The 115,343-nt window shown below is 45.7% G+C and carries 92 protein-coding genes and 1 tRNA gene (2 of these 93 only partly in view); 44 read left to right on the top strand and 49 right to left on the bottom strand.

Annotated features, from left to right (window positions below):
• Positions 1-880: the 5' portion of a DNA-processing protein DprA gene (gene dprA / locus CLV93_RS06105; RefSeq protein WP_106541277.1), read on the bottom strand. It extends 230 nt beyond the left edge of the window; the window shows 880 of its 1,110 coding nt (coding positions 1-880); the start codon lies at positions 878-880; its stop codon lies off the left edge, out of view.
• Positions 881-1,188: 308 nt separating this feature from the next.
• On the opposite strand from dprA, the gene CLV93_RS06100 reads away from it, so the two are divergent.
• Both CLV93_RS06100 and CLV93_RS06095 read left to right on the top strand, forming a co-directional pair.
• A complete protein-coding gene (locus CLV93_RS06100) occupies positions 1,189-1,764 on the top strand; it encodes a helix-turn-helix domain-containing protein (protein ID WP_106541276.1) in 576 nt (191 codons plus the stop codon).
• Positions 1,765-1,776: 12 nt separating this feature from the next.
• On the top strand, positions 1,777-3,429 hold the full coding sequence (locus tag CLV93_RS06095; RefSeq protein ID WP_106541275.1) for an AMP-binding protein: 1,653 nt from the start codon (positions 1,777-1,779) through the stop codon (positions 3,427-3,429).
• Between the two features lie 63 nt (positions 3,430-3,492).
• Here CLV93_RS06095 and glgP read toward each other — a convergent pair whose 3' ends face one another.
• From glgP to sufB, 13 genes are all read right to left on the bottom strand, one after another.
• Positions 3,493-6,084 (bottom strand): alpha-glucan family phosphorylase, encoded by a 2,592-nt coding sequence (glgP, locus tag CLV93_RS06090; protein ID WP_106541274.1) that lies wholly within the window; start codon positions 6,082-6,084, stop codon positions 3,493-3,495.
• A gap of 170 nt (positions 6,085-6,254) precedes the next feature.
• Positions 6,255-7,646 carry a polysaccharide deacetylase family protein gene (locus CLV93_RS06085; protein ID WP_106541273.1) on the bottom strand — a complete coding sequence of 464 codons (1,392 nt, stop codon included), beginning with the start codon at positions 7,644-7,646 and terminating at the stop codon, positions 6,255-6,257.
• A gap of 12 nt (positions 7,647-7,658) precedes the next feature.
• Entirely contained in the window at positions 7,659-8,972 is a 1,314-nt protein-coding gene (locus tag CLV93_RS06080) for a glycosyltransferase (RefSeq protein WP_106541272.1), read from the bottom strand.
• A gap of 35 nt (positions 8,973-9,007) precedes the next feature.
• The gene (locus tag CLV93_RS06075) at positions 9,008-10,951 is read right to left on the bottom strand and encodes an amylo-alpha-1,6-glucosidase (RefSeq protein WP_106541271.1); all 1,944 of its coding nucleotides are present in this window, start codon (positions 10,949-10,951) and stop codon (positions 9,008-9,010) included.
• A 109-nt stretch (positions 10,952-11,060) separates the two neighbouring features.
• Positions 11,061-12,056, bottom strand: a complete 996-nt coding sequence (locus CLV93_RS06070) for a GSCFA domain-containing protein (RefSeq protein WP_170108875.1) — start codon at positions 12,054-12,056, stop codon at positions 11,061-11,063.
• A complete protein-coding gene (locus CLV93_RS06065) occupies positions 12,053-12,883 on the bottom strand; it encodes an alpha/beta hydrolase (protein WP_106541270.1) in 831 nt (276 codons plus the stop codon). Before CLV93_RS06065 ends, CLV93_RS06070 begins: the two co-directional genes overlap by 4 nt.
• 63 nt (positions 12,884-12,946) lie before the next feature.
• Positions 12,947-13,876, bottom strand: coding sequence for a tRNA epoxyqueuosine(34) reductase QueG (queG, locus tag CLV93_RS06060; protein ID WP_106541269.1), 930 nt, complete (start codon positions 13,874-13,876; stop codon positions 12,947-12,949).
• A 62-nt stretch (positions 13,877-13,938) separates the two neighbouring features.
• Positions 13,939-14,244 carry an iron-sulfur cluster assembly protein gene (locus CLV93_RS06055; RefSeq protein WP_106541268.1) on the bottom strand — a complete coding sequence of 102 codons (306 nt, stop codon included), beginning with the start codon at positions 14,242-14,244 and terminating at the stop codon, positions 13,939-13,941.
• A 3-nt stretch (positions 14,245-14,247) separates the two neighbouring features.
• Positions 14,248-14,679: a SufE family protein gene (locus CLV93_RS06050; protein WP_106541267.1), complete on the bottom strand. Its 432-nt coding sequence runs from the start codon at positions 14,677-14,679 to the stop codon at positions 14,248-14,250.
• A 51-nt stretch (positions 14,680-14,730) separates the two neighbouring features.
• Positions 14,731-15,948, bottom strand: a complete 1,218-nt coding sequence (locus tag CLV93_RS06045) for a cysteine desulfurase (RefSeq protein WP_106541266.1) — start codon at positions 15,946-15,948, stop codon at positions 14,731-14,733.
• Between the two features lie 116 nt (positions 15,949-16,064).
• Positions 16,065-17,438: a Fe-S cluster assembly protein SufD gene (gene sufD, locus CLV93_RS06040; RefSeq protein ID WP_106541265.1), complete on the bottom strand. Its 1,374-nt coding sequence runs from the start codon at positions 17,436-17,438 to the stop codon at positions 16,065-16,067.
• A 2-nt stretch (positions 17,439-17,440) separates the two neighbouring features.
• A complete protein-coding gene (sufC, locus tag CLV93_RS06035; protein ID WP_106541264.1) occupies positions 17,441-18,193 on the bottom strand; it encodes a Fe-S cluster assembly ATPase SufC in 753 nt (250 codons plus the stop codon).
• 32 nt (positions 18,194-18,225) lie between these two features.
• On the bottom strand, positions 18,226-19,671 hold the full coding sequence (gene sufB / locus CLV93_RS06030; protein WP_106541263.1) for a Fe-S cluster assembly protein SufB: 1,446 nt from the start codon (positions 19,669-19,671) through the stop codon (positions 18,226-18,228).
• Between the two features lie 162 nt (positions 19,672-19,833).
• Between sufB and thiL the strand changes: the two genes are divergently transcribed.
• A complete protein-coding gene (gene thiL, locus CLV93_RS06025; RefSeq protein WP_106541262.1) occupies positions 19,834-20,886 on the top strand; it encodes a thiamine-phosphate kinase in 1,053 nt (350 codons plus the stop codon).
• 69 nt (positions 20,887-20,955) lie between these two features.
• Here the strand turns inward: thiL and lpxA are convergent, their stop codons facing one another.
• The 4 genes from lpxA to CLV93_RS06005 all read right to left on the bottom strand — a co-directional run bounded on the left by lpxA (position 20,956) and on the right by CLV93_RS06005 (position 25,640).
• Entirely contained in the window at positions 20,956-21,738 is a 783-nt protein-coding gene (lpxA, locus tag CLV93_RS06020) for an acyl-ACP--UDP-N-acetylglucosamine O-acyltransferase (RefSeq protein ID WP_106541261.1), read from the bottom strand.
• 48 nt (positions 21,739-21,786) lie between these two features.
• Positions 21,787-23,178, bottom strand: a complete 1,392-nt coding sequence (locus CLV93_RS06015; protein ID WP_106541260.1) for a bifunctional UDP-3-O-[3-hydroxymyristoyl] N-acetylglucosamine deacetylase/3-hydroxyacyl-ACP dehydratase — start codon at positions 23,176-23,178, stop codon at positions 21,787-21,789.
• Positions 23,179-23,307: 129 nt separating this feature from the next.
• Positions 23,308-24,348 (bottom strand): UDP-3-O-(3-hydroxymyristoyl)glucosamine N-acyltransferase, encoded by a 1,041-nt coding sequence (gene lpxD / locus CLV93_RS06010; protein WP_106541259.1) that lies wholly within the window; start codon positions 24,346-24,348, stop codon positions 23,308-23,310.
• Positions 24,349-24,389: 41 nt separating this feature from the next.
• A complete protein-coding gene (locus CLV93_RS06005; RefSeq protein ID WP_106541425.1) occupies positions 24,390-25,640 on the bottom strand; it encodes an HD domain-containing protein in 1,251 nt (416 codons plus the stop codon).
• 214 nt (positions 25,641-25,854) lie between these two features.
• Here CLV93_RS06005 and rimP point away from each other — a divergent pair, with 214 nt between their 5' ends.
• From rimP to infB, 3 genes are all read left to right on the top strand, one after another.
• The gene (gene rimP, locus CLV93_RS06000) at positions 25,855-26,319 is read left to right on the top strand and encodes a ribosome assembly cofactor RimP (protein ID WP_106541258.1); all 465 of its coding nucleotides are present in this window, start codon (positions 25,855-25,857) and stop codon (positions 26,317-26,319) included.
• A 12-nt stretch (positions 26,320-26,331) separates the two neighbouring features.
• On the top strand, positions 26,332-27,570 hold the full coding sequence (nusA, locus tag CLV93_RS05995; protein ID WP_106541257.1) for a transcription termination factor NusA: 1,239 nt from the start codon (positions 26,332-26,334) through the stop codon (positions 27,568-27,570).
• Between the two features lie 90 nt (positions 27,571-27,660).
• On the top strand, positions 27,661-30,783 hold the full coding sequence (gene infB, locus CLV93_RS05990; protein ID WP_106541256.1) for a translation initiation factor IF-2: 3,123 nt from the start codon (positions 27,661-27,663) through the stop codon (positions 30,781-30,783).
• 78 nt (positions 30,784-30,861) lie between these two features.
• Here the strand turns inward: infB and gcvH are convergent, their stop codons facing one another.
• Complete coding sequence (gene gcvH / locus CLV93_RS05985; protein ID WP_106541255.1) at positions 30,862-31,242, bottom strand: glycine cleavage system protein GcvH; 381 nt, start codon at positions 31,240-31,242, stop codon at positions 30,862-30,864.
• A gap of 191 nt (positions 31,243-31,433) precedes the next feature.
• Between gcvH and tsaE the strand changes: the two genes are divergently transcribed.
• Positions 31,434-31,853: a tRNA (adenosine(37)-N6)-threonylcarbamoyltransferase complex ATPase subunit type 1 TsaE gene (tsaE, locus tag CLV93_RS05980; protein ID WP_106541254.1), complete on the top strand. Its 420-nt coding sequence runs from the start codon at positions 31,434-31,436 to the stop codon at positions 31,851-31,853.
• Between the two features lie 11 nt (positions 31,854-31,864).
• On the top strand, positions 31,865-33,082 hold the full coding sequence (locus CLV93_RS05975) for an alanine dehydrogenase (RefSeq protein WP_211297750.1): 1,218 nt from the start codon (positions 31,865-31,867) through the stop codon (positions 33,080-33,082).
• Here CLV93_RS05975 and pulA read toward each other — a convergent pair.
• From pulA to CLV93_RS05945, 6 genes are all read right to left on the bottom strand, one after another.
• A complete protein-coding gene (pulA, locus tag CLV93_RS05970; RefSeq protein ID WP_106541253.1) occupies positions 33,079-35,025 on the bottom strand; it encodes a type I pullulanase in 1,947 nt (648 codons plus the stop codon). The genes CLV93_RS05975 and pulA overlap by 4 nt on opposite strands.
• Before the next feature lie 3 nt (positions 35,026-35,028).
• The gene (locus CLV93_RS20095) at positions 35,029-35,556 is read right to left on the bottom strand and encodes a hypothetical protein (protein WP_146141962.1); all 528 of its coding nucleotides are present in this window, start codon (positions 35,554-35,556) and stop codon (positions 35,029-35,031) included.
• A gap of 308 nt (positions 35,557-35,864) precedes the next feature.
• A complete protein-coding gene (locus CLV93_RS05960) occupies positions 35,865-36,617 on the bottom strand; it encodes a LytR/AlgR family response regulator transcription factor (RefSeq protein ID WP_106541251.1) in 753 nt (250 codons plus the stop codon).
• Between the two features lie 50 nt (positions 36,618-36,667).
• Positions 36,668-37,738 (bottom strand): sensor histidine kinase, encoded by a 1,071-nt coding sequence (locus CLV93_RS05955; RefSeq protein ID WP_106541250.1) that lies wholly within the window; start codon positions 37,736-37,738, stop codon positions 36,668-36,670.
• A gap of 18 nt (positions 37,739-37,756) precedes the next feature.
• Entirely contained in the window at positions 37,757-38,497 is a 741-nt protein-coding gene (locus tag CLV93_RS05950) for a LiaF transmembrane domain-containing protein (RefSeq protein ID WP_106541249.1), read from the bottom strand.
• Positions 38,498-38,598: 101 nt separating this feature from the next.
• On the bottom strand, positions 38,599-41,319 hold the full coding sequence (locus CLV93_RS05945; RefSeq protein WP_106541248.1) for a 4-alpha-glucanotransferase: 2,721 nt from the start codon (positions 41,317-41,319) through the stop codon (positions 38,599-38,601).
• Positions 41,320-41,498: 179 nt separating this feature from the next.
• On the opposite strand from CLV93_RS05945, the gene CLV93_RS05940 reads away from it, so the two are divergent.
• Together CLV93_RS05940 and CLV93_RS05935 are read left to right on the top strand one after the other, a co-directional pair.
• On the top strand, positions 41,499-42,863 hold the full coding sequence (locus CLV93_RS05940) for an MATE family efflux transporter (protein WP_106541247.1): 1,365 nt from the start codon (positions 41,499-41,501) through the stop codon (positions 42,861-42,863).
• A gap of 24 nt (positions 42,864-42,887) precedes the next feature.
• Entirely contained in the window at positions 42,888-43,343 is a 456-nt protein-coding gene (locus tag CLV93_RS05935) for a DUF4395 domain-containing protein (RefSeq protein WP_106541246.1), read from the top strand.
• Positions 43,344-43,431: 88 nt separating this feature from the next.
• Here the strand turns inward: CLV93_RS05935 and CLV93_RS05930 are convergent, their stop codons facing one another.
• Positions 43,432-45,219 carry a glutamine--tRNA ligase/YqeY domain fusion protein gene (locus CLV93_RS05930; RefSeq protein WP_246187197.1) on the bottom strand — a complete coding sequence of 596 codons (1,788 nt, stop codon included), beginning with the start codon at positions 45,217-45,219 and terminating at the stop codon, positions 43,432-43,434.
• A 101-nt stretch (positions 45,220-45,320) separates the two neighbouring features.
• On the opposite strand from CLV93_RS05930, the gene folB reads away from it, so the two are divergent.
• Both folB and CLV93_RS05920 read left to right on the top strand, forming a co-directional pair.
• Positions 45,321-45,671: a dihydroneopterin aldolase gene (gene folB / locus CLV93_RS05925; protein ID WP_106541245.1), complete on the top strand. Its 351-nt coding sequence runs from the start codon at positions 45,321-45,323 to the stop codon at positions 45,669-45,671.
• A 128-nt stretch (positions 45,672-45,799) separates the two neighbouring features.
• A tRNA-Cys gene (locus tag CLV93_RS05920) sits at positions 45,800-45,873 on the top strand.
• Positions 45,874-45,958: 85 nt separating this feature from the next.
• On the opposite strand, the gene CLV93_RS05915 is transcribed toward CLV93_RS05920, so the two are convergent.
• Positions 45,959-46,168 (bottom strand): dodecin family protein, encoded by a 210-nt coding sequence (locus CLV93_RS05915; RefSeq protein WP_106541244.1) that lies wholly within the window; start codon positions 46,166-46,168, stop codon positions 45,959-45,961.
• Between the two features lie 168 nt (positions 46,169-46,336).
• On the opposite strand from CLV93_RS05915, the gene CLV93_RS05910 reads away from it, so the two are divergent.
• Entirely contained in the window at positions 46,337-48,805 is a 2,469-nt protein-coding gene (locus CLV93_RS05910; RefSeq protein WP_106541243.1) for a helix-turn-helix domain-containing protein, read from the top strand.
• 9 nt (positions 48,806-48,814) lie between these two features.
• Here the strand turns inward: CLV93_RS05910 and CLV93_RS05905 are convergent, their stop codons facing one another.
• A complete protein-coding gene (locus tag CLV93_RS05905) occupies positions 48,815-49,075 on the bottom strand; it encodes a CPF_0552 family protein (RefSeq protein WP_106541242.1) in 261 nt (86 codons plus the stop codon).
• 143 nt (positions 49,076-49,218) lie between these two features.
• Between CLV93_RS05905 and CLV93_RS05900 the strand changes: the two genes are divergently transcribed.
• Positions 49,219-49,788 (top strand): peptidylprolyl isomerase, encoded by a 570-nt coding sequence (locus CLV93_RS05900; protein ID WP_106541241.1) that lies wholly within the window; start codon positions 49,219-49,221, stop codon positions 49,786-49,788.
• A 309-nt stretch (positions 49,789-50,097) separates the two neighbouring features.
• Positions 50,098-50,736: a DUF3267 domain-containing protein gene (locus CLV93_RS05895; RefSeq protein ID WP_106541240.1), complete on the top strand. Its 639-nt coding sequence runs from the start codon at positions 50,098-50,100 to the stop codon at positions 50,734-50,736.
• Here CLV93_RS05895 and CLV93_RS05890 read toward each other — a convergent pair whose 3' ends face one another.
• A complete protein-coding gene (locus CLV93_RS05890; RefSeq protein WP_106541239.1) occupies positions 50,737-51,363 on the bottom strand; it encodes a YgjV family protein in 627 nt (208 codons plus the stop codon).
• A gap of 206 nt (positions 51,364-51,569) precedes the next feature.
• On the opposite strand from CLV93_RS05890, the gene CLV93_RS05885 reads away from it, so the two are divergent.
• The gene (locus CLV93_RS05885) at positions 51,570-52,082 is read left to right on the top strand and encodes a hypothetical protein (protein WP_106541238.1); all 513 of its coding nucleotides are present in this window, start codon (positions 51,570-51,572) and stop codon (positions 52,080-52,082) included.
• Here the strand turns inward: CLV93_RS05885 and CLV93_RS05880 are convergent.
• Both CLV93_RS05880 and ppk1 read right to left on the bottom strand, forming a co-directional pair.
• Positions 52,055-52,609, bottom strand: coding sequence for a hypothetical protein (locus CLV93_RS05880; protein ID WP_146141961.1), 555 nt, complete (start codon positions 52,607-52,609; stop codon positions 52,055-52,057). The two genes, CLV93_RS05885 and CLV93_RS05880, sit on opposite strands and share 28 nt — an antisense overlap.
• A 37-nt stretch (positions 52,610-52,646) precedes the next feature.
• Positions 52,647-54,707 (bottom strand): polyphosphate kinase 1, encoded by a 2,061-nt coding sequence (ppk1, locus tag CLV93_RS05875; RefSeq protein WP_106541236.1) that lies wholly within the window; start codon positions 54,705-54,707, stop codon positions 52,647-52,649.
• 196 nt (positions 54,708-54,903) lie between these two features.
• On the opposite strand from ppk1, the gene pgeF reads away from it, so the two are divergent.
• Positions 54,904-55,731: a peptidoglycan editing factor PgeF gene (pgeF, locus tag CLV93_RS05870; RefSeq protein WP_106541235.1), complete on the top strand. Its 828-nt coding sequence runs from the start codon at positions 54,904-54,906 to the stop codon at positions 55,729-55,731.
• A gap of 291 nt (positions 55,732-56,022) precedes the next feature.
• On the opposite strand, the gene CLV93_RS05865 is transcribed toward pgeF, so the two are convergent.
• The 5 genes from CLV93_RS05865 to CLV93_RS05845 form a co-directional block, all read right to left on the bottom strand.
• Positions 56,023-56,484 (bottom strand): (deoxy)nucleoside triphosphate pyrophosphohydrolase, encoded by a 462-nt coding sequence (locus CLV93_RS05865; protein WP_211297749.1) that lies wholly within the window; start codon positions 56,482-56,484, stop codon positions 56,023-56,025.
• 340 nt (positions 56,485-56,824) lie between these two features.
• Entirely contained in the window at positions 56,825-57,277 is a 453-nt protein-coding gene (locus tag CLV93_RS05860) for a Spy/CpxP family protein refolding chaperone (RefSeq protein ID WP_146141960.1), read from the bottom strand.
• A 117-nt stretch (positions 57,278-57,394) separates the two neighbouring features.
• A complete protein-coding gene (locus CLV93_RS05855; RefSeq protein WP_170108874.1) occupies positions 57,395-57,940 on the bottom strand; it encodes a Spy/CpxP family protein refolding chaperone in 546 nt (181 codons plus the stop codon).
• A 7-nt stretch (positions 57,941-57,947) separates the two neighbouring features.
• Positions 57,948-58,376 carry an anti-sigma factor family protein gene (locus CLV93_RS05850; RefSeq protein WP_106541232.1) on the bottom strand — a complete coding sequence of 143 codons (429 nt, stop codon included), beginning with the start codon at positions 58,374-58,376 and terminating at the stop codon, positions 57,948-57,950.
• Between the two features lie 57 nt (positions 58,377-58,433).
• Entirely contained in the window at positions 58,434-59,006 is a 573-nt protein-coding gene (locus CLV93_RS05845) for an RNA polymerase sigma factor (RefSeq protein ID WP_170108873.1), read from the bottom strand.
• Positions 59,007-59,242: 236 nt separating this feature from the next.
• On the opposite strand from CLV93_RS05845, the gene CLV93_RS05840 reads away from it, so the two are divergent.
• The 4 genes from CLV93_RS05840 (at position 59,243) to CLV93_RS05825 (ending at position 63,207) form a co-directional block, all read left to right on the top strand.
• Entirely contained in the window at positions 59,243-60,859 is a 1,617-nt protein-coding gene (locus tag CLV93_RS05840; RefSeq protein WP_106541230.1) for an ABC-F family ATP-binding cassette domain-containing protein, read from the top strand.
• Between the two features lie 148 nt (positions 60,860-61,007).
• Positions 61,008-62,000 (top strand): isoaspartyl peptidase/L-asparaginase family protein, encoded by a 993-nt coding sequence (locus tag CLV93_RS05835; protein ID WP_106541421.1) that lies wholly within the window; start codon positions 61,008-61,010, stop codon positions 61,998-62,000.
• A 42-nt stretch (positions 62,001-62,042) separates the two neighbouring features.
• Complete coding sequence (locus tag CLV93_RS05830; RefSeq protein ID WP_106541229.1) at positions 62,043-62,705, top strand: NADPH-dependent F420 reductase; 663 nt, start codon at positions 62,043-62,045, stop codon at positions 62,703-62,705.
• 19 nt (positions 62,706-62,724) lie between these two features.
• Entirely contained in the window at positions 62,725-63,207 is a 483-nt protein-coding gene (locus CLV93_RS05825) for a DUF7004 family protein (RefSeq protein ID WP_106541228.1), read from the top strand.
• Here CLV93_RS05825 and CLV93_RS05820 read toward each other — a convergent pair.
• The 3 genes from CLV93_RS05820 to gltX form a co-directional block, all read right to left on the bottom strand.
• Positions 63,204-64,118 carry a DNA adenine methylase gene (locus CLV93_RS05820; protein WP_106541227.1) on the bottom strand — a complete coding sequence of 305 codons (915 nt, stop codon included), beginning with the start codon at positions 64,116-64,118 and terminating at the stop codon, positions 63,204-63,206. The two genes, CLV93_RS05825 and CLV93_RS05820, sit on opposite strands and share 4 nt — an antisense overlap.
• Positions 64,119-64,320: 202 nt before the next feature.
• Positions 64,321-71,349, bottom strand: coding sequence for a cadherin domain-containing protein (locus CLV93_RS05815; RefSeq protein ID WP_106541226.1), 7,029 nt, complete (start codon positions 71,347-71,349; stop codon positions 64,321-64,323).
• A gap of 457 nt (positions 71,350-71,806) precedes the next feature.
• The gene (gltX, locus tag CLV93_RS05810) at positions 71,807-73,336 is read right to left on the bottom strand and encodes a glutamate--tRNA ligase (RefSeq protein WP_174821581.1); all 1,530 of its coding nucleotides are present in this window, start codon (positions 73,334-73,336) and stop codon (positions 71,807-71,809) included.
• Positions 73,337-73,498: 162 nt separating this feature from the next.
• Here gltX and CLV93_RS05805 point away from each other — a divergent pair, with 162 nt between their 5' ends.
• Both CLV93_RS05805 and CLV93_RS05800 read left to right on the top strand, forming a co-directional pair.
• The gene (locus CLV93_RS05805) at positions 73,499-74,254 is read left to right on the top strand and encodes a CHAD domain-containing protein (RefSeq protein WP_106541225.1); all 756 of its coding nucleotides are present in this window, start codon (positions 73,499-73,501) and stop codon (positions 74,252-74,254) included.
• Positions 74,255-74,272: 18 nt separating this feature from the next.
• Positions 74,273-74,842, top strand: a complete 570-nt coding sequence (locus CLV93_RS05800; RefSeq protein WP_106541224.1) for a DUF502 domain-containing protein — start codon at positions 74,273-74,275, stop codon at positions 74,840-74,842.
• A gap of 89 nt (positions 74,843-74,931) precedes the next feature.
• Here the strand turns inward: CLV93_RS05800 and CLV93_RS05795 are convergent, their stop codons facing one another.
• Both CLV93_RS05795 and CLV93_RS05790 read right to left on the bottom strand, forming a co-directional pair.
• Entirely contained in the window at positions 74,932-75,357 is a 426-nt protein-coding gene (locus tag CLV93_RS05795) for a QcrA and Rieske domain-containing protein (protein ID WP_106541223.1), read from the bottom strand.
• A 186-nt stretch (positions 75,358-75,543) separates the two neighbouring features.
• Entirely contained in the window at positions 75,544-75,960 is a 417-nt protein-coding gene (locus CLV93_RS05790) for a QcrA and Rieske domain-containing protein (protein ID WP_106541419.1), read from the bottom strand.
• Positions 75,961-76,237: 277 nt separating this feature from the next.
• Between CLV93_RS05790 and kbl the strand changes: the two genes are divergently transcribed.
• Positions 76,238-77,428 (top strand): glycine C-acetyltransferase, encoded by a 1,191-nt coding sequence (kbl, locus tag CLV93_RS05785; protein WP_106541222.1) that lies wholly within the window; start codon positions 76,238-76,240, stop codon positions 77,426-77,428.
• Positions 77,429-77,503: 75 nt separating this feature from the next.
• Here the strand turns inward: kbl and CLV93_RS05780 are convergent, their stop codons facing one another.
• Positions 77,504-78,088, bottom strand: coding sequence for a DedA family protein (locus CLV93_RS05780; RefSeq protein ID WP_106541221.1), 585 nt, complete (start codon positions 78,086-78,088; stop codon positions 77,504-77,506).
• Positions 78,089-78,296: 208 nt separating this feature from the next.
• Here CLV93_RS05780 and CLV93_RS05775 point away from each other — a divergent pair, with 208 nt between their 5' ends.
• From CLV93_RS05775 to CLV93_RS05685, 19 genes are all read left to right on the top strand, one after another.
• Positions 78,297-78,746 (top strand): hypothetical protein, encoded by a 450-nt coding sequence (locus tag CLV93_RS05775; RefSeq protein ID WP_146141958.1) that lies wholly within the window; start codon positions 78,297-78,299, stop codon positions 78,744-78,746.
• A 37-nt stretch (positions 78,747-78,783) separates the two neighbouring features.
• Complete coding sequence (locus tag CLV93_RS05770) at positions 78,784-80,706, top strand: 4Fe-4S binding protein (protein ID WP_106541219.1); 1,923 nt, start codon at positions 78,784-78,786, stop codon at positions 80,704-80,706.
• A 148-nt stretch (positions 80,707-80,854) separates the two neighbouring features.
• Positions 80,855-83,581, top strand: a complete 2,727-nt coding sequence (locus CLV93_RS05765; RefSeq protein WP_106541218.1) for a YCF48-related protein — start codon at positions 80,855-80,857, stop codon at positions 83,579-83,581.
• Between the two features lie 160 nt (positions 83,582-83,741).
• Positions 83,742-86,453, top strand: coding sequence for a TonB-dependent receptor (locus CLV93_RS05760; protein WP_106541217.1), 2,712 nt, complete (start codon positions 83,742-83,744; stop codon positions 86,451-86,453).
• A complete protein-coding gene (locus CLV93_RS05755) occupies positions 86,454-87,698 on the top strand; it encodes a DUF4876 domain-containing protein (RefSeq protein ID WP_106541216.1) in 1,245 nt (414 codons plus the stop codon).
• Position 87,699: 1 nt separating this feature from the next.
• Positions 87,700-89,247, top strand: a complete 1,548-nt coding sequence (locus CLV93_RS05750; RefSeq protein WP_146141957.1) for a DUF6850 family outer membrane beta-barrel protein — start codon at positions 87,700-87,702, stop codon at positions 89,245-89,247.
• Positions 89,248-89,329: 82 nt separating this feature from the next.
• A complete protein-coding gene (locus CLV93_RS05745) occupies positions 89,330-91,006 on the top strand; it encodes a T9SS type A sorting domain-containing protein (protein WP_106541214.1) in 1,677 nt (558 codons plus the stop codon).
• Positions 91,007-91,019: 13 nt separating this feature from the next.
• Positions 91,020-91,904, top strand: a complete 885-nt coding sequence (locus tag CLV93_RS05740) for an ABC transporter ATP-binding protein (protein ID WP_106541213.1) — start codon at positions 91,020-91,022, stop codon at positions 91,902-91,904.
• 18 nt (positions 91,905-91,922) lie between these two features.
• On the top strand, positions 91,923-92,594 hold the full coding sequence (locus tag CLV93_RS05735; protein ID WP_106541212.1) for a hypothetical protein: 672 nt from the start codon (positions 91,923-91,925) through the stop codon (positions 92,592-92,594).
• The gene (locus CLV93_RS05730; protein WP_106541211.1) at positions 92,591-93,826 is read left to right on the top strand and encodes a DUF4857 domain-containing protein; all 1,236 of its coding nucleotides are present in this window, start codon (positions 92,591-92,593) and stop codon (positions 93,824-93,826) included. The genes CLV93_RS05735 and CLV93_RS05730 overlap by 4 nt, the downstream gene beginning before the upstream one ends.
• A 153-nt stretch (positions 93,827-93,979) precedes the next feature.
• A complete protein-coding gene (locus CLV93_RS05725) occupies positions 93,980-94,213 on the top strand; it encodes a hypothetical protein (protein ID WP_106541210.1) in 234 nt (77 codons plus the stop codon).
• Between the two features lie 416 nt (positions 94,214-94,629).
• Positions 94,630-96,039, top strand: a complete 1,410-nt coding sequence (locus tag CLV93_RS05720; RefSeq protein WP_106541209.1) for an anthranilate synthase component I family protein — start codon at positions 94,630-94,632, stop codon at positions 96,037-96,039.
• A 19-nt stretch (positions 96,040-96,058) separates the two neighbouring features.
• Positions 96,059-96,625 (top strand): anthranilate synthase component II, encoded by a 567-nt coding sequence (locus tag CLV93_RS05715; protein ID WP_106541208.1) that lies wholly within the window; start codon positions 96,059-96,061, stop codon positions 96,623-96,625.
• Positions 96,626-96,652: 27 nt separating this feature from the next.
• The gene (trpD, locus tag CLV93_RS05710) at positions 96,653-97,648 is read left to right on the top strand and encodes an anthranilate phosphoribosyltransferase (protein ID WP_106541207.1); all 996 of its coding nucleotides are present in this window, start codon (positions 96,653-96,655) and stop codon (positions 97,646-97,648) included.
• Positions 97,645-98,433 (top strand): indole-3-glycerol phosphate synthase TrpC, encoded by a 789-nt coding sequence (trpC, locus tag CLV93_RS05705; RefSeq protein WP_106541206.1) that lies wholly within the window; start codon positions 97,645-97,647, stop codon positions 98,431-98,433. Before trpD ends, trpC begins: the two co-directional genes overlap by 4 nt.
• Complete coding sequence (locus CLV93_RS05700; RefSeq protein ID WP_106541205.1) at positions 98,430-99,092, top strand: phosphoribosylanthranilate isomerase; 663 nt, start codon at positions 98,430-98,432, stop codon at positions 99,090-99,092. Before trpC ends, CLV93_RS05700 begins: the two co-directional genes overlap by 4 nt.
• A gap of 26 nt (positions 99,093-99,118) precedes the next feature.
• Positions 99,119-100,306, top strand: a complete 1,188-nt coding sequence (gene trpB, locus CLV93_RS05695) for a tryptophan synthase subunit beta (RefSeq protein WP_106541204.1) — start codon at positions 99,119-99,121, stop codon at positions 100,304-100,306.
• Between the two features lie 28 nt (positions 100,307-100,334).
• Positions 100,335-101,126, top strand: coding sequence for a tryptophan synthase subunit alpha (gene trpA / locus CLV93_RS05690; protein WP_106541203.1), 792 nt, complete (start codon positions 100,335-100,337; stop codon positions 101,124-101,126).
• A 144-nt stretch (positions 101,127-101,270) separates the two neighbouring features.
• Positions 101,271-101,468, top strand: coding sequence for a hypothetical protein (locus CLV93_RS05685; protein WP_106541202.1), 198 nt, complete (start codon positions 101,271-101,273; stop codon positions 101,466-101,468).
• Between the two features lie 200 nt (positions 101,469-101,668).
• On the opposite strand, the gene CLV93_RS05680 is transcribed toward CLV93_RS05685, so the two are convergent.
• The 7 genes from CLV93_RS05680 to CLV93_RS05650 all read right to left on the bottom strand — a co-directional run bounded on the left by CLV93_RS05680 (position 101,669) and on the right by CLV93_RS05650 (position 113,900).
• The gene (locus CLV93_RS05680; protein ID WP_106541201.1) at positions 101,669-104,218 is read right to left on the bottom strand and encodes an adenosylcobalamin-dependent ribonucleoside-diphosphate reductase; all 2,550 of its coding nucleotides are present in this window, start codon (positions 104,216-104,218) and stop codon (positions 101,669-101,671) included.
• 301 nt (positions 104,219-104,519) lie between these two features.
• The gene (locus tag CLV93_RS05675; RefSeq protein WP_106541200.1) at positions 104,520-105,749 is read right to left on the bottom strand and encodes a 3-deoxy-D-manno-octulosonic acid transferase; all 1,230 of its coding nucleotides are present in this window, start codon (positions 105,747-105,749) and stop codon (positions 104,520-104,522) included.
• A 61-nt stretch (positions 105,750-105,810) separates the two neighbouring features.
• Positions 105,811-106,284 (bottom strand): ribonuclease HI, encoded by a 474-nt coding sequence (rnhA, locus tag CLV93_RS05670; RefSeq protein ID WP_174821580.1) that lies wholly within the window; start codon positions 106,282-106,284, stop codon positions 105,811-105,813.
• An 80-nt stretch (positions 106,285-106,364) separates the two neighbouring features.
• A complete protein-coding gene (locus tag CLV93_RS05665) occupies positions 106,365-108,521 on the bottom strand; it encodes a S46 family peptidase (protein ID WP_106541417.1) in 2,157 nt (718 codons plus the stop codon).
• A gap of 80 nt (positions 108,522-108,601) precedes the next feature.
• A complete protein-coding gene (locus CLV93_RS05660) occupies positions 108,602-111,949 on the bottom strand; it encodes a CPBP family intramembrane glutamic endopeptidase (protein WP_106541199.1) in 3,348 nt (1,115 codons plus the stop codon).
• A 192-nt stretch (positions 111,950-112,141) separates the two neighbouring features.
• Entirely contained in the window at positions 112,142-112,741 is a 600-nt protein-coding gene (locus CLV93_RS05655) for a ribonuclease HII (RefSeq protein WP_106541198.1), read from the bottom strand.
• A gap of 25 nt (positions 112,742-112,766) precedes the next feature.
• Complete coding sequence (locus CLV93_RS05650) at positions 112,767-113,900, bottom strand: glycosyltransferase family 4 protein (protein ID WP_106541197.1); 1,134 nt, start codon at positions 113,898-113,900, stop codon at positions 112,767-112,769.
• Between the two features lie 99 nt (positions 113,901-113,999).
• On the opposite strand from CLV93_RS05650, the gene CLV93_RS05645 reads away from it, so the two are divergent.
• A protein-coding gene (locus CLV93_RS05645; RefSeq protein WP_106541196.1) for an oligosaccharide flippase family protein crosses the window boundary here: on the top strand, positions 114,000-115,343 show its 5' portion. Its footprint extends 99 nt past the window's final position; 1,344 of the gene's 1,443 nt are visible here — the first part of the coding sequence; the start codon lies at positions 114,000-114,002; its stop codon lies beyond the right edge, outside the window.

Below are 115,343 nucleotides of genomic sequence, written 5' to 3'. Positions count from 1 at the left end.
AGTTCATGATGTATTCCAAATCAGCTACCGATTCGATAAGCGCGGCCCGGTTCGATTTGATGAGAAAGTTACACCCTTCGGAAAACGCGTCACCTTTCCTGCCGGGAAAAGCAAACACATCACGGTTATAGGAATTGGCTATTTCGGCCGTCACCAAAGCACCCCCCTTGTGCGCCGACTCTACTACCAGCGTGGCGTCGGCCAGTCCGGCAATAATCCGGTTACGACGAATAAAATGCTTCCGGTCGATGGACGAACCACTCACAAAATCGGTCACCAATCCTCCCTGGTGGTTCACCATTTCGCGCGCTGTTCCGGCATGCAGCTGAGGATACAACTTGTCGAGACCATGGGCCAGTACACCAACAGTAGGCAACCCATTTTTCAATGCTCCCCGGTGCGCCCGGATATCGATGCCATACGCCAGACCACTTACGACCATCACCTGGTAATTGCGGTTACCCAAATCGCCCAGCAACTCATCCACCATCTGGTAGCCGTAATCCGTGGCACTGCGCGTTCCCACAACACTAATGATTTTCGTTGCATTCAAATCAGGTTCACCTTTCACATACAACATCACCGGTGCATCGCTGCAGGCTTTTAACCGTTCGGGATATTCCTTATCGAGATAAAAGAGCGGCCGGATTTGATTCTTCTCGATGAATTTCAACTCCTTTTCGGCCCGCTTCAACACATCGCTTTTGGCAATATTGCGGGCCAACACTGTACCGATTCCCGGAATTTCACGCAGCTCCTTCTCGGAAGTATGAAATACTTCCCCGATACCTCCGGCGTAAGCCACCAGATTTCGAGCCGTGATACATCCCACGAGAGGAATTAAAGAGATGCCAATTTGATATAGCCGGTCGTCAGTCATGGTTCGGAAAAAATGATACCATAAGTTACTAAAATCGCCCGTAATTCAGATCTCTCAGCTCATAAACAATCAAAAGCGGAGAAAGCCCATTCGTGCAGTAACAGGCAGTCATTTCGACGCTAACTGGTTAAACATAACATGATTAAAATCAATATAAATTAACAAAATCAAGCTCTTTAATGGCGAAAATACCGTCAATCTACCACAAATTCCTTTAACTTTTCGCGCTGAATTAAGCTGTCTTAACTACTGACAGAATACAACGTGTTAATTCGGCTTACTTCCGAAACCAAAAAAATCAAAAGCATATGACCAAAGGAAAAAGTGTCGGAGAACGCATCAGTAATATCCGACAGTTGAAAGACATTTCGAGGGAAGAGCTGGCCGACCGGTGCCAGTTTACACTCGAAGTTTTGACAAAAATTGAAGAGGATGCGGTCATTCCTTCCCTGGGACATCTCATTAAAATTTCCAGGGTACTGGGAGTTCGTTTGGGTACTTTCCTTGACGATGCAGATCAACTTGGACCGGTTATTTCCCGCAAGGGTGTTAATAAACCGAGTGCCAGTTTCTCGAATAAAAACAGCGAAGCACGGGTCAATCTTGATTTTCATGCACTGGCCAGTGACAAATCGGGCCGGCACATGGAGCCGCTTATTGTGCAGATTAAACCATCGGAGCGGAAGGATTATTTGCTATCGTCGCACGAGGGCGAGGAATTCATTTACGTTTTGGAAGGTGAGATTGAAGTGACCTACGGAAAAGAAAACCACAAGCTGGCAGTTGGCGACAGCATTTATTACGATTCGGTTGTGGAGCATCACATCCACACCCACGCCGATAAGCCCGCCACCATTCTTGCCGTTGTTTATGCACCTTACTAAAAACGGCTTCTTATGGAATTACTTGATATTACATTAGGCGAGCAGCTTGAATATTGGGCGAAAAAAACGCCTGACCAGGAATTCATGGTTTATCCCGATCGTAACCTGCGCTTCACCTACCGGGAATTCGACGAGCGGGTCAATAACCTGGCAAAGGGCCTCCAGTATATTGGAATGGGTCCCGGAGATAAGCTGGGAATCTGGGCCAATAACGTTCCCGATTGGATGACCTTCATGTTCGCGACCGCTAAAATTGGTGTTGTGCTGGTTACTATCAACACCAACTACAAATTGCACGAACTGGAGTACCTCATCAAAAACTCCGACCTGCAAACACTCTGCATTATCAACGGTTTCCGCGACAGCGACTACGTGAAAATGGTATATGAACTGGTACCGGAACTAAAGGAGAGTCAACGTGGCTACCTGGAAAGCGAGAAATTCCCCTTTTTGAAGAATATTGTTTTCATCGGCCCGGAAAAACACCGCGGGATGTACAATACCGCCGAACTGATTTTGCTCGGTAGCCAACTGGATGATGACCTGCTGAATTCGACAAAGAAAATGGTGTCGCCGCACGATGTGGTGAACATGCAATACACATCAGGAACCACAGGCTTCCCAAAGGGAGTCATGCTATCGCACCATAACATTTTGAACAATGGCTACAGCACCGGCGAATGCATGAATTACACACAAAACGATCGGTTATGCGTGTGTGTACCATTATTTCATTGCTTTGGCTGTGTATTGGCCGTGTGTGCCATTATTTCGCATGGAGCTACGATGGTGATGGTCGAGAATTTCGATCCATTGATGGTTTTGGCGTCGGTGCATAAAGAACGTTGTACGGCGCTTTACGGCGTACCGACCATGTTCATTGCCGAACTCAATCATCCCATGTTCGACATGTTCGATCTTTCCTCGTTACGTACCGGAATCATGGCGGGAGCACCTTGTCCCATCGACACGATGAACCAGGTGATGGAGAAGATGTACATGAAAGAAATCATCATTGTGTACGGACTGACTGAATCGTCGCCGGGAATGACTGCCACACGGACCACCGATCCGCCGGAAATCCGCTCGACAACCGTTGGTAAAGAGTTTCCTTTTGTCGATGTAAAAGTTGTAGATCCCGAAACCGGTGAAGAGCTGAAACCGGGAGAGCAGGGAGAACTTTGCTGCAAGGGATACAACGTAATGAAAGGTTACTACAAAAATCCGGAAGCCACTGCCAAAGCGATCGACAAGGACGGTTGGTTGCATTCGGGCGATTTGGGCGTGAAGGATGAAGAAGGCTATTTCAGGGTAACCGGAAGAATAAAGGATATGATTATTCGTGGTGGCGAAAATATCTATCCGCGCGAAATCGAAAACTTTCTATACGAGATGCCGGGAATTCAATCGGTTGAAATCGCCGGCGTTCCCAGTCCCAAATACGGCGAACAAATCGGAGCCTTTATCAAACTGAAAGAAAGCGCAACGTTAACCGCGGAAGATGTGCAAGATTATTGCCGTGGACAGATTGCCCGGTACAAAATACCGAAGTACATCTTTTTTGTGGATGAATATCCGATGACGGCCAGCGGAAAAATACAGAAATACAAACTCAGCGAACTCAGTATCGAACTGCTGAAAGAGCAAGGCATTGAGCCCGTATAAGAATACTCAGAAAAAAAGGCCTCCCGAATTCGGGAGGCCTTTTCATTTATTATAGCATAGCTTTTAAATCCATTTCAGGTAACGGAAATCCTGGCGGTGCGGAAGGTTCTCATTCTTCGGATAGACCCGTAAACCGTAATTAAAGGTTCCCGACTGCTTCAGATTGAGATCCAACTGGTAATGTGTCATTCCGTTTTCCGTTTTCACGGGAGTAAACTCCTGTTTCTGTATCAACTCAACAGGTTCATCCGACGTAACCACAATCATTTCCACGCCAACTTCCTCAGGCGTCAATTCTTTCAAATCGAGCACCACTTTCGACGGATAGTCCTGCCCCATTTTATAGGAATTTGTAATGCCGTCGGCCAACTGCACACTCACCAGCTCGATATCATTCCAAACATTGGAAATTTTCGATTTCCACTCCGCCATCTCGCGGGCATGCTTGTAATCTTCCGCAATGATATCCTTTGATCGGTCGGCTTGCTTGATATAGAAACGGTCGAAATAGTCGCGCATCATCCGGCGTGTGGTAAAGTAAGGCGCCACTTCAGCAAATGTATTTTTGATGAAGTCGACCCAAAGAACCGGTACGCCTTTTTCGTTACGGTAGTAATAAGCCGGAATAATCTCGTTTTCCAGGGTACTGTAAATGCTTTCCGCATCCAGTTCATCCTGCAAATCCTGAATATCGAACGAGCGTTCTTCCGGAAGGGCCCATCCGGCGTCCTTCTTGTAACCTTCGACCCACCAGCCGTCAAGAACCGAGAAGTGCAACGTTCCATTCATCACACCTTTTTCGCCTGAGGTACCGGAAGCTTCCAGCGGGCGCGTCGGGGTGTTCATCCACACATCGCAACCCTGCACCATAATTTTGGCGAGGTTCATGTCATAATTCTGGATGAACAAAATCTTCCCAATAAATTCCGGCCGCTTGGAGATCTCCATGATGTACCTGATCAAATCCTGTCCTTCTTTGTCGGCAGGGTGTGCTTTACCAGCGAAAATAAACTGCACCGGGCGTTCCGGGTTGTTCACAATCTTATTCAGCCGGTCGAGATTCCGGAAAATAAGGTGCGCTCGCTTATAGGTGGCAAAACGCCGGGCAAAACCGATTGTCAGCGCATTGGGATTCAGCTTCGACAATGCCTCGGCAATGAATTTCGGATTTTCGTTTCGCTGAATATGAATATCGGTAAAACGCTCTTTGATGTATTCAATCAACCGGGCGCGCAGTTTCGATTTAGTATTCCAAATAACACCATCTTCCACCTTGTAAATATTCTTCCAAGCACGGGCTTCCGAATCTTCATCATAATCGTGAATATCTTCCGGCAGCTCTTCCTTCAGAAATTTATCGTGGATCTTTCTCCATTCCGGCGCCACCCATGTCGGATAGTGCACTCCGTTGGTTACATATCCAACATTTTCCAACTCTTCCGGAAGGAAACCTTTATAAAGCTCGACCAACAGCTCCTGGCTAACCCGCCCGTGCAAACGACTTACACCGTTGATGCGTTCGGACATATTAGCCGCCAGAAAGCTCATGTTGAAATGGTCTTCGTGCATGTGCGATTTTCCCAACATCTGGAATTCTTCCCACGAAATTCCCAACCGATCGGTAAATTTCTCCATGTAGGCACGGAACAAATCGTCGTGGAAGGCGTCGTGTCCGGCCGGAACCGGTGTATGAGTCGTGAAGAGGTTCGACGCCCGAACAGCTTCTTTGGCTTCAGCAAAAGTAAGATTGGTTTTCTGCTGCAGATTGCACATTCGCTCCAAACCGATGAAGGCGGCATGACCTTCATTGATGTGATAAATCTCAGCTGAAATACCCATCTTTTCCAGTGCCCTGATTCCACCCAAACCGAGTACCATTTCCTGTTTCAACCGATTCTCATTATCGCCGCCATACAAATGGTGAGTAATGAACCGATCCTGCTCCTGGTTCGCTTCCATGTCGGTATCGAGCAGATATAACTTCACGGCTCCTACATGTACGACCCAAACCTGAGCCAATACGGTCCGTCCGGGCATCTCGATCGTAATGGTCACCCAGTTGCCGTTGTCGTCCATTACCGGCTGCACCGGAATATGGGTAAAATGCTCGGCATCGTAATGCGCCACCTGCTCACCGTTTCCCGAAATCGTTTGCTTGAAATAACCGAAACGGTACAATAAACCAACGGCTACCATATCGACTTTTGAGTCACTGGCTTCTTTCAGGTAATCGCCGGCCAGAATTCCCAATCCACCGGAATAAATCTTCAGGCTCGAATGCAAGCCATACTCCATACTGAAATATGCCACCTTCGGCCCTAATAACTCATTACGCTCCTCAAGATATTGGTGTAAACGGGCTTCTACTTCGCGCATGCGCAAAATAAAAGCTTCATCTGCTTCCAGTTCATCGTAGCGTTCAAAGCTTGTTTCTTCCAGAAGCAATATCGGGTTGTGTGCTGTTTGTTCCCAAATTTCAGGATCGATCTCCTCAAAAAGCTTCCTCGCATCGTCATTCCAGCTCCACCACAAATTCTTTGCGATTTCGCGAAGAGGTTTCAGACGCTCAGGAACATTTGACTCGACTATTATTTTTTTCCAGGTTGGTTCAGGGTTCTCGGGTAGTTTAACAAATCTCACTCCTTGTCTTTCCATGATTCGTATGCATTTAACTCTCCTTCTGCAAGAGTTCGGTTAATAATGGGTCAACTACTTTCACACGGCAATTTGCATGCAATTTAGCCAATACAAATTACCTGTACGTTAAATTACTAGAACATAGGTTTGAATAGTGAGTCTGGTCAAAAAGCAGGTCGAACTATTTGTCAATTACTCTTACTTTTCGTTTTACTCTTTGCTGTTGTCTTTTTTGTCGTTTTCTTCTTTTCCACCTTAGGTAAGGTAGCACCTTTAGCTTCTTTCAATTTCTTTTTCAGATTTCTCAATTCTTCTTCGGCTTTTGTCAGCCGGTCTTCCTTTTCGTCAATGACTTCTTTCAAAGCCGCAATTTCACGGTCGGTTTCCGATTCAGGAACCAATGCGTTCAGTCGAATCCTGAAGTCGCTCAGCACATTCATGTAGTTAATGAACGCTTCGTACGGACTGCTGTAGGGATTGAAGTACATATGCACCTCGCCATCGGAAAAGAACTTGGTACACATGTAGTACATATGGTCGCTAATTTGCAGGTAGTTCCAGTCTTTAATCATAACCGGATCGGTACACCGCAACATCCGGTCCTTCAAATCATATAATTTACCAAAAGCTTCTTCCTGCAACTCATTTCCAAGCCAGGCAGAAAGATCTCTCTCTTCGTCCGCCCAGGAAATCGGGTGCGGAACATGCACTGCCGAAATGGGCTGGTACTTATCAACTATTTCTGAAGGAGTATCAAAAGTAAATTCTCCACTATTTAATGCAACCTCCGGGAAATTCTTCAGGAAATCGAATATGCCTGAGTCTTTCGTCTGATGTTCGCCAAATGTTTCGTAATCCATGAACAGGTTGATCATCTCTTCATTCTTATCGAGCGCATTCATCCAGTTCACGAATTTCTCAGCGGTCAGTGGGTATTCATTCCAGCCTTTGTTCGAAAAGCGGAAAGAGATATCGTCACTGAGTTTGTAGTTCCGCATCAGCACCTTCAGCCGCGGATTAACAGCATTACAATAGAGGAAATTAGGACTTTTCCAGCCCAAAACGTGTTTTGCTCCTTCGGTGAGCATGGCTTTGAACCCCATTTTATACACCTTATCCCCGATATCATCGGAATAGATCATTTCGGTATTCCGGAAAACGGTTGGACGCTGACCGAAATAAGTTTCGATTTTATCATCGTGATCCTTCACCTGTCTCTCGAAAGACTCACCATCGAATAATGAAACAAGCGAGTGAGAGTAGGTTTCGGACAGAAATTCCACATAACCGGTATCAGCCAGCTCCTGAAACGAGTGCAAAACTTCGGGCGCATACAGTTCAAATTGCTCCAGCGCAATACCCGAAATTGAGAGGGCTATCTTAAATCTTCCTTTGTGCTTCTTCAGTTGCTCCAGCAACACTTTGTTAGCCGGCAAATAACAATTGTTTGCCACCTTTCTCAGAATGGTTTCATTGGCATAATCATCATAATAGTAATGGTCGTTACCAATATCAAAGAAGCGGTATTTCCGGTAACGAAATGGCTGATGAATCTGAAAATACAAACAAACGGATTTCATATGGCTAACTTTTTACGCGTTACTGTTACTGATTGGCTGTCCTAAAGCAGATAAATACACCTGGCGCACATGTGCTGCAGAGTGGCGCCACTGCAGGTGGTCTACTTCAATCCGGCCATGTTTCTTAAACATCTTAGGTAAAGCAGGATACTTCAATATCGAATAGATGGCATCGGCCATGGCATTGATATCCCAAAAATCGACTTTGATGGCGTGTGTCAGAATTTCGGCCACACCCGACTGCTTGGAAATGATCACCGGAACATCCGACATCATTGCTTCTAGTGGCGAAATTCCAAATGGTTCAGACACCGAAGGCATCACATACACATCGCTGAGGCGGAACATATCAAACACGTCATCTCCTTTTAAAAAGCCTGTAAAATGGAAGCGGTCGGTTATTCCCAACTGGGCCGAACGTTTTATCATCTTGTTCATCATATCGCCGCTGCCCGCCATCACAAAACGGACATTGTCCATCCGCCGCAAAACCTGGTGAGCTGCTTCGATAAAATACTCCGGTCCTTTCTGCATGGTAATTCGCCCTAGAAACGTCACGATCTTCTCATCCACCCCTTTGGTAATACCCAGTCTCGGTTTGCGTTCAACTGGTTCAACTGCGTTATAAACCGTCACAACTTTGGCCGGATCGATACCATACTTATCGATAACAATATTCCGGGTCAGATTACTCACGGTAATCACCTTATCGGCAGCCTCCATACCTTCGCGTTCGATGGCATAAACACTCGGATTAACACTTCCCCCCGAACGGTCGAAATCGGTAGCGTGCACATGCACGACCAACGGTTTTCCACTGGCTTTTTTGGCAGCTATTCCGGCAGGATAAGCCAACCAATCGTGTGCGTGAATCAGGTCGAATTCATTCTCCTGAGCAATCACTTCTGCCACGAGTGCATAACGGGCTATCTCCTGCAATAAATCGGCACCATACTTTCCTGTAAAAGGTAATCGTCCTTCCGAGTCGGTCTGAATGAAACGCGATCGTGAACTAACTTTTTGCTGTGTGAGCTTATAAAATTCTTCCGGCCCGACATAGGGAATCAGGGATGAATCCACTTCAAAATAATCGACCTTTTTCTGCAGATCCTCAAACTTCACCTGCTTTCGTGTAATCGGCACGTCACTGGCACCAATGATATTATCCACAGCCGATCGATCTTCGTCACCGTAAGCTTTGGGAACAACAAAGAGAACATTCACATCATCATAATGGGCCAATCCCCTGGTGAGTCCGTAACTGGCAGTTCCGAGGCCGCCACTGATATGGGGAGGGAATTCCCATCCAAACATTAATACTTTCATTCAGCTCTTCGATTTAAGGGGTTTTCTAACTGACATTACTCTTCATAGTTATCAAGAAACGAAATGGCCGATAATATGGAGCCCACATTCCATGCCTGGGAAACGGCGCCACGGGCCTCGTGGGGCGGATTTCCGTCATACATTTCGGAAAGTGTGCCAATACAGTGTTCTGTCATTTCTTCTTCAAAGGACTCCATAATGTTTTTCACAAACGACATCCCCCCCATCTTATGAATTCCTATATACGCCTTAACAAAAGGCCCGATAAAAAACGGATAAACAGTTCCCTGGTGCATCGCCAGTGACCGGGCACTCAAATCTCCGTCACATATTCCCAAATATTCCTGATTTTTCGGCGACAACGAGCGCAACCCACTGGTGGTAAGCAACTCATTCTTCACCCGGCTGATAACGGCTTTTTTCTGCTCCCGCGATAATGGAGAATATGAAAGCCAGGCAGCAAAAAGCATGTTGGGACGCACTGACCAATCTTTGTAATCGCCATCGACATAATCGGCCAGGTATTCTTCGTCATCGCACCAGAATGTTTCCTGAAACGAGGCGGCGATTTTTTCCGGTATATCTTTCCACTCCTCAACAAAAGCATGATCTCCGGCAATTTCAGCCAACTCCAGAGCATAAGAAACCGCGTTGTACCAAAGCGCATTGATCTCAACGGCCAAACCACCTCTCGGTGTAACCGGTTTTCCTTCCACGTAAGCATCCATCCAAGTCAGCGCTACATTCTCTGCTTTCGCATGAATCAAGCCGTTATCCTGCATATGGATATTGAATCGTGTGCCTTTCCGGTAGTTGGCCAGTATCTTCTTCATGGTCGGACCATACTTCTCCCAGAGCTCTTTCTTCTCCACGTAATCATTCAACTCCTGCACACTGGCGAAGAACAGCAACGGTGCATCGGCTGCATCGTAATCACTTTCGCCGGCACCAACATATTTTGGGAAAAGGCCGTCCTTTAAACGCTTGGTATGCGTTTTCAGAATCGACTCATACGTTTTCATGTTTCCCTGGCGCAACAGAATTCCGTTAATCGCCAGAAAAGTTTGCCTCGGAATTGACTCATACCAGGGATAACCGGCAATAATATCATCACCGTCGTCCCGCATGCAAAGAAACTGCTGGGCAGAATTGAGCAACGAGTTGGAAAACGAATCACGAGGCGTTCTCTTCTTTGTTTCGTTGGTAAACCGGCGTTTAAATCCGCTCGGCTTCTCTTCGGCTGTCGATGCCGAGAAAACAATGGATTCTCCCTTCTTAATCGGAAGTTCAAAATATCCCGGCACAAAGAGGTCTTCCTGAAACTCGTAACCTCTTTTTTGCTCCTTCATGTATTCGATATTGAAATACCAATCCGGGACAGGAACAAAATCGACTTCTTTCGAAAACTGCATGTGCAGGAAGGGATACCCCTCGTATAAGCGCATTTTAATTCCATTCTCAACCGGAACAAAACGCGTATTCGCAAACATGTTGGCTTTACTCAGTGTGTGAACATTTCGAAAAGCCAGAAATGGTTTGAACCGAAGCGTTGTCGGACTATGAGCATCTTCCAGCGTGTATCGGATCAGAAGCTGTTCTTCCTTTTCTACCAAAATCCTCTCACGCGAAAGAATGACACCACCAACGCGGTAAGTGAGCTTTGAAATTTTATTGAATTCAATATCACGAAGATATTTATGTCCGCGGGGCTCGTAATGGTCGCCCGGGAACTTGTGTATTCCCAGGTTAAATTCTGCGTCATGCTGAATCACTGTTTCATCCAACGACGAAAGCAGTACATGTCTCCCTCCGTCCAGCTCATTCAACTGAGTAACGAGCAAACCGTGATACTTACGGGTATTACATCCCGCAAGGGTAGAAGATGAATAACTTCCCGCACGGTTGGTGCGAAGAAATTCACGCTGCAGTGAATATTCCAGATTGACTAACTGCTGTTTATCAAATTTCAGATAGCTCATAGGTGCAGAATTAATTTTAATGCGCTTCAACGATTAATTTCCAAAAAATCGCAATAGGAATGAATTTAAAATACAGAAAAATTTAGGCAATTGGCACCTCTGTAAAAATTTATTCCTTCAGTTTTCGAAGAAAATACTCCAAAATATCTTGAATGTTAAGGAACGGGTATTGTTTCATCAATTTATCAGCCTGTGTTAACTGATTGTCAAGGAATAAGCGGTAGTCTCTCCCATGTTCATCGAAGGGCCGGTGTTCGGTCGCTCGTCGCAGTTTTTCTACTCTGTTCATGATGCTCAAACTATCTTTTGTTATTAGAACATCCGAAAAGCGCTCCCAGATATAATCGACAGCGGTATCGCCCAGGTGAACCATGTCAGGGGCGTAAAACCGGTAGTCCCGCAATTCATCCATCACAATTTCATACGATGGGAAATAAGCTATTCGCCCCTTTTCAAACCGATTCAACAAGGTCTCGATTATTAGAAACAACACCGATTTACTGATTTGGTTTTCGTGAGCCCCATCTTTCCAGTGACGTATCGGACTCACGGTAAAAATAACCTGCAAACCGGGATTCATCTCCCACAACCGGGTTAGCAAAGTCTCCCAGCGGGCAACCGTTTCATCAACATTTAAGCGGTATCTGAGAAATTGCTTTACCGGCTGCTTGTGACAATTGGACACTACTTTTTCATCGTCGCGGTTTTCATACACCCAGGCTGTACCGAAAGTAATGAAAAGAAAACCAGCCTGGCGAAGTTGCTCTGCCCCAAATGTTACGCGTTTGTTAATTTCCTCAAGGCAGATTTTTTTATCCTGATGAGAAAAACGACTATGGTGGTGATAGCTGTTCCATCGTCCGTTAGCAAAAAAGATATCTTTATCCTTAAATTTCTTTTCTTCCATCAGAAGCTCCAGGCTATTCCCCACCGAAACCGGATTGTATAAAATTCCGAATGGATTCACATCGACCGGGAAACAGCGGCTCGTGAGCTTTTCCCCAATGCTTTCGGCAAAGCATGATCCCATCAGCACGATTTTATCACGGTAGTCGAGTTTCTTCTCGTAATCCGGCAATTCTATTTTCGTTCTGAATCGGCTCATATATTCTGTTCTATCCAGTGAAAAATAAACTCCAACACCTCGTCCTGATTCTCGTAATCGTGCAATTGATGACGAGCGCCGTGCCATCCACGGTAGGTAATCCGGTCGGCCGCATTATCGAATAGCTTCAGACCGGCATTGCTATCCATAATGGGATCATCCAGACCTTGCATCAACAAGACCGGAATATTCAACCGATAGGCATTTTCCAGTAACCATTCGCCTTCGCGCTTCACTTCGCAAAACAGCCGGACAGAGATTCGGTTGTGCAACAGCTCATCTTTGCTTCGCGACTCCGCCGATTCATTATCTTCCGAGAAATCGCGTGAACGGAGTCCGGTTTTGAACGTGAGACGGGGCGTCAACCTATTGGCCAAACAAGCTGCTGCAGTCATTACAGCACCGGGCCTTTTTCGCAACGTTATCCATGGCGAAGTGATGATAGCCAGCTGTGGAATGGCAGCTCTGCGCAAACAGTAACTCAACGCCATGTTTCCGCCCATGCTGTGTCCGAAAAGGATAACCGGAATGCCGGGGAACAATTCGCGTGTCTTTCGCACCAATAGCTCCACGTCCTGCAAAAAATCGGTGTAATGGCGAAGAACGCCCTTTTTTCCACCCGATCGTCCGTGTCCCCGGTAATCGAATGCCACAGCAGCCAGATTCTGCTCCGGAAAACGACTCAGCCAATGGTCATACCTGCGGCAATGATCGCCATGACCGTGGACCAGTGCCAAAACTGCCTTCGGATAAACATCCGGCGCCCAACTGACCGCATAGTAGTCCAGTCCGTCGAACGATTCCCATTTGTATTCCGAAAACTTCATTGGCACAAGGGTTCATCTTTGATTAACTAAATGTGCAAAAAAGTTCGCAGGAGTAAAACTTAATTAATCTAAAAAATCGATGTTGCGGCGAAGGCCTTTAAAACCGGCTCGTTTTACCGCCGATTTTCGGAAGAGTTGATTGAAGTGTTCCCGGTCCAGCTCTTTCCACTCAGCACGTGACATTTCAAGCAGCTCAGGCTTAGGCTGGAATGCTTCGACATTATGAGGAGCAGGAGTCCGGTTCCACGGGCAAACATCCTGGCAGATGTCACAGCCATACATGCGGTCCTGCAGCTGACCTTTAAAAGCTTCGGGAATTTCTTCGCGGTTTTCAATAGTCAGGTAAGAAATACATTTCCGGGCATCGATGGTGTGAGGCGCCACTATGGCTTTGGTTGGACACGAGTCGATACAGCGGGTGCAAGAGCCGCAGAAATCAGTGTCAGCGGGCTTATCATATGCCAGTTCCAAATCGATGATCAGTTCACCGATGAAAAAGAAGGAGCCATGCTTAGGCGAAATAAGGTGGGAGTTCTTACCAATCCAGCCGAGTCCAGCCCGACGTGCCCATGCCCGGTCGAGAACCGGCGCCGAGTCGACAAACGGTCGTCCGGAACAAGGAGCAATCTCTTCCTGAATAAACCGCATCAGGCTTTTCAGCTTGTCCTTGATGACAAAGTGATAGTCCGTTCCGTAAGCATATTTCGAAATCACCGGCGCATCTTCGGCCTTTTGCGTTTCGCCCGGATAGTAATTAAGAATAACCGAAACCACCGAACGGGCACCTTCCACCAATTTTCCCGAGTCGAGACGTTTCTCTACATTTCGCTCCATGTAGCCCATCTGCCCGTTCATGCCTTTTTCAAGCCATTGCAACAAGCGAGGCTCCTCTTCATCGAGGTGCTCGACGGCCGCTATGCCGCAATCGGTAAAACCGAGCCGTTTCGCCTCTTCCTTGATGCGCTCGCTGTATGTGGCTTTTTCGGTATCCATTCGTTTCCGGGTACGATATTTTCTGACAAAAAAACCACCACAATATGTGATGGTTAAATATTTTACATGAAGCCGAGTTCGAGTCGCGCCTCTTCGGACATCATCGATTTATCCCACGGCGGATCAAAAGTAATCTCCACCTTGCAGTCTTCAACGCCGTCCACCTTTTTCGTCATGTACTCCACATCCGAAACAATCATGTCGGCGGCGGGACAGTTCGGAGCCGTTAATGTCATTAGTACGTTGGCCGTGTTGTGTTCATCCACATCAACACTGTAAACCATGCCCAAATCGTATACATTGACCGGAATTTCCGGGTCGTAAACCTCTTTCAGGCTGGCAATTATTTTGTCAATTCTTTCATCCATTTCTTAACCCTCCTGTTGTGAAAGTTTTTCGTAGGCCAGAGCATAAAGTTTCATCTGTTTCACCATGGCCAGTAATCCATTTGAACGTGTAGGAGACAAATGTTGTTTCAATCCGATGTCATCGATAAAATGTAAATCGGCATCGATTATCTCCCTCGGTGAACGATTGGAAAGTACACGCAGCAACAAAGCCACCAGGCCTTTCACAATAATCGCGTCACTTTCTGCTTCAAACAGAATTTTATCACCGTCCTTTTCAGGATGAAGCCACACCCGTGACTGGCATCCCCGAATCAGGTTGTCATCAATCTTATATTTCGCATCAATGGGTTCCAGTTCATTCCCGAGTTCAATTAGGTATGCGTACTTGTCCATCCAATCTTCGAACACCGAAAACTCTTCAATGATTTCCTGTTGTATATCTTCAATAGTCATAACGAAAAACTGCTTTGAATCAAAATCAAGGGAACAAACTTACGATAAAATTCAAAACATTCCCTTGATACGAATCAGGGCCTTGTACAACGCCTCAACCTCTTCTTCCGTATTATAAAATGCAAACGAAGCCCTCGTCATTCCGGGTACGTCAAAATGATCCATGATCGGATCGGTGCACATGCGCCCGGTACGGACCGCTATGCCCAGTTGATCAAGAAGCGTACCTAAATCGAATGAGTGAATCCCTTCAATCTCGAAAGAGATTACACCTACCTTATTTTCAGCTTCTCCGAAGAACCGGATACCTTCGATTGACTTCAGTTTCTCTGTTGCCAGTTTCAATATTTCTTGTTCACGAACTGCCAGATTGTCAACTCCGAGCGACTGAACATACTCTATAGCCGTTCCCAACGCAATAGCTCCTATGTAATTGGGCGTCCCGGGCTCAAATTTATAGGGCAGTTCATTAAAGGTCGTTCCGGAAAACTTCACCTCCGAAATCATCTCCCCACCGCCCATGAAAGGTGGCATTTGCTCCAGCCATTTCCGCTTTCCGTACAAAACGCCAATCCCGGTAGGGCCGTAAATCTTGTGACCGGAGAAAACATAGAAATCGCAATCGAGCGTTTGTACATCCGGCGGATAATGGGCAATTCCCTGCGCCCCGTCGAGCAACACCGGGATATTTCGCTTATGTGAAATCTCGACAATCTTCTCAACCGGATTGATCGTCCCCAGTGTATTTGACACATGGTTCATCGCTACCAACTTGGTGCGCTCAGTTAGCAAACCATCCAGCTCTTCAATTTTCAGAACGCCTTTTTCGTCGAACGGTAATACTTTCAGTGTTGCTTTCTTCCGCTCGCAAAGCAATTGCCAGGGAACAATGTTCGCATGATGTTCCAGCTCAGAAACTACAATCTCGTCACCTTCCGAAACGAACGCTTCACCAAAAGAATAAGCAACGAGGTTAACCGATTCCGTAGTTCCATGCGTGAAAATAATCTCGCCCCGATCGCCTGCTTTGATATACTGCCGCACTGTTTCGCGCGCGCCTTCGAAAGCCTCGGTTGTTTCGTTGGCCATAAAATGAGCCCCGCGATGAATATTGGCATTGGTCTTCAGGTAATATTCTTCCACCTTATCGAGAACCACCCGGGGTTTCTGCGTAGTAGCAGCGTTATCGAGATAGGCCAGTGGCTTTCCGTGAACCTGCTGGTCAAGGATGGGAAAATCCTTTCTAATTTTCCGGAAATCGAGACTCATAATATGAATAAAATTATTGAACCGGAAGCTAAGTTTAAAACGCTAACTCCCGGCTTATGCTTTGTGCCTTCCGCGTAAGCGAAAAAGCGATGTTCTTCTCCCTAAAACGAAACGAATCAGCTTTCACAATCCATCACGCAGGAGTGACATTTAGACACTTCTCCGCGCAGGCGCTTGTTCACCAGCTCGTCAATTCGTTCTCCCAGTTTTTCAACGCGAACTTCCTGCAGCACCTCGTGCGCGAAAGCATACATCAACATCAGGCGGGCTTCCCGTTCAGCAATACCACGTGATTTCAGGTAAAACAAAGCCTCTTCGTCAATCCGTCCAACCGTAGCTCCGTGCGAACATTTCACATCGTCGTTATCAATCACCAACTGCGGCTTCGTATTCATTTTCGCAGTGCCTGTCAATAACACGTTGTTATTTCGCTGGTAAGCCAACGTTCCGTGTGCTCCACGTCCCACATGAATCCGGCCCGTAAATCCACCGGTGGACTGATCATCCAAAACATTCTTGAAAAGCTGGTTGCTCTGACAATCGGGATGCGCATGTTCAACGAAAGTGAAATTATCGACATGTTGACTTTTGTCTGTCAGTGCCAGCCCATACAAATTAGCTTCAGCATGCTCGCCATCGATGAGAACGTTCAGGTTGTTGCGAACAATTCCGCCATGCAGTGACAAGGTATTTGTCAACACATTAGAATTTCGCTCCTGACGGATATACAAACCGGTCAAGTTTACAGCCTTATTATGCTGGTTTTGCAGATTGTAAAAATCGACAACCGCATTTTCACCAACGTGAGCTTCCGTCAGGTTATTTACCATGTAGTCCTGCGGGTCAAGCGTATGATCGCAGAAAATCACTTTCACCTGACTGTTCTCTTCGGCAATTACCAGATTACGTTGTGTCGCATAAGTATTTTCGCCCCCTCTCATCAGGTCGATGATTTGAATGGGCTTCTCTACCACAACACTTCGCGGTACATAAATAAAGACACCATCCTGGGCAAAAGCCGTATTCAATGCGGTCAACGGATCTTTTTCCGGATCCGCCATCTTGCCATAGTATTTTTCAACCAACTCGGGATATTCAACCGCAGCTTTGCGAAGACTGGTCACCACAACTCCTTCCGGGAGTTCTGTCAGCTGTTCGTTACCGGAATAATACCAGCCGTTGGTAAGCATCACCAGGTTAGTGTCCAGTTCCGGAACATCGCACTGGAAAAGCTCGTGCAGATTGACGTTACTTTCCTCGTAAGCAAACACCCGGCGGTGATTCTCGTTAGCAAAAATCTTCGCGAGGTTGGTATACTTATAGTTTTCCGTTTTAAAATCGGGAATTCCCTGTTTCCGGAATGCCTCGATTGCCGGCTTGCGTGCATCATTAAGAACACCGCCCGCACCATCTTCCAGAAGGTGAACATTCGATTCAAAAAGGTTGGCGAGCCGCTGATTGATTTCTTGATTTCTTTTCGCCTCAGTCATATTTACGCTCCCACCTCTTTTTTGATCCAGTCGTAACCTTTCTCTTCCAGTTCCAGTGCCAGCTCTTTTCCGGCGGACTTCACAATACGACCGTTATACAAAACATGAACAAAATCGGGGACAATATAATCGAGCAGACGCTGATAGTGCGTTACCACGATGGTGGCATTATCAGGGCGCTTCAGGGCATTCACACCGTGAGCCACAATACGAAGCGCATCGATATCCAGTCCTGAGTCCGTTTCATCAAGGATTGCCAGTTTCGGTTCGAGCATAGCCATCTGGAAGATTTCATTCTTCTTTTTCTCTCCACCTGAAAAACCTTCGTTGACAGAACGGTTGGTCAGATGAGAATCGATTTCGACCAGCGCTTTCTTTTCCTTCATCAGTTTCAGAAAATCGCCGGCTTTCAGCTCATCTTTTCCCTGATATTTACGATGTTCATTCAACGCGGTCTTCAGGAAATTGACCATGCTGACACCCGGAATTTCTACCGGATACTGGAAACTGAGGAACAAACCTTCTTTGGAACGAACATCTGCATCCATATCGAGCAAATCCTTTCCGAAGAATGTAACCTCTCCACCAGTCACCTCATAATTCTCATGACCGGCTAATACATTAGCCAATGTACTTTTTCCTGAACCGTTGGGTCCCATAATGGCATGAACCTCTCCGGGATTTACCTCGAGGTTAATGCCCTTCAATATTTCTTTTCCTTCGACTTTAGCGTGTAAGTCTTTTACAATTAACATATTTTCTGAACTTATCTTACGTATATATCCGATTAACCCACACTGCCTTCAAGGCTGATTTGCAACAGTTTTTGTGCTTCTACTGCAAATTCCATGGGCAATTTATTGATTACTTCACGTGCATAACCATTCACAATCATTCCAACTGCATCCTGTGTTGAAATTCCGCGTTGGTTACAATAGAAAATCTGGTCTTCACCAATTTTCGATGTGGTTGCCTCATGTTCCACCACCGATGAATTATTGGAAACTTCGATGTACGGGAAGGTATGAGCTCCACAGGTATCGCCGAGCAACAACGAATCACACTGCGAGAAGTTCCGGGCATTTTCCGCTTTGGGAGCAACCCTTACCAAACCACGATAGGAGTTGTCACTCTTTCCGGCCGAAATACCTTTCGATACAATGGTACTCTTGGTGTTTTTACCGATGTGCACCATCTTGGTTCCGGTATCGGCCTGCTGGTAGTTATTGGTAACAGCTACTGAGTTAAACTCCGCTACCGAATTATCGCCTAACAAAATGCAACTCGGGTATTTCCAGGTAATGGCGGAACCGGTTTCCACCTGGTTCCAGAAAATCTTGGATGATTCTCCTTTACACAATCCGCGTTTTGTCACGAAGTTGTAGATACCGCCTTTTCCGTTCTCATCACCGGGATACCAGTTCTGTACAGTCGAGTATTTTACTTCTGCACGATCGAGCGCAATGATTTCCACAACGGCCGCGTGCAACTGATTCTCGTCACGCATCGGAGCGGTACAACCTTCAAGATACGAAACGTAGCTATCGTCGTCGGCTACAATCAGCGTACGCTCGAACTGACCTGTATTTGCGGCATTGATTCGGAAATAAGTTGAAAGCTCCATCGGGCAACGAACACCTTTCGGAATGTAAACAAACGAACCGTCGGAGAAAACGGCTGCATTCAGCGCAGCAAAGTAGTTGTCAGTCGACGGAACCGACATTCCCAAATATTTCTGAACCAAATCGGGATGCTCCTGAACAGCTTCACTGAACGAACTGAAGATGATCCCTTTTTCGGCAAGTGTTTCTTTAAAAGTGGTTTTCACCGACACGCTGTCCATCACCGCGTCCACTGCCACGCCGGCGAGCAATTTCTGCTCTTCCAGCGGAATACCCAGTTTTTCGAAAGTACTCAGCAATTCAGGGTCCACTTCGTCAAGACTCTGCAATTCCTTTTTCTTTTTCGGCGCCGAATAATAGATGATGTCCTGGTAATCGATTTCCGGGATTTTCAGGTAAGCCCAGTCCGGCATTTCCATCTCCAGCCATTTGCGATAAGCTTTCAAACGGAAATCAAGCATAAACTGAGGCTCTTTCTTCTTGGCCGAGATCCAACGAATCACATCTTCATTCAACCCTTTTCCCAGCGTATCGGAATCAATATTGGTCACAAAACCATACTGATATTCACTCTTTGTTACTTTATCAAGTAGTTTATTTTGGTCTTCCATAACTGCGAATATTTAATTAAAGCCGGCCCACCTCTTCACTATGCGCGTCTCACACCGTTAACACATTTAAATAGACCGCTTTTAAATTGTTGCAAAGATATAAAATGTGCGCTATTTTTGAAGCCTGATTCCTACTAAAAAAACCTCGAGGTCTTTTATTATATGACAGACGAAAAAAGAACAATTCATCAACTTTCCGAACTCGGAGAGTTTGGCCTGATCAACAGGCTTACATCACATCTTACTATACACAACAAAAGTACCCTCAAGGGGGTTGGCGATGACTGTGCAGTTTTAGATTTTAATAACAAAAAGACGGTCGTAACTACTGATATGCTGACGGAAGGAATTCATTTCAACCTAATGTATGTCCCGTTAAAACATTTAGGATACAAAGCCGTGGTAGTCAACCTCAGCGATGTTTATGCTATGAATGCCATCCCGAAACAGATTACCGTAAGTATGGCCATATCGTCGAAGTTTTCTATAGAAGCACTCGACGAGCTTTATTCCGGCATCCGGTTGGCCTGTGACACGTACGGAGTTGATTTGGTGGGAGGAGACACCACCTCATCGATGACAGGACTGGTACTTTCCATTACCGCTATTGGTGAAGCTGAAGAAGAAGATTTGGTTTTCCGCAGCGGCGCCAAACCAACTGATCTTTTATGTGTCAGCGGTGATTTAGGCGGCGCGTACATGGGATTGCAGCTTTTGGAAAGAGAAAACGAAGTCTTCAAAGTGAACCCGAAAATGCAACCGCAGTTGGAAGGTTATGACTACATCCTGGAAAGACAGTTAAAACCGGAAGCCCGGCGTGACATGTTGAGAATCTTCCAGGAACAAGGAATTCATCCCACGGCCATGATCGATATATCAGATGGATTGTCATCCGAAATTATGCACATCTGTGAAGAATCGGGAACCGGCTGCAAGTTATTCGAGGATCGCATTCCGATGGACGACCAGACCAAACAAATGGCGGAAGAGTTAAATGTTAATCCGCTGGTTGCGGCATTGAACGGAGGCGAAGATTATGAATTGTTATTCACCATCCCGGTAGGTGAATATGATAAAATCCGGAATCATCCGGACATTACAGTCATTGGGCACATCACAGAAAAGTCGGAAGGAACGAATTTGGTTACCGCCGGCAGCGGTCAGGAAATTCCGTTGATGGCACAAGGATGGAATCCTTTGATGAATCAGGAATAAGACAAAAACCTCAAGCAATAAAAAACCGCCCCGGAAATGGAGGCGGTTTTCTTTTTCAATATCATATCATCAATCGGGGAAATATCCTTTGATAATTCCTCGTTTCGAATCTTTCACAAACAACAGAATATCATCGCGTTCGCGGGAAGCAGGAAGCTCAGCTTCGATTACTTCCAACGCTTGTGTATTGTTGTAACCTTTCTGATAAATCAGACGGTAGATTTCCTGCACCTCACGGATTTTTTCGTTGGTATATCCACGACGACGAAGTCCGATAGAGTTTACACCAACATAGGAAAGTGGCTCACGGCCTGCCTTGATGTACGGAGGAACATCTTTCCGCACCAGCGAACCACCTGAAAGCATCACATGCTTACCAATATGGCAGAACTGATGTACGGCTGTATATCCACCCAGGATGGCGAAGTCGTCGACGAACACTTCACCGGCCAGACCGGTATAGTTAACCAAAATAACGTTGTTTCCAACCACACAGTCATGGGCAATATGGACATATGCCATGATCAGACAGTTGCTTCCCACCACCGTTTTACCTTTAGCAGCAGTACCTTTGTTGATGGTTACATACTCGCGAATGGTTGTATTGTCTCCAATTTCCACGGTAGTGTATTCTCCCTGAAATTTCAGATCCTGCGGCTCACCACCAATCACCGCTCCGGGAGATATTTTACAATTTTTACCAATCCGGGTACCCGGTAAAATGGTAACATTAGGTCCAATATGGGAACCTTCGCCAATCACCACGTCCTTATCAACAGTTGTAAAGGGCTCAATAACTACATTTTCAGCAATCTGAGCTTCGGGATGAACGTACGCTAAAGGTTGTTTCATTACTATAAAATTTGAGACAACACCGCTGGTTGTCGTTTCAGAATCATCTTAGTTCTTAACAATTTGAGCCATAAATTCGCCTTCGCAAACAATCGTATCGCCCACAAAAGCGTAACCAATCATATTGGCAATTCCACGTCGAATCGGACTTGTCAGCTTCAATTTAAATATCAGGGTGTCCCCCGGAACCACTTTCTTCCTGAACTTAATATTATCAAGTTTCATAAAATAAGTAGAATAATTTCCGTCGGAAGGTAATGAACTAATCACAAATACACCACCACATTGCGCCATAGCCTCCACCATCAGAACGCCCGGCATAACCGGCTCATCAGGGAAATGACCGCTGAAAAACGGTTCATCCATGGTCACATTCTTAACTCCAATAATGAAATCGTCGCCCTTATCCATAATTTTGTCAACCAAAAGAAATGGAGACCGGTGCGGCAGCATCGTTTTTATCTCGTTAATATCGTATAAAGGAGTTGCGTTGGGATCGTATTCCGGAGCTGAATTCAGTGCCGTCTGACGCTTACATTCTTTTTGGAGAATCCGGGCAAATTCGGTGTTAGCCATGTGTCCCGGACGGCGAGCAATGATCCGCCCCTTGATTCGTTTTCCAACCAACGCCAAATCACCAATCACGTCAAGCAGCTTATGACGGGCGCATTCATTCTCGAAATGCAGATCGACATTGTTCAAGACACCAATCTTATCAACCTGAACATGCTCGTGATGAAACAAATCAGCAATGCGATCCAGCTCCTGCTGCGGCATTTTCTGATCCATAATAACAATTGCGTTATCCAGATCGCCACCTTTCACCAAGTTATTCTTTAACAACATTTCCAGCTCCCGTACAAAAACGAAAGTGCGACAAGGAGCCACCTGCTTTTCAAAGTTATCTAACGAATTAAGTGTCGCAAATTGATTTCCCAACACTACCGAATCATAGGAAATCATCACATCCAGGGAAAATTCATCGTCCGGAAGGGCAATCAATTCGATCCCTTGTTCTTCGTTCCGGTAAACTATCTTCTGCTTGATTTCAAAATAATCGCGACGAGCTTCCTGCTCTGCGATTCCTGCTTCTTTCAAAGCAGTCACAATCGGAGCAGAACTACCATCCAGAATGGGAGCTTCGGGACCATCTACCTCGATCAGCACATTGTCAATATCCATCCCGAGCAAAGCAGCCATCGTGTGCTCAATCGTGCTAACTCCAATTTCACCTTCCTGAAGAACCGTTCCGCGCGAAGTACCTTTTACTTTCGATACATCGGCGTTAATCACCGGTTTTCCCTCTACATCTATCCTCTGAAATTTGAAACCATGATCTTCGGGAGCAGGTTTAAAGGTCATCGTCACTTCTACTCCCGTATGGAGTCCTATACCTGTCACCGAAACAGGTTTCGCAATGGTCTTTTGTTTCACACTCATTTTTCTGAGAAATTTGGTTCAACCCGGTTAGGCTAATGCCGGAATTCCGGGAGTTCTCATCCCATTTTTATTATTTCAGAATTCCCAAAAATAAACAATAAACCGTCTGAATCAATCACTTCACTAAAATCAGCTGTTGGATTCGTCCAGGTCTTTTATTTTCCGCCCAAGCTCAATCACATCTGAACGCAACTGCGGAAGATTTTTAAATACGGCATACGATTTCATAAAATCGCGATGTCCAAAGGCAGGCGTCCCAAAAATTGTCGAATTATCTTTCACATTATTTGAAATTCCTGACTGGGCACCAATTTTAACGTTATTGCCAATTCTAATATGACCGGCAATACCTACTTGTCCGCCAATCATACAATTTTCTCCAATCTTAGCTGATCCTGCAACTCCTACCTGAGCTACAATAACAGTATTTTTTCCAACTTCCACATTGTGCGCAATCTGCACCAAGTTGTCAATTTTCACACCCTCGTTGATAACGGTTGACCCCATGGTCGCACAATCGATTGTGGTATTTGAGCCAATCTCCACATTATCATAAATCTCCACATTCCCCACCTGAGCAATCTTATCATAGCTACCATCGGAAGTTGGCGCAAATCCAAACCCATCGGATCCAACAACTACACCTGCGTGCAGAATACAATTCTTACCCACTTTACAGCCGGCGTAAATTTTTACTCCTGCATACAGAATCGTATCGTCTCCAATGGCAGCTCCGTCACCAATATATACGTTAGGATAAATTTTGACATTTTTACCAATCGTGGCTTTTTCACCCACATAGGCAAAAGCGCCTACATATGCCTGCTCTCCAACTGATGCGGATTCACTTATAAAGGAAGGTTGTTCGACGCCAACTTTTTTCGGCTTCGATTGCTCGTAGTAATTCAGCAATTTGGCAATCGAAGCGTAGGCGTCGTCTACACGGATAAGCGTACAGGAAAGTTCATCCTCCGGTTGAAAATCGCGGTTAACCAACACCACCGATGCCTTCGTTGTATATATATATTTAGCGTAAGCCGGATTAGCAAGAAAAGCCAATGTTCCGGGAATTCCCTGGTCGATTTTGGAAACATTATTCACTTTTACACTGCCATCTCCTTCTACTTCACCGCCCAGCAACCCGGCAATGTCGTTGGCTGAAAACTCCATGCGCTGTTCTTTAAATTTCGTGCAAAAATAGTTAATTAATATTACTTCAAAATTATTTCGCGAGGATAACAGACAAAATATTTGCGCACAGTCGTAGATAATCCGGACAAATTAATGTCCGAAGCATCCTTGATATCCTTTATTTTTCCGTTTTTGAACAAGATATTGATCTGCTCGACACTTGGCATGTAGGCATTGTTTGTCGCCGTTCCCGAGATGACAAAATAATCGGCTTCGGATGATGTCACCGAAAAAGTCTTCATAACACGTTCACGCAATTCTGCCCTCTTTTTTTCCGTTACCGGATGACTACTCAACTTGATCTTAAAAAGGTTTCGGTTAATGATACTCCGGGAAAGCGTTGACAAAATCACGTCAGAATGACGAGTCCATTCTTTTATCGAACTAAGAATATCCGTATCGTCCAGTTCGGCGAACAATTGAAGCGCTGATTTGACCGTTTCATTGTCGCCCGATTCGAACTCGTGCCGGCTGATATCGCCACGCAGAAATACACCCAGTGCTGGCGGGGCAAATACATTGTCGCCATCGGAAGCTAGCTCATGCGCCCTTTTCAACACACTTATCATCATATGCTCGGCCGACAAAACCGTTTTGTGCATGTACACCTGCCAGTACATCAATCGTCGGGCAATCAGAAATTTTTCGATAGAGTAAATCCCCTTCGACTCAACCACCAGTTCATCATTCCGGATATTCAGCATCTTGATGATCCGATCAGACGAAACAATTCCTTCCGAAACACCGGAATAAAAGCTGTCACGCTTCAGGTAATCGAGCCGATCCATGTCCAGCTGACTGCTGACCAACTGGTGCAGAAATTTTTTGTGATACTCTCCGGCGAATATCTGAATAGCCAAATCGAGACGGCCGTCAAATTCCCGATTCAACTGGTGCATGAACAACTTCGAGATAACTTCATGTGAAATCCCTTTTACCATGCTTTCTTCCAAAGCGTGTGAAAACGGACCATGTCCGATGTCATGCAAAAGGATAGCAGCCAGCACACCTGTTGTTTCCTCCTCTGTTATCTCATGTCCTTTTGTTTTCAGTACATCCAACGCTGAGCGCACCAAGTGCATTGCACCGATAACATGCTCGAAGCGGGTATGATTGGCACCGGGATAAACCAGACTGGAAAGCCCCAACTGTTTAATCCGACGAAGACGCTGTACGTAAGGATGACTAATCAAATCCAACAACAACGGTGAATCCCACTCGATAAACCCCCACACCGGATCGTTGACAATTTTTCGTTTAAGCGGCTTCAAATGATGTTCTTTTACGATATTTTTAACTTCTGCAAAATACAAAATGTTTTCGGAAGGGGAAGGAAAAGACCGGCAACCCCCTAAAACCCAAATCTAAAATAGCTCAAACAAAAGTAGGTTTGTTTTGATATATCATACAATTATATTATTTTTGCGGCGAAGAATAATCGAAGGATTAGGGGACAGTGAGTCCCCTATTTTATTAGGGTTAAAGATGATTAATAAAGAACTGATTCGGAGTCTGATTGATGAGAAGCTTACTGACGACATGTTTGTTGTCGATATTCAGGTCTCAGCCGGTAACGCCATATCGGTTCTGATCGATAGTGACAATGGCCTGAGCATTGATCAATGCGTTGCATTCAGCCGTCAAATTGAGCACAATCTCGACCGGGATGAAGAAGATTTTCAACTGGAGGTCTCGTCGCCGGGTTTAACCCAACCCTTCAAGGTGCTTCGTCAGTACCAAAAAAATATTGGACGCGAAATTGAAGTAACAACCAATGACGGTGACAAGCACACCGGCATTTTAAAGGAAGCCAGTGAAGACGGCATCATACTGGAAGAAAGCCGGCGTGAGCGGGTTGAAGGAAAAAAGAAGAAGGTAACTGTAACAGAGGACCTTCCATTTTCGTTCGACATGATAAGAACAGCAAAAAGCGTTATTTCTTTTAAATAAAAGAATAAAGAAATGGACAATCTGAACTTGATTGACACCTTCTCGGAGTTTAAAGAGTTAAAGAACATCGACAGAGCCACGATGATGAGTGTGCTGGAAGATGTTTTTCGCAGTGTGCTACAAAAACAATACGGCACCGATGAGAATTTCGATGTAATCATCAACCCTGACAAGGGCGACTTCGAGATTTGGCGGAACCGTGAGGTTGTAGAAGACAAGGATTTAACCGATCCCAACCTTCAGATTTCATTATCTGAAGCGAAAAAAATTGATACCGACTACGAAGTAGGTGAAGAAGTGTCTGACGAAGTGAGATTGGTTCATTTCGGTCGCCGGGCAATTCTTAACTTGCGTCAGAATCTGGCAGCAAGGATATTGGAGCTTGAAAAAGATAACATTTACACCATATATAAATCAAAAGTAGGTGATATTGTTACCGGAGAAGTTTACCAAATTTGGAAGAGGGAAATTCTGGTACTCGACGACGAAGGCAACGAACTGTTGCTTCCGAAAGCAGAGCAGATTCCTTCAGACTTTTTCCGGAAAGGAGATACCATTCGTGCAGTAGTCGTAAGGGTTGAAATGAAAAACAATAATCCGCAGATTATTCTGTCACGTACTTCACCGGTATTCCTCGAAAGACTTTTCGAGTTGGAAGTTCCCGAGATTTTCGATGGCCTGATAACCATCAAGAAAATCGTTAGAGTACCCGGTGAGCGGGCCAAAGTTGCCGTTGAATCATACGACGAGCGCGTTGACCCGGTTGGAGCTTGTGTAGGCATGAAAGGTTCCCGCATTCATGGTATTGTTCGGGAGCTCCGCAACGAAAATATTGATGTAATTAATTTTACGAATAACTTGCAGCTGTACATTCAACGGGCATTGAACCCGGCTAAAATTTCCACCATTAAAATTAATGAAGAGGATAAACGTGCCGAGGTATATCTGAAACCCGAGGAAGTATCGCTCGCAATTGGTAAAGGCGGTTTGAATATCCGTCTGGCCAGTCAGTTGACCGGCTACGAAATTGACGTTTACCGCGATCAGATAGAGGAAGATGACGAGGATGTTAACCTCGACGAATTCTCTGACGAAATTGAAGATTGGATTCTCGACGAATTGAAAGCGATTGGTTGCGACACAGCCAAAAATGTATTAAGTCTTTCAAGAGAAGAATTGATCAAAAGAACCGATCTTGAAGAGGAAACCATTGACGAGGTTCTCCGTATCTTCAAGACTGAATTTGAGTAACTCATGTTCATGTCAACAGCAGACAATCTGCCGTACAGAGATTCGGGGTAAACGGAACAGACATTTTGATTATTAACTCTTTGGCTAAATATGGTTGTAGGAAACAAAGGTACTAGATTAAGTAAAATTGCACGCGAATTAAACGTGGGTATTTCCACCCTGGTTGACTATTTGCAGAAGCAGGGGGTCGAGATTTCATCCAATCCGAACACCAAGATTGATGATAAGACACAGGAAATGCTCGAAAAGCAGTTTCGTAAAGATCACGAGGCTCGCATCGAAGCGAACAAGGTGAACTTGCGTCAAACAAGGTCGAAGAAAGAATCTGTTTCACTTGATGACGTTCATCAGGAGGAAAATGCAGACACGGAAGAAGAAGACTTCCAGGATGATGACTCCATCCGCATCGCCGACCATAGCAGTTCTGCACACCGCGCAGAAGAGAAAAAACAACAACCTTCGGAAGAGCCTCCCAAACCCAAACAATCCAAAGAACCTACGCCTCCTGCACCCGAGAAGAAAGAAAAAGAAGACAAGCCAAAAGTTAAAGTTGTTGGTCACGTAGATTTGGAAAACGTGGGCCCAAAGAAAGCCCCAAAAGAGGAAGAGAAAAAGGAAACTCCGAAAACAGAAAAAGCTCCGGAGAAAAAAGAACCAGTACCTTCTCCCGAATCTTCAGAAAAGGAAAAGAAACAGGAACAAGATAAGTCCGAAAAAGCTCCGAAACAGGAGAAAAAAGAGCCAGGGAAGACTGAAAAACCCGCGGCTGGGACACCCCCTGAAGCTGAGAAATCAGACAAAAAGGAATCTGCTTCGCCAAAAGCAGAGGACAAAGTTAAAGTCGTTGGTAAAGTCGATCTCGATTCCATGAAGCCTGGCTCAAAACAAACTAAAGAGACTCCGAAAAAACAGCAAAGACCTACCCCGGGAGAGCAGGAAGCTCGAAAAAAACCGCAGGGAAAGGGCAAAGAGAAAGAGCAATCGCAGGAGGCGAATGCTGATAACGGAGATGAAATTTTCAAACTGGAAAGAAAGAAACTTTCCGGACCGACAGTTGTCGGAAAAATTGATCTTCCGCAAGCGGATAAACGCAAGCCCGGAAACAATAAGAATAAAAAAGACGAAGAACGGCAAAACCGAAGGAAAAAGCGTAAAAGGATTCAGAAGGACCCAAAAGAACGCGTTTCGGTAAGCAACAATAAAAAGGACAATCAGCCCAACAAGCAACAACATCATAAAGATGGAGGCAAAAGGGGCGATTGGAAGAAAAAACCAAACCGGAAGAAAAACGCACCGAAAAAAGAGGTTAGCGAGGAAGATGTTCAGAAGCAAATCAAAGAAACACTTGCCCGCCTGACTTCCAAAGGTCAGAAATCGAAAGGGTCGAAATACCGTCGTGAAAAACGTCATGCCGTCAGTGAGAAGATGGCTGAGGAAATGGCGAAAGCCGAACAGGAAAAGAATGTAATTAAGGTAACAGAATTCGTTTCTGTAAACGAATTGGCCAACATGATTGATGTTCCGGTTACCAAGATTATTGAGACCTGTATGAATCTCGGCTTGTTCGTATCCATCAACCAGCGTCTCGATGCGGAAACCATGGCTCTTGTTGCCGATGAGTTCGGCTACACCGTAGAATTTATCTCGGTAGAGGTACAGGAAGCCATCATGGAAGAGGACGATACCGACGAGGAAATGCAACCTCGCCCGCCGATTGTAACGGTGATGGGACACGTTGACCACGGTAAAACCTCACTACTCGACTACATTCGGAAAACCAACGTAATTGCTGGTGAGGCCGGAGGTATTACACAGCACATTGGAGCATATAACGTCACGCTGGAAGATAATCGTAAGATTACTTTCCTCGATACTCCAGGTCACGAGGCTTTTACAGCAATGCGTGCCCGTGGTGCTCAGATTACCGATATCGCCATCATTATTATCGCTGCCGATGATAACGTGATGCCGCAGACAATCGAGGCTATCAACCACGCTTCAGCAGCTGGTGTGCCAATTATATTCGCTATCAATAAAGTTGATAAACCGGGAGCCAACCCGGAGCGAATCAAGGAAGAGTTAGCCAACATGAACTACCTCGTTGAAGAGTGGGGCGGTAAATACCAGTCACAGGACATCTCGGCCAAGAGTGGTAATGGCATCGAAGAATTGATGGAGAAAGTGCTGCTTGAAGCTGAAATGCTCGACTTGCAGGCCAATCCGGATAAACGTGCTGTCGGTTCGGTTATCGAATCATCGCTGGATAAAGGACGTGGTTATGTTGCCACAGTATTGGTTCAAGCCGGTACACTCCGGGTAGGTGACGTTATCCTGGCCGGACAGTATTTTGGACACGTCAAGGCGATGTTCAACGAACGGAACCAACGAATCGAAGAGGTGGGTCCATCAGAACCTACGTTGATTCTCGGATTGAACGGTGCACCACAGGCTGGTGACAAGTTCAATGTAATGGAAGAAGAAAAAGAGGCCCGGCAAATTGCCAACAAGCGCGAACAGTTACAGCGTGAGCAAGGACTCCGGACTCAGAAACATATCACACTCGACGAGATTGGTCGTCGTATCGCCATCGGAAACTTCCAGGAACTGAATGTGATTGTGAAAGGTGACGTTGACGGTTCCATCGAAGCACTCTCCGACTCGTTGATTAAACTGTCGACGCAGGAGATTCAGGTAAATGTTATCCACAAAGCTGTGGGACAGATTACCGAATCGGATGTGATGCTGGCTACCGCATCCAATGCAATTATCATTGGATTCCAGGTACGTCCGTCCATCAATGCTCGCCGGATTGCGGAGAAAGAGGAAATCGATATCCGTCTCTACTCCATTATCTACGACGCTATCAACGAAATCAAGTCGGCGATGGAAGGAATGCTTGCTCCCGAAATCAAGGAAGAAATACAGGGAACGGCCGAAATTATGACAACGTTCAAGATCACCAAAGTGGGTACCATTGCCGGTTGTATCGTTCGGGATGGAAAGATTACCCGCAATGCTCAGGTTCGTGTCATCAGGGATGGTATCGTGGTCTACACAGGCGTACTTGGTTCACTGAAGCGCTTCAAGGATGATGTGAAAGAGGTTGCCCGTGGTTACGAATGTGGATTAAACATCGAAGGCTACAATGATATCAAAGAAGGTGATTTTGTAGAAGCTTTCACTGAGGTAGAAGTGGCCAAAAAACTGAAATAAGCAAAATTCACGATAAAAGACACTAAAAAAGCCGGTCAAAATTTTGACCGGCTTTTTTAGTGTCTTTTAGGAGGATAATCAGCCCTCGATCAAATCTTTGTATTCGTCTGCCGACATCAGGTCATCCAATTCAGATGAGTCACTCATGGCAATTTTAATCATCCATCCTTTTCCGTACGGATCTTTGTTCACCAACTCGGGTGCGTCTTCCAGTTCAGTATTGAAAGACTCTACGGTTCCGGAAACGGGCATAAACAAATCAGAGACAGTTTTAACGGCTTCGACAGTACCAAAAACCTCCTCTTTTCCCAGTTCGTCGCCTTCGGTCTCAATTTCGAGGAAAACGATATCACCTAACTCACCCTGAGCAAAATCGGTGATACCAACTACAGCTTTGTCACCTTCCACACGAACCCATTCGTGGTCTTTCGTGTATTTTAAATCAGCAGGAATATTCATAAGATAAAACGTTTTAAAAATTTCAGATGCTTTCCCAAAAGTACAACAATTTTTGGTTTAAACCCTGTTAGAAAGTCAGCTCCAAAAAACAGAATCCTGAACTGGGAAAGAAGCGTTGAAATTAATTAATACACTGTTTTTATTAAATCCCGAAATTGATTAAAATTGAAAAACGAAAATCCACATTGAAAATGTTTAAGGCTGAGATACATTCTCTGGAGGATATCAACCATATCGCCAAGCGATTTATTGCGGCGCATCCGGCCGACAGAGTATTTGCATTTTACGGCAAGATGGGAGCGGGTAAAACAACGTTTATCAAGGCGTTATGCGAAGAAATGCAGGTAATCGATTACGTTACATCCCCCACCTTTGCATTGATCAACGAATACCAAACTTCAACCGACGACCAGATTTTCCACTTCGATTTTTACCGGATAAAAACGCTGGAAGAAGCATTCGATTTCGGTTACGAAGACTACTTTTTCAGTGGAAAACACTGCTTTATCGAATGGCCCGAAAAAATTGAGCCCCTTCTCCCGGAGAATGCTGTTAAAGTCTATATCACAGAACTGGACGACGGACTGAGGATGATCGAATCGAGAAATTAACCTGATACGCCATGATTCAACGGAAATCTGCCAAAATGAGTTCGCTTGCCAATCCGGATTTGCTTCCCAAAGAACAACTCCTGATTCCACAGAAGAAAAGCATGAAACTGAGCATCGGCATTCCCAATGTCGTTCCCGACGTAGAGTTCCGTATACCATTGACACCGCAGGCTGTCGAACTTTTGGTGTCGAACGGCCACGATATCTTCATTGAAAAAGGAGCAGGAGAAGGTTCCAGCTATTCCGATCACGCTTACGCTGAATCGGGAGCAGTCATCTGTGAAACAAAGGCCGAGGTTCTTCAGTCGGACGTGATTGTAAAAATGTCGGCATTTACGCTGGAGGAAGCTAAACTTTTGAAAGGCAACCAACTTCTGTTGTCACCGCTATACATCACATTTCAAAGCCAGGAGACCATTCGCAAACTGATGCAAAAACGGGTGACTGCCATTGGCTTTGAGTACATGAAGGACGAACATGGCATTTTCCCGGTTACCCGGATTTTAAGTGAAATAATGGGAAACGCTGCCATTTTTGTAGCCAGCGATTACCTCAGTACCTTCCGGGACGGAAAAGGAGTTATCCTGGGTGGAATCACCGGCATATCTCCAACTGAAGTAGTCATTATCGGTTCCGGAACAGCAGCTGAGTTTGCTGCCCGCAATGCATTAGGCCTAGGAGCGGTTGTCAAGGTATTCGACGACAGTATCCACAAGCTGATGCGCTTCCAGGAACGACTCGGGCAGCGGGTTTTTACATCTGTTTTCCACCCGAAAGCGTTAAAGAAAGCTTTGAAATCGGCGGATGTCGCCATTGGTGCACTATCGATGAATGAGGTTCCGAAAATAATTGTCCCCGAAACGATGGTAGAGAACATGAAAAACGGCTCTGTCATTATCGATTTGAATATTATCCAGGGAGGCTGTTTCGAAACATCGCGGATTACCAATCTGAAAAAACCGGTTTTCAACAGACATGGTGTTATTCACTACTGTGTACCAAATATCTCTTCGCGAATGGCGCGAACCACATCTATTTCGGTTAGCAACATCATCGCTCCCATCCTGCTCAACATGGGACGTTCAGGGAGTTTGAAACAATATATCCGAATCAACCAGGGATTCTGCGAAGGAATTTATGTTTTCAACGGCATCCTAACGAATCACGATCTCGGGAACATACTCGACATTCCTGTTAAGGATATCAACCTTCTACTTGCTGCTTTCTAATCTTCAGCCACCAAAATCATCATCGAGGTAGGATGAATGCGCACTTTTCCGGTAGTCATCCGCCCCATTCCATTGGGATTAATTTCCCCGTCCTCAGCAATAACCAGCCAGTTGGCTTCAGGAATCTCCAATTCAACTGAGTAATTATTTCCGTTAAATAACATCTGGATACTCTTCCATGAATCGCCATTGGCATAATCACCCAGCTCGTATTGAATAATTCCGGGAATGTATTTGCCGTTGAACCGCATCTTCTCGTTTATCATTTTCGCAGAACTCATCCGGAATGCCGGATGCTGCCGGCGCAGCTCAATGCATTTCTGAGTGAAAAGGAACAAATTGTGAAATTCGTGCTTCCGGCTCCAGTCAATCTGGTTCAACAAATCAGGTGACCGATATGAATCGTGATGACCTCCCTTGGTCCGCATCATTTCGGATCCTGCGTGCAGAAACGGCACCCCTTGCGAAGTAAGCACAATACCTAAGGCAAGTCGGACCATTCGTTCGATCTGTGCCTTGGAAGCCTCCGGACAGGAATATTGAAGCTTATCGAACAACGTGAAATTGTCGTGACATGAGACGTAATTAATACATTGTGCTGCTTCGTTGGCCCAGGGGCCTTTCGACGATTCGACATAGTCGTACGCAATCTGATCGTGTTTTACCGCGCCCACCATCGAAAACTTCAAACGCTCTTCCTGCAGCGTATGACCACTGATGAAGCCGGTACTAAACTGATCGAAAGCACTTCCTTTCAAGCCGTCGCGCATGTCGTCGCTAAAGCTGGCAATCCGGTCAAGCTTCAACGTGTGCCGTTTGGTCGCCCGCCTCTTCTTTTCCAGAGGGCTTTTGCCGGCAGTCCATCCTTCGCCGTAAAGGAAAATATTCGGGTTGATAGTATCGAGACTTTTCCGAATGATATTCATCGTTTCAATATCCAGCACGCCCATTAAGTCAAAGCGGAAGCCATCGATATGATATTCAGAAGCCCAATACATCACCGAATCAACGATATACTTCCGAACCATCGCCCTTTCAGAGGCCAGTTCATTTCCACACCCGCTGGCATCAGAGAAACCGCCATCCTCTTTCTGTCGATAAAAATAACCGGGAACGGTTTGATTGAAGTACGACTCGTTGATAAGACCAGTATGATTGTAAACCACATCGAGGATGACGCCAATTTCCTGTTCATGTAACGCCTTTACCAGTTGCTTCAGCTCTCTAACCCGTACTCTGCCATCGTTCGGGTCAGTTGAGTACCATCCCTCGGGTGTATTGTAGTTCAGCGGGTCATACCCCCAATTGTATTGAGGAGCTTCCTTTCTTTCGTCAACCGTATAGAAATCGGCAACCGGCAACAAATGAACATGAGTGACTCCCAGTTCATCCAGGTGATTCAATCCTGTTTTTTCCCCTGTGGGTGATTTTGTTCCGGTCTCGGTAAACCCCAGGTATTTCCCTTTATGTCGTATACCCGAATCGGGCGACATGGAAAAATCGCGGATATGCGTCTCATAAATGACCATGTCCGTGGGAGAGGCCGGCACAACACGCTCGTCAGCTGACCACCCCTCAGGATTGGTCTCAGCCGGATTGAAAATCATCCCACGCCGGCCGTTAATACCGGTGCTTCGAGCGTAAATGTCGGGACCTTCCAGAAGCCAGCCGTAGTTGTCGCGTACTTGAAGGGTGTAGTACCAACCATTCCAGTCTCCCGATAACTCCAAAAGCCAAATGCCATTACCTCTTTGCTCGAGGTAGTGTTCAACCTCGGCATCGCCTCCAAATCCTTCCCGGTACAACCGAAAAAAAATACGGGTTGCCGAAGGCGCCCAAACCTTCACCATGGTCTTATCCTCAGACCAGAATACTCCTAAATCGTTACCTTCGTAAACGGGGTATTTATCAAATTCAACAGGATTAAATTTCCAGTTTCTCACAGTCTATATCCATTTTAAACGCACAATCTGGCTTTCGAGCCGAATATTTCCATTCACTTCCGCGACTTCCACTCTCACCCTGGTTGCTGTTCTCAGAATGGGTTCCTTCCGATAAAAAGGTTCGAGTTGCACGGTTAGCTCGTGGGTTTGGCCGGAATCCAACAACAGCGGATAAATCTCCGATTCATTTACTTTCCGTATCCGGAATTTTCGGGAGCTTCGCCATCGTTTAAACACAATTACCGGCGCTTCAATATCGATTATGCGGTCCGAATGATTTTTCATTCTGACATACAAAACAATGGGTCTGAATTCCGGTTCACCGAAAAGCGATAATGACAATTCTCCGTTATCTGATTCAGGGTTTTTCGACGCGCTGAACAGTCGTCTCCACGAAACCCTCCTCCATAAATAGTACACGATTAGCGGCACGAGCAAAGCAGCCAGTGCCCAAAGTATCTTGTACCCTTCAGGTCCGACATTATGCAACGCTAATAAACTATTTACCGAAAGTGTAACACATGCAATCATCCTCTGGTGCAGGATTTAATCACACAAAAGAAGGGAATTCTGCGAATATTCCCGCATAAAAACCAGTCGATTACCAAAATATCTTTATAGAGAAACCCTGACACAAACTAATCCTGTTCAAACCCTGTGAATATATTGTTGAAAACTCAATCCAGTCCGTTCAAATAATAGTTAAAACCTTGTGGAATACTTTTACTGACGGTGAATAAATTTGAATTAAAGCTCTTTTGACATTTGCCATTTTCCAGATGCCAGTTAGCAGAAAGTTGAAAAAAGCGGTTGTTATTCACATTTTATCAACAGTGAAATTAAAAACTCAGTCGCTCCCGAAGATTCCGGTAGCCCGATTTACTAACCTTCAGCTTTTCACCACCATTAAGCTGCAATATCCATGACTCTTTTTCGTACTGCTGAATTTCGTTGATTTGTGAAACATTCACCAGATAAGAACGATGAATACGGATAAACTGCTGCGGATCGAGGTGAGTCTCGAAGTATTTCATCGTCTTCTGTTTCATTGCATGTTCATTCTTCCAGTAGATCATCACATAGTCATCTTGTGACTCGATGTAGCGGATATCGCTGGCCGGAATGATGTGGATTTTACTCCCGGATTTAACAACAATCCGTTCCACATGAACCACCTGATCGTCGTGATCACTGACTAACTGTTCAACAGGCAGCTGGTCGATATCTTTTTTCTCGATTCGTTCGATGGCTTTATCAACAGCTTGCGAAAGTCGCTCAATCGGGTAAGGTTTCAACAAGTAATCAACAGCGTTCATCTCGAAGGCGCGGATGGCATATTGATCGAATGCCGTGGAAAAAATAATTTCCGGCGGCTCGGTCAGCAGCTCCAGCATCTCAAAACCGTTGACTTTAGGCATCTGAATATCCAGGAACACCAAATCGGGATGCAGCTCCTGAACGGCCTTCACTCCTTCAAGCCCGTTCGAACATTCTCCGATCACTTCAACACGTTGGTCTTCTTTGAGGTATTCAATTAATAATTCACGGGCCAGATCTTCATCATCAACAACAAGGACGCGATATTTTTTCATGGCAAAAAGGTTTTCAATTGATTCAATGCTAAGATGACAAGCAATATTCTTTAGATATTCTTCGACTTATCAACTTCGTCCTGAGGAATTTTCATATGAACGTGAAATGTATTCATCCGCTTCTCAACATCCAGCAGCCCACTACGTCCGTACATCACCCTTAGCCGGCTCCCAATATTTCGGAGTCCCACTCCTTCACCTTTTGTTGGAACTGCTTCCGGGTCAAAATCATTTTCAATATCGAGAACAAGAAATTCAGCCACCACCACTGCTTTCAGTCTAATCTCAACGGGTTCAATCGCCTCATAAACACCGTATTTAATGGCATTTTCAAAAACCGGTTGCAATATCAGGTTAGGCACAATGCTTTCTCCGGCCGCATCTTCAACATCAATATGATACTTTAACTTGCTACCAAATCGCACCTTCTCTATTTTCAGGTACAACTCGATATTGTGCAACTCCTGATTCAGGGTAACTTTATCCTCGTTCCGGCTTTTAAGCGAATACCGCATAAATTCGGAAAGGCATACCACCATTTCGCGGGCGCGTTCCGGCTTTGTCATCGTCAATGAAGCAATGGAATTTAAACTGTTGAACAGGAAATGTGGATTGATTTGCGACTTCAGAGCTTTCAGTTCAGATTCCTTCACCATTGATTCCAGCTGTGCTGTACGTTCTACCTTTTCCCTGAAATTCCGGTAGTAAACAATCAGATAATAAAACAAAACCAGCAGGACGTAGAGCAACAGGCAAGTCCAGGCACGGCCAGGATAACTATTCTCATAAAACCCGTAATAAGTGGGCGACTGAACAAACAAATGAACGATTACTCCGCCAACAAAAAGCCACAAGGAAATAAATATCAGGGCAGCTGCGATATGATTCCCTAAAAACTGCAACCGGCTCATTTCATCCGGATCGGTATATATTACCATATACCAAACGCCTAATCCCATACCCCCGAAGAGCACGATATTGACAAAACTGTCTGTAAAGGCAAACCACCAGGGCACTGGATTATTCAAAGCCAGCACCAGAAAGATACCGATCCCGATAACAATCAGGACCGATAGATATATGACCAGAAAACGCCTGTTAGCAATAAACGGGTGAGTCATAGATTAGTGGTTAGATGGTTATGGTAAATTGGCCACTTCTCCGCCGCCAAAAATAGCAAACCCCTTTATAACTACTACTTTGTTACTATCGACTTCACTCAATGAGATAGAGCGCTTGTCAGAGAATCCGCCGAGAATAGCAACGACCTCCACTTTCACATTCCAATCGGATGGTACGATGAACTTGGAACCGCCAAACATAGTGAACATATCGATGGTACAGTTTTCTGCCGGGTTTGCCTTCAACAGATTAAATGTACAACCACCAAAAATAGTCGTCACTTTTCCGCCTTTAAAATTATTGGTTACCAGGGAAGTTTCACGTCCGCCCAGCACAGCGACTTCGTCAAAATAGTCCGTTGAATTCACCCCTTTTTTAAAGTTCGCTCCGTGCCGTGTTCGATCCATTAAAAATACCAGACCGACAATGACCAGTACAGCCGGCCAGAAATTATAAACGATATTATCGGGGACACCCGAAATGCGGGGCAAGAGGAAAAACCCTCCAATAGCGATTAAAATAAGACCAGGTGTAACAACTCGTTTGGCGAGGTTAAATAAGCCAATGACAATAAGCAGCATTTGCCAGCTAATAACAATCCTTGATATTGAAGGACGTATCCATCCGGAATTATCGGCAATCAAGATAACTCCAATCAGGACCAGTATCAATCCCAGGAGTGGACGATTTCCTTTATGAGAACGATAAGGCTTCGCAAAATCATCCTGAGGGAAATGCGGATTATGGTTTGATGTCATGATATTAACTTTTATTGTTTACCTCAAAAATAGCCCGAAAGAGCAGAATCCAAAATGCTAAATCGGTAAATCCCGCTTAATTATCGGTAAACAGCGAAAAATTAATAATCGTTATTTCTACCCGACTGCTCGATCATCTTACTCAACGCATGGTTAAAGCCATCGGAGCGCAACAACTCTTCCATCTTCAAATGCATCCGGTAGCGCCAATAGTAATAGGTTATCCCCGGGATGTTAATCCGCTCGTTCCATATCTTCTCCCAGCGCAATTCACCGTCCATGGCCAGTAAATCCTGCAAAGGAAAGATGGCCCACATAGCCGGCGACCACAAATGCTGATTGATAATATCACGCGCTATCCATGGTTCCATGAAATGCGGCACTTCGCCTGCATGTCCCAACAGGTTATGGAAAAACCGGCTACTACGCTCGTAGTCTTCTTCCCACCATCCCCTGATGGTCGTCATATCGTGGCTCGAAGTAGTGCAGACTGACAGGTACGGCGCATCGGACGGGTGCCCGAATTCCACCTCGGTATCATGAGGCCTGCGTTGCACCTCGAGCGTTAGGATGCCCAACTCTTTGAGCACCTGCTGCACACAGTCAGGATTCATGCCCAAATCATCGCCAAAAGCCATCATATCGGAAGTGCGCAATAAAGCAGGAAGTTTCACCATAGCATTGTCGCGCCACAAATCTTCATGCCGTTTGTAGAAATAATCCACATACAGCTGCTCGAAACTATAACGCGTTTCTTCATCCAGGTTAATGAACGAATAAGTATCCTGAAGGCGAATTCTGGGATGGAACTTATACTTGTCATACGGATCGCGCAAAAACAGGACCTCGCTAACCAGCGAATTCAAGCCTTCCATAATCCGGGTTTCCTTATCAGGAAGATTGCCTTCTTTCTTGAACTGCTCAAAGTGAATAGCAATTTTTCTTTGTGTATCTACTTCCGGACGAAGATTGTACTTACCCGAACCATACTCTTCCAGGTACCTGTTCTTCACCTCATCGGTATAATCGCCGAACAAATCCCACAGAAAATATTCGCGGATAAACGGCCGCGTCATTCGCTCCTCGATGAAATGAATTCCGGCATCGATAATATCATCCCGCGTAAGCGGAAAAGAAGGCACAAAAAAGCCCATATCAGCGCTGGTTTGCGGAGAAGGAATTACCCACGTACGAAAGAATCCCACCACATGGGCCAGCCGATAAGCGTCGAACCAGGAGCCAAGTTTTAGTAACCGTTTGCGCCACCAATCGTAACCATCATACGCCATGCGCTCCCAGTTGTAGGTCGGATATCCCCAGTTTTGTCCCATATCGTCATCCTCATTCGGCGGTGCACCTATCTGTTCCTCCAGGTTAAATAACTCGGGATGTGTCCAGGTCTCAACACTATCGGGACTAACGCCTATCGGGATATCGATTTTCAGCACGATTCCGTTTTTCCGCGCATAGTTCGACGCATCACGCAGCTGCCGGTCGAGATGATACTGAATGAAATAGTGGACAGCAATATCGGGATAGTGTTTTTGTGACGGATCGCAAAGCTGCTGTATCTCCTCTGGACGATAGATGGCGTACTTCTTCCACATACGATGAGCGGCTGTTTTATTCTGATCACGCAAATAACAAAATGCTGCATAAGGAACCAGCCACTCTTTGTTTTCCGAGAAGAACAGAAGAAAATCACGATCATTCAGAAACGTTTCCATCTCTTGGTCAAACAGCTGTTTAAAATAACGCGACTTAACCCGGTGAACCTCCTCATAGGGAACCGATTCCATCTGGTTTAATTCGTAAAGCTGTTCCCGAAAATCCTGCATCACCTTCCCGTCTTTCAACTCTCCCATTAGTTCAATGTTCGCATAAACCGGGTGCAGGGCCATCGCAGAAATAACTTTGTACGGGTATGAATCAATCCAGCTTTGCGTAGCCACCGTTTCATTGACCGGAAGGAGCTGTATCATCTTGAGACCAGTTTTCTTAGCCCAGTCAACCAACATTCTCAAGTCAGGAAATTCACCAATTCCTCCACTTTTTTCGGTCCGGATAGAAAATACCGGCAGCGCCACACCCGCGCCCCGCCAAACACCAATCGGGAAACGAAACTTCTCGTCGGTATGTACTTTCAGGCTATTATCTTCTTTACAGACAAAATCACGAATCACACGATTATTGCCATCTTCCCACGAAATCACTTTTCGCTCACGCTCGTCATACACGACATATTTGAATTCCAGTGGAAACACTAATTCCGAGGCATCAATATCCACCGACCAAAGCGGGAAACGCGAATCATCCATCACGAGAGCGTCCCGCTCTTTCCAGGCACCTAATTCCGGGCGATTTCCCAATAAAGCAATAGTGTACCGGTGATTTACCCTAGGAACATGTACCTGCACCCGCAACACCCGGCCAGTATGTAACTGTTTCTGTCGCTTACCGGATGGTTTCCGTTGCATCAGCACACGGGTAAAAGCCGAATGGAAAAGTGTATTCTCTACATCCTGCGAGGTTCTCCAGAAATCCCGGATACGAACTTCATCAAACTTCCCTTTCGAAAGATCAACATGTCGGTTACCTCCCCACTCCCACAAAACGCCTCCGTCATCGTCTTTCACGAGGTATTTATAATCCCACGAATCAAGATCTTCTACTTTGATAATCAATTCCCATTCGCCCGGATAGTTATTCTTCATCTCAAGAGCCCGATCGGGGTTCCATTCGCCAAATTCAGGCCGGGAGCCCAAAACATAAAGTCGTTGTCCCCAAACAGTCTGATAATCTATCTTAAAAGAAACTCTCATAAGTTATCCTCCGAAAATGTAGGTGAACAAAAGCTTTGGGGGTCATTACCTACAATTTACAACTTATAAATTTGTCATAAAATGAAACACTACAAAAAATAAATTGTTGGAGAGTCAGTATATGCAAGTACTTTACCTGCATTTTGCCAGTAATTTGTTAAACACGAGGATAACTTAACATGAACAGCCGATCTAATTTTACAACTGCGCCACTACCCGGACTTATCAAGCAATTGGCGGTTCCGGCCAGTGTTGGCTTCATTTTCAACACGCTGTTCAACGTAGCCGACACGTGGTACGGCGGACTTCTATCTACGAAAGTACTGGCATCCCTGTCACTGTCTTTCCCTGTTTTCTTTATCATCCTGGCACTGGGAACCGGTTTGGGAACGGGAACAACTGCTCTCATATCTCATGCGCTGGGCGCGGGAAAATTTAAGGAAGCCCGGTTGTACGGCATTCAGGCTATCTCGTTTGCTATCGTCAACTCAGTACTGCTCACGATAATCGGTTTCTTCCTTGCCCCCATACTTTTCCGCATTATGGGTGCTGAAGGCGAATACCTCGACACGGCACTGCAATACATGTACCTAATACTTTGCGGCACCGTCTTTTTCCTGATGAATAATATCTTCAACGCCTTCCTAACCTCGCGGGGAGACACCCGCACCTACCGGAATTTCCTGATAGCCGGATTCTTTTTGAACCTCGGATTCGACCCCTGGTTCATGTTCGGAGGCCTGGGAGTTCCCGCGATGGGTATAAAAGGCATTGCCCTTTCGACCGTTATGATTCAATTCATCGGCATGTTTTACCTGCTATTCGTGGTTCGGAGTCGCGGCATTCTTCTTCACTTAAACTACCGTGAACTTTTTCCGAGAAAGCTGTTTTTCACCAACCTCTTCAAGCAGGGATTCCCGGCCAGTTTAAATATGATGACAATCGCGCTGGGAATTTTTATCATTACGGCTTTCGCCGGAAGATTTGGAGCCAACACGGTTGCTGCATTCGGGATTGCCATTCGGATAGAGCAGATGGCTTTACTACCGACCATCGGATTGAATATTGCCACACTGACGCTTACGGGCCAAAACATGGGCGCCCTTTTGTTACACCGTGTTTATGAAACCTGGAAATTGAGCCAGACCTACGGGATTATCATCATTCTGATTGGTTCCACGCTGGTTTTCTTCTTTGCGAGACAGTTGGTCGGATTTTTCACCGAAGATCCCGATGTGGTCGGAATAGGCGTTGAATACCTCCACGTAGGTGTTTTTTATTTCCTTTCCTACATTATTTTGAATATTTCTGTCTCTACTTTGCAAGGAATGAAAAAGCCCATGTATGCCATATGGATTGGACTATATAGAAGATTACTCGTGCCCCTGCCCCTGTTCTATTTTCTAGCTGTGATATTAAATTGGGGCACAAAAGGAATCTGGTGGAGCCTTTTTATCGTAAACTGGACAGCAGCCATTTATACTTTTTTTTATACCCGGAAAAAAATTCGTAAGGTTGCACACATTCATACGTCTAAAACTTAGTTTAACCCTAATAATTGAATTCATATGAGCTCACTTATTTGCCCCGTATCGACTGAAAAAGTCGACGAGAAAGCCGTACGAGGTACCGCTTTGCTCAGTTTCATTATTGCTGTTTTGTTTACCGTAAAACCGAACCTGTTTGCCGCGGCCTTTCTGGCCATTGATTTCTATTCACGTGGTTTTGGAATGAAGAACACCAGCATACTGGCGTGTTCCGGCGCCGGACTCACCCAATTTGTTCCATTTCAATCGAAACAGATTAATAAGGGGCCGAAAATTTTCGCAGCTCGCGTTGGCTTTCTGTTTTCTGTTGTATCCTTTATTCTTCTGCTCACCCATTATGTTTTGGCCTCACAAATTGTCATGGGAGTCCTTACGGTTTTTGCGTTTTTGGAGTGGAGCGTGGGTTTCTGCATGGGATGTTACGTTTACACCTACGCTGTCCTTCCCTTCTTCAACAAGAACAGGAAAAAGATTTAACGAGACAGGGAAAAAAGATATGACAAAAAAAGAGCTGTCTCCGGCGTAAACCGGAGACAACTCTTTTCTATATATCATCTGTTTAAACTTATTGCATCTTTTTCCAGGTTTCCCTGAGCGGAACCGTGCGGTTAAAACGCATATGCTCCGGTGTTGAGTCCGGATCGAGGTTGAAATAACCGACGCGCTCAAACTGGAAATGATCCAGTGGTTTCGCATCCTTCACGAAAGGTTCGACATAACACTCCGAACGAATCTCCAGCGAATCAGGATTCAGGAATTCCTTGAAGTCAACATCCTTGTGGCCGGCCGGATCCGGATCATTAAACAAGCGATCGTAAAGCCGTACTTCTGCTTTTACCGCATGCTTGGCTGAAACCCAGTGAAGCGTCGCTTTCACTTTCCGCCCGTCGGGAGCATTTCCACCCTTAGTTTCCGGATCGTAAGTGCATCGCAATTCAACAACTTCTCCGTTTTCGTCTTTTATTACTTCGTTACAAGTAATGAAGTATGCATAACGCAAACGGACTTCGCGGCCCGGTGCCAGACGGAAAAACTTCCGTGGCGGGTCTTCCATAAAGTCGTCACGTTCGATATAAAGCTCCCTGGAAAACGGCACACTACGTTTGCCCATGCTTTCATCTTCCGGATTATTAACTGCTTCGGTGTTTTCCTCTTCTCCTTCCGGATAGTTGGTGATTACCACTTTCAACGGATTCAAAACACCCATCACACGCTGGGCACGCTTGTTCAAATCTTCGCGAACAGCATGTTCCAGAAGAGCGACATCGGTCACGCCGTCGACCTTGGTTACACCAATTCGCTCAGAAAATTTCCGGATTGATTCGGGCGTATACCCTCTTCGGCGAAGGCCGGAAATAGTGGGCATACGCGGATCGTCCCATCCACTAACGTATCCTTTCTGAACAAGCTCGAGCAAACGACGCTTACTCATGACGGTATAACTCAGGTTCAACCGCGAGAACTCAATCTGTCGCGGACGATACTCATCTGTTTTCAATTGATCGACGAACCAGTCATATAACGGGCGGTGAATCTCAAATTCCAGCGTACAAATCGAATGGGTAATTCCTTCCCAATAGTCACTCTGTCCGTGCGCGAAATCATACATCGGGTAGATGCACCACTTGTCACCTGTACGGTGATGCGTCTTTTTCAGGACACGATACATCAACGGATCGCGCATGTGCATGTTCGGCGATGCCATATCAACCTTGGCACGCAACACGCAATGACCTTCCTCGTATTCTCCGTTCCGCATTTTCTCGAAATGCATCAGGTTTTCTTCCGGCGAAGTATTTCGGTACGGACTTTCAATTCCCGGACGTTGCGGCGTACCACGTTGCTGACTGATCATTTCCTGTCCCTGTAAATCGACATAAGCGAGTCCGCGCTTGATTAATGTTACGGCGAACTCATACAGCTTGTCAAAATAATCAGAGGCGTAGTATTCCCGATCGCCCCAGTCAAAACCGAGCCAGTGAACGTCGGCCTTAATGGAATCAACGTATTCGGTTTCCTCTTTCGTCGGGTTAGTATCGTCGAAACGCAGGTTGGTCAGGCCGCCATATTTTTCTGCTAAACCAAAATTCAGGCAAATCGATTTGGCATGACCGATATGCAAATAGCCATTAGGCTCCGGGGGGAAACGAGTATGAACACGTCCACCATTCTTACCTTCGGCCAAATCAGCGTCAATCTGCTGATGTATAAAATTCTTAGGAGCCTTTTTTTCAGCTCCTTCGGTTGTGGTTTTCTTTTCCGTCATATGCAATGAGTTACTTCGCGGAATTGTTGTCAAAATGTTCTCACAAAAGTAAGAAGAGTTTCCCCATTCATGGTAATAATCAATCATAAAAATAGGTTTTCATAAAATACTCGTAATTTTGAGGAAACAAACGCCGGAAGGAAATGCAATTTCTGACCAAAAGGGACGTAGTTTAACACCGGAACAACATGGGACTGATTGAAATTGAGGACATGGAATTTTATGCCTATCACGGGCATTTCAAAGAGGAACAAGTAGTCGGGAACCGTTTTTTGGTTAATGTAGCGATACGGACAAACTGCCAGGCTGCTTCGAAAAGTGACAAGCTGGAAGATGCGCTGAATTACCAGTTGGTCTACCAGTTGATTAAGGATGAGATGGAAGAGAAGTCACATCTTTTAGAGCATATTGGCGGACGAATTCTGGATAGTCTGTATGCAACCTTTCCGGAAATACACTGGGCCAAAGTGAAGATTTCGAAAATGAATCCTCCGATGGGAGGACAAATCGAGCGGGTAAGTGTCACCCTCGAGCGCTAGCCCGGGGATTTTTGAAAAGAGAGTTGCAAGGGATGAAGAAATTTCCCTATATTTGCATCCGCATCGAAAAAATACAGGCTATTCGTCACTAAAAAGTGAGATTCCAGCTAATTTTCGAATGTTATAATGGTCGGTTGGCCGAGTGGCTAGGCAGCGGTCTGCAAAACCGCGTACGGCGGTTCGAATCCGCCACCGACCTCCACCTAAAAGCCGCATCTCTGAACTCAGGAATGCGGCTTTTATTTTTCCGGTCTAACAACCAGAAAAAGAATCACAGGAAATCGCTATCAGCCTTCGAATTTGAACGACACTTTCACCTTGGCCCGGTAAGCTTCTACTTTACCATCCTTTATGTGCATATCCAGTTGCGAAACTTCAGCAATACGTAGGTCTCGTAAAGATTTCGAAGCCCGATTAATCGCATTCATCGCTGCTTTTTCCCATGATTCAGTACTGGTACCGACCAGTTCAATAATTTTATAAACGCTTTCTGACATAATGAGCCCTCCTAATTTAGTGTTCGAATCTATTTAAGGTACAAATATTCAACGCGAAAGACAACCAATTTTCACAACACAAAAACCTGCTTTTCAACTGTCGGTATTCACCGGTATCGTCGACATTTTTTTGTAACTTCAATATCCGAATGTCAAAATCCACCTCAAATGACTCCGAATCCTGAAATCGATCTTGCGAGGAAATTCGTATGGTATACCAACCGGAACGTTTTCTTAACCGGGAAGGCAGGTACTGGAAAAACCACCTTCTTACAAAATCTAAAAGTCAATCCTTTAAAGCGAACAATTGTTGTGGCACCTACAGGTGTAGCGGCTATCAATGCCGGTGGTGTAACCATTCATTCGTTCTTTCAACTTCCATTTGGGCCCATTCTGACGAAAAAGATAACAGGAGTTACGAATCAACAGCGCAGCAATGAGCAACGTTACCGATTTAGTAAAACCAAAATCAACATTATCAGAACTCTCGATTTATTAGTCATTGATGAAATCAGCATGGTTCGGGCCGATGTACTTGATGGAATTGATGAAGTGCTCCGCAGATACCGCCGTGCGGATGTTCCTTTTGGTGGAGTGCAGTTGCTATTAATCGGAGACCTTCAGCAACTTCCGCCGGTAGTGAAAAAAGAAGAATGGGAGTTGCTCAAATCTTATTACGATACGTTTTATTTCTTCAGCAGCCACGCGCTGGCCGACTCCAAGCCGGTTAACATCGAACTGAAAACAATTTTCCGCCAACAAGACGAAGAATTTATTCGAATTCTGAATGAAATAAGAGATGACCGATTGACGCCCGGATCTCTCCAGACACTAAATGACCGATTTCATCCGTCTTACCTCCACGGAGATAACGAGGGCTATATCACGCTCACAACACACAATGCCGGAGCTGAAAGTATCAATCATCAGAAACTGGCACGACTCGGAACCCAGTTGTACACCTTCGAAGCAGAAGTTCAGGGAGATTTTCCTTCATACAATTATCCGGCACCAGCCAATCTGCAACTGAAAGAAGGAGCTCAGGTGATGTTTTTAAAGAACGACACCTCGTACCGCAAGCAATATTACAACGGAAAGATTGGTGTGGTCACCGAGCTCGACGAGGAACACATCGAAGTATCTTTTCCGGGGGAAGATGAACGGGTTGAAGTCGAAAAGGAAGAATGGCGTAATATCCAGTACACCATCCATCCGGGAACGAAAAATATCGAGGAGAAGGAGGTTGGAAAATTTATTCAGTACCCGTTGAAGCTGGCATGGGCCATCACCATTCACAAAAGTCAGGGATTAACCTTCGACAAAGCTGTTATCGATGCGCATGCCGCCTTTGCACATGGGCAAACCTACGTGGCGCTAAGCCGGTGCAAAACACTGGAGGGCCTTCGGCTTAGTACGCCCTTATCATCCGATGCTGTTATCTGCGATCCGATGGTTCGGCATTTCAACAGCAAAGTGGCCGCCAACAAACCCGATAGTCAGGATTTCGCCAAATCCAGGCGAGCCTACCAACAAATGTTGCTGAACGAACTCTTTAACTTTCATTCCATCGAAAAGCAAATCAACAATCTATTCCATCTTATCGACACCAACGAGGAGAGCGTTCAGGGTAACCTGAAAAACAAACTGATGGAATTGTCAAATGTTCATTTACCTCATCTAAAGGATGTTTCGATAAAATTCCAAAATCAATGTAATCGACTATTTCAGGAAAACAGGTATCCGGAAACCGATTCTTTCTTCAACGAACGGATCAGTAAAGCCGGCATCTATTTTAAAGAATATCTGGAAAACCAATGGCAACCCGCTTTCGGGAAACTTTATTACGAGTCAGATAACAGAGCAATTCAGAAATCACTGGATGAACTTTCTGAAAAGATAGAGGGAGAAACCACACAGAAAATAAAGTCTTTCACAGCAGTCAGTACAGGTTTCGATCTGGTGAGCTATCTTCGCACAAGGGCGTTGGCACAGCTTGGAGATATGGAAGTTGAAAGAAAACCGAAAATCATTCTGAATGACTCGGATGTTATTCATCCCGAACTTTACCAGGAACTAAAAGCATGGCGCTATCAACTATCTAATGAGGCCGGTGTTGCTCTTTATTCTATCGTTTCGCAGAAATCACTGCGTCTGATTGCCAATGAACTACCAACAACGATAAAACAACTCGGTTCTATTAACGGCATTGGAAAGAAAAAACTAACTCAACATGGCGACGACATCCTCAAAATTGTGCAGGAATATTGCCATAAGAAAAACATACCGATAAGAAAAGACAGCAACCATCCACCCTTACGTGAGAAAAAAGAAGATACCAAACAGGTCACCTTCAACCTCTACCAACAGGGGATGGATATACCTGCCATCAGCAAACAGAGAGGTCTCACCACTGGAACAATTGAAAGGCATCTTGCTTATTACGTTGAACAAGGAACTCTGGAAATCACAGACTTTGTCCGCGAAGAAACCATAAAAACGATTTCACCACTCATTAAAAGTGATAAAACAAGGTCATTATCGGAAATAAAAAGCTTAGCCGGCGATGAAGTTACCTTCTCCGACCTGCATTTTGTGATAAGTCATTTAAAAAGGAAAGAAGTAGAAAAAGCGAAGTAAAGAATCAAGCTATTCTGTCACATCGAGCTGCACGAGCTGAGCATCGACACCTTTTACCAACTTGAGCTTTCGAACCAGCTCTTCATGTTTAGCCTGCTCACCGACCAGTTCCAGGAATATCAGGCCGCTTTCGGAACAGTTATCCAAAACACCATCATGAAGTCCCAGGCGTGTTTTGATGAAACATCCCCAACCGGTTAATATCTTTTGAACACGGTCGGCTGTATCTTCGCGATGTTGGACAAGCAACAATAAGACATCTCTTTTCATGGAATAAAAGTTTACTGGTTAATTGATTACAAGAAATTTACGAAATTCCGGCCGATGCATCAACTGAATTAGCAAATCAACACATACAAAATTCCGGTTGGAAGAATTTATATTTATGCGTTCATCGCTAAATCCTTTTTCCAATGAAAACTTTCGTATTTGCTTTCCTTCTGGTTGCCTTCAGTGCTTGTCAAAACGAACCCGTCGTTGAAATCCAGACTACTCTGGGAAACATACAGGTTGAGCTTTACTCAGACAAAGCTCCGGTTACCGCTAATAATTTTCTGCAACTGGTAGAGGACAGCGTATATAACAACGCCGAATTTTACCGCACGGTCCGCATGAATAACCAGCCGCACAATCAGGTAAAAATTGAAGTCATACAGGGAGGATTGTTCGCAGATAGTCTGGTGGATAAAATTCCAACCATCCCGCATGAAACAACTCAACAAACCGGTATTCAGCACAAAAACGGCGTTATTTCAATGGCACGAAATAAACCCGGTTCCGCCTCATCGGAGTTCTTCATCTGCATCGGAGATCAACCTGCGCTTGATTATGGCGGAAAGCGAAATCCGGACGGACAAGGATTTGCTGCTTTTGGCAAAGTAATTAAGGGTATGGACGTTGTTAAGCAAATACAAATGCAACCGGACTCAGGACAATACCTCGTACATCCGGTCAAGATTTTAAATATATCCCGGATAAAATGACGACCTAAATAAAATTATTGATTGGGAATCAAGAAATAAGCCCGTTTTAAGAAGTACCTAAACATAAAAAAATTGCTATTCATCCTTTCAAACATATGATTCAATCATTCAAAATACTCATTCGCTCATTCTAATTTAATATTTGTTAAATTAATATTACGAAAGCTGTATCTTTGTACCGGTTGATTAAAGTTCAAGTTGCCTCGCACGAAAACGAACAGGCAATTTTTGGTTTTTACCCCGCTGCATCCCAGCGGGTTTTTTTATATCTTGTCTGCAGGTATTTACCCCGCAAAAGCACAAATATAAATGGGACCAACTCCTGAACAGATACAACACGGACCAGGCTACAAACTAGTAGCCCGAATCTCCCACGATAATATTAAAGCGTTTTTGCTGGAGCAATTTTCGGGTGGCTCGAGGCTGGCCAAACGGTATATGATATACCAAACCATCATGGGTGCCGTTTTAGCCGGCTTACTGGTCTACAGCATTGTGACCTTTTTTAAAGGTTCGAAAATGGAACTCGAATGGTTTTCGCTGGCTGTGCTGATTTCGTTTACTGCACTGGTGGTAATTCACGAGCTACTGCATGCCGCCGCTTTTCTGATAACAGGGATAAGAAATATTTCATTCGGTGCTAATTTCTGGCGCTTCATTTTTTATGTACAGGCCGACCGCGAAGTCATTCAAAAAAAACAATTCCGATTTGTAGCACTCGTTCCTTTCGTGGTAGTCAACCTGGTTACGGCTGCAGGTGCTTTGTGGTGCATCTGGCAGAATTCACCGGCAGTCATTCTCTGGTTAAGCATCATGGCCATCCACAGCTTCTTTTGCGCCGGCGACTACGGATTACTCTGTCTTTATCAAAATCATCCCGAAAAGGAGATAGTAACATTCGACATGAAGCACGAACGTTGCTCTTACTTCTACGAAAAAATTACCTGATTATTTAATCCGGAATACGTACCGATCCCCTTCTTTTTCAAATCCAATCTTCTCGAGGTAGTTGTTATGCGCTGAGTTTTGCACTTCGGAATAGAGCATATTGTATCCCAAATAACGGAACCGATCGATGTTTCGCTTGAAAATATAATCGGCCACTTTGTAATCGCGGTAGCGGGGCACTACGTAGTCGAGAACTATGTGTAACGTATCGGCATCCTTTATTTCCAGTACAATAAGACCGGCCATATTCAGGTCGCGGTGTACAAACATGATTAGATATTCCTCTTCGATATCGAAGTTGAATCGAGGAAAGAAACGCTGAATGTCGTCATGATAATATTCCAGAAAATCAGTTAGATAATCGTTTTCTTCCGAATGAACAAAAGCAACGCGAAAAGCTTCCTTTTTCCGGTAAATTCCCCAAAGGTGAACGATATTCACCCCCACAATAAAAATATTAACTCCCGCTACCGAAACGGAATGGATTAAAATACCATAAACGGAAAATATAACAGACCCGAACAGATTCAACCACCGCAACTTAACAAGCGAAGACATCATCAGGCTAATCGCCACCAACACCGAAGCCACCAATCCAATGGCTTCATAATAATCAGAGAAATCCATAAGTAAAAGTTTCTATCCCAAAAGACAACACCCAATAGCTGTGTTTGGTTTGTCTCTTTTTCAATTGAGCATAAAATTAATCTTTGAGTCACTTCTGACCAAACAATTTTGGGTTACAGAAAGATTTAAAAAGTCTTCAAATAAATCTGGAAAAAAGAAACATCTGCATCATAAACTCACGTAATTTTGTTAGGGGGAGATATGAGATGGGATACGCACTGAAAATATTGAATGTATTTCTTCTGGCAAGCTTAAAATACTTCTGGACACCGCCTTACGTTAAAATACTGAAGCTTGAATTCTGGGAGACTTTTCTGGCAGTTGAAGCGGGAGGAATCCTTGGATTCATCTTTTACTACTACCTGAGCGGCATCATCATTCATAAAATCCTGGAACATCTCCCGAAACTGTATTGCTGTACGCCCGCTACTTTCAAGCGCCGAATGGAAATCTGGCTGGACCAGTTTAAAGAAAGGCGCAGAAACCGAAGGAAATTTACCCGCCGAAATAAGTTTATTGTTCGTACCCGGATGAAATACGGCATGTGGGGCATCATCATCCTGACACCGATTTTGCTGTCAATTCCCCTGGGAGCATTTCTCGGGAAAAAGTATTATGAGCGAAAAAGAAGATTTTTGCCGCTGATGCTTTTCTCGATATTCTTATGGGGTATTATATCGTTTATCCTTTTTTATGAATTCCCATTCATTTTCCGCTGATCCTCGATAGCTGCCAGCAGTTTTCCTCCACGACTACGAAAACCTTTACTTTCCATCTCCCACTGCTCTTCAATAATTGCCTTCAGCTCCTGCAACAGATCGGGCTCTTTCTTCCCGGCGTGAAAAATAATCTGCATACAATGCACCTTTACAGCCGCTGGTTCCTGCGAATACAACCATTCGAAACAGGTATTGACCACCGTCCCCAGCCACTCCTCAGGAATAACACAACGAGTTAACATACGGGCAAAATGCCGTTTCTGAGAACTATTGCTCAAAGAGGGAAGCCGCTCACAGAATTTTTCAATGTGTGGTTCCAGCAATTCGGGATATTTTTCCGTCGTATTGTCAATCAGGTAGCAGGCCCGCCACGCGGTTGGAAGTTCATCAGAAAAAGCAGCTTCGAGGCATCGGTTGAACAACGCTGCATTGCTATGCAAAGCTTCGTGCCAGAAGCCAGACTGGCTGCCTCCGAAATTCACGAAGCCCCCTCGCAACAATTCGATCATTTCTTCAGGACTTTCCATATCTGAAGTCTTGCTTTTCTTACCGAACATCGAATCTTTAGGTTCCCTCTTCGTAGTCACCGTGCTGTTCCCGGATGAAACGGTAGAACTCCATCTGCGATTTGAACGGAGTTTCGTTATCCGTTCTTTTCAGCTGATTCACCAGGTTATTATCCAAAATGCGGGCTGCCTCATTATCCTGCCACTGCATTTCCAGCATCTTTTTAATCTCGTTCCGCAGGTCTGCATCATAAATCGGGGCTCCCACTTCAACGCGTCGGTCAAGGTTCCGCGACATCAAATCGGATGATGAGATGAACAAACGCTCATGCCCATTATTATGGAAAAAATACACACGGGAATGCTCCAGGAAACGATCGATCAGCCCAATGCAAGGAATGGTGTATTTCTGGTCGGATGGTGTAGGCAGCAACGAAAACATTCCTCGCACGTTGAGCCTGACATCAACCCCGGCCCGGGCAGCATCGTGTATTTTCCGGATGATAACCGGATCGACCAGGTTGTTGCATTTGAAGTAAAACATCGCCTCTTTCCCTTCCAGCTTGTTGCGTATTTCCTGGTTAATCATGCGGATAATCCGGCTTCGCATATTGAAAGGCGAAACCATCAGGTGCCGGAAACGATTCAGCTTATAATTGCGCTCGAAAAAGTCGAACACATAGTTGACTTCGCGGGTAATGCGCGGATCGGCTGTACACAACAAATGGTCGCTGAACACCCGGGCTGTATCCTCGTGGAAATTACCGGTTCCGATACAAGCGAACAGTTTGTCTTCGCCGTGTTCCTTCCGGTTAATCACACATATCTTGGAATGCACTTTCAGTCCGGGCACACCGAAAATCACCTTCACATTCTCTTTATCCAGAATATTTCCCCACTCTATGTTATCCTGCTCGTTAAAGCGCGCCCGAAGTTCCAGTACAACGGTCACCTGCTTCCCGTTACGGGCCGCATTGATGAGGGCATTCATCACGCTCGAATCGGGAGCCACGCGATAAACCGTCAGCTTAATCTCGGTAACTTTCGGGTCAATCGATGCTTCCCGCAGAAGATCGATGAAATGAATAAACGACTGATAGGGAAAATGGAACAGAAGATCCTTTTCTGATATACTCTCCAAATAAGTTTTTCCCGGTAGGATCCGCTTATGCCGGGCCGGTGATATCGGTTGATATTGGAGCTCTTTACTTCCCACTTTCGGAAAGTTCATAAAGTCCTTGAAGTTATGAATCCGCCCACCACCGATGATCGTGTCGTCTTTAGTGAAATTCAGTTTCCTTAAAAGTATCTTCAGAAACTCACGGGGAAGTTTTTTATCGTAAACAAACCGCGTGGGCTCACTCTGACCCCGTTTCTCCAGACTCTTCTCTACTGTCTTCACATAACTTTCGGCCACATCGTCGTTGATATCCAGCTCGGCGTCACGTGTCAGCTTGACAATATAAGATTTGATATCCTCGAACTCGAACATGTAGAACAAGTCCTTCAGCTCATACCGGATAATATCTTCCAAAAGGATTATATAAGTCCCGCGAGGATCTTCCGACGGAATAATGATGAAACGCGGCAACACATCCGAAGGAACCTCGATAAGCGCATAGGTCGTTTTGTCCTTCCCGGTTAGTTCCACAGCCATGTATATGGCATCATCGCCTAGCATGGGCAATGGCAGACTCTTCTTCAGGATGATAGGCATAATCCGTGGCCGAACCTCCTTCAAAAAGTAGTCGCGCACAAATTTTCCCTGGCTCTCCGAAAGTTCCTGCTCGTTTACCAGATAGATATAGTCCTTGGCGAGTTCCTTCAGAATGCCTTTGTAAATCTGCTCAAACCGTTTCCCCTGTTCTACAACAATCCGCTCAATCTCATCCAGCACTTCTCTCGGGTCAGCCCCTTCCACCATCGTGGTGCGCCCCATCATGGCCAGACGCCGGAGAATAGCCACCCGTACCCGGAAAAATTCATCCAGGTTATTGGAGTAGATTCCCAGAAACTTGATACGTTCGATAACCGGCACATTCTTCTTCGAAGCCTCCTGCAACAGTCGCTCGTTGAATGACAACCAGCTTATTTCTTTATTTCTAACTTCAATGCTCATAAAACTTGTGACCATAATGTTATGGTAAATTTTAAAGATAAGAATTATGCGGTAAAAGCAACCTGACAAAGGCTACTTCCTGCTTAAAAAATAAGGAAAAAAGATAGAATTTTGGGTTCCTCAGAACTACAATGGTAAGGGATTGTTTTCACTATTGGTAACCATAATTTGCATCAAAAGTTCGAAAACCACTGCTATGAAAAAGTCGCACCTTGGAAACCTTCCGGTTTATACCTTTTCCCACTTTTCCAGTTACCCGGAAATCGTTCATTTTTCAACCACTCGGAACGGCGGAAGAAGCGAGGGAATTTATCAATCGCTCAACCTGGGCTTTCATTCCGGCGATAAGAACACACACGTACAAGCTAATCGCGAAGTACTGGCCAACGCACTGGATTTACAACCGGAGCAATTGGTCTTCGCCGTACAAACGCATTCGGCTGATGTTGTCAGAATCAATGCCGATGTGCTTAGCTGGAGTGATGAAATTCGCCGTGAACAACTTAACGAGACTGATGCCTTAATCACCAATGAGTCCAACATCTGCATTGCAGTAAAAACCGCCGATTGCATCCCGGTTTTACTCTACGACCCGCAACGCAAAGCTGCTGCAGCCATCCATGCTGGTTGGCGCGGAACCGTCGGCCGGATTGTTGCCAAAACCATCGAAGCGATGCAACTGGAATACGGCACGCAACCGGAAGATCTTATTGCCGGTATCGGACCGGGAATTGGGCCGAGAGTATACCAGATAGGACCCGAAGTCGTGCAAATTGTGCACAAACAATTGGGAGAAAACCACGGCTTCATTCAGTATCTGGTTTCGAAAAATGAGCATCAGAAAACTCCACACCTGAACCTGTGGAAAGCCAATCGCATTCAACTCCGCGAATCAGGCATACGTGCAGAAAATATTGAAGTAGCAGAATTGTGCACCTTTAGCCATCCGGAAGATTTCTATTCGGCCCGCCGCGATGGTGCCGCTACCGGACGCCTGGCAACAGGAATTATGATTCGGACATAAAAAAACAGCCCGATGTGGATATCAACAGGCTGTTCTATGCAGCATTTCGGGCTATGAAATATTGGAACGGCTACTGATTAGGCACGAAAGAGATTAGCAGGTAAAGAATGGCCGCGACCCGACTTTTTTAAGCTGCATCATTCAAGACAGATATAATATTAGGAAGGAACTCGTTTTTATAATTGAATTCAAGATACAACCTTGGCAAGTAGAAAGTCAATACCTCATTCGTTGAATTTTTCCACACAAAAATACCCGGGGTGTTGACAACTATTTTTCATTTGCTTGCAATCAGACCAACAGGATCTCATCAATAATACGACAATCTGCTTCGCTAAAATCAACCGACTTTAGTTTCGAAAGCGATATCCAGCGAAACTCATCGTGGTCGGTTAGAGAGATAGTTCCCCCGTTGACAAAACACTTCATCGCGATTAGCCGGATAGAAATATCGGGATAGTGGTGAACAACGGAACCCAACATTCTATCAACCTTCACGTCCAACGACAATTCCTCGTGTAATTCTCTTTCAATAGCTTCTTCCGGCGATTCGTCTTCTTTTACTTTCCCTCCGGGGAATTCCCATTTTCCGCCTCTTGCTTTGCCTTGTTTCCGTCGGCAAGCCAGAAATTTGCCGTCCTTCTGAATAATTGCGCATACTACATTCACCATGCCGGTAAAGATAGGAGAATTAGCTCTGATGAAACTTTTCCTGACCGCCTTGAAATTTTCAGAAGGTTCCCGCTTCAGCATTTGGCGCTGTTGAATTTTTCAACGCCTTCCCGACACCAAGAATAGAGCTATCGAATTTTTCAATCGGCCGCCGACGAGACGCGAGAGGTTATTGAAATTTTCAATTCGTTCCCGGGAAGAAAAATGAAGCTGTTGAAATTTTAAATTGGTTGCCGACACGACGCGGGGAGCTGTTGAAATTTTCAATTCACTTCCACAGCGAAGCAGAAAACTATTTTCATTAGCCTTTTGTGTAATCAGAGAAATCTGCTCCTAAGCGAAATAAACAAAGCCCGGAGAAAAATTCCCCGGGCCAGGCTTCACATAAAATAGTATGACAGTTGATTAAAGTATTTGGATTTTACCATCCTCCGCGTCCGTGACGTCCCTGGCCGTAGCCTCTGCCACAACCGGCACCGCGTCCCTGACCACGTCCGAATCCCATAGCTAAATGATCGTTGGCCCATTGCTGTTGGTCTTTGTCGAGCACTGCCATTAAATCGGCATGATGAGCAGCACGAGCTTCAGCTATCTGAATACCAATCTGGTCGCGTTCCTTAAGCGTCGCAGCGCGCATTCTTTTCAGACGTAGTTCGTCCATTTGCTTCCAGTGAGTTTTCTGCAAGTCAGCAATTTTATCCTGCTGTTCCTGTGTCAATCCGGGAATATTCTGGCAAATTCCAGCATTCCGGTATCCATAGCCATTTCCCTGACCTTTTCCATAACCGTTACCACGAGGTTGAGCGTTGGCCCCCAATGCCAGTAAACCGGCAAACATAATCGTCAACACGACTTTAAACATTTGATTTTTCATGATTTTTTGACTTTTAAGTTGATACATTCTTGATTTTTAAGACATACTTTTCCCATTCAAGCCTTCGAAGCTTTTTTCGAAAACCAGGGTATTTTTCAGTTATTAAATTCCGATAAGTTAATTTCCGGGCCTGCCTCTGCGCATTCCCCGACCGTGTCGCCAACCTCTTCCGTAACGATGCAAGGGCAAATCGTTGTTCGGATTCAGCATGGTACGAAACAGCACATGCAGTTCTTGCTGCTGCTCAGGTGTACACACCGAGCGCAATTCCATATAGTAGTTAATTGTTTGTTCTTTCAATTGCCGGTGCAAATCACCAAAAGCAGCCGCCAGCGAATCGAGTTTCTGCCTGTCGGGGTTCTCCTTTCCCAGTTCATTCACCATCTCCCGTCTCATATTCGCCATCTCCATGGACAGTTGATGCACCCGCGGATTAAATGTGCGGTTTGCATTCCGGAAGGCTTCCATCTGCTCGGGCCGCAATCCCAATTCTTGCGCAAAAAAATGGAAACGAACAGCATCCGGATCTGCCGTTGGATTTTGCACCTGGGTTGTTTTCGGTTCAACCGTTCGGTTGCGACTAACCACAATCGTCACAATCGTTGCCACGTTCATGGCAAACAGGATAATCACTGCCCATATCAGGAATTGTGTCTTTTTCATCGCCGCATCATTTAAAATCGAACAGATAGCCTTCAATTGGTTCATTCACCATCTCGTTGATGGCCAGGTTGCCCATCGGGTTTTCCACCGAAGTACCGGAAGTTTGTCGTACGTCCATCGTTCCGAGTTTTACGCCGCCCCAGATACTCACCAGCAACAAAATGGTTCCCAATGACGTGACCAGAGTGCGTTTCCATAACGGTGCCGGTTTCCTGACTGATTCCAGTCGTCCCTGAATCCGGGTATAAAGAAAAGGAGGAACTTCCTGCGAACGTTCAACGACTATCTCCTGAACAGCTTGTTTTACGACCTCCGATTCACGAAGACATGATTCACAAGCTTCGAGGTGGGCTTCCATCTGCCGGTTTTCTTCTTCCGAAAGATTTCCCAGATGAAACTCCCAAAGTCGTTCTGTGGTATGTTGCTCGTTCATCATTTTTTACCTCGTTTTACTGTTTGACACCGTTACCCGGAAAAACTTGCGCCGGGTTCCTCATTTTTTGTAAAAATTCATCAGTTTCTTTTGCAGATTCTTTCGCGCCCGGTGAATCAGTGACTCAACCGAAGGCAGCGAAACGTTCATCACGGTAGCGATTTCCTTGTAAGCCATATCTTCATAGTGATAAAGCACAAAAGCTGTCCGTTGATTTTCCGGCAGACTTTCCAACGCTTGTTGTAACGCCTGAGCCGTTTCCTGATTGCCTACCACCGCTTCGGGGTGAATAGAGCAATCAGCTTCCGGTTCCCCGGTCCAATCTGCATCATCCTGAAAGAACGCCTCGATTCGCTGAAAAAAGCCTTTCCGTTTCCGGCTCCGTAAGCGGTTCAGCGAACGGTTGACTGTCATCCGGTAAATCCAGGTCGAAAGGCTCGCTTCGCCCCGAAACCCATGAACCGATCTGAAAACCTCGACAAAAACCTCCTGTGCAATATCATCGGCTTCCGAACCATCGTGGACAAATCCCATAGCTGTGCGAAATACCTGTTGTTGGTACTTCCCGACAAGCTGACGAAAGGCTTTTTCGTCGCCTGCTTGCAATTCAATAACCAGTTGTTTCTCGTCCATTAATGGTTCTAATCGTTGTCCGGATTTTTCTGTTGGACACATCAAGGTAAAAAAACTTGCGCCATGGATTGAAAAATTTTTCTTCTCATTCCGACGCAGGTTTTCTTTAGATTGTTTATCAGGCAACTGGTTTAATCACTGCCGGTTTATACAATAGTTCCGATTTCTTAACAACCAATTACCGAACGCGCATCGTTTTTTTCCTACATTTGCGGCCTCAAAAGCCTTTTTTAAAAATGATTACAGTCTCAGATTTAGCCATTCAGTTTGGTAAAAGAATACTTTTCCAGGATGTGAACATGAAGTTTACACCCGGCAACTGCTACGGAGTAATTGGAGCGAACGGTGCCGGTAAATCTACTTTCTTGAAAATGATTTCAGGAGAGCAGGATTCGACCAGAGGTTCTATTTCCATGGGACCGGGCGAACGATTGTCAGTACTCAGCCAGGACCACCACGCGTATGATGAATTCAACGTGCTCGATACCGTGATGATGGGTTACGAGGAGTTGTGGAGCATTATGCAGGAAAAGAACGCCATTTATGCCAAGCCCGATTTCTCGGAAGAAGATGGAATGAAGGCAGCCGAGCTGGAAGATAAATTTGCCGAAATGGACGGCTGGAATGCCGAAAGCGATGCAGCGGCTCTATTGAGCGGACTCGGTATTCGTGAAAGTTTGCATTACCGCCGCATGGGCGATTTGGAACAGAAAGAAAAAGTTCGCGTGTTGCTGGCCCAGGCTTTGTTTGGAAACCCTGACAACCTGCTCCTCGATGAGCCGACCAACGACCTCGATTTGGAAACGGTCATGTGGCTGGAAAACTTCCTCGCCAACTTCAATAATACCGTCATTCTGGTTTCGCACGACCGTCACTTCCTCGACAGCGTATCGACGCACACCGTTGATATCGATTACGGAAAAGTACGGATGTTCGGTGGAAACTACTCCTTCTGGTACCACTCCAGTCAGTTGGCTGCCCGCCAAATGGCGCAACAGAATAAGAAGATGGAGGAGAAGAAGAAAGAGCTGCAGGAATTCATTTCACGCTTCAGTGCCAACGTGGCCAAGTCGAAACAGACGACCAGCCGCAAGAAAATGCTGGAAAAACTCAACGTGGAAGAGATTCAGCCATCGACCCGTCGTTACCCGGGAATTATTTTTCAACCCGAGCGGGAAGTGGGGAACAACATCCTTACGGTGAAAAATCTGAGTAAAAGCATCGATGGCGAGACGGTATTCAACAACGTGAATTTCACCATCGAGCAGGATGAGAAAGTCGTCTTTCTTTCGCGCGATACGCGTGCTATGACGGCACTTTTCAACATTCTGAACGAAGAGACTCAACCCGATTCCGGTGAATTTGAATGGGGTGTAACCGTAACCACCGGTTATCTTCCGATGGATAACAACCGTTACTTCAACAACGATTTGCCGTTGGTTGACTGGCTGGCACAATACACCGACAACACCGACGCCAGTTTCCTCCGTTCCTTCCTCGGGAAAATGCTCTTCTCGGGCGAAGAGATCTTCAAAAGTGCCAAGGTACTTTCGGGAGGTGAAAAGATGCGCTGTATGATTTCGCGGCTGATGATGCGTCACCCGAACGTGGTGATGCTGGACAACCCGACCAACCACCTCGATTTGGAATCCATTCAGGCTTTCAACAACGGCTTGATTAGCTTCCCAGGCATTGTGCTGATGGCATCGCATGACCACGAATTCATTCAAACCGTTTGTAACCGTGTTATCGAACTCACGCCGAACGGAATCATCGATAAACTGATGAATTACGACGATTACATCACCGACGACCGCATCAAAGAACTGCGCGAATCGATGTACCAGCAATAATTTGTACTGCTTGACCATTAACAAATAGTATCAAAGGCTGCGATGGATGAAAATCTGTTGCAGCCTTTTTCTTTTTCCTCTTCCGAAGGCTTTTCATTTGGCTGCTGTTTTTCCTATCTTCATCAGAACGAATCCAATACCTGCACAAATGAACCGAACTGCCTTTCTCCCGGGTTATCTTTTATTCTTCCTCTTCACTAGCTTTCTATCCGCTCCGTCACAGGATCAAACTCCGAAGTATGTTTTAGTAATTCACGGTGGTGCCGGAGTTATCAGTCGCGAAAATTTGGAACCTGAACTGGAGAAACAATTCCGCGACAAACTCCGTGAAGCGCTCGACACAGGCAAGGCAGTTTTGTCGCGCGGCGGAACCGCCATCGATGCCGTAGAATACACCATTCGGGTGATGGAAGATTCCCCGCTGTTTAATGCCGGGAAAGGAGCCGTATTTTCTCACTACGGAACCAACGAAATGGATGCTTCCATTATGGATGGTGCCACCCTGAATGCAGGCGCTGTCGCCGGAGTTGGCGATGTGAAAAATCCCATCTCGCTGGCGCGGAAAGTGATGGAAAAGTCGGAACACGTGCTGCTGTACGGTTCCGGGGCGTCGGAATTTGCCCGGAAGCAGGGATTAACGATAGTCGACAGCAGTTACTTCTTCACGCAAAGGCGCTGGGATACACTGCAACGTTACCTGGCGAAAGAAGGGAAAAACAAATTCGGAACAGTCGGTTGTGCCGCCCTCGATCAATATGGTAACCTGGCAGCAGGGACGTCCACCGGCGGCATGACCAACAAAAAGTTTCACCGCATTGGCGACTCTCCCATCATTGGGGCGGGAACGTATGCCAGCAATAACAGCTGCGCGATTTCCTGCACCGGCCACGGCGAGTTCTTCATTCGTTATACGGTAGCCCGAACCATCGCAGCTTTAATGGAATACAAACAACTTTCGTTTCACGATGCAGCCTACGAAATCATCAACAATGAACTGGTAAAAGCCGGTGGCGATGGAGGAATGATTGGAGTAGATAAGGACGGAAATGTCGTAATGATGATGAATACGTCGGGCATGTTTCGTGGCTTTGTCAAGTCGACCGAAGAAAAGCATGTAACCATTTACGGCGACGAAGAATAATTCGCAAATCAACCGTATCATGTATAACCAATCACATTAGCTATGAGTAAAATTGGTGTCCTCGGAACCGGAATGGTCGGACAGGCCATTGCATCCCGTCTGGTCGGTAAAGGCTATGAAGTATGTATGGGCTCACGCTCAGCCGAAAATGAAAAAGCTGTGGCTTTCGCCGAAAAATACGGAGACCTGGCTAACAACGGCACGTTTGCCGATGCAGCCCTTTTCGCTGACGAAATCGTTTTCAATTGCACCAACGGACATGCATCCATTACCGCACTCGAGTTGGCTGGCGCCGAAAATCTGAAAGGGAAAGTCATCATCGATGTAGCCAATCCTCTTGATTTTACGAACGGCATGCCGCCCAAACTGCTCTTTTGCAACGATAGTTCGCTGGGCGAACAGATTCAGAATCACTTCCCTGATTCCATGGTGGTGAAGTCCCTCAACACCATGAATTGCGAAATCATGCTGCACCCCGAAGGCATTCCCGGGGACCACAATGTTTTCGTTTGTGGAAACGATTCCGGCGCCCGGACGAAAGTCTCGGAATTGCTCCAGGAGTTTGGCTGGAAAGCTGACAACATCATCGACCTGGGCGATATTACCGCTGCCCGCGGAACCGAGATGCTGCTTCCACTCTGGCTTCGCTTATTCAGCAAAATCGGAACCGTGGAATTCAACTTCAATATTGTACGAAAACCTTAGACCAGGTTGAAAATTAACAATGCACGATCCAACCATGTTAACCAATGGGGCGGTCGTTTTCTTTGGCCGTGGCAAATTCGATGACTGGTGCGTTTTCCTTCGTTCTCCGGAAGGAAAAACTGTGGCTCCGCGGGATATGGAATACTTTCAAAAGCTAAAAACCATCAGTAATCGTTTCGGCCGGCAGAAGCTATATGATGATTTCGTGTCGGTTTATGCACCTACCGGGAAAATTGTCGATCCGCTAATTCTAAGGCGCATTAAAAGGTTATCGTTGAAATATGGTGAACTGACAGATGAAGTAGAACAATGGCTAACGGTCATCTATTACGGAATGGTAGCCGAAGAGAACAAAGAGCATGCGATTCTGAAAAAGCGGATTAAACGATTGGGTATTCATCAAATATTAATTGAGGATAACTCACCCGAACAGGCTGCCACATTCAGTAAAGGAAAATCTGCAAACGAATTGGATAAACTGATACTTGAAAAAGGATTTTAATCGTAATTCCGAATCAGCAACTCACTGATTTCTCCGCGCCGGCTTCCGCGCGAGTTAATTGCCCTGCGCGCCTGCACCCGTTCTATTTGATAATCACCATACAATTCATCGAAGAAATGATTTTCCGGATCTTCGTTCTTCGGATCGGAATTACTGAGCAACAAACGAGCTCCCGTTTCGTGTAGCTTATCGCAAAATCCCTTCAGGCGTTCCTGATCGCCGTCACCAAATCCATTCTGCGAATAAGCATTAAATGAAGCCGTTGAACTGATGGGTTTGTAGGGTGGATCGAAGTAGAAAAAAGCATCGGGAGTTACCAGGTCGTTTAACGCATCAAAATCGCCCAGCCGAATCTCCACTTTCTGCAAGACTTTGTGCACCAACCGGATGTTGGCTTCGTTGCAAATCTTCGGATTTTTGTGTTTTCCGAAAGGCACATTGAACTGATTTTCCTTGTTCACCCGGTACAAGCCATTGTAACACGTCCGGTTCAGAAATATCAAATATGCCGTATGTTCCGTCCTCGATTTTTCCCGCTTATTAAACAGTTCGCGGACCATGAGATAGTGAGCTTGTCTGAATTCCTCCTCCGGACTTCCATTATATTCCCGTTCCAACTGCTGTAACGACTCAATCAACGCATCCGGTTCCTCCTGTATCGTTCTGTAAGCATTAATCAAATCTTCATTGACATCGTTGATGACAGCTTTTTCAATGTTGGGAAATTTATCGAGCATCCTGAAAAGGACAGCTCCACTTCCCACGAAAGGCTCGACATACACAAAGGGTTTCTTCTCCAAATCTTTCGGAAGCGCATCTGTAATAACCGGCAAAAGCTGCCTTTTTCCACCGGCCCACTTCAAAAAGGGTCGGGCAGTGGCTGGTTTTTTATGATGTGTGGGATAAACCATAGCAGATGCTTTACGAACGTCTCGTTACCACGAAAATACAGTTTCAGGAACGCGCAGCCAAAGAAATCGCAAAAAAGTCGTGATTTACAACAAAACATAATCTTAACTTCAGGTTATCACGTCGTTCTCTGGAAAGATACCCATAATAAAAAAGGCTCCCCTGAAACAGGAGAGCCTTCGGATTGTAGGAGAAATTCGGAAATTACCTGACAATTACTTTTGATACGGTTTTGTGCTGTATCTGCACCAGGTAGATTCCCTTTGGAGTTCCGGATAGATCAAAGCGTTGGATATTTGATTCCATCAACGCTGTTTTCACCAATCGGCCGTTCATGTCAATCAGTTGTACGGTTTCCCCGACAGGACCGTCGATATAGAAATAACTTTGAGCAGGGTTCGGGTAGACCTTCACTTCTTTCAATGCCAGGTCGTCCAAACCGGTCGTTACATCGTCGCTGGTATCGTTTGTGATGCCGATGATTACTTCAAGGTAATCGCTTCGGTTAATCCCATCCCAAACCGAAATTCTGACTTTCAGCTCATCGTTGGCTTCATAATCGAAATCATCTTTGTCGCGGATATACAGATTACCATTCGATTCATTAATGATAAACGCTTCCGCCCCATCCATGTCCGGATCAGTATTTTTCACAATGTGCCAGGTAAAGGTTGCCGGCGTAACATCTACGTCCGTAGCTTCAAACTGGGCCACCAGTGTTCCAATCTCGGAATTTTCCTGGATGGTGAAATACGGCATAGTGATGATAACAGGCGCATTGTCGTTTTTATCCGTCAGATGCAAGGCTACTTCCACCGGAAGGCTGGTATTCACACTGTCATCAACCGTTACCGCGATGTTGAAATCCGGCACAGTTTCGAAATCAAGATCGCCCGGATCGTTGACCGTCAGGTTACCCGATAAACTATCGATAGCAAAGGCCGGATTACCGTCTCCGTTGCCGTCGAAATTGGTCGATATCTGCCAATTACTAAACGTGCTGGCGGTTACATCGCTATCGGCTACCTGAATGGTTCCAACCGAAGTTCCCGCAACAGTATTCTCCGGAAGGGTAAACGATTGTCCGGCAGCAATCACCGGCAGGATATCGTTCACATCGTTCAGCGTTACAATGACCAACTCAGGAGCACTGGTATTCACTCCATCGCTAACCGTAATACTTAATTTCAGTGTGTCTATTTTCTCACGGTCTAACGCCGAACTTTGCGCAACCGTAATCTGACCGGAGCTACCATCAATGGCAAAAGCTCCTCCGGTATTTCCGTCAATAATAGCCCAATTAGAGAAAGTCGTTGGCGTTACATCGCCATCCGTTGCCGAAGCTGTTCCCACAACCGTGCCGGCAGGACTATTCTCATCAATGGCAAATGTCGAATCAGCTGCAATAACGGGAAGAACATCGTTCACATCATTCAGGTGAATCGTTACATTTTGCACAGCACTGGTATCTAGTCCATCACTGACAAAGACACCGATAATCAATGAATCGAGAACTTCGCGATCGAGCGTTGCCGGATCGTTGACTGAAAGAACACCTGACAAACTATCAATGGCAAATGCATTGTCATCATTCCCGGTGCTAATTGTCCAGTTGGTAAAGGTTGTTGGAGTCACATCACCATCGGTTGCAAGCACTGTTCCTATGGTCGTACCGGCAACACTGTTTTCGTCAACATTGAATGATTGATCGGCTGTAACAACCGGCGTTACATCGTTCACATCCGTGAGATTGATGACTACATCTACTGTATCGCTGGTGTTCACACCGTCACCGGTTACTACACCGAGAGTGAAAGATGAGGTTGTTTCGCGATCAAGCGCCGTACTGTCAGCCACCGATAAAGCACCTGTAGCTGCGTCGAGAGCAAAGGTTCCGGAAGCATTTCCTGTAAGGATATTCCAGTTTTGGAAGGTTGTAGCCGATACATCACCATCGGTTGCCACCAGCGCTCCTATAACCAAATCGTTGGCACTGTTCTCTTCGATGGTAAACGACTGGTCAGCGGTAACCACCGGTGCCACATCATTCACGTCATTCAGTGTAATCGTGACATCCTCCAGAGCACTCACATTAATACTGTCACTCACAGTAATGCTTAACACGATTGACTCAATACTTTCTCGGTCAAGCAATGTGCTGTCGGCAACGGTAATGACTCCTGTCGAATCATTTATTGCAAATGTTCCGGCATCATTACCACCTACAATAGTCCAGTCCCGGAACGTGGTAGCCGTTACATCAGCGTCAGTCGCGGCCACAGTACCTACCTCGGTTCCATTGGTAGCATTCTCATCAACCGGAAAACTTTGTCCCGCCGTAACCACCGGAGGCTGATTATTGGTATCACTCAAATTAACAACCACATCAGTCGTATCGCTGGTATTGACACCATCGCCAACGGTTACCTGAATGGTCAAAGAAGCATTTTGCTCACGATCCAGATCGTCGGAATCGGCGACGGTAAGCACGCCTGTATCAGCATTCAGTGCAAAAGCACCAGTTCCATCACCATCCACGTCCATGTTGGTTGCAATGGCCCAATTCTGGAAGGTTGTTGAGCTAATATCGCCATCCGTTGCAGCAAGTGTTCCAACGGTCGTTCCAACGTCGCTCTTTTCTTTAATAGTGAACGACTGGTCGGCAGTAACAACCGGCGGCACATCATTCAATTCATTCAGATTTATCGTTACATCTACCGCAGCACTGGTATTTTCACCGTCCGAGACCGTTACCTGAATGGTCAGTGAAGCATTTTGTTCCCGATCCAAATCGGAAGAATCATTCACGAAAATCTCGCCCGTCACATCATCGATGCCAAAAGCTTCCAGCACATCGTTATTAGGATTCACATTAGAAACAATCCTCCAATTCTCGAAAGTGGTGGCTGTCACGTCAATATCGGTTGCTACCAAGGTACCAATAACGGTATCGTCAGGTGAATTCTCATCAATCGAGAAACTCTGGTTCGCCGTTACTACAGGTGCTTCGTCATTCAAATCGTTTAGGTAAATAACCACATCCTGCTGCGCGCTAGTATTAACTCCATCGCTCACTGTAATCCCAATCGTAAAGGAAGCGGCAGTTTCACGATCCAGATCACCTGCATCATTCACGGTTATCTCACCTGTTCCACTATTAATCGTAAAGGCGTTGTTCGTGTCCCCATCATCATTCACGTTGGAAACGATTTGCCATGTCTGAAATGTCGTTGCCGTTACATCACCATCAGTGGCCGTCAGAGTTCCCACAACGGTTCCGCCGACACTATTCTCATCAATGGTGAAAGATTGCGATGCAGTTATCACCGGCAACACATCATTCGCATCATTCACATCCACCGTGAGTGTTTGAGCTGTGCTGGTATTCACGCCGTCATCGACAGTAACCGTCAACGTGTAGGAAGTAACGACCTCTCGATCGAGTTCTGTCGATTTAGCGACAGTGATTTCACCGGTCGAACCGTTGATAGCAAACGCTCCGTTCGTGTTACCATCAGTAATCGTCCAGTTCTGGAAAGTTGTAGCCGTTACATCACCGTCAGTGGCCAGAACCGTTCCTACCGAAGAACCATTCGCACTGTTTTCATCGATAGAGAAAGTCTGATTAGCTGTCACCACCGGAACTTCGTCGTTCAAATCATTTAGCGTAATGGTAACAGTTTGTTCTGCACTGGTATTCACACCATCGCTAACGGTTAAACTTAACGTGAATGACGAAGTTGTCTCCTTGTCCAAAGCCGTACTGGTTGCTACCGTAATCTCGCCTGTCGAACTATTTAAAGCAAATGCATTATCTGTGTTGCCGGAAACAATGGTCCAATCCTGGAAAGTAGTACCGGCGTCCGGATCGGTAGCAGCAACTGTTCCAACGATGGTTGAATTGACACTGTTCTCGTCTATCGTGAAGTTCTGATCGGCTGTGATAACCGGTGCCTGATTATTTACATCATTCAAATTGATGGTTACACTTCCTTCGGCACTGGTATTGGTCCCGTCACTAACCGTTAATGTCAGTGTAAACGATGGATTGACCGCAAAGTCCAATGCCGAACTGTTCGTCACCGTTATCTGTCCCGAAGAAGCATTAATCCCGAAAGCATTATCTGTATTACCTCCAGTAATGGTCCAATCGTGGAAAGTAGTTGAAGTTACATCCTGATCGGTTGCTGCAACGGTTCCCACCACGGTAGCGTTGGCGCTTCCTTCATCCACATTGAATACCTGGTTGGCAGTTATCACCGGAGCCACATCATTTACATCCGTCAATGTGATAGTCATATCCTGTGCTGCGCTGGTATTAACGCCGTCTCCCACCGTCAAACCAAGTGTGATGGTTTCCACGGTTTCCCGATCCAGAGCAGTCGAATTAGCGACGGTAATTTGTCCCGTCGAAGCATCAATTGCAAAAGCTCCTGCGACTGTACTTGATGAGATTGCCCAATTCTGGAGGGTTGTTGATGAAACATCACCATCCGTTGCTGTTGCAGTTCCAACAACCGTCCCGTTTGCACTATTCTCAGCTATGCTAAAAGATTGCCCGGTGTCAACAACCGGAGTGACATCATTCACATCGTTTAAATTGATGGTTACATTTTCAGCGGCTGAAGTGTTGGTTCCGTCACTAACAGTAACCTGAATAACCAAAGAAGCATTGGCTTCCCGATCCAGATCGTCTGCATCATTAACCGTTATTTCTCCCGTAGAAGCATCAATTGCAAACGCATCATTGGCATCACCATCTCCATTCACATTGCTGGTAATTGTCCAATTCTGGAAAGTTGTATTGGAGTCTGCATCCGTAGCAGCCACCGTTCCGACCGACGTAGCCGCTGCACTGTTTTCATCCACATCAAACGTCTGACCACTCGTAACCACCGGTGCCTGGTTGTTGACATCCGTTAGATTAATCGTTACTGTTTCGGCAGCACTGGTATTCACTCCATCACTAACCGTAAGCGTCAGTGTGAAAGTTGGATTGACTGCAATATCCAATGGCGTTGAATTGGCCACTGTTATCTCTCCCGAAGAACCGTCAATAGCGAAAGCATTATCCGTATTTCCATTTGTAATGGTCCAGCTTGAATAGGTTGTAGAAGTTACGTCACCATCGGTGGCTGCAACCGTGCCGACAACGGTTCCGTTGCTACTGGCCTCAGCAATACTGAACGATTGACTGGCGGTAATAACCGGAGCCACATCGTTCACATCATTCAGAAGCACAGTTACTGTTTCCTCTGTGCTGGTATTGGTTCCATCACTAACGGTCAGTCCCAGAGTAAAAGATGCCGTTGTTTCCCTATCGAGTTGAGAGGTATTAGCTACAGTAAGCTGCCCGGTAGTTGCATTAACGGCAAAAGCACCATTGGTATTTCCTGTCGTAATAGTCCAGTCGTGATAGACGGTAGAAGGATTGTCCGGGTCGGAAACAGCCACTGTCCCGACAACGGTTCCGTACGCACTGTTTTCCGCTATTGTAAACTCCTGACTGGCTGTGATAATCGGAGCTTCGTCGTTCAGATTATTCAAATTGATGGTTACGTCTTGCGGCGCACTGGTATTTCCTCCACCGTCCTGAACAGTAACCTGAATCGTTAATGACGGATTGGCTTCATAATCCAAGTCATCCGCATCATTCACCGACAGTTGTCCGGTACCTGCATCAATCGCAAACGCTGGATTAGCATCACCATCCGGATTGACATTAGTACTAATAGTCCAGTTTGAAAAAGTCGTTGAAGTCACATCACCATCGGTAGCAGCCAGAACAGGAGATAAATTCGTTCCTGCAGCAGAATTCTCATCAATGGTAAAACTTTGACTTGCTGTGACTACCGGTGCTACATCATTTACATCCGTCAAAGTAATTGTAACATCTTGCGGATCACTCGTATTGGCTCCGTCGCTCACCGTCAGGCTAAGGGTAACTGTTGCTACAGTTTCCCGGTCCAACAAAGTTGAATTAGCAACCGTAATAGCACCATTAGAACCATTTATTGCAAAAGCGCCTGACAAGGTACTGGAAGAGATGGTCCAGTTCTGGAATGTCGTCGATGTAACGTCACCGTCAGTAGCAGTTGCTGTTCCGACTGTCACCCCGTTAGCACTGTTCTCGGCAATACTAAACGAAAGACCGGTAGCAACTACCGGAGTAACATCATTCACATCCGTCAGATCAATGGTTACGGTTTGCTCCGCACTAACATTCGCTCCGTCGCTAACAGTAATACCCAGAGAGAAAGAAGTCGTTGTTTCATAATCCAAAGCAGAACTATTGGCAACTGTGATGTCTCCGGAAGAAGCATCAATAGCGAACGCCCCGGAAGTATTTCCACTGGAGATAGTCCAGTCACCTAATGTTGCTGAACCATCACCATCCGTAGCGGTCATCGTTACAATGAACGTCGTATTTGATGTATTTTCAGCAATGGTAAATGGGCCGGCTGAATTGACCACCGGAGTAAATTCGTTTACATCGGTCAGATTAATCGTGACAGTTTGCTCTGCACTGGTAAAATTATCGTCATCAACGGTAATTCCCAATGTAAAGGTGGTTGTCGTCTCATAGTCCAACGCAGCACTCGAGTTCACTGATATCTGGCCAGAACCATCTATCTTAAATGCGTTATTCGTGTTGCCGGAAGCGATTGCCCAATTCTGCAAATTTGTTGTCCCATCCTGATCGGCTGCCGTCAAAGCTGTACCTACAGCTGTATTGTCCGCCAGATTTTCAGCAATCGTAAACGGACCAACTGAATTAACAACCGGAGCAAATTCGTTCACATCCGTCAGGTCGATGACCACATCTTCAGCTGCACTAGATTGTGTATCGTCGCTAACAACAATAGAAAGGGTTACAGATGTGACCGTTTCATAATCAAGCAGGCTTCCGTCGGCTACAGTTATTTCACCTGTCGAAGAATCGATCGCAAATGCTCCACTTAAGGTACTGGATTGGATCGTCCAGCCGGTTAGCACACCCGCTCCTTGATCGTCAGTAGCAGCTACTGTACCCACGGACGCTGTATTAGCACTATTTTCCGCAATGGAAAAAGTTTGTCCGGTAGTAATCACAGGTGCGGTACCCGCCAATAATTCTGCATTATTTTGGGTATTCTCGGGGGACGAAAAGTCAGTCAGGCCAGGTCCCCCTGCTGCCATAACATTTATTCCGATTAATAGGATAATAAATGACAAGAGTAGAGGTTTCTTCATAAAGCTGAGGTTAGAGGTTAGTATTAAGCTACAGAAAGATGCCAGGAGGCATCTTTACCGTATATAAATATAAGGCAAAAAGGTTTGAAATGTAAGAGTATGATAAATAAAGATGTACTGATTATCAATACATAACACGAAATTATGTTTAAAACATTCGATGAAAAACTGCTCCCACACCAGTGAAAATAGCACTTCCAAACAGGTCGGGGCCCCCGTTCATATGTCATTTAACATACCACACTGTGTATGAATACTATCCCAAAATCTCCAACCAGTAAAAACATAATTATAATTTACAAAAACAAAAGACTGTTTTTATCTATCATAATTTATAATTAAAGAGCATTTATTGATTTCTATAGGCTCATATTTCACTACAAACATGAACCTTAAAAACAAAAAGAGGGTCACCCGAAAACCAGGCAACCCTCCTTTATAAGTTTATCTTAAATAGCTATCGACTAATATTGGCTACACCATTCCGTATCCGGCGAATGGTCTCTTCCTTTCCAATAATTTCGCATATCTCGAATAGGTCAGGACCAAATCCACCGCCTACCAGGCAGAGCCGGAAAGCATTCATCACCGCTCCAAATCCCCACTCTTTCCCATTTACGAAAGCTGAGAAAGGCTCTTTAATTTCCGGTGCTTTCCAGTTTTCCACTGTTTCCAGGAAGTCCGCGATTTCGGTCATCATGGCTGGCGTACCTTCTTTCCAACGCTTCTTCACCACTTTTGCATCGTAGTCGGTTGGCGCTTCGAAAAAGAAATGACTCTGTTCCCAGATTTCAGGGACAAAATTGCAACGCTCTTTCACCATGCCGCAAATCCGGGCGACCATTTCCTGACCGGCATCAATTCCCTTTTCCCTCAAAAACGGAAGGAATAATTCCGCAAGCTCCTCGTCGCTCCTTGCAACCAGATATTGATGATTGAACCACTTGGTTTTTTCCGGATCGAAACGGGAACCCGACTTACCTACGCGTTCCAGCGAAAAGGCATTGACCAGTTCATCCATTGAGAAAAGCTCCTGCTCTGTCCCGGGATTCCAACCCAGCAATGCCAACACATTGATAAATGCCTCCGGGAAATATCCGTCTTCGCGGTAACCGCGTGAAATTTCGCCCGACTTCGGGTCTTTCCACTCCAGTGGGAAAACGGGAAAGCCCATTTTGTCACCATCGCGTTTCGAGAGTTTACCTTTACCAACTGGTTTCAGGATAAGCGGCAAGTGAGCAAAGCGCGGCATGGTATCGCTCCAACCCAGTGCCCGGTACAGCAAAACGTGCAGCGGCATCGACGACAACCACTCCTCGCCACGAATAACGTGCGTAATCTCCATCAAGTGATCATCTACCACATTAGCCAGGTGGTACGTTGGCATGCCATCAGCTTTATACAAAACTTTGTCATCAAGCAATGAGGTTTCGAAGGTAACGCGACCGCGAATCAGATCGTCCTCCGTAACCGATTCGTTGTCAGGCATCCGGAAACGAACCACAGCCGGAACGCCGTCGGCTATTAGTTTTTTCCATTCGGCTTCCGTTAACGAAAGAGAATTCTTCATGTTGCCACGGGTAGCCGCATTGTACGTAAAGGTTTCACCCTTTGCTTCCGCTTCAGCGCGGGCAGCTTCCAGTTCTTCCGGCGTATCAAACGCATAATAGGCATTGCCGCCAGCAACCAACTGCTCTGCATACTGGTGGTACAACTCCTTACGCTCACTCTGGCGGTAAGGTCCATGTGGTCCGCCTTCTTTGGGGCCTTCGTCAATCTTCATTCCACACCAGGCCAGACTTTCCATGATGTATTCCTCGGCGCCCGGCACATAACGGTTTTGGTCAGTATCTTCGATACGGAGCAGGAAATCGCCACCGTGTCCTTTGGCAAACAGGTAATTGAACAGCGCGGTACGCACCCCGCCCATGTGCAGCGGTCCGGTTGGACTTGGGGCGAAACGAACCCTCACTTTTCTCTCACTCATGATGGTATATTTTTCAATTTCACGTTCTTTCAAAAAGTTGGGGCAAAGATAAGAAATATGATCACGCTACTGCGGAAAAAGGCTCCGCAATGAATCAGTAAAGAGCATGGAAAGAAGAATCATTGAAACCGATTTCGAACCTTAATTGTTGATCAATTTGCTATGATTGCTCTAAGCAAAAACGGAACAACCGTTTTCCCAAACCATGCTGTCCACAGGGAAAAAGAAAAGGAGTTGCACCAGCTCAGGCTTCGTTTAAAAGCGGTTCGTGTGCAATGCCTGCTCCTCGAATTTTTTTATCCCGAGCGTTACACTTCGAAATCACTTTTTACTCCCTTCCGGGAATACTACCAACAAACCAGCCGTCTGCGCGATCTAACAGTAGCTCTGCATCGCTTCCGCAAAATTTGCAGGAAGCACCGATTACCTTCCAACGGTTTTCAAAACTACCTAAGGCACCACTACCGTGAAGAAGAAAAACGTCTCCAACGTCTTCCGGCTCACGATATCGATACATTTGAACAACAACACCGAAATGAAATACCTCCGGAAGAACTTACGGACATCGTTACGCAGCAATTGCAACAACTGATAGAAAAGGTGCTGACAGCTCACATGGATTCCGAAAAATCGGGCAACCTGCACTGGCAGCGGAAGCAACTGAAGAAACTGATATATTTGAATCAGTTGCTACCGGAAAAACGGTCCGTTTGGGATGAATCCATAACCGGAAAACTGGAAACACTCGACGAGAAGCTGGGAGCCTGGCACGACCTGCAGGTCCTGTTGCAATTTATCGGACGGTTTGCAGGCCAACATTCACGGGGGCATACTCCCGTTTGGTTACCACGAATTGCCCGGGCAGTGATAACTGAGCAGGTACGAATTCTGGAGTCATTAAAAGAACTAACAAAATAACGTTCAATACCGGTACCTATGAAAAAAATTATTTCCTGGTTTTTGCAGGGGTTACTCATGATTGCTCCGCTGGCCATCACCGTTTATGTACTTTACATTGCATTCGACTTTACTGACGGTCTATTGCAAGCCTACATCCGCGATTGGCTGGGCTTCAGTCTTCCCGGCTTCGGCATTCTCATTATCTTTTTCATCATCACCTTGTTGGGGATGTTGGGAAAGTCCATTGTACTGCGTCCGGTTATTCATTTCACCGATCATTTGCTCGACCGGGCGCCGCTGGTGCGGGTTATCTACACATCGTTGCGCGATCTGTTTTCGGCCTTTGTCGGAAAAGAGAAAAAGTTCAACCGACCGGCCATGGTGCTCATCAACCGCGAAAATGATTTGTGGAAAATGGGATTCATCACCCAGGAAACACTCGAACAGATTGGGCGGCAGGAATTGGTGGCCATCTATTTTCCACACTCTTACAACTTCTCAGGAGAGCTGTACATGGTCCCATCCTCCAGTGTTCAACCCATCGACATCAATCCGGCCGAAGCCATGAAATTCATTGTGTCGGGAGGGATAACGAGGGTTGACTAACCACAAATTGATTGCTTTACTGAGCCTGGAAGCAAAAAAACCGCTCCTCCAACAAATGGAGAAACGGGAAAGAGAGGATTATAATTTCTTCAGGCACCTTTTACAGTAACTGTTTTGGCAGTCGCATCGTAAGTGGTCTGATACTTCGCCAACGGGCGTGCAGCCGGTCCACGCATTACACTACCCGAGGTAGAAAATACCGAACCGTGACACGGGCAATAAAAATCTTTCTGCGATGATTGATATTCTACCAAACAGCCCGCATGGGTACAGATAGCCGAAAGTGCAATGAAATTGTCGCTTCCGGTGTTGACCACAATGGTACTGCCAACAATCACCGAGCCGCCACTCTGTGTTAGCTGACTGTACTTCGAACTGGTCAAATCAAGTGTAAGGTCCCCTGTTAACGGAGCCCCTGCATTGGACGATTTGGAACACGATGCCAGTGCGGCAGGAACAACCATCAGCGTTCCGGTTCCTAAAAATAATTGCTGAAGGGCTTTACGTCTTTCCATAAATCATTATTTAGACTTATTAAATACAGTAGCAATATGCTGAAAATGAACAAGACGAAAAATTAAAACCTTCTTAAAAATATTGAACAATAAAATACAGGATGCAGTATTCCAGACACAAAAAAACCCGGAGAAGTATCCGGGCTCAGGTAATCTGTTAAAAGAGAAAAATTGATATGATGCAATTTATGAACGATCGATAGTTAGCGTGTCGCCATTGCGGGTTACTTTGTATTTCGGAAGCGGCTTGGTAGCCGGCCCCTGAAGCACACTTCCATCGAAGGCGAACTCCGAACGGTGACACGGACACAAAATATCTTTATGGGCTTTGTCGTATCCTACGGTGCAGCCTTTATGAGTACAAATGCTCGACAAGGCGACAATACCGTCAGCAGCCGTATTAATAATAATGGTATTGTCGGTTACCACTGAGCCGCCCTGCTCTTTCAGCGAGGCAAATTTGGCATCATCCAGGTTCACCGTCAAAGGCGAAGTGTCCGAACTCTTCTTTTTGCTGCTTCCACAGGCCGCCAGAGCCGAGGGAACCACGAAAAGTGTAGCACTACCTGCTACCATTTGTTGTAAAGCTTTACGTCTGTCCATAAATTTATCATTGTTAAGTTTCCAATTTACCCTTACGAACAAACCCAGCGAAAGTTGGCTCTCCAATACAAGTTTTTTGTTAAAAAAAGTGAATTCCGAAACATGCCTGCCCCAAACAGGTCAAAACAACGTTCTCTGCTTCCCTGCCAAATATCATCCCTCAAACCATCAATTTTCCGTTATTTTTGTAATTGATTTTGAACTGGTCAATAACAGGCCGGCAAAACAGAGAGAATTCTCTCCACACAATTCGACAAACTTTTTATACCATAAAATTATGTACGGCAAAATAAAAGATCACCTGCAACAAGAACTGGATAACATCCGGGAAGCAGGCTTGTACAAGAGCGAACGTATTATTGTTTCACCACAAAGCGCGGTTATTCACCTCGAAGACGGCAAGGAAGTTCTGAACTTCTGTGCCAACAACTACCTCGGCTTGTCAAACCATCCGAAGCTGATTGAAGCGGCCAAAGAAGCGCTCGATACGCATGGCTTTGGAATGTCATCGGTACGGTTCATCTGTGGCACCACCGATTTGCACAAAACACTCGAGCAGAAAGTTGCTGAATTCTTCGGTACCGAAGACACCATTCTCTACGCCGCCGCATTCGATGCCAATGGTGGAGTGTTCGAGCCATTACTGACGGATGAAGATGCGATCATCTCCGATTCATTGAACCACGCCTCCATCATCGATGGAGTACGTTTGTGTAAGGCACAGCGCTTCCGCTACAAAAATGCCGACATGGCCGATCTGGAAGAGCAATTGAAAGCCGCTCAGAAAGCGCGGTTCCGCGTCATCGTCACTGACGGAGTTTTCTCGATGGACGGAAACGTAGCACCAATGGATAAAATCAACGAACTGGCCGAAAAATACGATGCCATGGTGATGGTCGACGAATGCCATTCGGCCGGTGTTGTTGGCGAAACCGGTCGCGGTGTAACCGAGTTATTCGACCTTCGCGGAAAAGTGGATATCATTACCGGAACGTTGGGTAAAGCCTTTGGCGGTGCCATTGGCGGCTTTACTACCGGGAAAAAAGAAATCATCGAACTGCTGCGCCAACGCTCGCGTCCGTACCTGTTCTCCAACTCACTGCCACCGGTAGTTGTTAATGCAGGAATCCGCATGTTCGACATGATGGCTGAAACCACAGAACTACAAGATAAGCTGCATGCCAACACCGACTATTTTATGGAGAAAATGCAGGCAGTTGGTTTCGATATCAAGCCCAGTAAATCGGCGATTTGCGCTGTGATGCTGTACGATGCCAAATTGTCGCAGGAGTTTGCTGCCAAATTGCTGGACGAAGGCATTTATGTAATCGGTTTCTATTATCCGGTTGTCCCGAAAGGCGAAGCGCGTATTCGCGTTCAATTATCGGCCGGTCACGAAAGAGAACATCTTGATAAGGCCATTGCTGCTTTTACCAAAATTGGAAAAGAGCTGAAAGTATTAAAATAACAGCAGTTAACTACAAATACAAAAGGCTGTCCATCAGGGCAGCCTTCTCTGTATCATCTGTTTTTCCAACCGAAGTTATTTTTTTCGAACGGAAATACGTTTAACAACGAGTTTGGAAACAAAATGGGTTAGTACGGTAAATATGACCAAACCACCAACCATTCCCAACTGCCAGTACTTCATCTTACCGTCAAGTAAATCGGCCGATTGCGAGAACAAGTAACCAGCGATTCCAATCACAGCAATCCAGATAATGGTTCCGGGAATATCGGCACGCAGGAAAGTTCGAACGTTAATACGGGCCGCATGCAGGCGCAACAGAGTAGGCCGGTGCATTCCGTACAGAAATTTCGAACCTACAATACTTAGTATCGGCTTTCGCCGGATAAAGTGGTCAATAGTTTTAGGCATACGCTCCGACAAACGTTGTACGAATGGTACGCGCATGAGCAACTTTCCTCCGTAATACCAAAGCAAGTCGCCCGTAAGGACACCGGCGATAGCCACCACGATAGTATAAAACAGTTGCAGCTCCTGTTGATTCACCAAAAAGAATGCTGCAAACAGAATACTCTCCCCTTCAATCAGCAACCCTACAAAGAGGATTACATAAATCAATGGTGTCCAGATGTGAAGCTGTTGTGTTAAGATTGCATCCATGCCCGAAATAAATCAAATTCTTTTCCATAATAACGGATAAGACAGCCTTTTAGTACTCCAAATCTGCATCTAAATGTTATTTTTTCTAAAATCGGATACATAATGTTAATGAAGTGATGCTATTTATGTAAAGCATATTGATATTGGGGTATTTCTCACCGAAATTCAGCAATTTTTTATTTCCTTTGAAATACGTTCAAACAGCACCATGAGAATATCACTTTTTATCATATTATTCGCGACCTTGGGAGGTCTTGCGTCCTGTCACCGTGTCGATAAAAAAGCGGCGCAAACAGAAGGCGAGTATCTAATGAAACTCGAAAAAGCAAAAGCAGGTCCGCAGGATACAACTGCCATCTCAGCCGAAGAGTTTCAGAAAAAATTCAGCTGGGTGAAGGAAGGAACGGAAGGTTACGCAGCTGTTACGGCGCCCATCAATGGTCACTATTATGGTCGTCCTATCAAAGCTCGCGTTATCCGTAAAACCGACCGGGAACTGAAACTCCGATTTCTGGAATCAGTCATGGTGGCACCGGCCAAAAACTGCCCGGCAGAAGTGAAGAGTGGACAAACATATTGGGAAAAAAGGGGAGCCTTCTGGAAAACACGGGAAGAAGCAAAAAAATACCTGGCAAAACATGGCTGGTTGGGAGAATAAGCCAGCCTAACAATACGACTAACTAACAATTAACCTGATGTTCAAAAGGATTAAATCGCTCCATCCATGGCGCGAATTTCTCCGGTTCGGCGTTATCGCCTGGATTCTGTACCTCGTTTTCCGTAGCATTTTCGATCGGGCATTTCATCCCGATTACGAAGCCTATTGTCCTTTCGGCGGATTGCAGGCAGCCGCCAGTCTTTTCGAACGAGGCTCTTTGGCCTGCACCATGACCAGCGCCCAGATTGTGACGGGAGCGGTACTGGCCATCGGCGTCATCATCTTCAGCAAACTGTTCTGTGGCGTGGTTTGTCCGCTGGGAACCATTACCGAAAAACTTTCGTCGCTGGGGCGGAAATGGAAGTTACAGGTTAAACAGGTTCCCGAAATCGCTGACAAGCTCCTTCGCAGCCTGAAATACATTCTGCTCTTCGTAACAGTTTATTACACCGTGGACAGCAGCGAACTTTTCTGCAAAACATACGATCCTTATTATGCCGCCACAACCGGTTTTGGAGCAGATGTCAATCCACTTTGGGCCGGGATAGCCATCTTAGTCTTCATCACAACCCCCATTTTCATCCGTACAGCCTGGTGCCGGTATTTGTGTCCCCTGGGAGCCGTTTCCAATATTTTCCGATACTTTCTGATGTTCAGTGTCGTCACTATCGCATACATTTTGGCCAATGCCGCGGGATTACAACTATCGTATGTCTGGCCGTTGGCTGCAGTAACCTTCTTAGCCTGGTTGTTCGAAATTCAGCGAAAAGCAAGCTTCCCATTACCGTTGAGCCGGATAACCCGCAATACCAGCACCTGCAACAACTGCAGGCAATGCACCGAAAGCTGTCCGCAAGGTATCCCGGTAGGAAAACTAAAGGAGGTTCGCCACATTGATTGCAACCTTTGCGGTGTCTGTGTAGCATCCTGCAATCAACAAAAAAGCCTGACCATTAATCATCGCTACCGCGAATGGTACCCGGTGACTATCGCGGTTTTACTAATCGTTCTGGGTTTGTCTTTGGGGGCTTCGATTCGTATCCCAACCATCGAGCAACAGTGGGGCGAGCCAAATGATTTGGAAAATGCCTCAACGCTGACGATCTCCGGACTTGACAACGTGAAATGTTACGGAAGTTCCATGGCTTTTGCTTCCGGGATGAAGAAAGTAAATGGAGTTCTTGGCGTGGCCACTTACGTCGACGACCACTCGGTTAAAATTTGGTACGACGCCAACAAACTGACTCCAACCGACATTAGGAAGAATATTTTCACGCCTGTTCGTCGACAGATTAAACCAGTCCCGGAAGATGTTCGACAACTGGGAGTGATAACAGCCGGCATCGATCAATTATACGACGTATACGATGCTGAATATTTACAGCAGCTCCTTCTGCAAAACTTTCCGGCAGCTTATGGTTTCGAGACCACCTTCGATTGTCCCGTGAAGGTGAATATTTTTTACGACAAGACAGTCAACATCGACAAAAATACCGTCCGGAAAATCGTTGAAAAGCGGGAAATTCGCATTGAAAACGGCCTGAATATCCGTAAGGTAAAACTCAACTATCAGCTATCAGGAATGACGGTTTCGGATACGGCCATCACCCGGGATGACTTTATCAGAACCATGTTTGTACCGTTTCGAAAAACGTTCGCCCGATTTGACCGGACTCCTATTCCTTCGATTGATACGCTGCGATTGTCTTACAATCATCCGGGAGAAAACGACTATCAGCGAATGCTTCCGTACCTCACAAGTCACCTGTCGTCTTATCAGGCCGTGCTGGGAGTGAGAACAACTTTCGGAAGGAAAAACCCGGAACTTCAGGTCTTCTTCCACAAAGAGAAAGCCGGCATATCCCAGATAAAAGAATGGACCAACGCTGAAAAGCTGACAATACATTATGCCAACGGAAAAACCGGATCGGTCGTCAATCCTTTCCGCTCAGAGGATTAATTAGCGGACATATACTTTTATATTTCAGCGAATTTGAATTTTATTCCTGAAAAATATGATGTCAAAATTTTTAACATTAAATTTGGACGATTGGTTTTCCCACAAAACCTCTGCTATTTAATTGCTTTTTTACCTAAACCCGACAGAAATGAAAGGATTTGCGCATTTCGTCCTGATTGTTACGTTGTTTTTTTTCTCTTCCTCCACTTATGCTCAGTGGATTCCCTATGATACCGGAACTGGTAAAACACTCATGAAATTATACCCGATAAGTAGCCAGGAAGCCATGCTTTCCGGGAAAGATACGCTACTTATGAAAACGACCGACGGTGGTGCATCATGGGCACAGGTACAACTCACGCTTCCGCAGAAGATTCCTTACGATTTCATGGATATTGCTTTTTCCGATCAGTTGAACGGTTACGTAGCCGGAACTAAAGCGAAAGATCTATCCGGAACTTATCAGAACGGAACCATGCTTCATACTACCGACGGAGGCAACACATGGAGCCCCGTCCCGTTGAATGCTTTCAGCGATGGTTCTTCCAATATAACCACCGATCCGCTGGCAGGTGAAAAGGCCAACTTTTCATCGGTGGTAGCTTTAAATAACGATACCATTTTTACCTCACTCTCCTGGAGCGATCCAGCCAGTGGAACTACGTACGGTTATATTTTCCGGAGTACCGATGCCGGCGTAAGCTGGCAGATTACGTCTCCCAATTTTGGCCGTTCGACGATTAACCGGATTGCGTTTAACGACAGTAGAGGTTATGCCATTGGTTCGCTGGGGGCGTTTCTCACGACGACCAACCGGGGCGATTCGTGGAATGACTTATCAAGTTCATCGCTCGGCTCGCTCAACGATATTATCCCAGCGCTCGGAGACACCGCCGTAATTGCCGGACAATATGGGGTTTCCACTACAGTGGATGGCGGAACAACGATCGTTCCCAGCGACAGTGTTATTTATGCTTTCGACGCTTTCGTTCTGAACGATACAACATTTCTTTCTATTGGAGGACGTGATACCAAAACGGCCCGTACACTCGATAAGGGAAAAACGTGGCAATCAGCCAATATCGGACAAAACACCACACTCTTTCATCTCGATGAATTCGCCGGAAAAGTCTGGGCTTTAGGCAGCAATGGAATTATGGAGCACATAGGTCCCAACGAAATTCTGGATCCCAAAGCAGACTTCACCTATACGCAGACCGATAACCAATATGCCTTTACTAACCAAGCTGAAAATTTTGGTACATTAACGTGGGATTTCGGCGATGGAGTCGTTATGGATGCCATTGATCCGACACACGCTTATCCGGCCTTTGGCGTTTACGATGTGACTTTAACGGCTACCAATGCAGTAGCCAGCGTAACTTCTGCAGTACAAAGTGTTTCTGTGGATAATATAACCAATCTCTGGACACAAGTCCCTATCAATTCAAATACGCATCTGGCTAAGCTCGTTCAACTGAATGACCGCTCGGCTGTTCTTCTGGGGCTCAAAGGTGAGATTTTCCGAAGTACCGATGGTGGTCTGACCTGGCCAAAAGTAGCAGTCGGCGATACACTATCTTCCTATACGCCTATGGACATGAAGTTTGAAGCCGATAGTACACACGGTTACATTTCCTATTATTTCGGTGGAAACAAGAACTTTATTATTACAACAGCAGACTCGGGAAAAACATGGAGCCCGCTGCCCCTATCAAACTTCTCAGACGGAACAGGAAACTACCTGACAGATTTGTCTGTCGGTGCCAACGTCAAATTCATGCCGCTGGCCACAGTTGGTGATACTGTTTATACAGCTGCACGCTGGACTAATCCGGCCAATAGCCAGGAATATCACGGCTTCATTTTCAAATCAACAGACCACGGTACTACCTGGACAAAGACATCAGACGATCTATACAGCAGTTACACATCCTATCTCTTTGCCATGGAATTTTCGGCTGATGGAAAAACCGGGTATCTGGGTGGAAGCAAAACCATATGGAAAACGAACGATTACGGAAAAACCTGGACGATGACGGCCGATGCCAACATGGGTGTGATTTCCGATATTCTGGTTATCAATCCGGATACATTATATATGTCCTCATCAGCCGGAATGGTGACCAGCACAGATGGAATGAGCACATACAAATTGCTTAGCACCTCAGTCCTGACGGATATGATTTGGGTAGGAGACAGCACTCTTCTTGCGGGAAAAATCGATCAAATGATTCAGACCTCAAATGATTGGGGAAGCAACTGGCAATCGGCGGATGCCGGTCGTCCGACCTATTTTTATGAACTGGCCAATTTCGGCGATAAAGTATTTATCCTTTCCAACAGCGCTTTGTATTTCAGCTTGAAAGATAACTTCCTTCGTCCAAAAGCCAACTTCGAAATGCTGGCTGATGGAAAACAAGTAACCTTCACGAATACATCGACGAATGCGATAAGCTACGAATGGGATTTTGGAGACCAATCAACCAGTACAGAAGTTGATCCCATCCATGACTATGCATATGATGGAACGTACCATGTAAGTTTAGTGGCTTCTAACCGTACAGCCCGCGATACCTTCAAGGTAGATAACATGATTATTGACACTGCTGTCGATTCGCCGTTGGCTGACCAGATGAATGTCTATCCGAACCCCAGCAGCGATGGTCGCTTCGTGTTAAACCTGGGAACATCAGATAAAACCTACGAAGTTTCAGTCATGAATTTAACCGGTGCTACCATCCTGAAAAAGGAAGTGCCTTCCGGGGAAAATAACCTGGCTGTTTCGCTGAGCACTCAACCCGCAGGAATATACTTGTTGCAGGTAAGCGATCATTCCGGTCATCCGAAAACGTTTAAACTAATTCGGCGATAGATTTTATGATAATTAGCTGAGGAAATTCGGCTTTCTAAATAATAATTAAAGAATCTCGCAAATACTTATTTTGAGCTGAATTTCAGGTTTCGTGCTGTTAAAAACATGATGTTTCGATAAATATTATTTTATTTGTTACCATCCTTGTTTTTTACCATACATGACAGTTCGCTTCAAAAAATACATCTTACTTATCTGTTTTGGGATAACCAGCATTCCTGTACTTTTTGCTCAGGTAAATGAAGGTGAACTGTATGGTAAAATTGTCGGACACGATGGAAAAGGGATATCCGATGTATCGGTTATCAATGCCGAAACACAAAACTGGAGCTTAACCGATAGCTCAGGAAATTACCGGTTAAAACTCCCTGCCGGGAAATCCGAAATTGTTATCCGCCACCTGGGATACCAACCCGAATCGTACTTTATAAATATCGGGCCGAATCAAAGCGTTCAAAAAAACTTCACCCTTCAAATTCAATCACTCAGTTTGAAAGAGGTGAGAGTTTTGGCTCGTGAAAACGAACAAAGTCTGACCTCAACTTCCACCATCGGACAACAAGCCATCGAACTGGTTCAGGCAACCAATCTGGGCGACATACTGCAACTCCTTCCCGGTAGGCCAGCGCAAAACCCCGACCTCAACACCGCTGGACAGGCACAATTAAGGGGAACCGGCTCGTCCTCCGACGACAAAATTGATGCACTGGGAACCACTGTTGTAATAGACGGTGCCCCACTTTCCAACGATGCCAATTTGCAGGTAAGTAATACTGCCACCATCGGTGCCAACGGACTTTTCTCAACCGTTAGTGGCGGAGGAATTGACCTGCGCGATATTCCCGCCGACCAAATCAGCCGGGTTGAAGTCATTCGGGGAATCCCTTCCGTTCAATACGGAAACCTCACTTCGGGAGTTATCCGTGTGGAAACCATGCAGGGGAAAGCTCCTTTTCGTGGCAAAGTTCGTCTCGACCCGACGACCCAGGAAGCCAGTTTGGGAAAAGGAATTGCTCTGGGAAAAAGTAACCAGACGTTAAACATTGGCTTTGATCTCACGCATTCGCAACAGGATTTGCGCATTCCTGTCCCCACTTATAACCGGGTGACAGCCAATATCAACTGGAATTCGCACAGCAACAACCAGAACTGGCGAAACCAGGTGAACCTTTCCCTGCTTTACACGAAAGATCAGGATAAGGGAGACAAAGATGCTGCTCTGGAAGAAAAACGCTATGCCAATGATAAAGGCTTTCGGCTAAGTACGAAAGGCGAGTACAAATCCGGAGAAAAAATCCTGAAAAGATTAACATACCAAGCCTCTCTGGCCATTCGGAACCAGGACTCCTACAACAAACAACTCCGCTCGGGCGAAGCTCAGCCACTACCAACTAGTCTGGTTGACGGAACGTTTGAAGTTCCCTTTGCTCCGGCCGAATATTATACGGCAACACGCATCCAGGGTAAACCGTTGAACTTTTATGCTTCGCTTATTCAACATTTCGCGGTAAGCGGAACAAAAGTACGTGACCTTTTTCTGGCCGGTGCCGAATGGCGAACCGATGTCAATCACGGCAAAGGAAAAACATTCGATGCGGGCTATCTGCCTCCGTCATCCTATCGACCAAGAGCATACAGCGATATTCCCGCACTCAACCAGCTTTCGCTTTTTGCCGAAAACACCTTCACTTTTCCGTTGGCCGGAAAAACAGTGCAATGGCAGGCCGGCATCCGGTTCGATAAAGTACAACCTGATGGATTGTTCAAAAGTGGCTTCGATACGAAATGGCAACCCCGAACAAATCTGACGTACCAACTTTTCCCATTCCTTCGCCTTCGCGGAGGTTATGGTATGACCGCTAAAGCTCCTTCGCTGGTCTATCTCTATCCGGAAACGGCTTACTTCGATGCGCTCAGCTACATGTACTATTCCGCCGCTTATCCCGACGAAAGCCTGGCGTTAATGACAACTCATACTTTCGATGCACAGAACAATCATCTCAAGTTCATGACCAATCGCAAAGCGGAAGTTGGTTTCGATTTAACAGTGGGAAGATGGAGTGCTCATGCCACCTTTTTCAAGGAGCAAACACGAAACGCTTATTCTTTCAACGATGTGGCAGCAGCCTTCCGATACCCGGTTTACGATACCTATTTCTATATTCCCGGAAACGGTGAAAAGCCCCAACTCGATGAAGTAAACGTCGATACGTTGACCTATCGGAATGCTTATCTGAAGCCCGGTAATTCGCTGAATATTGCTCGCAAAGGAATTGAATTCACGTTGCAGGCGCCGCAAATTCCACAAACTGGTACTTCGTTTAATCTAAGTGGTGCGTGGTCCTCGAACACCTCCTGGAGTGATGTTCCGGACATTCTGGAAATCAGCCGGAATTTCCCCAACAACCCGAACGGATACATTGGCATGTACGAATCGAATAAAACCAAACGCGAACTGTTTCTGACAACTTTGCGTATTGTTCAGCACATTCCTGTACTTCGGTTTGTAGCTACGGTTGCATTACAAAATACCTGGATTGATAAATACGAATCAACTTTTCGGGGTTCTGTCCCGGTAGGATATATCGATGAAAATGGCAACACACTGCCACTGACTTCCGCGCAAGTAAAAACCGATTTTCCGTTTCTGATAAGAACAGTAGACCCAGTAACCTATGAAACGGTTAACCGGCCCGCGTTGTGGAACCTCAACCTGAAACTGGCGAAAGAAATCGGGAAAAATTATCGTTTCTCGTTTTTTGCCAACAATATGTTTATGCACAATCCGGCTTACGCGAACAATCGTACCGGATACATTGAAAAACGAAATCTTGCTCTCTATTTTGGCGGAGAACTGGCGTTTCACTTTTAAATGAAAAGACTAAAGAACATAGGGCTTTTTCTGTTTGGGACAGTGCTTTTACTGACCGGATGCCGCGATGACAAGTTCAACATCGAACCGCAGATGTACGATGTTTCGATCCAGTTGTCATTGCCGGACAATTATTCCGGTGGTTCGCCGGAAAATACAACTGTTCGGTTGATCAACATCGACAATCAGCTGGAGAGCGAAGGCGTGACGGATGCCAACGGACAGTACACTTTTCACAGGGTAACTGCCGGAACTTACCGCTTGTCGGCAGGGAAAAAGTACCCGGCTGCCGAAGCCCGGTCGTACGGTTCTACGCTTGTGACCGACAGGGATATTCTGCAAAACCGGAAAGTATCGCTCAACTACAGTCAGGCCAATATTACCGTAACCGGAAATGCCGATTTAGGTAAGCAAACACTAAAAGAAAGCCTGGCCGGATTGCTGGTCATTAAAGAATTGTACTACACCGGTTCCCGTACACCTGCCGGGAAAGCATACTGGTCCGATCAGTTTGTAGAAATCTTCAACAACAGCGACGATACAATCTATCTCGACAGTCTCTATATTGCCAGTGTTTACGGTGCGAGTGGTAATTCAACAGCCACTTCGCCAACACCGTTCGCCAGCATTCAGGATAGTGTATTTCTGGACTTCGTCTGGATGATTCCAGGTAGTGGAAAAGATCATCCGTTGCAGCCGGGGAAAAGCATTGTGATTGCCCAGGACGGGATGAATCACCGCGACGATCCGAATGGCAATCCTAACAGCATCGACCTCTCGCATGCAGACTGGGAAACATTCTTGTACCGACCGGACAAACAACGGGACATTGACTTTGCTGAAGTTCCTAACCTGACCGAAATCTTTGCGAGCATGCAATCGACCTTCGATTGGATTTTCAATAGTTACGGAACCGGCATAGTCATTTACCGCAATTACCAACCCGATGATGTACATTTTGTCCCGCGCCCCAATGATACCAAGGGACGGACATTAATGGTTGTTCCGGCTAAATGGGTGCTGGATGGAGTGGACGCACTGGCTTCTGCTGATGCCGGAGCTTATCACCGCATCCCTTATTCTATCGATGCCGGCTTTGTTTACTGCGATGGGAACTTCAACCTGCAAAGTTGTCGGCGAAAGATCGAACAGGACCAGGATGGACGCATCATTTTAACGGATACTAATAATTCAAGTGAAGACTTTGAAGTCATTCCATTCCCAACACCCGGAACATTCAATTAGCATGAAAAAGCCTGAAAACAGACATATCATCCTGTGCATGTTGCTCTTCACGCTGCTCCCATTATCCGGGCGGACACAAAATCAGGTGCCATCGAAAATGGATGAACAAGCACTTTTCCTTTCCGGGAAACCGGGAAAAGATTTGCCCTTTGCACTTGTTTTGAATGACTCACTACCAGACTTCAACCGTCTTGAATTATCAGGTATGATACGTAATCAACCTTTCCGGGAAACCGGAACACCCGATAAATATAAAAGCCTTGACTTCTCGACGTACGGTTACAAGCAGGTCCGACAATTCCGGTTTTTTGGCAAATTCGACTACCGGCGCAGCAGTGAAGAGAACATCCAGTGGCACGACCGTTTATCTCAACATCCGGTCAATCCATTTCAATTGGTTGATTCCATTGGCGGAAGCTGGAAAAAAGATCAGTATCATCTTCAAGTACACGGATTGGCTTCAATTAATCAACATTGGACAGCCGGACTCGGCCTCAATTATCGGGTCGAAAGTGGCGGGAAAGATCAAAATCCCCGGGCGGGTAACACCGCTTTCGAAATCACGATAACACCATCGTTGACATACCAAACCGGCAGTTGGAACCTGGGAATCGAAGGCTGGTACCAAAGTTCCCGGGAGGATATCGATTTCCTCACCTACCAGAACAATGTCGGTTACGACTACTTTTTCATCAATGGTTTGAGTCTGTACGGACATCCGCTAAACCGCATCAACTTCAGTTATCGCTACAATGCAAATGGAAAAGGTGGAACCATTTTCTTTCGAAAGAGAGTTTCGTCAGGCAGCGAATGGAACGGAAAACTAGGCTACAAACTGTGGGAAGAATCGGCTATTGAAACACCGTACGCCAGCAGTCTGAACCCGGAGACCGGGAGAATTGCATCGAATCCGGTCACAGATGCACAATATTCACTGGAACGATTTGACGGCTTGGTATCGCTTACCCTTCCGGGCGAAAATTGGAGTCAACACTTCAGTGTAAGCGCTCGGTACTATGATGGGAAAAACTTCATGACAGAAACGGCGCAGACCAATTTAACCACACAATACCTCAATGCCCAAATCGACTGGAAAGCATTGTTGAAAAAGGAAATGCAAGTTCGATGGATTTTCAACGCCGGCATCAATTTCCTTTCCGGGAAAACCGAAAATATTCTCTACGGCTACCAACAGCTCAAAAAACTAACAACACACGGCTCTGCAACTCATTCTTTCTTTACAGGACAAAAAGGAAAAATTGAATTCGAGCTGGCTGCTTCATGGAACGCCAATCTGGGAAGCACGCTAAATATAGCGCCGGCATCCGTGTTCATTCCCGAATCATCGGAAATAACAGCCCCGGTTGTTCGCCATAATTTCAACTATCTTTCTGCCGAAAATGTTAACCTTTTCTCTCAAATCTACTGGTACCCTGAATGGAAAGCCGCTCCAAATGCTTATATTCGCTTAGCAGGCGGAGCTAACAGATTTACATCGGTAGGTGAAACCAACAATTTTTTGGAGATAGGTTTGGGTAGCTATTTTTAGTACACATCAAATTTCTTACCTCTTTAATTGTTTTCCACTCCTCCTGGATGCAGATAATTATCAGAAGATTCGTTAACGTGTTATGAAAAGATTTCTTCCGGTTATTCTTGTGCTCGTCTCATTTCAGACTGTTTCAGCGCAACAGGCAAACTGGTCAGATTTTCTGTCCAGCCCGGATGACGTGGAAGTTTATTCTTGTGCCGCTTCAACCGACGGCAATTACTATTGGTTGGCTAAGTTCAGAAAAGACTTGACTATCGACAGCTACCAGCTTCAGCCTACAGACACGGCAGGAAAAATGCTGTTGCTCAAAACATCCAAAGACGGACAGATTATCTGGAGTCAAACAGCAGGTTCCGACTCCACCATTTATACACTTACACCTTACAAAGTGGCGGTAGCTCCGGATAATCATATTTACACCGGAGGCATGTTTTACAACGATGTGCGATTCGATGATAATACCAAGCTGACCGGCACGTCTTCCGATCAAGGAACAGGTTTCTTAACCTGCTACAATCCCGACGGAACCGTTAACTGGGCGAAAGTATTTACCAGCACCGGCAGCTCAAGAATCGAATCGGTCGCAGCCAATCAATCGTACATCGTCGCAGGAGGAACCTTTACACAATCAATGACCATTGATGGAACCACACTTCAGTCAACATACCCGGGAGTAACCAACGAACACACGCCATTTATAGCTGTATTCGATGCGACGGGCGCGCTGGACTATGCCATTGTATTTAATACGCAGTCGGGCTTTTTGCGGGAAGTTAATCTTTCACCTGACGGAAACATCGCATTTGCCATCGAGGCCAGCGACAACCTGTATTTGACATCGACTGCCACCAGCGAGCAATTTCCGATGAAACAATCATTCGGGAATATGGACGCATACACCGGAAAGATTGATATTTCCAATGGCTCACTGCTTTGGAGCGAGCGAATCGGAGGAACCAGCTATGATTATGCTTACGGTCTGACGACAGACACCGAAAACAATATTTACGTTTCCGGAAATGTGAATGGCGATTTCATGATGGATTCTGCCGATGGCAGCTTTTATCACGATGTAGCCGATGGAATGGACTACTTTGCAGCGAAATATGATTCCCATGGAAATTTAATTTGGGAGTTCATCATGGGCGGTTCCGCCAGTGATGGTAATCTCGGCGATATCGCGGTCAACCAATACGGCGAAGTTTACTCCACAGCTTATTACCTGAGTTCCGATTTGGTTTTGAACCAAAAAACTTATTCAACGAACGGCTTTGCCTCTCTACTCATCAAGCTTTCGCCGGAGGGCAAACTGGATTGGGCTATCGATTTTAGCAGCAGCGTTTCCAGTGCCCGGCTTTGGACGGTTTCACTCGATTCAAACGGAGAAATACTTGCCGGCGGTCATTTCAAAGGAAGCATGGCTGTGGGCAATCAAAACTATCAGGCACCTGCCACCATTTATAATGGCTTCCTGCTATCACTTCATGACGACAGCAGCGTTGGAACGGAAGATCTGGAGCGCCCGGTTGCCCAATTAAAAGTGTATCCTAATCCGGCCAGCGATTATGTGCACATTGATCCGCAACCGGGAGAAACCATTGTTCGCTCGACTCTTTATAACATACGTGGACAGCTTATCCAGTCAAACGATTATCAAAATCAGCTGGCGGTTTCGGGTCTTCCCGAAGGAATTTACATTTTGCGGGTAACCAGCACGCAGGGAACCAACAATCATAAATTGATCATTCAACATTAGCAGAACAACCGGTATGGAGAATATCATCGAGTGTAAAAACCTGACACATCATTACGGAACCAAACCGGTTTTCGAAAATCTGAATTTCAATGTGCCTGCCGGAAGTATCCTTGGCTTGCTAGGCAAAAACGGAACCGGCAAAACCACTACCATCAATATCCTAAATGGTTTTCTGCAGCCGACAGGAGGGCAATGTTACGTCTTCGGGGAAGACTCGCAACACATTTCTCCCAGGACGAAAGCACGCATCGGTTATCTGCTGGAAGGACATATTCAATACGGCTTCATGACCATTGCCGAAATTGAGCGATACTATTCTGCCTATTATCCGGGATGGAAGAAAGAACCGTACTACGAGCTCATGGAGAAGCTCGATGTGGCACCGAACCAGAAGATTTCGTCCATGTCAACGGGACAGCGATCGCAGGTTGCATTGGGGCTCATTTTGGCACAGGACCCGGAATTGTTGATTCTCGATGATTTCAGCATGGGGCTCGATCCCGGTTACCGAAGGTTGTTCATCGATTACTTGCGCGAATATGCCCGTGCCGGAAACAAAACTGTTTTCACCACCTCACACATCATCCAGGACATGGAGCGATTGATTGATGATGTGCTGATTCTCGATTCCAAACAGGTCGTCGCTCAGCAACATTTAAACGATTTCATGGAGCATTTTCGAAAATATACCTTCACAACCGATCGAAAAGTGGAGGACTGGAGTCAGGCCCCGGCTGTCAATGTGGAACAAATGAACCAACATGTAGAACTTTATACATGGGCTGAGGAAATTGAAGTGAAAGCCTTTCTGGATGGAAATGGAATTTTAACAGAAAATTTTTCACCGGAGAACATGAATCTGGAAGACGCCTTCATCGGCCTGACCGGAAAATATTAATTGAAAAAATTCTCTGAGATGCTAAAGGCATTATTTATAAAAGAATGGATTAAAATACGCTGGATTCTGATTGGATTCTTTGTCGTATCCCTGTTTTCAGCGGCCAAATTGATGATGGATATTCATCACCAGATTGAATTGATGGGAGCCGCAAATTTATGGGACATCTTGCTTTTCAATAACTTCAATCCTTACCGCTGGATGGAATATGTTCCGCTCTTTACGGGGATAGCCATCGCTTTAGCACAGTTTATCCCCGAAGTTCAGCAAAAACGCATTAAACTGATGTTTCATCTTCCGGTTAACGAAAACCGGATGTTAATGCAACTCACTTTGATGGGAGACCTGTTCTTGTTCGTTATTTTCCTGTCAGAATTGTTAATCGCACTCACCGGAATTACATTTGTGCTGCCGAAGAAACTGGTAACAGATGCTTTTATCACTTTTGCTCCCTGGTTTCTGGGGGGCATAACGGCCTATCACTTAACGGTCATGGTCATATTCGAATCGACTGCGTTCCGCAGGCTTTTTCTAATTCTCATCGCTTCCGCTTTCATTACATTGTTTTATCAAACAGCCACAACTGGTGCCTATCGACCTGCGCTGCCATTGCTCGGAATATTGACCCTATTGGCTTTTTTCACTCATTTGTACACCGCATACCGCTTCAGGAAAGGAATTAACCAATGATAAAGGCAAGCCGCTACATACTTATCCTACTGACAGTTTTCACACTGTCGGCTTTTCTGCCTGACTTCTTCCGGACAACTTTTGAACGACATGTTCCGGTTCCGTTTGTCATGTACAGTTCGGTTTCGCATCATTTTGTCATGCGTAAAGCCGAAAATGGAAAAACATTGTACTACGATTCTAAAGGACAGCAGTTTAACCGCAGCCAGTATGAGCAACAACTGCCACTGTTTCATTTCCGGCAGTTGATGACCGACGGACTGATGCCTGATTCCCTTTTCGGGAAACCTGTTGATGTGTTCGAAATCAACAACGCCAACTTTTTCTCCCGCATCACTCCCTCCGATATCGACGCTCCGAAAACCGGATTGTATCCGCTGTTTGAGTCGGAATCAGGCAGAGTAGCGCTCGAAAAACCCGAAGATTATTTCAGGATAAACAACAAAGGGATCCAGTTCATCGATCCGGCTTCCAACGGTGTCAAACCTGGGAAAAGTGCGCTGTTCACGAAAGTGTTGACAGAAAAAGGAATGACCTTTCCGGCGAAGATGATTGCCGGTATTCCGACCATTCGGAAAAAGTATGACCAGGGCTATTTCATCGTCGATAAGAAAGAACATCTCTTTCATCTGAAAATGGAGAAAGGGCTGCCTTACTGTGTTCAAATTCCCTTGCCGGAAAACTTTCGAATTCTGCACATCGACTGCACGGATTTCAGCAACCGCGAATTCTACGGATACATCATCACAACGGATAACCGGGTTTTTGTTCTGGAAACCGACACGTACAAACTAGTCAACTGGCCGGTCGAAAACTACAATCCCAAGACCGATAAATTAAGGCTGCGCGGGAACCTCGATTCGAGGCTGGCGATTGTCGATAAACCGAATGACGTTTATGCTTATGCCAGCAACCGGAAGTATATCCTTCAAAATGAATATCATGAAAAACTGATACCTAATCTTTCACGCGGAGCTCAAATCGCTAACCAAATCCTGTTCCCTTTTAAGATTGAGTCTGGTCCGGGAACGTCGGGATTTCACCGGATTGTTTTGAAGCTCCCGAGCAAGAGTCTCTTTATTATTGGTAATCTGCTCTTTCTGTTGCTTTACCTTGGCATCTTCTTCGCAAGAAAAAGAAAACGGATAGCTGTTGTCGAGTTGGCAATTATACTTCTCACCGGACTATATGGATTTCTGGGCGTTCTTTTGTTGCCAACAATGAAAAAATAGCTGACTGTCAGATTGTCAAAAGATTCCGAAAATAGATTAAAACACCCCGACTTTGGACTTTTTAAACGACAATTTCGATTTTTTAGAAATTCAATTTAATTTTGGCCCGAATCTTGACAGATCAAGCGTCGATGACGAATTAAGAAGAGAGACATGACAACAAAAGTAAAACTGTATAAAATTTTACGGCGTGTAGGGTTGCAAAAAAAACGCATCCTGGTAGCCAATAACAAGGAAGAACTCTTCCTCGACGATTTGGATAATCGTCTTTTGACGTATTATTTCGAGAAAGAATTCAATGTAACCGTGGAAGATGAAAAAATACCTACTCTGACCACCGTTCCTAAGGTAGAGCACTTTTTAGCCCGACTAAGAAAATCAGCGTAAATAACCAGTTTGATCGTCTTAACGAAAATTTTGTATTTATTTTAATAAATAAATATTGCCAATCTGGAATTTTTATTTTTTCTTTACAACGTAAACGTGAAGAGAATGAAAATTAATCAATCAATATGGCTTTGGTGGGGCACCTTCCTCTTTTGAGAGGCTAAGCCATATTGCATTTAAAAATATGACGGCTTACCTTCTCAACAAGGTGAGCTTTTTTATTATCTGAAAACCGAATATCATGAATCTGCATACAAACAATACAACCTGGCGTTGGTGGTGGCACCGCAACTTTTTACAACCGTGAAGAGAATGAGCTTGGTATGTATTTTATGTGCAGAAGAAAGCGGCTTATCGATTCACGGTAGGCCGCTTTCTTTTTAAACAGCAAAATCAAAAAAATAAACGTATATATCATGAAGACGATCAAATTCAGTCCACGCGTAAAAGAAATTCTTGCCGACACCGTAACGCCGGTCAGTATTTACCTGAAGTTGCGCGACATTTACCCCAATACGTTGTTGCTCGAAAGTTCCGATTACCACGGCAACGAAAACAGTTACTCATTTATCTGCATCAAGCCGGAAGCCACGTTTATGGTGGAGCAGAATAACATCCGAATCAAGTATCCCCACCAGCAGGATGAAATCAGGCCGGTGGAAAAACACGGCCAAGTAGCCGACGAGCTGGACGCATTCTTTCAATCATTCAAGCCCTCCAACGGCATATCGGGTATTCCGGCCAACGGCTTGTTCGGATATGTAAGCTATGATGGCGTTCAGTATTTCGAAACCATTAAATTCAAAAATCCGGTTAAACCGGAATACGCGATTCCGGAAATTCGCTATTCATTTTACCGGTACATCATCGCCATTAATCACCACATGAACCGTGTCCAGCTGATTGAAAACCTTCCGGAAGGAGAAGAAGAAACCATTGCAGAACTGGAAGGTTTGCTAGCCAACCGCAACTACGCCACGTTCACTTTCGATACGCACAGCGAAGAAACCTCGAATATAACCGACGAAGCATACAAAGAAATGGTCACTCGCGGAAAAGAACATTGCCACCGCGGCGACGTGTTCCAGATTGTTCTTTCAAGGCAATATAATCAGCCTTTCCATGGAGACGAATTCAATGTATATCGTGCTCTACGAAACATCAATCCTTCACCTTATCTCTTCTACTTCGATTACGGCGATTACAAAATCTTTGGCTCTTCGCCGGAAGCCCAGTTGCAAATCAAAGACCGGAAAGTTTCCATCAACCCGATTGCCGGAACCTTCCGTCGTACGGGCGATGATGAGCAGGACCGCCAACTGGCCGAGAAGCTGGCAGCCGACCCAAAAGAAAATGCAGAGCATGTCATGTTGGTCGATTTGGCGCGAAATGATTTGAGCCGCAACGCAGAAAATGTGGAAGTTGAGCAATTCCGGGAAGTTCAGTACTACTCGCATGTCATTCACCTTGTTTCAAAAGTTTCAGGCTATCTTCCCAAAAATAGCAATGCTTTCCGGGTAAACGGCGATTCGTTTCCAGCGGGAACCTTATCCGGGGCACCGAAATACCGCGCGATGGAACTGATTGACCAGTACGAAAATCAGAACCGCGGCTATTATGGCGGCTGCATCGGATACATTGGCTTTGACAACCACTTCAACCACGCCATCATGATTCGTTCGTTCCTGAGTAAGAATGCCACTCTGTATTACCAGGCAGGCGCGGGAATTGTTTCTGAATCGAACGAAGAGAACGAGCTGCAGGAAGTGAATAACAAGTTGGCAGCACTGAAAAAGGCTATCCAGCTGGCCCGCGAAATTCAATAACCCCGAAAAACCTCAGAAGATGAAGATATTAGTTATCGATAATTACGATTCATTCACCTACAATCTGGTGCACGCACTTCGAAAATTTGAAGGCGTAACGGTTATCGTGAAACGGAATGATGAAATTGAGCTGCCGGAGTTGAATGAATACGACAAAATCGTCCTCTCACCCGGACCAGGAATTCCGGAAGAAGCCGGTCAGATGCCCGAAGTCATTAAAACTTACGCCGGTAAGAAACCGTTTTTGGGCGTATGTCTCGGACATCAGGCGCTGGCCGAAAGTTTTGGTGCCAAGTTGAAAAACATGGACAAGGTGTTACACGGTGTAGCTACCCCGATTGTCCAGATCAAACCATCGTATCTTTTCAAAGATGTCCCGGAAACCTTCGATGCAGGTCGCTATCATTCGTGGGTAGTAGAAAAGAAAGACCTGCCCGCTGATCTGGAAGTCACCTGCGAAGATGAGCAGGGCCGTATCATGGCTTTTCAGCATAAGACTTACGATATGGTTGGCGTGCAGTTCCATCCCGAATCGGTGTTAACACCCATGGGGATGAAAATTCTCGAAAACTGGATCAACCATTAATTCACTTGCAGACGAAAAAACACAATCATGAAAGAGATACTCAATTACCTGTTCGAATATAAAAAGCTCACCAGTGAGCAGGCCGAGGCCGTTCTTCTGGAAATCACGGAAGGGAAATACACCGATGCCGAGATTGCTGCTTTTATCACCGTTTTCAACATGCGTACTATCAGCATCGAAGAATTGGAAGGTTTCCGCAATGCTTTGTTGAAAACCCGTATCCCGGTTGATTTTTCTGATTTTGAAACCATCGATTTGTGCGGAACCGGCGGTGACGGAAAGGATACCTTCAACATCTCTACGCTTTCAGCCTTTGTAGTGGCCGGGGCCGGAGAAAAAGTGGCCAAACACGGAAACTATGGCGCGTCGTCCAGTTGTGGTTCTTCGAACGTGATGGAACACCTCGGCTATCGTTTCAGTAATGATGCCGATCAATTGCGGAAAGAGCTCGACAGTTGTGGAATCACGTTCCTGCACGCACCGCTGTTCAACCCGGCCATGAAAAATGTAGCACCTGTTCGTCGCGCATTGCGACTGAAGACCTTCTTCAACATGCTGGGCCCGATGGTGAATCCCAGTCAGCCCAAAAATCAGATGGTCGGAGTTTTCAGTTTAGAGCTGGGCCGTATGTACAGTTATTTGTACCAGAAATCAGACAAGAACTTCTGCATCCTCCATAGTCTTGATGGTTACGATGAGATTTCCCTTACCGGCGAATTTAAAATGCAAACTAATTACGTCGACCGGCTGTTGAGTCCATCAGACATCGGCTTGCCGAAAGTGCAACCTGAAGAGTTGGCCAGCACCGGCGATATTCCGGGTACAGCAAAAATATTCACCGATGTGCTGAACGGCAAAGGAACCGAAGCGCAAAATTCAGCTGTCATTGCTAACTCGGCTATGGCGCTGCACTGCGTCGAACCGCAGAAAAGCATTGAACAATGCATTGAAGAAGCCCGTTCGTCCCTTGCCGGGAAAAAGGCGTTGAAAATATTCACTCAACTGATGGAGATTCAGAAATGACGATTCTTGATGAAATAGTAGCCAACCGGAGAAAAGAAATCGAGCAGGTGAAAAGCCATGTTTCGCTGGCGGAACTGAAAAAGCAGATTCCGGCAGATCGAAAAGGAAATTCACTAAAAAAGCGACTATTGAATCCGGAAGCTTCGGGAATTATTGCTGAATTCAAAAGGAAGTCACCTTCCAAAGGAATCATCAACGATAAGGTGACGCCGGAGGTCGTAACAAAAGGCTATGTCACGGCGGGTGCCAGCGGCATCTCGGTACTTACCGATAAGAGCTATTTCGGCGGAAGCCTCGATGATTTTGCGAAAGTCCGGGAAGCCAACCCGGAAACACCGATACTCCGCAAAGATTTCATGGTGGATGAATACCAGATTTACGAGGCAAGTGTGGTAAAAGCAGACGTTATTCTGCTGATTGCTGCCGTTTTGACGAAGGAGGAAATCGAGCGCTTTACCACATTGGCTCACAAGCTGGGACTGGAGGTACTGCTCGAGCTACACGCTGAAGAAGAGTTGCAGAAAGTAGACCCGCGAGTGGATCTGATTGGCATCAACAACCGGAACCTGAAAGACTTTACGGTCGATCTCGACCACTCCATCCAGATGTTGGAAAAACTTCCTGCGGAAGCGGTGAAAATTGCAGAGAGCGGCATCAGCGATCCGGAAACCGTCGAACATCTTCGCAAAAGCGGTTTCCATGGCTTTCTGATGGGAGAAAATTTCATGAAACAGGAACATCCGGCGGAAGCCTGCCGGGAATTCATAAATGCATTGAAGAGATGAAAATTAAAGTATGCGGGATGCGGGAGACGGAGAATATCCGTCAGCTGGTGGAGCTTGGCCCCGACTATATCGGTTTTATTTTTTATCCGAAATCAAAACGTTTTGTCGGTGAAGAAATAGCTCCGGAAGCAGTGGAGCTGGTCCCGACCTTTATCCAGAAAGTGGGTGTTTTTGTCGATGAGCCCTTTGAATCGCTGCTCGAACAGTTTCGGAACAACAAACTGGAAATGGTTCAGCTGCATGGCAACGAGCTGCCCGAATACTGTGCCCGGATGAAACAGCTGGGCATTCCGGTCATCAAGGTATTCAGCGTAGGCAACGACTTTGATTTCACAACCACCGAACCATACACAGGAAACTGTGATTTCTTCCTGTTCGATACCAAAGGCGATTTACCCGGCGGTACCGGACGAAAATTTAACTGGCAGTTGCTCGACACTTATGCAGGCGACACACCTTTTTTCCTGAGTGGTGGCATCGGTCCGGCTGATGCCGAAATGATCGGCAACCTGCGACACCCGAAACTCTATGGCGTTGATGTGAACAGTGGTTTTGAAATTGAGCCGGCGCTAAAAAACATTGAAGCACTCAAACGATTCATTGCCACCATCCGGGAGAACAATACGGGTTCAAATAAATCCTATTTAGATTATCTATAACGAATACAAGAAATAAATCAGATATCATGAGTTATCATGTCGACCAGAATGGCTATTACGGACGGTTTGGCGGAGCATTCATCCCGGAAATGATGTATCCGAACGTGGATGAATTGCGGAACCGTTACCGGGAAATTATCGAAAGCGAAGAATTTCGGAAGGAGTACACCGATTTGCTCCGCGACTATGTGGGAAGGCCTTCTCCACTCTATTATTCCAATCGACTGTCGCAGCAATACGAAGCGCAGATTTACCTGAAGCGGGAAGACCTGAACCATACCGGTTCGCATAAAATTAACAACACTGTTGGTCAAATTTTATTGGCGAAACGACTAGGCAAACAACGTATCATTGCGGAAACCGGCGCCGGTCAGCACGGTGTCGCTACCGCGACCGTTTGCGCCCGCGAAGGTCTGCAATGCATTGTTTACATGGGAGCTCTCGATGTATCGCGACAAGCGCCTAACGTAGAGAAGATGAAAATGCTGGGTGCGGAAGTTCGTCCGGTTTACAGCGGCAACCAAACACTGAAAGATGCAACCAACGAAGCCATCCGTGACTGGATTAATAATCCGGAAGATACGCATTACATCATCGGTTCAGTGGTGGGCCCGCATCCTTACCCCGATATGGTAGCCCGCTTTCAGGCCGTCATCAGTGAAGAGATGCGTCAACAACTGAAAGAAAAAACAGGCAGCGAACTCCCCAATGCAGTTATTGCCTGCGTCGGTGGAGGAAGTAACGCGGCCGGAGCATTCTATCATTTCCTGGACGACGAAGAGGTAAAACTGATTGCGGTGGAAGCTGCCGGCAAAGGTGTCGACACGAACGAATCGGCTGCCACCACTGCGCTGGGAAAAACCGGTGTTCTTCACGGTAGTAAAAGCCTGCTGATGCAAACGGAAGACGGACAGGTGATAGAACCCTACTCCATTTCCGCCGGCCTGGATTATCCCGGCATCGGTCCCATGCACGCGAACCTCTATGAAACCGGCCGCGCCAAATTCATGAGCGTAACCGATGAAGAGACATTGGAAGCTGCCTACAACCTCACCGAGAAGGAAGGAATTATTCCGGCCCTGGAGTCGGCGCATGCTTTAGCCGCACTGGAAAAGCTCAAGTTTGATCAGGACGAAGTAGTTGTTGTCAACATCTCAGGAAGAGGTGACAAAGACATGGAGACCTACCTGAAACATTTTCGCGCAAAGCAATAGATGAACATCGAAACGAAAGAATAAAGAGATGGAAAATCGCATCAATCGGCTTTTCAAAGAAAAGCCCAATAACATACTATCGGTCTATTTCACGGCCGGGTTCCCTCAGCTCAACGACACAGAAGAAATCATTGTGGAATTGGAGAAAAGCGGCGCCGACTTAATCGAAATCGGTATTCCGTTTTCCGATCCGGTAGCCGACGGCCCTACTATTCAAAAAAGCTCCGATAAAGCCCTCAAAAACGGGATGTCAATCAAACTGCTTTTCGAGCAGCTGAAAGATATTCGCCGGCATGTAAAACTGCCCCTCGTACTCATGGGCTATTTCAACAACGTGTTGCAATATGGTGTAGAAGATTTCTGCCGGAAGGCAAATGAAATTGGCATAGATGGAATCATCCTGCCCGACCTTCCGCTGGAAGTTTACGAAAACGAATACCGCCCCTTTTTCGAGCAAAACAACCTCAGGAACATTTTCCTGATCACTCCCCAAACCAGCGAAGCGCGAATCCGGAAAATCGACGCTCTTTCCAACGGATTTATCTACATGGTATCGTCATCATCGACTACCGGAGCGAAATCGAACGTAACAGAACAACAGGAGGCATATTTCAAACGAATTCAGGGAATGAACCTGAAGAATCCCCGGCTGGTCGGGTTTGGTATTTCGAATAACACAACTTTTGTTAATTCCTGCCGTTATAGTAATGGAGCCATTGTGGGAAGTGCGTTTATCAAGGCATTATCCGACGAAGGTTCTATTTCGCAGAACGTGAAAAAGTTCATTGATTTAATTCATTCTTCAGAAGAAAATAAATAACAAAATTTACCGTGTGCAATCAGAAAAATGAGATTGTTAAAATAGATTAAAAGCTGTTATTGCATACCCGATTTTTGGTTCTGATTTGGTATATTGAGGAAGAGAATGAAAATTCTGAGCACGTTCTTTTAAAATTGATACACTATGATGGAATACGCAAAAGTAATCTTACCGAAGGTAAGTTTCAGTCAGGAGCTTTTCGAGAAAGAGCTGCTGAAATGCATTGGCTGGTCGAATGACAATGGAAAGGAATTGGAAGAATTAAGAGATTGGTGCTATGATCAATTTGGCGCGATCTATCCGGATATTCTGGACGATGCCTTTTCGGACATTGCAGCCTGATATCATTCCCATCAGCTTTACCTGTATTAAAAATTATAGCCCGTTCTTCAACGGATAACAAAACAGCATTTCCGCTTTTGCTGTTTTCCTCGAACATTAAGGAAATGCATCATCCGATGAAAGTTAGGCTACAATAACCATAATCAAAAAAGAGGTTCTCCAAAAAGGGAACCTCTTTTTACTTTTATGAACATTTGCGTTTAACCGCATTTCGAAGAGCCACAATCTTTACAAATCAGACAACCTTCCTGGTAAACTACATTTTCCGAACCGCAGCCTCCACAAGTAGCGCCATCAACTGAAGTTCCGTTCGGGATGTACTTTTTCAACGCCCGTGCTACACCGTTTTTCCAGGTGTTAATGGTATCGATGTCAAACTGCAGACTGGTCACCAGATCAACCACTTTTTGGATGGCCATACCGTGGCGCAGCACACTGGAAATCAATTTGGCATAGTTCCAGAATATCGGATTGAACTTATATGAAAGTCCTTCAATGGTTGTTTTATAGCCACGTTTGTTGATGTACTGGAAATCGTACCGGGCTACCCCATTTTCGTCACGGCTCTTAATGATTCGTCCGCGGGTTACTGAGCGGGGAAGCAAAATTCCGTCTTCGTCATCGGCCAAACCGGTAAAGATTTCGTAGGGCTTATCGTCAATCAAACCAATGAAGGCGATCCACTTGTCTTTGCTGTTCTGAAAACGAACGACATCTGCCTCCAAAATTTCCGGACGCTTGGTCGGGAAATTTCCTTTCTTCTCAGTCTTATCTTTCGTCGAAATCAGTACGCCCGAACGGGAACCATCACGGTAAACAGTCACACCTTTACATCCGCTTTCCCATGCAGTGAAATAAAGTTCACCAACCAGCTCCTCATCAACATCTGAGGGGAGGTTAATCGTCACCGAGATAGAATGGTCGACCCATTTTTGAATTTGCCCCTGCATTTTCACTTTGGCCACCCAGTCTACATCATTCGAAGTAGCTTTGTAATAAGGTGATGCAGCCACCATCTTATCCAGCTCCTCGTCGGTATATTTCTTATTCACATCATATCCTTTCAACGTCATCCAGTCCTTGAACTTATGATGGAATACAATGTACTCTTCCCAGCTATCACCTACTTCATCTACAAAATCAACACGAACATCCCTATCGTTCGGGTTCACTTTGCGCCGGCGTTTATAAACCGGCATAAATACCGGCTCAATTCCCGAAGTAGTTTGAGTCATCAAACTAGTTGTTCCGGTAGGAGCAATGGTCAGTAACGCAATGTTACGGCGACCATGTTTCTTCATGTCTTCATAAAGTTCCGGATCGGCTTCGGCCAAACGTTTGATGTACGGATTATCTTTCTCGCGATTCGAATCATAAATCGGGAAAGCACCCCGATCTTTCGCCAGCAATACAGAACCACGGTAAGCTTCCATAGCGATTGACTTATGCACCTCTACCGAGAAATCGATAGCATTATCGGTTCCGTAAACCAGTCCGAGAGCGGCCAGCATATCGCCTTCAGCAGTGATACCGATTCCGGTACGACGACCGTTTATCGCCATTTCGCGGATTTTGTTCCAGAGATTCGACTCCACCCGCTTAATTTCTTCATCCTCCTTATCGGAACCTACCTTACCGGTGATTGCTTCGATTTTCTCCAGCTCCAAATCGATGATATCGTCCATAATACGCTGCGCATACCGAACATGCTTGCGGAAGAGTTCGAAATCGAATTTTGCTTTTTTCGTGAATGGTTTCTCAACGTATGAGAACAAATTAATAGCCAGCAACCGACAGCTGTCATAAGGACAAAGCGGAATTTCACCACATGGATTGGTAGAAACGGTTTTATAACCCAAATCAGCGTACGAATCCGGAACCGACTCACGAATCACTGTATCCCAGAAAAGGATTCCCGGTTCCGCCGATTTCCAGGCATTATGAACAATCTTCTTCCACAGGTCGCCGGCGTTAATATCGCGGGTAAACGATGGATTTTTGCTCTCTACGGGATACTGTTGTGTATAAGGTTTGTTCTCACGAACCGACTGCATGAACTCGTCGTCGATCTTCACCGACACATTGGCTCCGGTCACTTTTCCTTCCGTCATCTTGGCATCGATGAAATTTTCGGAGTCGGGGTGTTTAATCGACACCGAAAGCATCAGCGCGCCACGGCGGCCATCCTGGGCCACTTCACGGGTTGAATTGGAAAAGCGCTCCATAAACGGAACAATACCGGTAGAGGTCAGGGCAGAGTTTTTCACCGGTGAACCGGCTGGCCGGATGTGAGACAAGTCGTGACCGACACCACCACGGCGCTTCATGAGCTGAACCTGTTCCTGATCAACCATCATGATGCCACCATATGAGTCGGCATTATTTCCTACCACGAAGCAATTCGACAGTGATGCTACCTGGTATTCGTTTCCGATACCAGTCATCGGTCCACCTTGCGGAACGATGTACTTAAAATCTTTTAGCAGGCTATAAATTTCTTCTTCTGAGAGGGGATTAGGGTAACGATTTTCAATACGCGCAATTTCTTTAGCAAGACGACGATGCATATCGTCTGGGGTTAATTCAAAAATGTTTCCGTAGGAATCTTTTAAGGCATACTTATTCACCCACACTCGGGCAGCCAAATCATCTCCCTTAAAATACTTGAGCGACGCTTGATAAGCTTCCTCTGCTGAGTATACTTTTTTGTGCGTAGCCGACCGTCCTGAAGATACTTCTTTCAAATCCATGGTGAACTAAATTTGGGTTTTGTAATTCGGTTGTCTGTCGGATTTTTTCGTGCCCGCAATCGAGGCGATGAATCCGATATGCAATTTACTTTTCATGTTGCAAGAATGGAACACTTTATTTTCCATTTCCTGTAAAAGTTATCAACTTCAACATGTTTATTCACTTACTACAAGAATGTTACATTTTTGATAACTGTCGAAAGTTGACCAAAATGAAAAATAATTCAAAAAAATAAGGCAAAATATTCTCTTATCCGAAATGGCTCTGCATGCCGGATAAACAATGAAATGACCGCGAAAACTAATTGAAAATGTAGTCTACTACTACATCTGAGGCGCCCCGACTCTGTGAAACATAATTACTGGCTAAGTCGGCAGTAAGTTGCAATTTCTTCTCGTTTCCGAGGAACTCGTCCATGACAGATTTGAATTCTTTGAAATCGTGAATACAGAAAGCCGCTTTTTTCTCAAGTAAATCAAGCGCCTCCTGAAATTTTTCGTGATTCGGGCCAAAAATAACCGGCATACCGAAAGTTGCCGCTTCCAAAATATTGTGAATACCGCTTCCGAAACCGCCGCCGATGTATGCCAGGTTTCCATAGCGATAAACCGATGTCAGGTAACCATAGCCATCAACAATCAGCACATCTGTCTGCTTCAAATCGCCATTTCCGGCTTTCGAAAAACGGACATATTTCTTATCCAAAGCAGTGGTAATTCGCTGAATGGACTTATCCGAAACTTCGTGCGGCGCAATGACATATTTTACGTCATGCTCCGTCGAGTTGATGTACTCCAGCAACAGTGCTTCGTCAGCTTTCCAGGTACTACCGGCAATCACCAGTTTTTTCCCGTTGGCAAACTCATCGAGCACAGAGAGACGCGGAGCTGCATCAGCAATTTGTCCCACCCGGTCGAACCGGGTATCACCCGAAAGGGAGACGTTGGTAAAACCAAATTTATTAAGTAAATCAAGCGACTCCTGATTCTGAACAAAAATATGGGTATAAGCTTGCAGTGCTTTCCGGTACCAACTTCCCCAGGGTTTGAAGAAAATCTGTCCGGGGCGGAAAATCGCTGAAAAAATATACGTCGGAATTCCACGTTTTTTTAACGCAGTTAGGTAATGGAACCAGAATTCGTATTTCACGAAAAACGCCTTTTCCGGCTTTACGATATCCAGAAATCGTTTGACATTATACGGCGTATCGAGAGGGAGGTAATATACGTAATCGGCGAACTCGTAATCTTTTCGTACCTCGTAACCGGAAGGAGAGAAAAAAGTGAGCAGAATCTTCACATCCGGCACTTTCTTCCGGATCGCCTCAATCACTGGCCGCCCCTGTTCAAATTCTCCGAGCGATGCTACGTGAAACCAATAGATGGGTTGATCGGACGGTAACTCTTCTTTCAACCGACTGAAAATATTACGACGGCCCTTTATCCATTTGCGGGCCTTCTCACTACGCAAGGATGCCAACCGAATGAGCAAGTGGTATCCCCGAACTCCTATGTCGTATAATAATCTCATAACTTTTCAGCGCCCAAAGGTAAATTACTTTTGAGAATTGGAGGCAAGGTTTCAACAAAAATTATGTTTCAGGCTGATAGCCTGCATCTTCCTTCAGATTTGGCTTCAATGCCGCCTCGACGGCCAATTCGTCACACCGTTCGTTTCCCGGGTTATCAGCATGACCTTTTACCCAAATAAACCGCACTTTATGCTTGGCATAAATTCGTAAAAAGCGAGCCCACAAATCGGGATTTTTCTTCCCTTTAAAACGTTTCTTCGCCCAACCGAAGACCCATCCTTTTTCGACCGCATCAGCTACGTACTTTGAGTCGGTGTAAATGGTGACATAGCTTCCTTCTACTTTCAACGATTCCAGAGCGACAATCACCGCCAGTAACTCCATACGGTTGTTTGTCGTTAGCCGGAAGCCTTCGGACAACTCTTTCCGGTGACGCCCGGACTGCAGAATTACGCCATAACCTCCGGGCCCCGGATTTCCACGGGAAGCGCCGTCGGTATAAACGATAATATGAGGCTTCTTTACATCAGTCATAAATGCAAATGTATACATAAAGAAAAGACCGGCATGCAACCGGTCCTTCCTTGTACTTATATTTTAGAGCATTCGTCCGATTAACGAACAATGGTCATCTCATCAATCAAATTAGTTGCACCGGCATATTTGTCGATTACCCAAAGTACAAAGCGGATATCAACGCAGATACACCGTTGAATATTCGGTTCAAAAGCAATATCACCGCTCATGGCTTCCCAGTTGCCGTCAAAAGCAGCGCCAACAAGTTCACCTTTCGCATTAATAACCGGGCTACCCGAATTACCTCCTGTAATATCGTTATTGGTGATGAAGCAGGTGTGCAGCGTTCCGTCTTTATCGGCATACTGCCCGTAATCTTTGGCGTAGTACAGATCTTTCAGGCGCTGTGGCGTGTCAAACTCATCGTCACCAGGAATATCCTTCTGGATATAACCGACCAACGTTGTGTAATATTTATACCAAACCGCATCGCGGGGACTGTAGCCTCCAACGGTACCGTAAGTCAATCGCATCGTTGAGTTGGCATCAGGATACAGATTCTGGCCTTTATCCATTTTCATCAGACCGGCAACAAACAACCTGCGTCCTTTTTCCAGTTCAGGAACCGTTTTCATGTTATCGCTATTGATAACACGCATCGCATCGATTATTTGTTCGGTTGCCTGGAAAGCCGGATCTTTTTTCAACACCTTCAGGGACGGAGCATTCAGGAATGCAATCAACGACGCCTTATTGGCGAAGATGGTTTTCTTGAACATTTTCTCAGCAAACTTGCTGTAATCGCCTTTGTATTTATCCTTGATGGTATTCAGATACGCCGGATAATATTTCGGATCGACATTATCTGCATAAATTTTGGAGAGGGCCGCAACCAATTTCTCATCCGTTGGCGCATTGTAATCCTTGAAGAAATCATCCAACGAACCTTGTATGCGGGCCGACATTGCCTTGATAGCCTCTTTGTTTTCCGGTTGATTTTTCATCACCTCGTACAGGCCATTTGCCCGCATCGCCAGGGTGAAAATTTCAGGACCTCGTAAAAATGCTTCCCGCATATACGCACCGGCTACTTCATCGTCGGTGTTTGTGTAAGCATCTTTAATCATACTTAACGCCTTCCCGTATTTGGCTTCCCGTGACGAATCTTCGTCAATCCAGGCAGTAAAACGTTTCTCCAGCGCTTTCTTGTCAGCAATCACATCCAACGCCTTCAGTCCTTTATTCTGACCGATGGAATACTTATAATAATTGGCACTACGGGCATATTTCGAAGCATACTGAATCCGCGCTTTTGTTCCCGTATCCATGTATTTTTTGATGATCGCCAGTTTTTTCGCCCGCACTTTCGTACGCACCTCATTGGTCACATTCATGGTATACTGGACACCGTACGACGTTTTGTAGCGTTCCGTTCTTCCAGGGTATCCCATTACCATGGTAAAATCGCCCTTGTGGACACCTTTCAAAGAAATAGGCAGGAAGTGTTTGGGGTGATAAGGTACGTTGTCCGGTGAGTAATCTGCCGGTTTTCCATCCGGACTGCAATACACACGGAACATACTGAAATCGCCGGTATGACGAGGCCACTCCCAGTTATCAGTATCGCCACCAAATTTTCCGATTGACTGCGGCGGAGCACCAACCAAACGAACATCGCGGAAGGTTTCGTATACAAACAAGTAATATTTATTCGACTCGAAGAAACTACGAACGCGTGCCTGATAATCGGTACCTTCAGAAGCTGCTCTCTCAATCTTTGAGGCCACTTCTTCGACCTTTGCTTCGCGCGCATTCTCGTCCATATCAGGGGTGAGCGCACTATCAATCTTGGCAGTTACGTCTTTAATACTTATCAGGAATGAAACCGTTTTTCCCGGATTAGGAAGTTCCTGGTCTCTCGACTTTGCCCAAAATCCATCTTTCAGATAATCGTGCTCCACGGTACTGTGTGCCTGAATCTCTCCGAAACCACAATGATGGTTTGTCAACAGCAGTCCATCAGGAGAAATCAACTCTCCGGTACATGAACCATGGTCTAAAGCCACAACAGCGTCTTTCAGACTGGAATGGTTAATACTGTATATTTGATCTGCCGTTAATTCACACCCCATAGCGTGCATCTTGTCGATGTTCAGCTTCTGAACAAGAGCAGGCAGCCACATTCCCTCATCGGCTTTTACACTACCTGAAAACGCAGCGATCAAAGCAATAAGGACGATAATACCTTTCTTCATCTCTAAGTTTTTGATTTTTCTGTCCCGCAAATTTAATTTTATTTGGAGCTTTTCCATGCTGTTTTTCAAACAGTATCCCCTCAAGCTGTAATTTTCCTTACCTCGCGGCCCCAAAATACAGCAATACTCAATCCAACAGCCAAAGTGATTATCTCACCGGTCATTGCGCCAGGATAGGCAGCTATAATAGCCTGTCGCACCGCTTCGGGCACCAAAATCCCCGCCATGACAACCGGAATGATTGAGGGAGAATACCGGAATGCAAAATACCAGACGCTCCAAATCATGAGTCCAACTACAATACCTGCAGGAACCATATAGGCAAACTGCTGCAGCGAACTTCCTGTAATTGATAGTCCCATCAAAAGCGAAATCATTACACCGGCAGCATTTCTTTTTTTACCCATATGGGTTATTCTATTCAATCCCAGGGTGACCAACCAGGCAAAAACCGGCAGCAAAATGAAATTATCGACATTATGGAAAACGACTCCCAACCACGGAATATAGTCATTAGCCGCACCAAACCAAGGAATGTAAGGCATAAGCTCGGGCCTGAAAAAACGCACAAGAGCAATAATACCAGCCAACAGCAAGCCTAATCCAAACTGCTTTCGCGATGAAACATCGATACGTTCCTGCGCCACGATGGTATAAGGCAACATACCTGCGACAACCCCCATTCCCAATGCCAGGAAAAGAGGTCCAAGCAACTGAAAAATCAGCGCAACGGTAATGTAATTTCCAAAATCCTGCCCGGTTGGATAAGCATAAAGGCTTTGGCTCCATCCGTTTGCCACCGAAAGCAGCTTCACAACCGTGAGGAAAACCGTCATGATGCCGAAAAGTCTCACTGAAAAATAGCCTTTTGTCCAGCGGATGATTCCGATAACAATTCCGGCAATGACCACAGCCACCAAAATCAACCAGCTAATGGTACGCCAAACAGACAACTTGCTTTCGCGATCACGATATTCGCGCTGCCAATCCTCCGGAACATGAATTGATCGGCCAAAATATGCGAGTTTATTTCCGGCAAGTTGAACCTGGTATCTTGCTTCACCTGTTCGCAACGGATAATTAGCGGTATCAGCATATGTAAATTTCCAGTCGGTTCGTTTGTCCAGTTTTTCCGGTATAACCGAAATCTCTTTCAGCCGGAAAATTCCCGTCTGGAACTCGACGTGTAAAAGCGAGTCGACTAATTCGGAAGCTTCTGACCGGGAAAGATTCGCTCCCGGTTGTTTCTCCGGGAATACGTGACGATAGGATAACAGTTCTCCGTTCCCCGAAACTCCCATTCGAAATTCTTCAGTCCGTTCCTCTACCGAACCTTCCGTTTTCATGTACCTGACCATGAAGTGCGACGGCTCCAGGAAAGTTCCAAGAAGTTGCCTGTAAACTTCCGGTCCTCCTTCCTGCCAAATAAAACGATGATCGGTCCCTCCTTCCTTTACAGTAGTTGCGACAGTCCAATTGGCCGAATCGAGCGAAATGCGTTGCGCCATCTCCTTTTTCGCGATGCCAAGTGCCGCTTTTCTCTTGATAGTCATCGAATCATCATCGTGATCGAACCTGGAGAAAAACGCCCACAAAAGAATACCAAAGACCGCTACCGGAAGAATCCATTTAAATACCGGCCTTTTCTCAAAATCACTTTCCACTGCAAAAGGGGCCATCGTTCTTCGTGACGTTTCTTCCTCTTCCGGCTTGGGAGGTCGCCACGCCCAATTTCGGTAGGTATCCGGCAATTCGGTCCACTTTTTATTTCGGAACCTGAAAAACAGGATAATGAACAACGGAGTAAGAAACAGGAGAACAATAATGATTCGGTCTATCCAGATTCCGGGAGAACTGGCTACCCACAAGGGCAGTGAGATCCAGAAGACATCCACCGCATAGTGAGTAATAATCACCGGAAGCAGTCCAAACTGCAGATAAATAATTCCGAAAATCACGAACGGGACCAGCATTTCAACGACCCGCGCATACGATGGCTGGTTGGGATAATTCGCGTGCCCAAGTCCAAATACTACCGTTTGCAGAATCAGTACGAGGATTACCCAAAACCTGTGACTTTTCCAGTTTCGTGTTAACAGAACAACGCCTGCGAGCGGAATGGCACGGAACATCGCCTCTTCCCAGAATCCCGCCTGCAACGAAACCGAGAATGGGCTGAGCCACGGAAACGGTGTCGCTAAAATATCTGGATCGGAGAGGGTTCCTGCCGGACTCCACCAACCCAGATGCCGCGTGGTAAACATGTAGAAAGCAATATCGAAGGCCAGTACAATAATCATGAAAAGATAGGCGCCCAGAGTTTGTCCGAGAACTAACTTCGAACTACCTGCTCTTTTCGACCAGACATGCCAGAATTGGACGTGGCGGGGAAATGCCATGCGTCCCATGCCTTCACCGGCAGTTATCGACAAACTGACCAACGCACCCATTCCGATCGCGCTCAGAAATCCATACAAAAGCGTCCGGGCAATGTAATTAGATGCAGAAGTGGATGTTTCGTAATAAAGCCACGAAAGGGGAAGTTGATTGGCCTCAACCAGAAACACTGAAAAGAAACAAATAGCAAATCCCCAAATAAATGCTTTACGCCACAAAACATATCGCCTCTTCATCAGGAAGAACAGGCCTATTACAATACCGCCCAAACCATACAGCAACGCCATGAGCAATGTAGCAATGGAAGATAAAGTCGTATTGGAAGAGCGCATCTCTTCATATTTTCGATCAAATGCTTCGGGAATTTTCACAAACCATGTCAATTCCGTCAACCGGTCACCGCTCACCACCAACCGCAAACGATACTTCCCATCAGCAATGCTCTTCGTGTCATTCTCATACACAAAGGTGTGATCGATACGCCCGCTTGGAAGCACCTCGATAGAATGCTCCACTAAATGATAATTCTTCATATTGGCATGCCAGTCCTTTTGGGCTGCCTCCTCTGCGATGTAACGAGCACGGGCCGAATCGAGAGCGGCGCCTTTGAAATCCTCGGGAAGCTTTTCTTTAAAACCGTACGGCTTTCCTTCCGGGGTAAACCGGAACAACACCTCACGCGGGTTGTACTCCTGAAATTGCCTGACAACCCACCGATACGGATGATAGTCTCCCCGCTGCATGACAACTGAAAACGTATCGAGACCTCCGCCTTCCAACTCCACATAGTTTTGGAACCGATAATCGTTGGTAAAACTCGCTGCCTGCCGGAAGCGTTCCGGCCCGAGCCTCAACCTCTGCGACATTCGGGAGGCCATAGACAAGGCAGAATCACGTGACATTGAGATATCGACATGCACGAGCGGATTGGCTTTTTCAAAATTTTGGTAAACGAAAACACCACTACCCAGCGAAAGAAGCACAAGAATCACCCAGGTAATCGGCTTACGGAAAAGCGAGAATTGATCCATACGGAAAGGAAATTAGTTTGAGGAAAAGCATATTGGTTCAAGATAGTGAAAATTGAGACCCGGAGCAACAGGTTCAACCATGCCACATGAACCTTCAAGGGCAACAAATGCAGCCGATTCGGACAAAATCGCATATTGAATTTCGTGGGTGTATCTACATTGGTTTAGTTAGACTATGCTAATCAGATAGGCCTAGAGCTCCAGCGTCAGCTGATCGTCTGTCAATCGAAAAGACATTCGGTGATAAGAGGTTACCCCATACTGCTTAATGGCTTCGCGGTGTGCTTTGGTAGGATATCCCTTGTTCCGGTCCCAGGCATAAACCGGGTATTGTTGATGAAGATCGAGCATAAAATCATCGCGGTAGGTCTTGGCCAAAACCGAGGCCGCAGCAATCGACAGATACTTTCCATCGCCTTTTATCACACAGGTATGCGGGATATCCCGGTAGGGTTTGAAACGATTGCCATCAACCAGAATATGCTCCGGTGTAATCTTAAGCTGCTCCAATGCCCGGTGCATCGAAAAGATGGAGGCATTGAGGATATTGACTTCATCAATCTCGTTATTATCGTAGTAACCGACAGCCCACGAAAGCGCTTCTTTTTGGACAATTTCCCTGAGCAGGTAGCGATTCTTTTCAGTTAGCTGCTTCGAATCATTCAGCAAATCATTTTGAAAATCGGCAGGCAGGATAACAGCAGCCGCAAACACAGGCCCGGCTAAACACCCGCGGCCAGCTTCGTCGCAGCCGGCTTCCACTTTCCCCTCATGTAAAAACGATGCAAGCATGTTTCAAAATTAATCATTTCCCTCGTTAGGAAGGATATTCAATCGTTTTCATCATCGACTTCCATAAAAGCTCTGCCGACCGCTCCCATGTGTAATTCTCGGAACGTTTTTCCCCGCTTAATATCAAATCGCCGGCATATTCCTGGTCGGTATAAATCTTCATCATCGCTGCAGCAATTTCGTCGATGGAATCCGGTTCGACGTAGCAAACCGACTCGCCTCCTACCTCCGGCAATGACGACGAGTTAGAACAAATAACCGGGACGCCGGCAGCCATTGCTTCGATGACCGGTATGCCAAATCCTTCGAAGAACGGAACAAAGGTTAAAGCTAAAGCTGCTCCCATCAACTGCACCAATTCGACATCAGGCACACGTCCGGTAAAATGAACACGGTTTCCACATTTCATCGAACGGTGTGCTCTCGAAATTCCGCTCGTTTTATGCATGGCTCCACCAACAATCAATAAATCAATTTCGGTAGTGGATTGTTGACAAAATTGGTCGAAAGCCCGCAGAAGTCCAACCAGATTCTTGCGCGGCTGAAGCGCACCAACAAACAGAAAATAGGGACGACCATTGGTATATTTTCCTCTGACTTTGCGAATCGCCGGAACGGGCAACGGGTGAAACATGTCGCTAACTCCGTTGGGAACGACGTCAATCTTGCTTTCGGAGATATGATATTTCTGCATCAAATCGTCGCGTGAAAATCCGGAAACGGTAACCAACCTTTTAGCCTTTTTTGCATAACGAGGAACAAAGTGATGCTGGAACCACCAGTGTGAAAAACGCAAATCCTGAGGACGATGCTCAAAACTCAAGTCGTGTATCACCAATGCTTGCGGAACATTGGTACTCAACGATGCGAAACCATCAGTCGATAAAAACAGATGTGCGTTCAGTCCTTTCAATGCGCGCGGAACCACCCGTTCGAACCACAGATACCAAAGCAACGGGTGACGGGCCGGCGGGCCGAAAACAACCGGAGTAACATTAGAACTATAAATGAATTCGCGTGAATAAGGCCTATCGAAAAGGAAAAAAAAGCGATGCTCCGGATGATTGGTCGTCATTCTACGCAACGTTTCGTGCGTAAACCGCCCAATTCCTTCCAACTTACCGGGAAGCAACAACCTTGTATTCACAACAATATTCATATTCCGTTAAATAGAATTGCTAAAAAGCAAAGGTATTTATCCTTAGCTAACCTCGCACGGAAAATTTCTTAATTTTGAATTAAAGCAAAACTATTCACCTTGCAAAAGAAATTCGTCACCAACCTACTCCTACTTATTGTCCTGAATTTGCTAATAAAACCATTTTGGATATTTGGCATCGACCGGACGGTACAGAACATGGTAGGAGCCGAGTCGTACGGATTTTATTTCTCGCTGCTCAACTTCACACTGCTCCTCAATATGATTCCCGACCTGGGAATTACGAATTATAATAACCGGAACATTGCCCGCCACACACAGCTTCTAAACAAACATCTGGCTAACGTATCGGGCCTGAAGATTATTCTGGCGACAGTTTATGCCATTGTTTCGATGGTTGCAGCGCTGATTATCGGTTACTCAGCCGCCCAAATTTCATTGTTGGTATTCCTGATTCTGAACCAGATTTTCATCTCCTTCAGTCTCTATTTTCGCTCGAATTTAACAGCTCTCCACCTGTTTCGCACCGATAGCCTTTTGTCGATACTCGACCGCTCATTGATGATTCTTTTTTGCAGCATCATCTTGTTTACCAACTTGACCGATCACACCATGCGCATAGAATGGTTCGTTTACATTCAGACATTTTCGTATCTGCTGGCAGCCATCATCATTTTCGCAGTCGTGAAACACTATTCGGGAAGTATCAAACTTAGTTTCAATCGCTCGTTTTTCATCATTTTCCTGCGGAAGTCCTACCCTTACGCACTGCTCATTTTGCTTATGTCGCTGTACACAAGAATGGATTCCGTTCTCATCGAACGCCTGCTTCCGGCAACAGAAGGAAAAACCGAAGCCGGAATTTATGCCCAGGCTTATCGCTTGCTCGAAGCTGTTTCAAATTTCGGCGTGCTTTTCGCGGGGATGCTGCTGCCCATCTTCTCCAGAATGCTGAAAAAGCAAGAAGACATTCGTCCGATGCTGCGGTTTTCCTTTTTGCTGATTATTGCTCCGGCATTGCTGCTCGCTTTCTCTTCCTGGTTTTTCCGGAAGGAAATCATGGAGGTGCTTTATCACCACAACACCTCGCAATCGCCGCTCATCCTCGGAATCCTTATGTTTACATTTATTTCGATTGCCACTACCTACATCTTCGGAACACTACTAACCGCCAAAGGAACATTAAAACAATTAAATATTTTAGCGGCCGGAGGCGTTGTACTGAATCTCATCCTCAACCTGATGATGATACCTAAATTGATGGCTTTGGGCGCCGCATGGGCAGCTTTCGCTACGCAATCGGTGATGGCGCTGGCGCAGGTTGTTTTAGTCTATTATCTTTTCCGGTTTACACCGGATTTCAAGCTAATTATGCGCATACTTTTCTATGCGTTAGCTGTCATTGTATTGGGAATTTTCTGTGCCGGATGGCAAAATTGGTTG

Origin of the sequence: Prolixibacter denitrificans (assembly GCF_003014495.1) — a bacterium.
GTDB classification, from domain to species: domain Bacteria; phylum Bacteroidota; class Bacteroidia; order Bacteroidales; family Prolixibacteraceae; genus Prolixibacter; species Prolixibacter denitrificans.
The sequence above is the reverse complement of the archived record's forward strand: the minus strand, read 5'-3'. Positions and strand labels throughout refer to the sequence as shown.

What these genes read in the sequence shown, in the direction of transcription:
- CLV93_RS05735 (WP_106541212.1), top strand. Translation starts at nt 91,923, where the DNA reads ATGCTAAAGGCATTATTTATAAAAGAATGGATTAAAATACGCTGGATT.
- CLV93_RS05915 (WP_106541244.1), bottom strand. Translation starts at nt 46,168, where the DNA reads ATGTCAGAAAGCGTTTATAAAATTATTGAACTGGTCGGTACCAGTACT.
- CLV93_RS05780 (WP_106541221.1), bottom strand. Translation starts at nt 78,088, where the DNA reads ATGGATGCAATCTTAACACAACAGCTTCACATCTGGACACCATTGATT.
- CLV93_RS05740 (WP_106541213.1), top strand. Translation starts at nt 91,020, where the DNA reads ATGGAGAATATCATCGAGTGTAAAAACCTGACACATCATTACGGAACC.
- CLV93_RS05745 (WP_106541214.1), top strand. Translation starts at nt 89,330, where the DNA reads ATGAAAAGATTTCTTCCGGTTATTCTTGTGCTCGTCTCATTTCAGACT.
- CLV93_RS05900 (WP_106541241.1), top strand. Translation starts at nt 49,219, where the DNA reads ATGAAAACTTTCGTATTTGCTTTCCTTCTGGTTGCCTTCAGTGCTTGT.
- CLV93_RS06055 (WP_106541268.1), bottom strand. Translation starts at nt 14,244, where the DNA reads ATGGATGAAAGAATTGACAAAATAATTGCCAGCCTGAAAGAGGTTTAC.
- CLV93_RS05950 (WP_106541249.1), bottom strand. Translation starts at nt 38,497, where the DNA reads ATGACATCAAACCATAATCCGCATTTCCCTCAGGATGATTTTGCGAAG.
- CLV93_RS05770 (WP_106541219.1), top strand. Translation starts at nt 78,784, where the DNA reads ATGTTCAAAAGGATTAAATCGCTCCATCCATGGCGCGAATTTCTCCGG.
- CLV93_RS06095 (WP_106541275.1), top strand. Translation starts at nt 1,777, where the DNA reads ATGGAATTACTTGATATTACATTAGGCGAGCAGCTTGAATATTGGGCG.
- CLV93_RS06080 (WP_106541272.1), bottom strand. Translation starts at nt 8,972, where the DNA reads ATGAAAGTATTAATGTTTGGATGGGAATTCCCTCCCCATATCAGTGGC.
- CLV93_RS05955 (WP_106541250.1), bottom strand. Translation starts at nt 37,738, where the DNA reads ATGACTCACCCGTTTATTGCTAACAGGCGTTTTCTGGTCATATATCTA.
- CLV93_RS05930 (WP_246187197.1), bottom strand. Translation starts at nt 45,219, where the DNA reads ATGATTGATTATTACCATGAATGGGGAAACTCTTCTTACTTTTGTGAG.
- CLV93_RS05855 (WP_170108874.1), bottom strand. Translation starts at nt 57,940, where the DNA reads ATGAAAAAGACACAATTCCTGATATGGGCAGTGATTATCCTGTTTGCC.
- CLV93_RS05755 (WP_106541216.1), top strand. Translation starts at nt 86,454, where the DNA reads ATGAAAAGACTAAAGAACATAGGGCTTTTTCTGTTTGGGACAGTGCTT.
- CLV93_RS05835 (WP_106541421.1), top strand. Translation starts at nt 61,008, where the DNA reads ATGAACCGAACTGCCTTTCTCCCGGGTTATCTTTTATTCTTCCTCTTC.
- tsaE (WP_106541254.1), top strand. Translation starts at nt 31,434, where the DNA reads ATGTTTAAGGCTGAGATACATTCTCTGGAGGATATCAACCATATCGCC.
- CLV93_RS06075 (WP_106541271.1), bottom strand. Translation starts at nt 10,951, where the DNA reads ATGAGCTATCTGAAATTTGATAAACAGCAGTTAGTCAATCTGGAATAT.
- CLV93_RS05975 (WP_211297750.1), top strand. Translation starts at nt 31,865, where the DNA reads ATGATTCAACGGAAATCTGCCAAAATGAGTTCGCTTGCCAATCCGGAT.
- sufD (WP_106541265.1), bottom strand. Translation starts at nt 17,438, where the DNA reads ATGACTGAGGCGAAAAGAAATCAAGAAATCAATCAGCGGCTCGCCAAC.
- CLV93_RS05805 (WP_106541225.1), top strand. Translation starts at nt 73,499, where the DNA reads ATGATTGCTCTAAGCAAAAACGGAACAACCGTTTTCCCAAACCATGCT.
- trpA (WP_106541203.1), top strand. Translation starts at nt 100,335, where the DNA reads ATGGAAAATCGCATCAATCGGCTTTTCAAAGAAAAGCCCAATAACATA.
- trpB (WP_106541204.1), top strand. Translation starts at nt 99,119, where the DNA reads ATGAGTTATCATGTCGACCAGAATGGCTATTACGGACGGTTTGGCGGA.
- CLV93_RS05675 (WP_106541200.1), bottom strand. Translation starts at nt 105,749, where the DNA reads ATGAGATTATTATACGACATAGGAGTTCGGGGATACCACTTGCTCATT.
- CLV93_RS05830 (WP_106541229.1), top strand. Translation starts at nt 62,043, where the DNA reads ATGAGTAAAATTGGTGTCCTCGGAACCGGAATGGTCGGACAGGCCATT.
- queG (WP_106541269.1), bottom strand. Translation starts at nt 13,876, where the DNA reads ATGGATACCGAAAAAGCCACATACAGCGAGCGCATCAAGGAAGAGGCG.
- glgP (WP_106541274.1), bottom strand. Translation starts at nt 6,084, where the DNA reads ATGGAAAGACAAGGAGTGAGATTTGTTAAACTACCCGAGAACCCTGAA.
- trpD (WP_106541207.1), top strand. Translation starts at nt 96,653, where the DNA reads ATGAAAGAGATACTCAATTACCTGTTCGAATATAAAAAGCTCACCAGT.
- CLV93_RS05865 (WP_211297749.1), bottom strand. Translation starts at nt 56,484, where the DNA reads ATGCTGAAGCGGGAACCTTCTGAAAATTTCAAGGCGGTCAGGAAAAGT.
- CLV93_RS05680 (WP_106541201.1), bottom strand. Translation starts at nt 104,218, where the DNA reads ATGGATTTGAAAGAAGTATCTTCAGGACGGTCGGCTACGCACAAAAAA.
- CLV93_RS05685 (WP_106541202.1), top strand. Translation starts at nt 101,271, where the DNA reads ATGATGGAATACGCAAAAGTAATCTTACCGAAGGTAAGTTTCAGTCAG.
- lpxD (WP_106541259.1), bottom strand. Translation starts at nt 24,348, where the DNA reads ATGGAGTTTTCAGCCAACGACATTGCCGGGTTGCTGGGCGGTGAAGTA.
- CLV93_RS05750 (WP_146141957.1), top strand. Translation starts at nt 87,700, where the DNA reads ATGAAAAAGCCTGAAAACAGACATATCATCCTGTGCATGTTGCTCTTC.
- CLV93_RS06045 (WP_106541266.1), bottom strand. Translation starts at nt 15,948, where the DNA reads ATGAGTCTCGATTTCCGGAAAATTAGAAAGGATTTTCCCATCCTTGAC.
- CLV93_RS05895 (WP_106541240.1), top strand. Translation starts at nt 50,098, where the DNA reads ATGGGACCAACTCCTGAACAGATACAACACGGACCAGGCTACAAACTA.
- CLV93_RS05885 (WP_106541238.1), top strand. Translation starts at nt 51,570, where the DNA reads ATGGGATACGCACTGAAAATATTGAATGTATTTCTTCTGGCAAGCTTA.
- CLV93_RS05790 (WP_106541419.1), bottom strand. Translation starts at nt 75,960, where the DNA reads ATGGACAGACGTAAAGCTTTACAACAAATGGTAGCAGGTAGTGCTACA.
- CLV93_RS05760 (WP_106541217.1), top strand. Translation starts at nt 83,742, where the DNA reads ATGACAGTTCGCTTCAAAAAATACATCTTACTTATCTGTTTTGGGATA.
- CLV93_RS05765 (WP_106541218.1), top strand. Translation starts at nt 80,855, where the DNA reads ATGAAAGGATTTGCGCATTTCGTCCTGATTGTTACGTTGTTTTTTTTC.
- CLV93_RS05845 (WP_170108873.1), bottom strand. Translation starts at nt 59,006, where the DNA reads ATGGACGAGAAACAACTGGTTATTGAATTGCAAGCAGGCGACGAAAAA.
- rnhA (WP_174821580.1), bottom strand. Translation starts at nt 106,284, where the DNA reads ATGACTGATGTAAAGAAGCCTCATATTATCGTTTATACCGACGGCGCT.
- CLV93_RS05815 (WP_106541226.1), bottom strand. Translation starts at nt 71,349, where the DNA reads ATGAAGAAACCTCTACTCTTGTCATTTATTATCCTATTAATCGGAATA.
- CLV93_RS05730 (WP_106541211.1), top strand. Translation starts at nt 92,591, where the DNA reads ATGATAAAGGCAAGCCGCTACATACTTATCCTACTGACAGTTTTCACA.
- rimP (WP_106541258.1), top strand. Translation starts at nt 25,855, where the DNA reads ATGATTAATAAAGAACTGATTCGGAGTCTGATTGATGAGAAGCTTACT.
- CLV93_RS05945 (WP_106541248.1), bottom strand. Translation starts at nt 41,319, where the DNA reads ATGAGAGTTTCTTTTAAGATAGATTATCAGACTGTTTGGGGACAACGA.
- CLV93_RS05660 (WP_106541199.1), bottom strand. Translation starts at nt 111,949, where the DNA reads ATGGATCAATTCTCGCTTTTCCGTAAGCCGATTACCTGGGTGATTCTT.
- kbl (WP_106541222.1), top strand. Translation starts at nt 76,238, where the DNA reads ATGTACGGCAAAATAAAAGATCACCTGCAACAAGAACTGGATAACATC.
- nusA (WP_106541257.1), top strand. Translation starts at nt 26,332, where the DNA reads ATGGACAATCTGAACTTGATTGACACCTTCTCGGAGTTTAAAGAGTTA.
- CLV93_RS05905 (WP_106541242.1), bottom strand. Translation starts at nt 49,075, where the DNA reads ATGAAAAGAGATGTCTTATTGTTGCTTGTCCAACATCGCGAAGATACA.
- CLV93_RS06065 (WP_106541270.1), bottom strand. Translation starts at nt 12,883, where the DNA reads ATGAAGTTTTCGGAATACAAATGGGAATCGTTCGACGGACTGGACTAC.
- CLV93_RS05890 (WP_106541239.1), bottom strand. Translation starts at nt 51,363, where the DNA reads ATGGATTTCTCTGATTATTATGAAGCCATTGGATTGGTGGCTTCGGTG.
- CLV93_RS06085 (WP_106541273.1), bottom strand. Translation starts at nt 7,646, where the DNA reads ATGAAATCCGTTTGTTTGTATTTTCAGATTCATCAGCCATTTCGTTAC.
- gltX (WP_174821581.1), bottom strand. Translation starts at nt 73,336, where the DNA reads ATGAGTGAGAGAAAAGTGAGGGTTCGTTTCGCCCCAAGTCCAACCGGA.
- sufC (WP_106541264.1), bottom strand. Translation starts at nt 18,193, where the DNA reads ATGTTAATTGTAAAAGACTTACACGCTAAAGTCGAAGGAAAAGAAATA.
- ppk1 (WP_106541236.1), bottom strand. Translation starts at nt 54,707, where the DNA reads ATGAGCATTGAAGTTAGAAATAAAGAAATAAGCTGGTTGTCATTCAAC.
- folB (WP_106541245.1), top strand. Translation starts at nt 45,321, where the DNA reads ATGGGACTGATTGAAATTGAGGACATGGAATTTTATGCCTATCACGGG.
- CLV93_RS05775 (WP_146141958.1), top strand. Translation starts at nt 78,297, where the DNA reads ATGAGAATATCACTTTTTATCATATTATTCGCGACCTTGGGAGGTCTT.
- CLV93_RS05665 (WP_106541417.1), bottom strand. Translation starts at nt 108,521, where the DNA reads ATGAAGAAAGGTATTATCGTCCTTATTGCTTTGATCGCTGCGTTTTCA.
- CLV93_RS05720 (WP_106541209.1), top strand. Translation starts at nt 94,630, where the DNA reads ATGAAGACGATCAAATTCAGTCCACGCGTAAAAGAAATTCTTGCCGAC.
- gcvH (WP_106541255.1), bottom strand. Translation starts at nt 31,242, where the DNA reads ATGAATATTCCTGCTGATTTAAAATACACGAAAGACCACGAATGGGTT.
- infB (WP_106541256.1), top strand. Translation starts at nt 27,661, where the DNA reads ATGGTTGTAGGAAACAAAGGTACTAGATTAAGTAAAATTGCACGCGAA.
- CLV93_RS05850 (WP_106541232.1), bottom strand. Translation starts at nt 58,376, where the DNA reads ATGATGAACGAGCAACATACCACAGAACGACTTTGGGAGTTTCATCTG.
- trpC (WP_106541206.1), top strand. Translation starts at nt 97,645, where the DNA reads ATGACGATTCTTGATGAAATAGTAGCCAACCGGAGAAAAGAAATCGAG.
- CLV93_RS05960 (WP_106541251.1), bottom strand. Translation starts at nt 36,617, where the DNA reads ATGAAAAAATATCGCGTCCTTGTTGTTGATGATGAAGATCTGGCCCGT.
- CLV93_RS06015 (WP_106541260.1), bottom strand. Translation starts at nt 23,178, where the DNA reads ATGAGTGTGAAACAAAAGACCATTGCGAAACCTGTTTCGGTGACAGGT.
- CLV93_RS05825 (WP_106541228.1), top strand. Translation starts at nt 62,725, where the DNA reads ATGCACGATCCAACCATGTTAACCAATGGGGCGGTCGTTTTCTTTGGC.
- CLV93_RS05940 (WP_106541247.1), top strand. Translation starts at nt 41,499, where the DNA reads ATGAACAGCCGATCTAATTTTACAACTGCGCCACTACCCGGACTTATC.
- CLV93_RS05725 (WP_106541210.1), top strand. Translation starts at nt 93,980, where the DNA reads ATGACAACAAAAGTAAAACTGTATAAAATTTTACGGCGTGTAGGGTTG.
- lpxA (WP_106541261.1), bottom strand. Translation starts at nt 21,738, where the DNA reads ATGAAACAACCTTTAGCGTACGTTCATCCCGAAGCTCAGATTGCTGAA.
- CLV93_RS06100 (WP_106541276.1), top strand. Translation starts at nt 1,189, where the DNA reads ATGACCAAAGGAAAAAGTGTCGGAGAACGCATCAGTAATATCCGACAG.
- sufB (WP_106541263.1), bottom strand. Translation starts at nt 19,671, where the DNA reads ATGGAAGACCAAAATAAACTACTTGATAAAGTAACAAAGAGTGAATAT.
- CLV93_RS06070 (WP_170108875.1), bottom strand. Translation starts at nt 12,056, where the DNA reads ATGAGCCGATTCAGAACGAAAATAGAATTGCCGGATTACGAGAAGAAA.
- CLV93_RS05880 (WP_146141961.1), bottom strand. Translation starts at nt 52,609, where the DNA reads ATGGAAAGTCCTGAAGAAATGATCGAATTGTTGCGAGGGGGCTTCGTG.
- pgeF (WP_106541235.1), top strand. Translation starts at nt 54,904, where the DNA reads ATGAAAAAGTCGCACCTTGGAAACCTTCCGGTTTATACCTTTTCCCAC.
- CLV93_RS05840 (WP_106541230.1), top strand. Translation starts at nt 59,243, where the DNA reads ATGATTACAGTCTCAGATTTAGCCATTCAGTTTGGTAAAAGAATACTT.
- CLV93_RS05655 (WP_106541198.1), bottom strand. Translation starts at nt 112,741, where the DNA reads ATGCTTGCATCGTTTTTACATGAGGGGAAAGTGGAAGCCGGCTGCGAC.
- CLV93_RS06050 (WP_106541267.1), bottom strand. Translation starts at nt 14,679, where the DNA reads ATGACTATTGAAGATATACAACAGGAAATCATTGAAGAGTTTTCGGTG.
- CLV93_RS05650 (WP_106541197.1), bottom strand. Translation starts at nt 113,900, where the DNA reads ATGAATATTGTTGTGAATACAAGGTTGTTGCTTCCCGGTAAGTTGGAA.
- CLV93_RS05795 (WP_106541223.1), bottom strand. Translation starts at nt 75,357, where the DNA reads ATGGAAAGACGTAAAGCCCTTCAGCAATTATTTTTAGGAACCGGAACG.
- CLV93_RS05860 (WP_146141960.1), bottom strand. Translation starts at nt 57,277, where the DNA reads ATGAAAAATCAAATGTTTAAAGTCGTGTTGACGATTATGTTTGCCGGT.
- CLV93_RS05800 (WP_106541224.1), top strand. Translation starts at nt 74,273, where the DNA reads ATGAAAAAAATTATTTCCTGGTTTTTGCAGGGGTTACTCATGATTGCT.
- CLV93_RS05820 (WP_106541227.1), bottom strand. Translation starts at nt 64,118, where the DNA reads ATGGTTTATCCCACACATCATAAAAAACCAGCCACTGCCCGACCCTTT.
- CLV93_RS05935 (WP_106541246.1), top strand. Translation starts at nt 42,888, where the DNA reads ATGAGCTCACTTATTTGCCCCGTATCGACTGAAAAAGTCGACGAGAAA.
- CLV93_RS20095 (WP_146141962.1), bottom strand. Translation starts at nt 35,556, where the DNA reads ATGATTGCATGTGTTACACTTTCGGTAAATAGTTTATTAGCGTTGCAT.
- thiL (WP_106541262.1), top strand. Translation starts at nt 19,834, where the DNA reads ATGACAGACGAAAAAAGAACAATTCATCAACTTTCCGAACTCGGAGAG.
- CLV93_RS05910 (WP_106541243.1), top strand. Translation starts at nt 46,337, where the DNA reads ATGACTCCGAATCCTGAAATCGATCTTGCGAGGAAATTCGTATGGTAT.
- CLV93_RS05715 (WP_106541208.1), top strand. Translation starts at nt 96,059, where the DNA reads ATGAAGATATTAGTTATCGATAATTACGATTCATTCACCTACAATCTG.
- CLV93_RS05700 (WP_106541205.1), top strand. Translation starts at nt 98,430, where the DNA reads ATGAAAATTAAAGTATGCGGGATGCGGGAGACGGAGAATATCCGTCAG.